This window comes from Mesorhizobium sp. BR1-1-15 (assembly GCF_020165475.1).
GTDB lineage: Bacteria > Pseudomonadota > Alphaproteobacteria > Rhizobiales > Rhizobiaceae > Mesorhizobium.
The window spans coordinates 224903-335642 of record NZ_JAIUIF010000005.1 but is presented as its reverse complement, the minus strand read 5'-3'; the positions used below and the strand labels follow the sequence as shown (position 1 = coordinate 335642).

Genomic DNA, 110740 nt, shown 5'->3' with positions numbered 1-110740 from the left:
CCGAGCAGGCCTTCCTTCCAGCGACGCCACTCCGGCTGCTCGGCGATCTTGCCCTCGCTGCGCAGCCGATCCAGCAGCAAAGCGTTATCGGGCGCGCTGTGCAGGAAGCCTGCATCGAGGCCCCAGAGCTTCTGGAAAGCCTGGTTGAAGAAGCGCAGCTTCTCGTCGGTGTCGAAGATCGCGACCGCCGTGTTGAGCTGGTCGAGCGTGTCGGCGTGGCTGCGCACGGTGCGCTCATATTCGCTGCGGATGGTTTCGATGGCACTGGTGTCGCAGGCAAGTCCCGCCGAACCGTCGGCGCCGGCGAAATCGGTCACCGCGAAAACGCGGCGGTCGCCTTCGATCACCGTGGAAAGCGTCTGTTCGAAGACCGGGTGCGACTTGTGCTGGGCAGCGATCGCGTCGCGCGCCTGGCCGCCGAGGAATTCCTTGGCGTCGCGGACGGCCATCTCCGCGCTTTCGGCCTCGACCGCTTCGGCATAGGCCCGGTTCACCCATCTCAGGCGGCCGTCCTCGCCGCGCAGCCATGCCGGCATCTTCAGCGCCTCGAGCAGGCCGATCATCGTATCATGATCGGCGGCCAGCCGCTGGTTTTCGATCTTCAGCCGGGCCTGGCTGCGTTGCGTCTCGGAAAGGGAAACGAACCGCACCAGCACATGCGCCGCGCTCTTGCGGCCATGCACTTCCAGCGGAGCGCCGGTCTGCGTTTCGATGACGAGGTCGAAGGACACGGCTCTTTCGCGCAGCCCCGCGACGGCATGCTCGAGTGCCGCAGCCGAGCGCGGCATCAGCCAGCGGCCGAAGGCAAGGAAGGCGGCCCGCTCCTCGGGCGCGCCGCTTTCGACCGGCAGCGTGCCGATGAGCTCGGGTTTCTTGTTCTCCGAGGCCCAGACGACGACACGCTGGTCGCGCAAGTTGAGCAGCGACTCCGAACGGCGCAGCGCCGCGTTGATGTCCGCGATGCGGCTCCTGAGCTCGACATTTTCGGCCGAGGTGCGCGCTCTCTCCCGGATCAGAACGATGGCCGACAGGAATGCCGCTCCCATCACTCCGACAAAGACGGCAAGCTGCACGACCTCGACCGTGCTCACCGATAGGCTTGCGGCCTCCGCACCAGCAGCCTGGGCGTGGGCCACCGTGCCGGCCAAAGGCCAGCCAAGTGCGGAGCCGGCAAGGAAAAGTCCGGCGCGCGCGCGCCATGAAGGGCGCCCGCCTCGCGTGGCGGTGCCGGTAATCCTCGAATCGTCATGGCCGCCGGAAACGGCCCGTCCCGCGCAAAGCGGGTTATCCCCCGGCATGTCTTGGTCCTCTTCGCCGCCTGAATGCAAGACCGCCCTGATGCGTACGCCGGTCCTCGTCCCCGGACCGCGAATCACAACAATAGCGCCTGCTGGAATCGGCGTGAAGAATCATTCGGCGCAAAAATAAAGCCGGGCGAAAAGTCAATCGCCCGGCGTCAATATCTGGTAGTAAATTCAGCTTTGGTTAATAGCGGTAGTGTTCCGGCTTGAACGGACCCTGCGGGGTCACGCCGATATAGGCTGCCTGTTCGCCCGATAGTTCGGTCAGGCGAGCGCCGAGCTTGTCGAGATGCAGGCGCGCGACCTTCTCGTCGAGATGCTTGGGCAGCACGTAGACCTGGTTCTGGTACTGCTCGCCCTTGGTGAACAGCTCGATCTGCGCCAGCACCTGGTTGGTGAAGGACGCCGACATGACGAAGCTCGGATGGCCGGTGGCGTTGCCGAGGTTGAGCAGGCGGCCTTCCGACAGCAAGATCATGCGCTTGCCATCGGGGAAGGTGATCATGTCGACCTGAGGCTTGACGTTGGTCCATTTCAGGTTGCGCAGCGATGCCACCTGGATCTCGTTGTCGAAGTGACCGATGTTGCCGACGATCACCATGTCCTTCATCGAACGCATGTGGTCGAGGGTGACGACATCCTTGTTGCCGGTGGTGGTGATGACGATGTCGGCGGTGGGTGCGGCATCTTCGAGCGTGACGACCTCGAAGCCGTCCATCGCCGCCTGCAGGGCGCAGATCGGATCGACCTCGGTGACCTTGACGCGGGCGCCGGCGCCCTTCAGCGAGGCGGACGAGCCCTTGCCGACGTCGCCATAGCCGCAGACGACGGCGACCTTGCCGGCCATCATGGTGTCGGTGCCGCGGCGGATGCCGTCGACCAGCGATTCCTTGCAGCCATATTTATTGTCGAATTTCGACTTGGTGACGGAGTCGTTGACATTGATGGCCGGGAAAGGCAGCAAGCCCTTCTTCTGCAGCTGGTAGAGCCTGTTGACGCCGGTGGTCGTCTCTTCGGTGACGCCCCGGATCGCTTCCTTCTGCTTGGTGAAGAAGCCGGGCGAAGCCTTCATGCGCTTCTTGACTTGGGCATAGAAATATTCCTCCTCCTCGCTGTGCGGATTGGACAGCACGTCCTCGCCGGCCTCGGCGCGCGCGCCGATCAGGATGTACATGGTGGCGTCGCCGCCATCATCGAGGATCATGTTGGAGGTGCCGCCGTCGGCCCACTGGAAAATCCTGTCGGTGTAGTCCCAGTACTGCTCAAGCGTCTCGCCCTTGACGGCGAAGACCGGGATGCCGGCCTCGGCGATGGCAGCAGCCGCATGGTCCTGGGTCGAGAAGATGTTGCAGGAAGCCCAGCGTATATCGGCACCGAGCGCCTTCAGCGTCTCGATCAACACCGCGGTCTGGATGGTCATGTGCAGCGAGCCGGTGATGCGCGCGCCCTTGAGCGGCTTCTTGGAGCCGAATTCCTCGCGGCAGGCCATCAGGCCCGGCATTTCGGTTTCGGCGATCTCGATTTCCTTGCGGCCCCAGCCGGCAAGCGAGATGTCGGCGACCACATAGTCCTTGCTACCCGTCATGGCAGTGCTCCGATGCGAATTGTTACGCTGTTGAATTGGTTGCGGATGCGCCCGCGCCGGCAGGCGCGTCGAAGGGCGCGAATTGCCCGCCTGACTAGCAGATCGGCGTCAAGACGACAATGGGACATAAAGAAATCTTTATCCCTGCATGTCTTCCATGCGAAGGTAAGGGATCAGCATTCCTCGCCGAAGCGGGACGCCACCAGCTGCTCCAGCGCATTCATGACCTCAAGCGCTTCGGGACCGCTGGCGGTGACGCGAATCGAATAACCCGGACTTGCAGCCAGCATCATCAGACCCATGATCGAGGTGCCGCCGACCTTGACGCCGTCCTTCTCGACATGGACCGACGCGTTGTAGCCGCTGGCGAGCTGTACGAACTTGGCCGAGGCGCGCGCGTGCAGGCCGCGCTGGTTGACGATCGGAAATTCGCGGACGATCTGGTCCTTTTCCGACGACATCGTGCTCATTTGCTGCTCAGGAGCTGGCTGGCGACATTGATGTATTTGCGCCCCGCCGCCTGCGCCTCGTCGAGGGCCGCCGCCATGTTGTCGCCCTTGCGAATCGAGGAGAGCTTGATCAGCATCGGCAAATTCATGCCGGCGATCACCTCGGTGCGGCCGGACTCCATCACGGAAATGGCAAGGTTCGAAGGCGTGCCGCCGAACATGTCGGTCAACACGATCACGCCCGCCCCGGTGTCGACACGGGCAACGGCGTCGACGATGTCGCGCCGGCGCTGCTCCATATCGTCGTCAGCCCCGATCGCCACGGTTTCGAAATTGTCTTGTGGCCCGACGACATGTTCCACGGCATGTCGGAACTCGGTGGCCAGTTGACCGTGCGTTACAAGCACGAGTCCGATCATTCTTTGGTGGCTCCCGTCATCGCCGCTTCACAGGCGCATTTTATGCTCGCCAGCCATTCCAGGCGGCGGGAGCGCTATCTTGTCGACGCGCGGCTCGTTGACAAGCCCAAAATTGCGCCGGCCCATGCCATTTTGACGCATTGCAGCAAAAAACCCGGTCGCATCATAGAAAAGGCGCGATCGACAGATGCGCCATCACGGCGGGCAAGGCAGCGGCAATATTGCGTTCCGCAACGTCAATCCGCGGCACCAGGCAGCCGGCGATGGTGTCGTCGGCATCCTCCTGAAAGCGTGCTACTTCGCCGGCCGGCAAAAGCCTGACATGCAGATCGATGACGGCACCCGCTTCAAACGGCACGGATCGCGGACCAAGCCCGGGCACCTCGACCAGGCCCTCGATCGCGGCGGGCGCGCGGCACACCAGCCGTCCCGCATGTGCCATGACGAAAAGCTGGTCGTCGCCGACGAGCCGTGAGAACAAGCCTCGCGGGTGGCAATGGTCAATGAGCGCCAGCGCCAGCGTCGTCTTGCCCGAACCGGATGCGCCGCTGACGAGAACGCCGCGCTCGCCGATCAGGATGGCCGTTGCGTGGATGTTTTCAGGCTGCATGAGCGTGCCCGCTTGTGTATTTCGGAAATCCTGATCCAACGCCGTCATCCCGAGGATCTGCAGGCCTTCCAATAGTGTTCGCACCATAGCCACGCTGTGCGGCGGGTCCTCGAGACAAGCCCGAGGATGACGGCCGTAAGGCCGCGATATCCGGGATCATTTTTGCATGAGGCATGATCTGATCCGAAAACCGGTTCCCACTTTTCGGGATCATGCTTCGGCCGGCAGCGTAACCACGAAGCGGGCGCCCTTGATCTCGCCTGGCTTGGTGCCGGGGATGTTCTCGGCGGTCAGCGTGCCGCCATGGGCCTCGACGATCTGCCTGGATATCGACAGGCCAAGGCCTGAATTCTGGCCGAACGCCTCGCCGGCGGGCCGGTCGGTGTAGAAGCGTTCGAAGATGCGATCGATGTTGTCGGCGCGGATGCCGGGACCATTGTCATCGACGGTGAGGATGTTGAACTTGCCGGTGCGCGCCAGCGACAGGATGATGTGGCCGCGCTCCTCTGGCACGAAGGAGCGGGCGTTCTCGATCAGGTTGGTGATGACCTGGCCGATGCGCAGGTCGTGGCCGACGACGAAATAGCCCTTGACGCCCTGCGGCAGCTTGGCGACCCTGAGCTCGATCTCGACCGCCTTCTTGTTGCGCGTCGTTTCACGCGAGACGGCGACGAGGTCGGTGATGAACTTCTTCAGGTCCACGGTCCCCGCGTCATCCCGCGCCAGCTCGGCGTCGAGACGGGAGGCATCCGAAATGTCGGTGATGAGACGGTCCAGCCGCCTGACGTCGTGCTGGATGATCTCCATCAGCCGGCTGCGCGAATTGTCGTTCTTGGCCAGCGGCAAGGTCTCCACCGCGCTGCGCAGCGAGGTCAGCGGGTTCTTCAATTCATGGGAAACATCGGCGGCGAAGCTCTCGATCGCCTCGATGCGCGCATAGAGCGCGTTCGTCATGTCGCGCACGGCAATCGACAGATTGCCGATCTCGTCCTGACGGTCGGAGAAATCAGGAATTTCCTCGCGGCTCTTGACGCCGCGCCGTACCCGCACGGCCGCCGCCGACAGCCGGCGCAGCGGATTGGCGATGGTGGAGGCCAGAAGCATCGACAGGATGGCGGTGACGAGCGCCGCGATGCCAAAGACGCGCAGGATCGCCTTGCGTTCGGCGGCGACGATCTTGTCGATGTCGCCGCCTTCGGTCGACAGCATCAACACGCCGAGAACGGCGCGGAAGCGCTGGATCGGCACCGCGACGGAAACGATCTGCTCGCCCTGTTCGCTGATCCGGACGATGGTCGACGGGCTGCCGGTCAGCGCCTTGACCACTTCCGGGAAGGCGGCGCCATTGCCGCCCGGCTGCTCGTGATAGACCGGCAGATCGGTGTTGCGGAAGAAGTCGAAGATGAACTTCTGGATGCGTTCGACAAGGTCGGGCTCTTCCTCGTCGACCGGCGGCAGATCGTACCGAAGGATCTGCCCGCGCGAATAGAGATGGCGCGAATCGAGCAGCAAATTGGCGTCGCGGTCGTAGATGCGGGCGCGGGTGCGGGTCGGCGAGATCAGCCGGCGCAGCACCGGGGCGACGCGCTCGGGATTGATCGGGAAATCCAGATTGTCGAGCTGGTCGGAGCCCGGTCCCAGGCTTTCGCCGGCCTGCAGCTCAAGCAGCTTTTCCGGATCGATGCTGATCGAATCGGTCTCGACCGTCGCCGAGGCGGCGATCGCGCCGGCGATGATCTCGCCCTGGGTCATCAGGCTTTCGACGCGGGCGTCGATCAGCCCGTCGCGGAAGGTGTTGAGATAGAGAATGCCGGTGACCAGGACTGCGAGGCCGGCGAGATTGAGGAAGAGGATACGCCGCGTCAGGCTGGAAAAGATGTGATGGCCGAGGAAGCGGCGCATGGGCACGGTGAGCTTCGACAGGAACGCGGGCATGATGCGCGCCGGCCGCCTTGCAACGCCCGCCGATCTGCTCCGCTGTGCTTCCACTGCCATCGAACAGCAGTTCCCTGCTTAGTATTAGTGAGTAGCGGGTAGCGAATAGAGAAATGGTTGGCTGAGATCGCGGCGATGCACGGGTGGCCGCTCGCACCATTCAAAACTGACTACCGACTATTCTCTATTGCCTACCCGCCTATTCACGCCTCGCGGAACCGGTATCCGACTCCGTAAAGGGTTTCGATCATCTCGAAGTCGTCGTCGACGGCCTTGAACTTCTTGCGCAGCCGCTTGATGTGGCTGTCGATGGTACGGTCGTCAACATAGACCTGCTCATCATAAGCCGAATCCATCAGCGCATCACGACTTTTTACGACGCCGGGGCGCTGTGCCAGCGAATGCAGGATCAGGAATTCGGTGACGGTGAGCGTCACCGGTTCGCCTTTCCAGGTGCAGGTGTGGCGTTCCTGGTCCATGACGAGCTGGCCGCGCTCGAGCGAGCGCGCCTGCTGGCTGGGCGCTTTTGCCGCGGCCTCACGGGCGCTGGCACGACGCAACACCGCGCGCACCCGCTCGACCAGCAAACGCTGCGAGAAGGGTTTGCGGATGAAGTCGTCGGCGCCCATCTTGAGGCCGAACAGCTCGTCGATCTCGTCGTCCTTGGAGGTCAGGAAGATGACCGGCAGGTCGGATTTCTGGCGCATCCGGCGCAAGAGTTCCATGCCGTCCATGCGCGGCATCTTGATGTCGAGGATGGCGAGATTCGGCGGGCGCGCCGCCAGGCCTTCCAGCGCGGACGCACCATCCGTGTAGGTTTCGACGCGATAGCCTTCCGATTCGAGGGCGATCGACACCGAGGTCAGAATGTTGCGGTCGTCATCGACAAGCGCGATTGTTGCCATTTCAAGCGGCTCCCTCATGAGCTGTCCCTTCTTTGGTAGAGAAGGGGCTTTTGCAGGACAAATTAGGTACAAAATGTGGCATAGGCCTTCGCCGCTGTCACGGGCGGCATGCCGGCGGCCACGATCGCACCTCGATATGGATTGGACGAACCAGCGCCGCCAATCCTTTGGGCAACCACGAAACTTTTTGCACATATAAACGATTTAAACAACTTTCAAAATATTTAAATCGATTAATGATTTGATATCATTCGACTTTTCTGGTTCTGACCATCTAAGCTCGCGTAGTGGGCGTGCCGGAAGGCGCCGGCAAAGATGCGGCAAATCGGAGAAGGGTCACCCATGTCGGAAGTCGGCAAACGCAATCCTGCCTGCGCGATCGATCGTATCGGTCTCAGAACCTCTGGCCTGGTGCGCTACAATTTCGGGGCGGCCGCCCTCTACGAGGAATCGATCAGGCGCGGCGAAGCGCGGCTGACAGCGCACGGCGCGCTGGTCGCCGAAACAGGCCAGCACACCGGCCGTTCGCCCAAGGACAAGTTCGTCGTCCGAGACGGCGCCACCGAGAATGACATCTGGTGGGACAACAACAAGGCGATCTCGCCGGACCAGTTCGAGACGCTGTTCGAAGAGTTCCGGGCGCACGCCGCGGACAAGGATCTCTACGTGCAGGACCTGGTGGGCGGCGCAGACCATGAGCTGAAGCTGCCCACCAGAGTCATCACCGAGTTTGCCTGGCATTCGCTGTTCATCCGTAACCTGCTGATCCGTCCGGAAGCCGCGGAGCTCGACCATTTCGTGCCCGAGATGACGATCATCGACCTGCCCTCCTTCCGCGCCGACCCCGCCCGCCACGGCACCCGCACTGAAACCGTGATCGCCGTCGACCTCACCCGCAAGATCGTCCTGATCGGCGGCACTTCCTATGCCGGCGAGATGAAGAAATCGGTGTTCACAATGCTGAACTACCTGCTGCCGGCCAAGGGCGTGATGCCGATGCACTGCTCGGCCAATGAGGGCCCTGGCGGCGACGCCGCGATTTTCTTCGGCCTGTCGGGCACCGGCAAGACGACGCTGTCGGCCGATCCGTCGCGCACGCTGATCGGCGACGACGAGCACGGCTGGGGGCCGCACGGCATCTTCAATTTCGAAGGCGGCTGCTATGCCAAGACCATCAAGCTGTCGGCGGAAGCGGAGCCTGAGATTTTCGCCACCACGCAGCGCTTCGGCACGGTGCTGGAGAACGTCGTTCTCGACGCCCATGGCGTGCCGGATTTCGACGACGGCCGGCTCACCGAGAACACGCGCTGCGCCTATCCGCTCGACTTCATACCCAATGCCAGCAAGACGGGGCGCGCCGGCCATCCCCGGAACATCATCATGCTGACCGCCGACGCTTTCGGCGTGATGCCGCCGATCGCACGACTGACCCCGGCGCAGGCGATGTATCATTTCCTGTCCGGCTACACGGCCAAGGTGGCCGGAACGGAGAAGGGCGTGACCGAGCCCGAAGCGACGTTCTCGACCTGTTTCGGCGCGCCGTTCATGCCGCGCCATCCCTCGGAATATGGCAATCTGCTGCGCGAGCTGATCGCGCAGCACGGTGCCGATTGCTGGCTGGTCAGCACCGGCTGGACTGGCGGCGCCTACGGCACAGGCAGGCGGATGCCGATCAAAGCGACGCGCGCGCTGCTTGCCGCGGCACTCGACGGCTCTCTGAAGACGACCGGTTTCCGTACCGACGCCAATTTCGGTTTCGAGGTGCCGGTGGCGGTGCCGGGCGTCGACGCCGCCATCCTCGACCCGCGATCAACCTGGGCCGACAAATCCGCTTATGACCGGCAAGCGGCAAGGCTGGTCGGCATGTTCGCCGTCAATTTCGAGAAGTTCGAAAACCATGTCGACGCCTCCGTCCTCGGCGCGGCGCCGCACATGCGGGAAGCGGCGGAATAATCGCCCGCCAGGCTCAGCCATCCTCGCAAGGCCCGGTCCCGATCGGGCCTTTTCTTTTTTCGTGCGCCGCGCCATGACTGCGGCATGACGAGCGACGACACAATCATCATTGCCGACGATGCCGTGATCCATCCGGGTGATCTGCACGAGGATTTCATCCGCTCCTCCGGCCCCGGCGGGCAGAACGTCAACAAGGTGGCGACGGCGGTGCAGCTGCGCTTCGATGCACGCAACGCACCCGGCCTGTCGGAGCGCGTGCGCGAACGCACGATCAGGCTTGCCGGCCAGCGCGCCACCAAGGACGGCGTCATCGTCATCGAAGCCGGACGCTTCCGCACGCAGGAGCAGAACCGGGCGGATGCACGGGCGCGGCTGACGGCGCTGGTCGCCAAGGCGGCCGAGCCGCCACCGCCGCCGCGCAAGAAGACGAGACCGTCGAAAGGCGCGGTCGAACGGCGGCTGAAGAGCAAGGCCGGACGCGGCACCATCAAGAAACTGCGCGGCCGGGTAGAGAACGATTAAGCAACACACCAATCGCGCGCGTGAACCCGCTTTCAATTTCGCTTTGCAGATGCAAGGTTTACTCATTGCCACAGCAAGGAGACCTGGAGATGGGTATGTTCGATTTCGTCAAGAGCGTCGGCAAAAAGCTCGGCATAGGCGGTGACGAGGAAGCGGCACCCAGCGCCGATACGCTCAAGAAAGAACTCGATTCGCACAAGCTCGGTACCGACGGCGTGCAGGTCGTCGTCCAGGGCGACACGGCGGTGCTGAAGGGCGTGGTCAAGGACCAGTCGGTTTTCGAAAAGGCGGTCATCGCCGTCGGCAACACGCTAGGCGTCTCCAAGGTGCAGGCGGACGAGTTGCAGGTCGCGCCGGCCTCCGGTTCGGCGGCGGCCGCGGCCAAGGAACCGACCTTCTACACCGTCCAGAAGGGCGACAATCTCTGGAAGATCGCCGAGAAAAGCTATGGCAAGGGCAAGGGCGCCAAGAACACGGTCATCTTCGAGGCCAACAAGCCGATGCTGACCCATCCCGACAAGATCTATCCGGGGCAGGTCCTGCGCATTCCAGACCTCACCTGATCAAGGGAGACGCGAATTTTTCGGGAACGGCGGCTTTCGGGTCGCCGTTTTCATTTTCAGATGGCATGCTCGAACCGACGAAACGGAGCTAGCGACCGACCTCATGCTCGTTCTGCCCAAGGGCGTCCGCCACATGCCGGCCTATCTGTCCCGCGACGTGCAGGAGGCGCTGGTGGAGGATGTGAGAGGCATCGTCCAGCAGGCGCCGCTATTCGTGCCGGCCATGCCGCGCACCGGCAAGGAAATGAGCGTGCGCATGACCAATTGCGGCCCGCTCGGCTGGGTCACCGACAAGGAACGCGGCTATCGCTACCAGCCGACGCACCCCGTGACAGGGACGCCGTGGCCGCCGATCCCGGATCTGCTGATGCGGTTGTGGCGAGAGGTCTCGGCCTACCCGCATCCGCCGCAGGCATGCCTGGTCAATTTCTACGCGCCGGATGCGAAGATGGGTCTGCATCAGGACCGCGACGAGGAGGATTTCTCAGCACCCGTCGTCTCGGTCTCGCTGGGCGACGACTGCCTGTTCAGGGTCGGCCAGACGACGCGCGAGGGGGCGACCCGGTCGTTCAGGCTGAAGAGCGGCGACGTCGTCGTGCTCGGCGGCGAAGGACGCCTCTGCTTTCACGGCGTCGACCGCATCTATCCCTCGACCTCGGCGCTGCTGAAAAATGGCGGCAGGATCAATCTGACGCTGCGGCGGGTGACGAGGGGTCAGTGAGCACTGCTGCGCCGCGCATAGACCTCGATGTAGTCTCCTAGCGCGATCTCTTCGTAATTGCTCATCAAGGCCTGGAAGTCAGCGTTCTGACGCATCCAGGTAGTCCATATTGGAGGATAATTCGCTGCCAACGACAACACGGATTTCTTCTTGTCCAAGCGATCGACAAGGATGATGTCCGGCTTGTTGTCGCGGATCAAGGAGTTGACATAAAGCGTATAGTTGTCGAGGTCGTGCCGCGCTATTCGTTCGTCTTCGCCGTGATAGTTGCCTTTCATCAAACCCCAAAGCGCATGGGCGCCAACCCAATCATGAGCGTAGGCTGAAAGCCAGCGGCCATTGACCATCCTCGCCAGCGGATTCCCGACGGAAAGATCCGAACTGACCTGAACAATGGACGGCGAGGAGTATCGGGCCTTGATTGCATCGACCAGGCTCTTTTCCGGCATCTGGTAAAACTGGTGGTGCGTTACCGTGAGAGCGACAACCACGGCAAAGGCGGCGCTAGAATGAAGTCTCGCATTGGCGCGCTCCGAGGCCGCTTCTTCTCCTGAAAGCGCGAGCACTTTTTGCCGTCGCGATGCAACAGCCAACAGCATCGCGACCAGCAACGCAAGCTGATACGGATACTGGTGATTGGGCCAATATTTGCCAAGATATGCCATTGAGACAAAGAAGCCTGCGCCACTTGTTACCGCAATTGCCACATCACTTCGCCAAGCAGATTTCCGCATCTGGAAGGCTATAAAAACGACGAACACCGCAAAGGTCGGCAGCGCCAACAGAATATTTATGTTGGCCCGCAGACTGACATAGTAGCGCATCAGCAAAGGCAAGAACGTATCAAGAAATTCTGGGAACCATATTCGCACGCTGGCGAGATACCCCGTGCAGATCGCGCCTATGACGATATTCTCAACAGTCAGGCAGGCCAGAAGCGACCGCCTTCGCCAGGCGATGACAAGATAAGGCAGTGCGATGCCAAGTGCCCAGTGGGGCTTAACGAGCAGCAACACGCTTGCCGCCAGCCCAACGGTGAATGCAAGTGCAAATGGTATATGCTGGCCTTGACTATCGTTGGAACGCCACATCATCAGGAACAGCATCGGCATGAACAGCATCATACCGATATGCTCGCGTTGTCCGAAAATATTCCCTGGCATGATCAGAAGCAGAACCGCGAGCATGGGATAGACCCACTGGGTTCTGAGATCGACAAAGATCCTGCCTTTCTCGATCACAAGGGCCGACAACAAAATCGAAACGACGAAGATAAGATAGATGAAATATTCGATCGCCAATTCCGGCGAAATTCCCAACCTATGGGACAACCACACTGGTCCGATATACAGAGCGACCGAAAAAGGCGGGTTGGTTTCTAAAATGTCGACATAGAGTTTCTGACCAGAAAAAATCTTCTCGCAGATAATGATTATCCAACTCACATCGGTGTTGTCACCCGCTGTCCAAGGCATGAAAAAGGAGATCACGACGACCAGTCCAACGAGCGAGAATTGCCGCAGACTGCCGATACGGTACTGGGATGCGACCATCGCATCGAACGTTCTTGCGCCCGACAAGCTCATATGATTGCCTCTAAAAGGACGAGCCTCCGCAAAAGATTAAAGGTCATGATCGAAACTGGGACAGAGGCATAGCTGCTTGCGATCCCATTAAGATTGCATCGGAAACTAGCTCGGATAGCCTAAAGTGCCGTTAATCGCGCCAGCTAAAGCTTGCGCAGCGCCACTTCCTCGACCAGGTGGTCGGCGCCTTTGCGTAGGATCAAGTCGGCGCGGGCGCGTGTCGGCAGGATGTTTTCGCGCAGGTTCTTCAGGTTGATGTTGGTCCACAGGCCTTCGGCAATCGCCCGTGCCGAATCCTCCGACAGTTGCGAATAGCGATGGAAGAACGATTCCGGATTGCGGAAAGCGGTCTCGCGCAGCCGCATGAAGCGGGAAATGTACCATTCGTGGATCAGCTTCTCGTCGGCATCGATGTAGATGGCGAAGTCGAAGAAGTCGGACAGGAAAGGCACGATCTTGCCGTCCTGCGGCAGCTTGCCCGGCTGCAGCACATTGATGCCCTCGAAGATCAGGATGTCGGGCCGGTCGATGGTGACGAACTCGCCGGGGATGACGTCATAGGTGAGGTGCGAATAGACCGGCGCGCGGATATCCGGCAGCGCCGACTTGATGCCCGAGAGGAAGCGCAGCAGCGCGCCGACGTCGTAGCTGTCGGGAAAGCCCTTGCGCTCCATCAGGTTTTCGCGGCGCAGTACCTCGTTGGGCAGCAGGAAACCGTCGGTGGTGATGAGATCGACCTTGGGGCTGGACGGCCAGCGCGCGAGCAGCTCCTTCAGTACGCGTGCCGTGGTCGATTTGCCGACCGCGACAGAACCGGCGATGCCGATGATGAAGGGCGTCTTGACCACGTCCGAGGCGTTGAAGAAAGCCTGGCGCTGCCGGAACAGCAGCTGGCTGGCCTCGACATGTGCCGACAGAAGCCGCGACAGCGACAGATAGATGCGCTTGACCTCTTCGAGATCGATTGGATCGTTGAGCGAACGCAGGCGGCGGAATTCATCCTCGCTCAGCGTCAGCGGCGTGTCGGCGCGGAATTGCGACCATTGCTCGGCCGAGAAGAAACGAAAGGGGGAATATTTCTCGGTCGGTGCGAGCTGATCCATCGAGATTCCTGCCCTCCTCGCGGTCAGCGCTTGGACCGTGACGCCTTCTCGGCGATGCCCGAACGCCCGGTGCGGCTTTCGAGCTCCCTAAGCACGTCGTCCAGCGGCACACCCGAAATGCCGAGAACGACGAGCCAATGATATATAAGATCGGCACTTTCCGAAACGAGCGCCTGTTTGTCACTCTTGATGGCGGCAATCACCGTCTCGACCGCCTCTTCGCCGAGCTTCTGCGCCGCCTTCTCGATGCCGCGCGCGTAAAGCTTGGCGGTCCACGAGTCCGGATCGCCGGAATGGGCGCGTTCGCTGATGATTGTCTCCAGATCGGAGAGTGAAAACTCAGTCATCGCGCCTTGGCCCTATTTCTTAGCCGCAAGCCTCTAGGGCCGATCGCCCGAGGAGTCCAGCCGCATCGGCAGGCCGGCTTGCGCCATATGGGCCTTGGCCTCGGCGATCGTATAGGTACCGAAATGGAAGATGGAGGCCGCCAGCACGGCACCTGCATGACCGTCGCGAATGCCTTCGACCATATGGTCGAGCGTGCCGACGCCGCCCGAAGCGATCACCGGCGCGCGCACCGCGTCCGATACCGCGCGGGTCAGCGCGATGTCATAACCGGCCTTGGTGCCGTCGCGATCCATTGAGGTCAACAGGATCTCGCCGGCACCGCGATCGACCATTTTGTGGGCGAATTCGACCGCATCCATGCCGGTTTTTTCCCGTCCGCCGTGGGTGAATATCTCCCAGCGGTCGGCCTCGCCGGCGCCCGACACTTTCTTGGCGTCGATGGCGACAACGATGCACTGGTTGCCAAATTTGTCGGCGGCTTCGGCGACGAAATCCGGGTTCTTGACCGCCGCCGTGTTGATCGACACCTTGTCGGCGCCGGCCAGGAGCAATTTCCTGATATCGGCAACCTGGCGTACGCCGCCGCCGACGGTGAGCGGCATGAAACATTGCTCGGCCGTGCGGGCGACGACATCGAAGATGGTCTCGCGATTGTCCGATGACGCGGTAATGTCGAGGAAGCAAAGCTCGTCGGCGCCGGCCGCGTCATAGGCCTTGGCGGCCTCGACAGGATCGCCGGCATCGACGAGATCGACGAAGTTGACCCCCTTGACGACGCGGCCGCCCTTGACGTCGAGACAGGGGATGACGCGGGCTTTCAGCATCAGCGGCCTTCTATCGTGGCTATGAGATCGTTGAGCAGCTGCCCGACCAGCGGCGGCACATCGGCCTGCGCATCGAAAGCCGGATCGTAGGCGGAAACGGTGATGCCGACGATCGGCACCGCAAGCGCCATAGCGCAGGTCGCGTCGCGCAATTGTTCCGGGTTCGGCCCGCCCGGCGCTACATAGCGGTTGGCCTGCAGCGCCTCAGGGTCGTGCACGTCGAGATCGAGATGCAAGTGCACGCGTTTAGCGCCGGCGGCGTTGAGTTTTTCGGTTGCCGCTGCCGCTCCCGGACATTCCGTGCGGATCACCGGCAATGCCTCCAGAAGCTGTTTCTCGTCCGGGTCGAGATCGCGAGCGTTGACGAGCACGCAGCGCGACGGATCGATCGGCTGGAAGCCGGGAATTGCCGCCGCCATCGGGCGCCAGCACAGGCCAAGCACGGTGGCCAGCGCCATGCCGTCGAGAAAGCCATATGTGGATGTCTCGGGCGTGTTGAGGTCGCCATGCTGGTCGGCCCAGATGATCGCGTCCGCGCCCTCGCCGGCGACGGCGCCGGCTGATGTCAGGCAGTTTCCGGCCAGCACGATGGGAAAACGTCCCCTGTCGCGGGCGATGCGGACCTCGCCTGAAACGGCGTTGCAGACGGCGAAACCGGTGGCGATCTCACGCTCCTGGGCATCGCCGACCTTGCCGATGTCCTCGACCGCGACATCGTGGCCGGCCATGGTCAGGGCTTCGACCAATCCGCCCGCAATCAGCGCGTCCGGCCCCTGGCCCATGCCGCCATGATAATGGCCGCTGTCATAGGAGGCCAGGATGATCGAGACTTTCAAGATCGCATCTCCACCGGAGGCGCGCCTTTCAGGATCGCCAATGCTTCGGCCGGGTCGATACGGCCGTCGTAAAGCGCACGGCCGGAGATCGCCCCTTCGAGCTTTTGCGCGTCGGGCATGGTCATGCGCACGATGTCGGCGATCGAGGCGAGGCCGCCCGACGCGATGACGGGGATCGACACGGCGTCGGCGAGGCTGATCGTGGAATCCCAGTTGATGCCGGTCAGCACGCCATCGCGGTCGATGTCGGTGTAGATGATGGCGGCGACGCCGGCGCCTTCGAATTTCCTGGCCAGCTCGACGACGCCGAGGCTCGACGCTTCGGCCCAGCCCTCGACCGCCACCTTGCCGCCCTTGGCGTCGATGCCGACGGCGACCTTGCCCGGAAAGGCCTTGCAAGCCTGCCTGACCAGGTCCGGATCGCGCACGGCCACGGTGCCGAGAATGACACGGGCAAGCCCGCGGGCGAGCCAATCCTCGATCTGCTCGAGCGTGCGGATGCCGCCGCCGAGCTGCACCGGGTTCTTGGTCGCCTTGAGGATGGCGCCGACCGCGGCGCTGTTGACGCTCTGACCCTGGAAGGCGCCGTTGAGGTCGACGACATGCAGCCATTCGAAGCCCTGTTCTTCAAATGCCTTTGCCTGGGCGGCCGGGTCGTCGTTGTAGATGGTCGCGGTCGCCATGTCGCCGTGCTTGAGGCGCACGCACTGGCCATCCTTGAGGTCGATTGCCGGAAACAGGATCATTTTCTTGCACTTATCCCCAAAAAGAACAAAACTGGAACTGAGGATATGGTTGCGCGCTGGACTCTTTTAGGAGTCGTCCTTAAGAGTCGATTCGCCACATCAAAAAGCCGGGTTAGCGGCCCGGCTTTTTGAGCCTTCACCACTTGAAGTGCCGAAGGCGATAGGATTGTCCCTACAGGTGTGCAGATTGCACATCGCAGATTCTGCGTCAACATTCCTTCTTTGGCCGGCACTTCGTTTTTCCTCCCAAGGAGAAGAGTGATGGCTGTTGCCAATTTGGATGAAACGGAAGCAATCAAAGCCTGGGTGCTGCGTGCTTGCGAATGGAAGACCCGCAACATCGCAGCACGGTTTGATGTAGACCCCCGTCGTTTGTATGAAGTTTGGGAAGAACAGGAACATAAGGGAACTCGGTTCAAGGCAACTCGTCTCTTTAGCCGCCTGCTACCAAACATAGGTGTCGCGGGCAGATTTGAAGTCCACCGACCTCGCTATCAGCGAGTAGCCAAACCGGAAAATGGGCAGATGACATTGGAGTTTAGGGCTTCCACTTGAGGAAGTTAGTTATCAGAGCCAGGCCGAGCGCCTGGCTCTTCTCTGGGTGGAACTGCGTGCCGACGAGATTGTCGCGGGCGACGGTCGCCGTTACGGGGCCGCCATAGTCGGCGACCGCCAGCACCTCTTCGGGCTTGCGCGCATCGAGATGGTAGGAATGGACGAAATAGGCGTGCAGGCCGGTTGGCCCGGTGGGAACGCCGGAGAACAGCGGATGCTTGCGCATCAGCTCGATCGTGTTCCAGCCGATCTGCGGGATCTTCAGTGCCGGATCGGCCGGCGCGATCTCCTTCACGTCACCTGATATCCAGCCAAAGCCATCGGTGATCGTCTTTTCGAGGCCCCGCTGGGACATCAGCTGCATGCCGACGCAGATGCCGAGGAATGGACGCCCCTTGGCGATGGCGACTTCCTCGACAGCTTCCCACATGCCGGGGACGGCACGCAGTCCGGCGGCGCAATCGGCATAGGCGCCGACCCCGGGCAGCACGATGCGGTCGGCCGTGCGCACCCGCTCGGCGTCGGCCGTCAGATCAATGCCGGCGGCGATGCCCGCCTCGCGCGCCGCGCGCTCGAAGGCCTTGGTGGCCGAGCGCAAATTGCCCGAGCCGTAATCGATGATCGCAACGCGCATGTCAGCGTCTTCCCGGAATGTGGGTCAGCCCCAACGCCATGCCCGGCTGCGCCGGGCGCGCCAGGGCGGCGTCCGGCACCATGCGCGGCACAGGCTCGGCTCCATCCGCATGCCGCTCGGCCTCCAGGGCAAAGCGCGCATCGGCATCGTCGAGCCAACCGGCTTCGACCACCCCCCATTCACGCCAGCCGCGGCGGCGGAGCGCCGCGATGCGCAGCGCCTGCCCTTCCAAGCCGACATAGAGCGAGACAAGCAGGGACAGCAGCGAACCAGCCAACCCGAGACCGAGCCTTTCGCCAAGCATCGAAAGCACCGCCATGACAATGAAGGTGAGTGCCGCTTCGATCCACAGCCGATGCCAGGCGAACCACAGCGGCGGCACCAGCAGGCCGAGCCAGGTGAAGCCGTCGCGGACAAGCGCCGTCGCATCTGCCTTTTCGCCAGGGCCCGGCGGTTCCATCACCACATAGCTGGCCATGACCTATCCCTTCAACGATCCCTTGGTGGAGGGAACCGCGTCCGGCTGGCGCGGATCGCGCTCCAGTGCTGTCCGCAGCGCACGCGCCACCGCCTTGAAGCAGGTTTCGGCAATGTGGTGGTTGTTGGCGCCATAGTGATTGGTGACATGCAGCGTGATGCCGGCGTTCTGTGCCAGCGCCTGGAAGAACTCGCGCACGAGTTCGGTGTCGAAGGTGCCGATCTTGGGCGAGGAAAACGAAACGTTCCACACCAGGAAGGGACGGCCGGAGACATCGATTGCCGCGCGCGTCAGCGTCTCGTCCATGGCAAGATCGATCGAGGCATAGCGCATGATGCCGCGCCGCTCGCCCAGCGCCTTGGCCAGCGCCTGGCCGAGCGCGATGCCGGTGTCCTCGACCGTGTGGTGGTCGTCTATGTGCAGGTCGCCCGTGGCCCGAACGGTCATGTCGATCAGCGAATGGCGCGCAAGCTGGTCGAGCATATGATCGAAGAAGCCGACGCCGGTCACGATGTCCGATTTGCCGGAGCCGTCGACATGGACCGACACGGCAATGTCGGTTTCCCTGGTCTTGCGGCTGATTTCGGCGGAACGGGGCGACATGGCCTTGTCCTTGTCCGTGAGTTTAAGCGCTTCAGGCGTTCGCCTGCTTGAAAACGAAAGCCTTCTAGCAGCATGATCCAGCGATTGCCAGTTGCCATCCGGGTCGGTATCGAGCGTTTGCAATCACCGCCCCCATGCATACATATGGGCCGATCAAAGTCACTCGTACCGCGCCAATCGCCTTTTGAGGGATGGCGCGAATCGGAGCAGCAAATGTCCAATGAACTGACCATGCACGCCACGACTATCGTGACGGTGCGCAAGGGCAACAAGGTGGTGATCGCCGGCGATGGCCAGGTCAGCCTTGGCCAGACCATCATGAAGGGCAACGCGAGAAAGGTGCGCCGCATCGGCAAGGATGGCAACGTGATCGCCGGTTTCGCCGGTGCCACGGCGGACGCCTTCACGCTTCTGGAGCGGCTCGAAGCCAAGCTCGAACAATATCCCGACCAGTTGACGCGCGCCTGCGTCGAACTCGCCAAGGACTGGCGCACCGACCGCTATCTGCGCCGGCTGGAAGCGATGATGCTGGTGGCCGACAAGTCGGTCTCGCTGGCGCTGACTGGCACCGGCGACGTGCTCGAGCCCGAGCATGGCGTCATGGCCATCGGTTCAGGCGGCAACTATGCGCTGGCTGCGGCCCGCGCACTGATGGACACAGACAAGGACGCCGAGGAGATCGCCCGCAAGGCGATGCAGATCGCCTCCGACATCTGCGTCTACACCAATAACAATTTCGTCGTCGAAACGCTCGATGCCGCCTGAACCAGGCCTGCGTCCGTGATCCCGATCCGAAAGACCGCGCAAGCGAAAAATGGAGGCCGGCTTTCGGAGAAGATCATGGAAAGACACGAAGATAGCTATGATTTTCGGCCTGTGACCGCGAAAGACCTGCCGATGATCGCCGGCTGGCTCGCCGAACCGCATGTCGCTCAGTGGTGGGACGATCCAGAGACGGAAATCGCCGAGATTCGCGATCATATCGATTCGATTTCCGTCGAGCCGCTGATCGTGGAACTCGACGGCACGCCGATCGCTTACCTGCAGAGCTACGATCCACACCTGGAAGAAGACCACCCTTATGCCGACCAGCCGTTCGGGACGCTCGGCATCGACCTGTCGATCGGCCGGCCGGAACTGGTCGGCATCGGCCATGGCTCGGCGATGGTGCGCCAGTTCGTCGAGCAGTTGTTCGAGGAAGGCGTGCCGCGCGTCATCATCGATCCCGACCCATCCAATGGCCGCGCCATCCGCGCCTATGAAAAGGCGGGATTCCGCGCAATTGATCGCCGGCAATCCAGATATGGTGATGTCGTGCTGATGGCAATCGATGCGCACGAGACGCTAGCGGGCGACACGGAAGCGGGGAACTGACGGATGAACGCAGTTGGCGAGGACAGCACGCTCTCGGCCTATGAAGACAGCTGGCGGATGGGGCTTCTGCTCGTGCTCGCCCTGGTCATTTTCCAGGCCGGAGCCCTCTATGGCATGGGGCATCCGCCGATCTGCACCTGCGGTTATGTCAAACTATGGCACGGCGTGGTGAACAGTTCCGAGAATTCCCAGCATATATCGGACTGGTACACGTTCTCGCACATCATCCACGGCTTCCTGTTCTATGCGCTGGCCAGGTTCCTGTTTCCGCGTTCGCCGGTCGGCTTGCGGCTGGCTTTCGCCGTATTCATAGAAGGCGGCTGGGAGCTGATCGAGAACAGCCCGTTCATCATAGAGCGCTACCGCGCCGGCACCATCTCGCTCGACTATTACGGCGACAGCATCATCAATTCGGTGTCGGACACGCTGGCCATGGTGCTGGGATTTGTGATGGCGCGAAGGCTACCTATATGGGTGATCGTCAGCCTCGCCATCCTTTTCGAACTGGGTACGGGCTACCTTATCCGGGACAATCTGACACTCAACGTGATCATGCTGCTGCATCCGTTCGAGGCCATCAAGCAGTGGCAAAGTGGAATTTAGTGATATGAGCACATTTTCTCCCCGCGAAATCGTTTCGGAACTCGACCGCTTCATCATCGGCCAGAAGGACGCCAAGCGTGCCGTGGCCATCGCCTTGCGCAACCGCTGGCGCCGCCAGCAGCTGGAAGGCCAGATGCGCGAAGAGGTGATGCCGAAGAACATTCTCATGATCGGGCCGACCGGCGTCGGCAAGACCGAAATCTCGCGCCGCCTGGCGCGGCTGGCCGGTGCGCCCTTCGTCAAGGTCGAGGCAACCAAATTCACCGAGGTCGGCTATGTCGGCCGCGATGTCGAGCAGATCGTGCGCGACCTCGTCGAGGTCGCCATCGGCCTGGTGCGCGAGAAGATGCGTGAGGACGTCAAGGCGCGCGCCCATGTCAACGCCGAGGAACGCGTGCTGGAGGCGCTGGTCGGCAAGACTGCCAGCCCTGCGACGCGCGATTCTTTCCGCAAGAAGCTGCGCGAGGGCGAACTCGACGACAAGGAGATCGAGATCGAAGTGGCCGACACCGGCAATGGCGGCATGCCCGGCTTCGAGATTCCCGGCATGCCGGGCGCCAATATCGGCGTGCTCAATATCAACGACATGCTGTCCAAGGCAATGGGCGGCAAGAAGACCAAATTGCGCAAGACGACGGTGAAGGAATCCTACGACCTGCTGGTCAACGACGAGTCCGACAAGCTGCTCGACCAGGACGAGGTGGTTCGCCGGGCGCTGGACGCCGCGGAAAATGACGGCATCGTCTTCCTCGACGAGATCGACAAGATTGCGGCCCGGTCGGACATCTCCGGCGGCCCTTCGCGCGAAGGCGTGCAGCGCGACTTGCTGCCGCTGGTCGAAGGCACCACGGTGGCGACCAAATATGGGCCGTTGAAGACCGATCACATCCTGTTCATCGCATCGGGTGCGTTCCACGTCTCGAAGCCGTCCGACCTTTTGCCAGAGCTGCAGGGCCGCCTGCCTATCCGGGTCGAATTGCGCGCCCTGGAAAAGGAGGACTTCGTTCGTATCCTGACCGAGACGGAAGCGAGCCTCATCAAGCAGTATATCGCGCTGATGAAGACCGAAGGCGTCGACCTGACCTTCACCGACGACGCCATCGATTCGCTGGCCGGCATCGCCGTCGACCTCAACGCCAGCGTCGAGAACATCGGCGCGAGGCGTTTGCAGACGGTGATGGAGCGCGTGCTGGACGAGATCTCCTACGACGCGCCGGACCGCAACGGCACTGCGGTGACCATCGACGCCGCCTATGTGGAGAAACATGTCGGCGACTTGTCGAGGAACACCGATCTGTCGCGCTTCATTCTTTGAGCAGGCGCGCGCCGGATCGTTCCGGCGCCTGTCGGGCGAATGGATCATGTGTGGCCGGATGGTATCATTCGGCCACCTTTCGTTCTGCCGAGCGCAGGGCCGCTCTCGACTCGACCAAGAGCTTTACCTAGTTTGCGCGGCAATTCTCTAGGCGGCGGGGCGCATGAAAAAACTCATCCCAGTCATTCTCGGCTTGACGCTGGCGTCAACGCTGTTCGGCGCCGACGCGGCAGCCCTGGTGCCGCCGGGAAACCGCAATGCCGAGCAGCCCAGCATTCCGGGAGCCTCGAGCCGGCGCACGCAGGCCACCAACACCACGTTCCAGGCAAAATACCGCAAGGTCTATGCGCTGCTGCAGAACGACGCCGACCTGCGCGGCAAGATCAAGAAGGCGGCAAGCGTCTACGGCATCGATCCAATGCACATTGTCGGCGCCATCGTCGGCGAGCACACCTACAATGTCGACGCCTACGACCGGCTGCAGACCTACTACGTCAAGGCGATCTCCTATCTCTCCAGCAAGCTGTCCTTCGCCTATGACGGCGAGGACATCACGGATTTCGTGCAGCGGCCGGAATTCAGGAAATGCGCTGGGATGTCCGACAGTTACGATTTGTGGGAATGCCGCGAGCAGGTGTGGAACCGTTCGTTCCGCGGCAAGACCGTCGGCGGCGAAGACTTTCCCAACGACCGATTCGGCGCCACTTTCTTCCAGCCTTACTATGCCGGCCAGACCTTTGGTCTCGGCCAGCTCAATCCGCTGACCGCGCTCCAGATGAGCGATCTCGTGCACAAGGTTTCGGGCCTGCCGAAGCTCGACGTTGGCGATCCCAATGCGGTCTACAAGACCATCATGGATCCCGACCTGACGCTGCCTTATGTCGCCGCGACGATCCGGAAATCGATCGACGCCTACAAGAGCATTGCCGGCTTCGATATTTCGGGCAATCCGGGCCTGACCGCCACGCTCTACAATGTCGGCAATCCCGAGCAACGCGCCTATGCGCTGAAGGCGGAGAACGACAAGCGCAGCGCCGCCGGCGAGCCTGTGAAGCTGCCGGAGGAGAATTATTACGGCTGGCTGGTCAATGACAAACTGCCGGAGCTGAAGGCGCTTTTCTAAGGGCGGACCCGGCGCGCTGACGTTGATTTGCCAAAGCCGCGCCCCCGATAAAAGCGGAGCTCAGGCCGCCAGCAGCGACTTCAATTTGACGGCCTGCGAACCGAGCGCTTCCGGCGCCGGCCTCGCCCGTTTACCGATCAACATCTCCGCCAGCCTGATGTCGCGGGCGACCGCATTGCCCGGCCCGATGCCGCTGGCGGCCACCAGCCTGCCGTCCTCGGCAAGATGAAAGAGGATGAAGGCGTCCTCGCCGAGATCGCGGCGCACCGTGCTGCGGCCTTCGTCGGAAAGCCCCGCGATCTGCAGGGACAGGCCATATTGATCCGACCAGAACCACGGCACCGCCGCATGTGCCTCGGCGGCGCCGAGCATGTTTTTTGCCGCCAGCGCGCCTTGTTCCTGGGCGTTGCGCCAGGCCTCCAGCCGCACGCGATGGCCGCCATAGACGGCAAGCGGGAACGAACAGCAGTCGCCGGCAGCGAAGATGTCGGGGTCGCTGCTGCGCAGTTCGGCGTCGACTGATATGCCGTTGTCGATGGCCAGTCCCGCTTCGGCGGCAAGAGCCGTCACCGGCACGGCGCCGATGCCGATGATGGCGAGATCGGCGAGGATTTCGCGGCCGCCGGCAAGCGCGATGCGCACCTGCCTGCCGTCGTCGGCGATCGAGGCAATGCCTTCGCCGCACGCTATGTCGACGCCTTCGGCGACGTGGGTGTCATGGACGACCTTGGCGATCTCGGCCGGTACGCCGCGCATCAGGATGCGCGGCTGCGCCTCGATGACGGTGACCGCGGCACCGAGCTTGCGGGCCACCGCGGCGAGTTCGAGGCCGATGAAGCCGCCGCCGATGACGGCAATGCGGTTGCCCGCCTTGAAATGGGCGCGGATGGCCAGCGCATCGGCGAAGGTGCGGAGGTAGACGCAGCGCCCGCCAAGGCCGGGCATCGGCAGTTTGCGCGGCGTCGAGCCGGTCGCCAGCAGCAGCTTGTCGTAGGGCAGGACCGAACCGTCCGACAGGCGCACAGTATGCGCGGCGCGATCGATCGCTGCAGCCTGAATGGAATGGATATGCCGGATGGACTTTTCGGCGAGGATCTCGTCGCTGGCGATCGCCTTGATCTCGGGCACGCCGCCGGCCATGGCGTCCTTGGACAGAGGCGGCCGTTCATAGGGCAGATGCGGCTCGTCGCCGACCAGCGTCACCGGTCCCTCATAGCCGAGGTCACGCAATGCAAGCGCTGCCCGGCCGCCGCATTCCCCGGCGCCGATGATGACCATTCCGCGCGTCATACCGGTCATCCGATCTGGACGAGGACGCTGCCGGCGTCGACCTTGACCGGATAGGTCCTGAGATTGACGCAGGCCGGCGCGCCCTTGGCCTGGCCTGTCTTGTAGTTGAAGCGGCCATTGTGCTTGGGACATTCGATGATGTCGTCCATGACAAGCCCGTCGGCGAGATGCACCTTTTCGTGCGTACACAGGCCGTCGGTGGCGAAATACTCGTCATCGGGGCTGCGATAGATGGCGTAGCTGCGGCCGCCGTGATCGAACCGCATCACATCTTCTTCGTCGATGTCTCCCACGGCACAGGCCTCGACCCAGTCGCTCATACTTTCTCCCGCGAAATTTCCCGATCGCGCCTCACGGGCGGATATCACTCCGCCGCGGCGTTGAAGGCAGCATTGTCGTTGTGCAGATCCTCGCGATACGGCCTGGCCGTTGGCGGCAGCTCGCGCTTGAGGAAATAATCCTCGTTGCGCAACTGGCGTCAGAAGACAGGCAGCATCTCGCGATAGCCGGCCAGGATCGACGGCGTCGGCGCCGGCAAATCATGCTTGATCAGTTCATGCAGCTTCGGCAGCGCATGGTAGGGCACCATCGGGAACATATGATGCTCGACGTGGTAGTTCATGTTCCAGTAGATGAAACGACTGATCGGGTTCATGTAGACGGTGCGGCTGTTCAGCCGATGGTCGGTGACGTTGTCGGCAAGACCGCCATGCTGCAGCAGGCCGACCATGACGTGGTGCCAGGCGCCATAGAGCCTGGGCAGGCCGACCAGCATCAAGGGCAGGAACGAGCCGGTATAGAGCGCCAGCGCGATGGTTGCGGCATAGATCGCGGTCCAGATGCGGGCGATGCGGATCGCTTTCGGCTGTTCCTGCTCGGGAATAAAGGTCTTTTCGGCCGCGCTGATGTTGCCGGCGGCGTTGCGCAGCATGTCTGACATCGCATGCCAGGCGTCGAGCACGCCGACAAAGCCGAGGATGGCGCGCACCAGGTCCGGCGGCCGCATAACCGAGATTTCCGGGTCGCGGCCGACGATGATGGTGTCGGTGTGATGGCGCGTGTGGCTCCAGCGCCAGGTCACCGGGTTGCGCATGATCATGAAGCAGGCGACCTGATAGACCCAATCATTCATCCACTGCGTGCGGAAGGCCGTGCCATGGCCGCATTCGTGCCAGCGGGAATCGGTGGACGAGCCGTAGAGCACGCCATAGACGAAGAAGAACGGCACGCACCACCAGGTGCCCCAGAACCAGGCACCGCCGGCGCCGCTGACGATGAGCGCGGCGACCCAGATCGCCGTGTCGCGGAGCGCGGGCGCGTCGGAGCGCTGCATAAGTTCCTTCATCTGCTTGCGGGGAATGTCGGTGTGATACCATTCGGCCGCCGACAGGCCGGTCTCGACGGCCAGCCTGGCGTCGCGGCCGATCAGGCTGTAGTCACGCCGGGACGGCGCAGCATGCATGGTTGCCTCCCTCGGCAAGGGCATCCGCCACGCGAATGCCCGACATTTCCTGGCTTCGAGGCTGAAAATAACGCCAGCTCATGATAGACTCAACATCATAAAGATAGTTTCTATCATTTCCTATCATAATGATGTAGGAAAGATGCGCAGTCGAACGAGGGCATACATGGCGAAACGGCCGACCATATCAGATCTGGCGCGCATCTCCGGCGTCAGCGTCGCCACGGTGGACCGCGTGCTCAACAGCCGCCTGCCGGTGCGCGAGGAAACGGCGCGCCGCGTCTATAACGCCGCGACCGAGATCGGCTATCACGCCGCAGGCCTGATCAAGCAGCGTATGCGCCAGGAATTGCCCGAGTATCGGCTGGGTTTCCTGCTGCTTCGGGGCAATGACGTTTTCTATGGCGATTTCGCGCGGGAACTCGAACTGGCGGTCGCACAATCGCAGCGCTTCCGTGGCGTCGCAACCATCGATTTCGCCAGCTCCCTGGCCCCGGATGAGATCGCTGCCCAGATGCGCAGGCTGGCGGCGAAATCGCGGGCGATCGCCGTGGTCGGCCCTGACCATCCGACGCTGACGGCGGTCGTGGAGGCGCTAAAAGCCAGAGGACAGCCGGTCTTCTCCCTGCTGTCCGACTTCGCCGCCGGCATCCGCGAAGGCTATGTCGGGCTCGACAACCGCAAGGTCGGCCGCACCGCCGCCTGGATGATCTCGAAGGCTGCGAGGAAGCCCGGCAAGGTCGCCCTTTTTGTCGGCAGCCATCGCTTCCACGGCCATGAGCTGCGTGAGATCGGTTTCCGCTCCTTCTTTCGCGAGCATGCGCCGGACTTCAACGTGCTGGAGACGCTGGTCAATCTGGAGGCCAACCAGGTGACCCATGATGCGATGATCGATCTTCTGGCGCGATATCCGGATCTTGTCGGCTGCTACGTCGCCGGCGGCGGCATGGAAGGCGCCGTCTCGGCGCTGCGGACAGCGAAGCCCGCAAGCATGCCGGTGGTCGTCTGCAACGAGATCAACGCCGAATCGCGCGCCGCGCTTGCCGACAACATCCTGACGATGGTGATCTCGACGCCGCTTGCCGCGCTCTGTCGCGAGCTCGTCGATCGGATGGCGCATGCCATCGAAACCGGTGCGGCCAATGCGCCGGGCCAGACATTCCTCCCCTTCGACATCTATTTGCCGGAAAACATCTGAAGCCATTTCAGGAATGCGCGCAGCGGTTTTCCGTCCAGGTCGCGTCAGGACGGAAGGTAGGGCGTTTCCATGAAACGATAAAACCCTCGGGCAGCCCGGTCTGCCGCAAACCAGCCGCCTGAAATGATAGAATCCATCAGAGACAGCCGAAAATCGCACGCCCGAATTCGGAATTTCCCTTGACGCCCCGATTCGAAATGGAATAAATATTTCACTGACTGTACATTTTGGTTCTTTCGTTCCGACAACACCTGGTTCGAGCAGGCAGTTCGGCGTTCCAGCAGTGGTGAACCGCGTTGGAACGAAATGATATCAGGGAGAGATTCCCCGGGGAGATCGGGGATTCCGGATAGATCGGTGCAACCGGACACCCAAAGTGGAGGAGAAATACAATGAAGAAAATGATTTTGGGCGTCGCTTTCGCGGCGCTGATGAGTTCGTCCGCCATGGCAGCCAAGATCGGCGTGTCGATGGCCAAGTTCGACGACAATTTCCTGACCGTGCTGCGCAACGGCATGATCGAGCAGGCCAAGGGCATGAGCGGCGTGGAGCTGCAGGTCGAGGACGCACAGAACGACGTCGCCAAACAGCTCGACCAGATCAAGAACTTCGCCGCATCGGGCGTCGACGCCATCATCGTCAATCCGGTCGACACCTCGGCCACGCAGGCGATGTCGGATGCCGCGGCCGCCGCCAAGATCCCGCTGGTCTATGTCAACCGCGAACCGGTCAATGTCGACACGTTGCCTGACAACCAGGCCTTCGTCGCTTCGAACGAGGCCGATTCCGGCACGCTCGAAACCAAGGAGGTCTGCCGCCTGTTCAAGGAAGCCGGCAAGAAGGAAGCCAATGTCTACGTGATCATGGGCGAGCTTTCCAACCAGGCAGCCGTGCAGCGCACCAAGGACATCGAGGAGGTGATCGCGACGCCGGATTGCAGCTTCATCAAGATCATCGACAAGCAGACGTCGAACTGGAACCGCGACGAGGCCCAGAACCTGATGACCAACTGGCTGTCGACCGGCAAGCCGTTCGACGGCGTCATCGCCAACAATGACGAAAGCGCCATCGGCGCCATCCAGGCGATGAAGGCCGCCAATGTCGACATGAAGACGGTTGTCGTCGGCGGCGTCGACGCCACGCAGGACGCGCTCGCCGCCATGCAGGCAGGCGACCTCGACGCCACCGTGTTCCAGGACGCGGCTGGCCAGGGCGCCGGCGCGCTCGACGCGGCACTGAAACTGTCCAAGGGCGAGAAGGTCGAACACAAGGTCTACGTGCCCTTCCAACTGGTGACGCCGGCCAACATCGACAAGTTCCTGAAGAAGAACTGAGCGGCGGAACGGTTCACCTCGGGGCGGCGCTCAAAGGACCGGGCGCCGCTCCTCCTCTCGGCGCTTTCATGACGCCAGGAGCGACCGCGGCTGACGGAGGATAGACGAGTGGCACAGACATCTCATGGCGTCGGCGGGGTCAGCTATGATGCGAAGAAGCGCATATGGCCGGCGGAATTCAACGTCTTCCTGGCGCTCGTCATTCTTGTCGTCATCTTCGAATTGATCGGCCGCGTCTTTCTCGGCGACAGCTTCCTGTTCAACACCCGCAGCAATGTCGGCGGCCTCTTCAACGAGGCGCGGCTACAGATCATCATCCTGCAAGTATCGATCGTCGGCATCATCGCCATCGGCGTGACGCAGGTTATCATATCGGGCGGCATCGACCTGTCGTCGGGCTCGATCGTCGGCGCCACCGCCATGATCGCCATGAGCTTCGCCCAGGTGGCGACGGTCAACGGCAACCCCAATCCCAAGGCGATGTTCCTGGCTCAGGGCTGGACCGACCTGCCGGTGATCGTGCCGGTGCTGGTCGCCATCGGCTGCGGGCTGCTGGCAGGCCTGGTCAACGGCGCCCTGATCGCCTACACGCGCATTCCGCCCTTCATCGCCACGCTGGGCATGATGGTGACCGCGCGCGGCATCGCCAAATGGTGGTCCAAGGGGCAGCCCATCTCGTTCCCGACCGAGAGCTTCGCCGCCATCGGCAAGGGCCTGATGCCCGTCATCATCTTCCTGTCGCTGGCCGTGCTGTTCCAGCTGATCATGACCTACACACGATACGGCAAGCATTGCTACGCGATCGGCTCCAACGAGGATGCCGCGCGCATGTCCGGCATCAAGATCGCCAACCACAAGATCCTGGTCTACGTCATCGCCGGCATACTCGCGGCGCTCGCCGCAGTGGTGCTGTCTTCCAAGAACCTCACCGCCCAGGCCGGCATGGGCGTGATGTACGAACTCGACGCCATCGCCATGGCGGTCATCGGCGGCGTATCGCTGTCGGGCGGCCGCGGCTCGATCATCGGCACGGTGATCGGCGCGCTGATCTTCGGCGTCATCATCTCCGGCTTCACCTTCCTGCGCCTCGACGCCTACTACCAGGAGATGGTCAAGGGCGTGATCATCGTCGGCGCCGTCGTTCTCGACCAGTGGCGCCAACGCCTGCGGGCATTGAGGGCTTGACCATGTCAGACATCGTCCTGAAGACCGAAAACCTGACCAAGCGCTATGGCGGCGTGCAGGCGCTGGAAGGCGCGAATTTCGAGCTGCGCAAGGGCGAACACGTCGCCATCATGGGCGACAATGGCGCCGGCAAGTCGACCTTCGTGCGCCAGATCACCGCCGTCGAGCAACCGACCAGCGGCCAGATCTGGTTCGACGGCAAGCAAGTCAATTTTTCGGGCCCTATCGAGGCGCGCGAGGCCGGCATCGAGACCGTGTTCCAGAACCTGGCGCTGGCCGACGACCTCGACGTGCCGTCGAACCTGTTCCTTGGCCGAGAAAAAGTGCTGTTCAATCTGGGACCGTTTTCGATCCTGGACCGCCGGGGAATGCGCAAGGCGACCGAAGCGGCGCTGGTGCGCACGGCGGTGAAAATCCCAAACCTGTCGAACACCATCCGCCATATGTCGGGCGGCCAGCGGCAATGCGTGGCGATCGCCAGAACCGCGACCTTCGCCTCCAAGCTGATCATCATGGACGAGCCGACGGCAGCACTCGGCGTGCAGGAGACCGCGCAGGTCGAGAACATCATCCGCACGCTGAAGGACAATGGCGAGCCGCTGATCCTGATCAGCCACAATATGCGCCAGGTGTTCGACCTTTGCGACCGCATCGTCGTCTTCCGGCGCGGCCGCATCGTCGCCAATTTGCGCAAGGAGAACACCGACGGAAACGATATCGTTTCCTACATCACCGGCGCCAAGACCGGAGAGGCCGAACTCGCGGCCTAGGCCGGGCGCGGAGGCCGCGGTCATCGCCTCCCTGTCGATCTTGTCTTGACTGGAAAAACACCTGCGCGCATGACCGGCGCCCCGCCAGCTTCGAACCATCCCCAGAGGAAATTTCCATGACTCTCCGCTTCGCCCTCCTCGGTGCCGGCCGCATCGGCAAGGTCCACGCCCGCGCCGTCGGCTCCAATCCGCAGGCCAAACTGGTCGCCGTTGCCGACGCTTTCGAGAAGGCGGCGAGCGAACTCGCCACGGCCTACGGCGCCGAGGTGCGCACCATTGATGCCATCGAGAAATCCGGGGACATCGACGCGGTCGTGATCTGCACGCCGACCGACACCCATGCCGACCTGATCGAGCGCTTCGCCAAGGCCGGCAAGGCGATCTTCTGCGAGAAACCGATCGACCTCGACGTCAAGCGGGTCGAGCAGTGCCTGGCCGTGGTCGAGAAGGCCAAGGCGACGCTGATGGTCGGCTTCAACAGGCGCTTCGACCCGCACTTCGCTGCGGTGCGCAAGGCAATCGATGACGGCGCCATCGGCACGGTCGAGATGGTGACCATCACGTCGCGCGATCCGGGCGCACCGCCGATCGACTACATCGCGCGCTCCGGCGGAATCTTTCGCGACATGACCATCCATGATTTCGACATGGCGCGCTTCCTGCTCGGCGAAGAGCCGGTGGCGGTCAGTGCGCATGCCTCGGTGCTGGTCGACAGGAAGATCGGCGAGGCCGGCGATTTCGACTCGGTCAGCGTCATCCTCGAAACCGCGTCGGGCAAGCAGGCCGTCATCTCCAATTCCCGCCGCGCCACCTATGGCTACGACCAGCGCATCGAGGTGCATGGCTCGAAAGGCATGGTCGCGGCCGAAAACCAGCGGCCGGTCTCAATCGAACTGGCCAATGAAAAGGGCTATACCCGCCCGCCGCTGCACGATTTCTTCATGACCCGCTACCTCGACGCCTATGCCATTGAGATTGCGTCCTTCATCGCCGCCGCGACGTCGGGCAAGAAGGCGGCACCGAGCGGGACGGACGGGCTCATCGCACTTCGGCTGGCGGATGCGGCGCTGAAATCGGCGACATCAGGCCAGACCGTCCGCCTCGACAAGTAACGACTTAAAGCACAGGAGCAGAGCGATGAGCGCATCAGCCGATCGCAATTCACAAACGCGCGCCATCGTCACCGGCGGCGCACAAGGCATAGGCTTCGCGGTCGCCGAGGCATTGGCGGACGAAGGCTGCCGGGCGCTGGCCCTGATCGGCCGCTCGCAGGAAAAGGGCGACAAGGCGGTCGCCAGCCTCAAGAAGTCGGGCGTCGACGCGATCTTCATCAGCGCCGATGTCTCCAAGGTGGCCGACTGCAAGCGCGCCGTCGCCACCGCGCTTTCGCATTTCGGCACCATCAACGCCCTGGTCAACGCCGCCGCCACATCCGCGCGCGGCTCGTTGGTGGAGACTAGCGAGGAGCTGTTCGACACCATCTTCGACACCAATGTGCGAGGACCCTTCTTCCTGATGCAGGGCGTTGTGGCGCATCTGCTTGAGAAAAAGGCCCCCGGATCGATCGTCAACGTGCTGTCGATGTCGGCGCATACCGGCCAGTCGTTCCTGACGCCCTATTCGACCAGCAAGGGCGCGCTGATGACGCTGACCAAGAATGTCGCCAATGCCTACCGCTTCAACCGCATCCGCTGCAACGCCGTGCTGCCCGGCTGGATGGACACCGAGGGCGAGGACATCGTGCAGAAGAAATGGCACGATGCACCCGACGACTGGCTCGAGAAGGCCGAGGCCGCGCAGCCGATGGGCCAGCTGGTGAAGCCGGACCAGCTTGCCCGGCTGATCAGCTACATGGTCAGCCCGCAGTCCGGCGTGATGACCGGCTCGCTGGTCGACTACGACCAGAGCATCGCTGGGGCGTCGCCGGAGTAGCGGCCGCGTAAGCGAAACCGTTAACCAGGTGGTCATCCACGGGCGGAGCAAGGAGCGCAGCGACGCGGCGCAGACCCGAGGATCCATGCCGCGACTTCCGGGCCGTCGCTACGGCGCAAGATTCTGCACCGCAGCACTCTCCCATCTAGGTCGCGGCATGGATCCCAGGGTCTCCGCGACGGAGCTTCGCTCCTGCTTCGCCCTAGAATGACGAAATCGCAAAGGCTCGGCCCTCACCTGAAATTGCTTGCTACCAGGGTACGTGACAAACGCCGCCGCTTCGACTATATGAGCCGCATGATCCACCTGACCGCCACCTATTGGTACTTTAGCAGCTCGCTGGCGGCGGGAGGATTGCGCTCGATCTGAAGATTGCAGCAAACAGTCCGACAAGCCGCCAGACCTGGCGGCTTTTTTGTTTTCAGCCGGCAGGTCTCCCAACCAGGAGCAGAAGCCGTGTTGACCACCACAGACGACCTTCGGGTCAAGGAACTGAGACTGCTGAGCACGCCGGAAGAGGTGATGCGCGAGATACCGCGCTCACTCACGGCGACGCGCACCGTTGCCGCCTCGCGCAACGCCATCCACTCCATCCTGACCGGGGCCGACGACCGACTTGTTGTCATCGTCGGCCCTTGTTCCATCCACGATCCGGTCGCGGCCGTTGACTATGCCAGCCGTCTGGCGGCGCTGCGCGAAGCTCTGTCCGACCGGCTCGAGATCGTGATGCGGGTCTATTTCGAAAAGCCGCGCACGACGGTCGGCTGGAAGGGCCTGATCAACGACCCCGACCTCGACGGCAGTTTCAACATCGACAAGGGGCTGCGGATGGCCCGCAATGTGCTGTCGGCCGTCAACAATCTGGGCCTGCCGGCGGCGACCGAATTCCTCGACATGACCACGCCGCAATACATTGCCGACCTCGTCGCCTGGGGCGCGATCGGCGCGCGCACGACCGAGAGCCAGATCCATCGCGAGCTGGCCTCGGGCCTGTCCTGTCCGGTCGGCTTCAAGAACGGCACCGACGGCAATCTCAGGATCGCTGCCGAGGCGGTGAAATCCGCCGCCCAGCCGCATCATTTCATGGCGGTGACCAAGGGCGGACGCAGTGCGATCGCGGCAACGACCGGAAACGAGGATTGCCATGTCATCCTGCGTGGCGGCGTTCAGCCCAACTATGACGCGGCAAGCGTCGAGGCCGCCTCGGTCGAACTCGCCCGCATCGGTATCGCGCCCCGCCTGATGATCGATGTCAGCCATGCCAACTCAGCCAAGAAGCCGGAGAACCAGCCCAAGGTCGCGGCTGACGTGGCGGGACAGGTCGCGGCGGGGGACGAGCGCATTATCGGCGTCATGATCGAGAGCAATCTCGTCGCCGGCCGGCAGGATGTCGTGCCGGGCAAGCAGCTCGTCTACGGCCAGAGCATCACCGATGGCTGCATCGACTGGGCGGCCACGGAGACGGTGCTGCACGGCCTTGCCGGCGCCGTGGAATGGCGCCGGTCGGCGCGCCGCGCCTTGATGGAGAGCCGGCAGGGCGCCGCCTGATCCGGTTGGAGCATAAGGGCGGCGTTTCCGGTTTCAGCCCAGGACCACGCCGCCCTTAGAGCAGTTCACCGTTTCATGGAAACGGCGAACCGCTCTAACTCTTTGTTTTGACGCAATTCCGGACAGAAAACCGCACGCACTTTTCTTGGAATTGCTCTAGGGCCGCAGCCCTCCACCTCCCTTGCATGCCACCGATCCCCGTGTTACATACTGAACCAAATGGTTCAGTATTCCGCGACCCGCCTGGATGCCTCGTTCGCCGCGCTTTCGGACGCCACCCGACGCGGGGTTCTGGAGCAGCTCGGCCGTGCGGACGCTTCGATCACGGACCTGGCCCAGAAATTCCACATGACCCTCACGGGCATGAAGAAGCATGTCGGCGTCCTGGAGCAGGCGGGACTCGTCACGACGCGGAAGGTCGGGCGCGTGCGGACCTGCAAGCTGGGCCTGCGCCGCCTGGAGGATGAGGCGGAATGGATCGAGAGATACCGGCAGCTCTGGGCCGCACGCTTCGACGAGCTGGACAAGGTTGTCGAGGAATTGAAACGCAAGGAGGAAGTCGATGGACGCAGGAAGAGCGAGTGAGGCCAAACGCACGACGGTGGAACGGAGGTCCGACCGGGAGTTGGTCGTTACGCGAAGCTTCGACGCGCCTGCGCGCATCGTGTTCGAGGCGTGGACCAAGCCTGAGCTGTTCAAGCAGTGGTGGGTGCCGAAGTCGATGGGCATGTTCCTGCGTTCCTGCGAGATGGATGTTCGTGTGGGAGGCGGGTACCGTTTGGTGTTCGGGCATGACGGCTCGAACCCTGCCGAGTTCTTCGGCAGGTATCTCGAAGTGACACCGCACTCGCGCCTCGTCTGGACCAATGACGAAGGGGGTGAGGGTGGACCCGTCACCACGGTGACCTTCGAGGAAAAAGGCGGCAAGACGCTGCTGGTCATGCGCGAGCTCTATCCCTCGAAGGAAGCCCTCGACGCCGGCGCCGGGGCGGCGGATGCGATGTCCGAGCAATTCGAGCAGCTGGACGAGCTTCTCGCCACGCTGCAGGGCGCCGCCTGATCCGGCCGGCGCCAGAAGGGCGGCGGTCCGGTCTAGCCCGGCATTACGCCGCCCTCAGCCCTTCCCATGCGGTGAACACGGACACCGCGAAGAGCGCTCGCGGATTAGCGATCAGCAGCTTGCGGCTGCGGCCGGCCGATATTGCGAGCCCGCCATAGATCGCGGCCTGCGTCAGCACGGTCAGCAGGCCCATCACCGTCGCCTGCATCCAGATCGGGCCGTAGTCCGGTTTCAGGAACTGCGGATACACGGCGAGCACGAAGAGATAGGCCTTCGGGTTGATCAGGCAGGTCACGAGGCCTTGGCGAAACGCCTTCCATGCAGAGCGGCTGCCGGCGGGCCCGTCGTGACCGACAGTGATGGAGCTGCGCATCAGCGTGATGCCGATGAAGGCCATGTAGGCGGCGCCTGCAATCAGCAGCGGCTTGAACAGGATCGGCATGAAATGCATCAGCAGGCCGACGCCGATCGCGCCGTTCAGCGTGTGCACCAGGCCGCCGACCATGATACCGCCGGTCGCGGCAAGGCCCCTGTCGCGCCCGCCGGTCAGCGCATTGGCCAGCACGAACAGCATGTCCATGCCTGGAACGGCGATGATGCCGAACAGCAGGATAAAGAACAGCCAGAGATTTTCGGCATAGCCCATGTCAGTTGCCTGTCGCCCCGCTCGGCCCAGCCGCAGCGGAACCTGTTGATTTTCAACCCGATAGGCGGTCCTATAGGCCGACGCAACTGACGATGGTGTGTCAGTTGTGATCGGCACCGGTGAGAAAAATGCGCAAGGCGTCGCGCCTGTTCGAGATCATCCAGATCCTGCGGCTGGCGCGGCAGCCGGTGACGGCGGCAATGATAGCCGCGCAGCTGGAGGTGACGATACGCTCGATCTATCGCGACATCGCAGCGCTTCAGGCCATGCGCGTGCCGATCGAGGGCGGGAGGGGCATCGGCTATATCCTGCGCCCCGGCTTCGACTTGCCGCCTCTGATGTTTTCGATCGAGGAGATGGAGGCGATCGTGCTGTCACTGGCGCTGCTGGAGCGCACGGGCGACGACGAGCTCAAGCAGGCAGCCAAGCGCGTCGGCGCCAAGATCGCCGGCGCCGTACCGCCGCCTTTGCGCCAGACGCTCGACGCCAATGCGCTGCATGCGTGGGGATTCGCTGCGCCCTCTGCAGGTGCGATCGACCTGGCGCTGGTGCGCCGCGCCATACGCGACGAGGAGAAGCTCGACCTCTCCTATCGCGACGAGCTTGGCCGCGCTTCCGAGCGCCTCATCCGCCCGATCGCGCTGATCTATTATGCCGAGACCGCCAACATCGTCGCCTGGTGCGAGCTACGCCAGGCGATCCGCAATTTCCGCAGCGACCGCATCGAGGATTGCCGGCCGACCGGACTGCGCTTCAAGGGCGAAGGCGATCGGTTGCGGCAGATCTGGGTCAATGGATGGGAGGTCAATGCAGCGGCCGCCGGCTAAACCGACCAGGGTAGCGAACTCTATCTTACATCCACCCAGCGCTTTTCCTCGAACGATCGCGCCATCGCATGCACGGTGCGCTCGATCTCCAGACCTTCGTCGAATTCGATGAGCCGCGCCGGTCTGCCGGCGAGCCGGGTCAGCAGTTCATGGCATTCGATGATCTTGAGATCATTGAAGCCAAGACTATGCCCGGGCGCGGGGACGAACAGGTCGTAGGGCTTGTGCTGTGGCGACACGAGGATGGTGCGATAGCCCTGTTCGGTCGGGCGATCCGATGTGAGGTAGAGCTGGAACTCATTCATCCGCTCCTGGTCGAACAGGATCGAGCCCTTGGAGCCGAAGATCTGGACGGCGATGCGGCCCTTGCGGCCCCAGGCCGAACGGTTGACCAGAAGCGTGCCGGCGATGCCGTTCTCCAGATGCATCAGCACGGAGGCAATGTCGTAGGTCTCGACCGCGCGGCGGCCGCCGGCGGCCAGCTTGCGGTCGGCATAGGGCTTGGCCATGTCGCAGATGACGCTGGCGACGCGGCCGAACAGGGTCGACACCAGCGACAGCGGATGCACGGCGAAATCATCAAGCGCGCCATAGCCGGAAGATGCCTCGTGCTTCCAGAAGAACAGCGCCTCGGGATCGGCCATGAAATCCTCGTCCATCTCGATGCGCAGATGGTTGACCTCGCCGATGATGTTTTCGTCGAGCAGCGCGCCGATGTGGCGGATGGCCGGGCTCTGGATGTAATTGTAACCGAGCGCCGCGACCTTGCCGGATTTCTTCGCCGCGGCCGCCATCGCCTCGGCTTCGGCGAAGCTCGGCGCCATCGGCTTTTCGCACCACAAATGCTTGCCGGCCTCGAGAACTGCGATGGCCATTTCCGGATGGAACTGGTTGGGCGTGGTGAGCGAGACGACGTCCACTTCGGGATCGTTGACGACGGCGCGCCAGTCACCGGACGCCCTGGCGAAACCGAACTCGCCGGCCTTGCGCCTGGCGAGATCCTCATTGACCTCGCCGAGATGGACAAGCCGCGGTTTGGTCATGTCTGGAAAGACGGCGCCGACGGCACTCCACGCGATGGCGTGGCACTTGCCCATAAATCCCGTGCCGATAAGACCGACGCCGACCATTTTCCGTTCCTCCACCGTCATAGATGCTCCGTGGATGAATTAGTCCATTTTTGTTCGGAATGGAATGTCTGCCTCATTTTTTATGGTGTTCTTGCGCAGCCTCGCTATGATGGGGCAGAGAGGACGCTTCACCGATGAGCTTGGACGGGCCGACGATGGACGAACGGGTACCTCGCGACTTCGAGACGCTGCGCGCCACGATCCTCGATCGGCGCGAAAGCCTGCCCAAGCGCATCGCCCAGATCGCCGCTTATGCGCTCGACAATCCCGACGATATCGCCTTCGGCACCGCCGCCAGCATCGCCGCCTCGGCCGGCGTGCAGCCCTCGACGCTGATCCGCTTTGCCCAGCAGCTCGGCTTTGACGGCTTCACCAGCCTGCAGCAGGTGTTTCGCGAACGGCTGCGCGAGCGCAACTCCTCCTATGACGAACGGCTGCAGGCGCTGCGCGCCAAGGCCGAGGGCGGCGCCGGCCACCGGGCGATCTTCGACGGCTTCGTCGCCGCCGCCAGCACCTCGCTCAACGACATTTCGCGCACGCTGGACGACGCGCATCTGGAAGAAGCGATTTCCCTGCTGGCCAAGGCACAGACCATCTATGTGCTGGCCAAGCGGCGCTCCTATCCGGTGGCGTCCTACATCGCCTATGCGCTTGGCAAGCTGAAGATCCGCAACCAGCTGATCGAATCAGCCGCCGGCCTCAACGCCGAGATGGTCAGCTTTGCGACGCCCGCGGATGCCGTCGTCGCCATTTCCTTCTCGCCCTATGCGCCGGCCACGATCGAGGAGGCGCGCACGATTTCCGAACAGGGCGTGCCCATCATTGCCATCACCGACAGCTCGTTTTCACCGCTTGCTCAGTTCGCCAGCGTCTGGTTCGAGGTTGCCGAGGCGGATTTTGCCGGCTTCCGCTCGCTATCGGCGACGATGGCGCTGGCCATGGCGCTGACCGTTGGCGTCGGCGAGAAGCGGCGCAACCCCGGCAAGGGGCGCAAGGCCTGAGGGGAAGGCAAAAGGCGATTTTAGATCGGGGAATGCTCATTCCATATTGACTATGGATTGGAATTATTATTTCATATTTTTCGGCGCCACGCTGCCGCTCGCGCGTGTACCCCAACATAACAGGCCCGACGGGAGGTTCCAATGAGCGAAGCCGTGGACGCGAAATACGCTGCGCTCGACGTCATCACCATCGGCCGGGCTTCCGTCGACCTCTATGGCCAGCAGATCGGCTCGCGGCTGGAGGACATCACCTCCTTCGCCAAGTCGGTGGGCGGCTGCCCGGCCAACATCTCGGTCGGCACGGCGCGGCTCGGCCTGCGTTCGGCGCTGCTGACGCGGGTCGGCGACGAGCAGATGGGCCGCTTCATCCGTGAACAATTGAAGCGCGAAGGCGTCAACACCGACGGGCTGAAGACCGACAAGGAGCGATTGACCGCGCTGGTGCTGCTTTCGGTCGAGAGCGAAGGCGTTTCGCCGATGATCTTCTACCGCTCCGACTGCGCCGACATGGCGCTGGCCGAGGAGGACATCGACGAGACGTTTATTTCCTCGGCTCGCGCGGTCGTCGTCACCGGCACGCATTTTTCCCGGCCCAACAGCGATGCCGCCCAGCGCAAGGCGATCCGCATCATGAAGGCCAAGGGCGGCAAGGTCGTGTTCGACATAGACTACCGGCCGAACCTCTGGGGCCTGGCCGGCCACGCCGAGGGTTTTGAGCGCTACGTCAAGTCCGACCGCGTCTCGGCGCAGTTGAAGACGGTGCTGCCCGATTGCGACCTCGTCGTGGGCACCGAGGAAGAGATCATGATCGCCTCGGGCGCCGACGACTGCCTGAGCGCCCTGAAGACGATCCGTTCGCTGTCCCCGGCCACCATCGTCTTGAAGCGCGGCGCCATGGGTTGCATCGTCTATGACGGGCCTATCAGCGACGATCTCGAGGACGGCGTGGTCGGCAAGGGTTTTCCGATCGAGATCTACAACGTGCTTGGCGCCGGCGATGCCTTCATGTCGGGCTTCCTGCGCGGCTGGCTGGGCGGCGAAAGCCTTGCCACGGCGGCGACCTGGGCCAATGCCTGCGGCGCCTTCGCCGTGTCGCGGCTGTTGTGCGCGCCGGAATATCCGACCTTCGAGGAATTGCAGTTCTTCCTCGAGCACGGCAGCAGGCATCTGGCCTTGCGCAAGGACGAGGCGATCAACCACATCCATTGGGCAACGACGCGCCGGCACGACATTCCCTCGCTGATGGCGTTCGCCTGCGATCACCGGGTGCAGCTCGAGGACGTGGCGGCCAAGACCGGCGCCGATGCCTCGCGCATCGAGGACTTCAAGGTGCTGACGGTGAAGGCGGCGGCCAAGGTCGCCGCCGGGCGCGACGGATACGGCATGCTGCTCGACGAGAGGCATGGCCGCGAGGCGATGTTCGAATTCGCCAGGCATTCCTTTGCCTGGCTCGGGCGGCCGGTGGAGCTGCCGGGCTCGCGGCCGCTGCGCTTCGAATTCTCGCAGGACATCGGTTCGCAGCTCACCGAATGGCCGGTCGACCACTGCATCAAATGCCTGTGCTTCTATCATCCCGACGATCCGCCGGGCTTGAAGGAGGAACAGCAGCAGAAATTACGCACTCTGTTCGAGGCCGCGCGGAAAGTGGGCAGGGAGCTTCTCATCGAGATCATCGCCGGCAAGCACGGCAAGCTCGACGACACGACCATCCCGCGTGCGCTTGAGGAACTCTATGCGCTCGGCATCAAGCCGGATTGGTGGAAGCTCGAACCGCAGGCATCCGCAGGCGCGTGGACGAAGATCGAGGCCGTGATCCTGAAGAACGACCCCTGGTGCCGCGGCGTCGTGCTGCTCGGCCTGGAGGCGCCGCAGGACGAGTTGGAGGCCGCCTTCGCAGCGACGGCCAAGGCTCCTATCGTGAAGGGTTTCGCGGTCGGCCGCACCATCTTCATCAACGCCGCCGAACAATGGCTTTCCGGCAGGATGTCGGACGACGAAGCGGTTGCCGACATGGCATCGCGCTTCGAGCAGCTGACCGAGGCATGGCTTGCCGCGCGCGGCCGTAAAGCAGCATAAGAAGGCACGGGCACAGGGACTGCGGAGGAAACCAATGAGCAAGACAATCCGCCTGACGATGGCGCAGGCGCTGACCCGTTTCCTGAGCAAACAGAAGACCGAGATCGACGGCGCAAAGGTGCCGATCTTCGGCGGCGTCTGGGCGATCTTCGGCCACGGCAATGTCGCCGGCATCGGCGAGGCGCTCTACCAGGTGCGCGACGAACTGCCGACTTTCCGCGCCCACAACGAACAGGCGATGGCGCATGCGGCGATCGCCTATGGCAAGGCCAATTTCCGTCGCCGCTTCATGGCCGCCACCTCTTCGATCGGACCCGGCGCGCTCAACATGGTGACGGCGGCGGCACTTGCGCATGTAAACAGGTTGCCTGTCCTGTTTCTGCCGGGCGACGTCTTCGCCAACCGCATTCCCGACCCGGTGCTGCAGCAGGCCGAGGATTTTTCCGACGGCACGGCGACGGTCAATGACTGTTTTCGTCCGGTGTCGCGCTATTTCGACCGCATCACGCGGCCGGAGCAGATCATCCCGGCGCTCAACCGCGCCATGGCCGTGCTGACCGACCCGGCCGAATGCGGGCCGGTGACCTTGTCGCTCTGCCAGGACGTGCAGGCCGAGGCCTATGACTATCCCGAGAGCTTCTTTGCCGAACGGGTCTGGTGCCAGCGCCGGCCGCGCCCGGATCGGGCTGAATTGGCGGCTGCGGTTGCAGCGCTGAAGAGCGCAAGCAAGCCGCTGGTGATCGCCGGCGGCGGCGTGCTCTATTCTCGGGCCTCGGACGAACTGGCGAAATTCGTTGAAGGCGCCGGCATTCCGGTCTGCGAAACGCAGGGCGGCAAATCCTCGCTGCCGGACGATCATCCGCTCAACATGGCGGCGATCGGCGTCACCGGCACGTCGGCCGCCAACCGGCTGGCGGAAGAGGCCGATGTCGTGCTCGCCATCGGCACGCGCCTGCAGGATTTCACCACCGGCTCCTGGGCGCTGTTCAAGAATTCGGGCAAGACCATCATCGGCTTGAATGTGCAGCCTTTCGATGCCGGCAAGCATCGGGCATCGCCGCTGGTCGCCGACGCGGCCGAAGGCTTGGCCGAACTCGGTGCCGCGCTGAAGGGTTGGAAGGCGCCATCCGCCTGGACCGACAATGCGGCAGCCGGCAAGAAGGAATGGCAGGCCGAAGCCGCCAAGGTGACGGCGTCGACCAATGCCGCCTACCCTTCCGACGCGCAGGTGATCGGCGCCGTGCAACGCGCCATGGGCTCCGGCGTGACGCTGCTCAACGCCGCCGGCGGGCTGCCGGGCGAATTGCACAAGCTTTGGCAGGCCGGCGCGCCCGGCTCCTACCACGCAGAATACGGCTTCTCGACCATGGGCTATGAGATTGCGGGCGGGCTCGGCACCAAGATGGCCAAGCCTGAAGAAGAGGTCGTCGTCATGATCGGCGACGGCTCTTATCTGATGCTCAATTCCGAGATCGCCACCTCGGTGATGCTCGGCCTGAAGCTGACCATCGTGCTGCTCGACAACAGGGGTTTTGGCTGCATCAACCGGCTGCAGATGGCGACCGGCGGCGCCAACTTCAACAATCTCCTGAAGGATGCGCGCCACGAGGTGCTGCCCGACGTCAACTTTGCCGCGCACGCCGCGAGCATGGGGGCGATCGCCGAGAAGGTTTCGTCGATCGCAGGGCTGGAGACGGCGCTGGCTCAGGCGAAAGGCAACGACCGCACCACGGTACTGGTCATCGACACCGATCCGCTGGTCTCCACCGATGCCGGCGGCCACTGGTGGGACGTGGCGGTGCCGGAAGTCTCCGAGCGCAGCCAAGTGAACGCGGCGCGCAAGGTCTATGACGAGAAGCGGCGGATGCAGAGCGTCGGCGATTGATCTCGGCGCTGCCCACCCCCTACCTCTCCTTGTGGGGAGGTCGGACCGAAGGTCCGGGTGGGGTCTGGCGCCGCACCCCCACCCCGCTGCTTCGCAGCGACCCTCCCCACAAGGGGGAGGGTGAACAAGAACCGGAGTGACGACTTGAAAGCCAAATTGGGCATGTCCCCCATCGCGTGGTGGAACGACGATCTTGCGGAACTCAGCGACGACGTGTCGTTGGAGGAGTGCCTACGCCAGTCGCGTTCGGCCGGCTTCACCGGCATGGAGATGGGACGGCGCTTTCCCAAGGACCCCAAGGTGATGCTGCCGATCCTGAAGGCGGCTGACGTCACACTGTGCGGCGGCTGGTTCTCGGGCACGCTGGTCGACGAGGAGATGAGCAAGAACAAGGATCGCATCCAGCCGATGATCGACCTGTTCAAGGCGGTCAACGCGCCTTGCATCGTCTATGGCGAGGTTGGCCGTTCGATCCAGGGCGACCGCTCGAAGCCGCTCGCCACCAAGCCGAAACTCTCGAGCGACGAGATGAAGGCCTATGCCAGGCGCCTGACCGAATTCGGCGAATGGTGCGCCGAGCAAGGCATGCCGCTTTCCTATCATCACCATATGGCGGCGGTGGTCGAGACCGAGGCGGAGCTCGACGCCTTCATGCGCCATTCCGGAGCGGGCATTCCGCTGCTGCTTGACGCTGGACATCTGGCCTTTGCCGGCGGCGATGTGCTGCGCGCCATCGACAATCACCACAAGCGCATCAGCCATGTGCATGTGAAGGACGTACGCATGGGCGTGATCGAGAAGCTCGACCGCACGAGGCAGTCCTTCCTCGATGCGGTGGTTCTCGGCGCCTTCACCGTGCCGGGCGACGGCTCGCTGGATTTCGGCGCCATCGTGCAGCGTTTCGCCGACCACGGCTATGAAGGCTGGTTCGTGGTCGAGGCCGAACAGGACCCGAAGAAGAACCCGCCGCTCAAGATGGCGCAGGTGGGCCACAAGGAGTTGATGCGGGTGATGACGGCGGCCGGCTACACGGTCGAGACCCAGGGCTTCCCCGATGTCTGATCGGGTTCTCGCCAGGCCGGGCTTGCTGTAGGTTGCCGCGATGAAAGATTCCGAGCACCCCTTCTTCCGGCCATTGTGGCGGCGTGTCGCCGTCGTCGCGGTCTGCGTCATCTGGTCGATCATCGAATTCGCGAGCGGCACGCCGTTCTGGGGCGTGATCGCGCTGGGCTTCGCCGGCTATGGCGTCTGGCAGTTTTTTTATCTCTACAAGCCGGCCGACGAGAACAAGGCGCCCGCCGAAGTCGAACCGAAGGAGTAACCGGATGTCGAAGCTGCTGGTCAAAGCCGACAAGGGCCATGGCCGTGTCGCGCATGTCACCCCGCAAAGCGCCGGGTGGACCTATGTCGGGTTCGACCTGCACCGGCTGAAATCAGGGCAAACGGCTTCGGGAACAACGGACGATCGCGAAGTCTGCCTGGTGTTCGTTACCGGCAAGGGCACGGTCACGGCCGGCGGCAAGGATCTCGGCCTGCTTGGCCAGCGCATGTCGCCCTTCGAAGGCAAACCATGGTCGGTCTATGTGCCGCAGGGATCGGACTGGTCGGTGACGGCTGATAGCGGACTGGAACTGGCGGTCTGCTCGGCGCCGGGATTGAGCGGCGGCCTGCCGGTTCGCGTCATCGGGCCTGACGACCTCGGCCAGGAGGTGCGCGGCAAGGGCACCAATACGCGCTACGTCACCAACATCCTGCCCGAGGGCAAGCCGGCCGATTCGCTGCTGGTGGTCGAGGTCATCACGCCCGGCGGCCATACGTCGAGCTATCCGCCGCACAAGCACGACCAGGACAATCTGCCTAACGAATCCTATCTCGAGGAGACCTATTATCACCGCCTCAACCCGCCGCAGGGCTTTGCTTTCCAGCGGGTCTATACCGACGCCGACAAGGACGGCTCCCGCGCGCTGGACGAGGCGATGGCGATCGAGGACGGCGACGTCGTGCTGGTGCCCAAGGGCTATCACCCCTGCGCGGCTTGCCATGGCTACGACCTCTACTATCTCAACGTCATGGCCGGCCCGAAGCGGACGTGGAAATTCCACAATGCGCCCGAGCACGAATGGCTGATGAAGGCCTGACCGTTGCGGGTTCACGGCTGAACCTGTTGGTCCAGATCCGAAAAATCGTCGGCTAAGGACCGGCGGGGTCGATTTGCCTTCGAAAACCCTTCAAAGCTTCGTCAATCCGTCATGGAAATCACCTATGGCAACGGGCTGACGAGGATTTTCGATGCGCTACGCCATCTACTTCACCCCCCAACAGGACGAAAAATTGGCGCGGATCGCCGCCAACTGGCTGGGCCGTGACCCGTTCGGCGCCGCGACGCGACCGGTGGAGGCGGTGGGCGATTTGTCGGCGGCGGAAGTCGCCTTCCACACCGCATCGGCACGGCGCTATGGTTTTCACGCAACGCTGAAAGCCCCTTTCCGGTTAGCGGCCAACGAAACCGAAGCCTCGTTGCGCGCAGCGCTCGACGCCTTTGCCGAGGCGACGCCCGTTGTGATGATCCCGCGTCTCGTCGTCAGCCAGATCGACGGTTTCTTCGCACTGGTGCCGGAGGCGCCATTGCCTCCGCTCAGTCGCTTCGCCGATGACGTGGTGCGCGATTTCGACCGCTTTCGCGCGCCGTTGACGGAGGCAGAGATCGAGCGGCGCAGCCCAGACTCGCTGAAGCCGGGCGAATTCCGCAATCTCTGCCAATGGGGCTATCCTTACGTCTTCGAGAGCTTCCGCTTTCACATGACGCTGTCCGGCAGGGCCGGGCCACAGGAAAGCCCTCGTCTTCGCCTGGCAATCGAGGGCCTGTTCGCCGAGGTGCTGCGCCAGCCGGTTCCGGTGGACGCGCTGACGTTGTTCATCGAGCCCGAACCCGGCGCCCCGTTCATGGTGCTTTCCCAGCACGCGCTCGGGCGCCGTCCGGCCAGAAAAACCGCCTGAAGCAACAAGCCGTAAAGGCCAGAAAAAACCAAGGACTGCCTGAAATGACCGCCGAGACCATTCTGAGCAACGCCCGCATCATTCTTGCCGACGAGATCATCGACGGCTCGCTCGTGATGCGTGACGGTCTGATCGCCGACATATCCGCCGGCGCCGTGCGAGCCGGCGAGAACATGGCTGGCGACTTCATCATTCCGGGACTGGTCGAGCTGCACACCGATCACCTGGAAGGCCACTATGCGCCGCGGCCCAAGGTGCGTTGGAATCCGATCGCCGCCGTGCTCGCCCATGACGCGCAAGTGGCGACCGCCGGCATTACCACCGTGCTCGATGCCTTGCGTGTCGGCATGGACGAGGATGCCGATCTCAACGCCGCCGACATCCGCAAGCTCGCCGATGCGATCGAGGACAGCGTGCGGATGGATCGATTGCGGGCCGATCATTTCATCCATCTACGCTGCGAGGTCTCGGCGCCGGATTGCCTCAGGGCCTTCGCCAATTTCGAGACGGACGAACGGGTGAAGCTCGCCTCGCTGATGGACCATGCGCCAGGCCAGCGCCAGTTCGTCAACCTCGAAACCTACGCCTACTACTACCAACGCAAGCTGAAGCTGACCGATCACGATTTCCAGAAATTCTGCGAGAAGCGGATGGGCGAATCGGCCCGGAATTCGGCCCCGAACCGCGTCTTCATCGCCGCCGCCTGCCACGAGCGCGGCATCGTGCTTGCGAGCCATGACGATGCGACGACGGGCCATGTCGACGAAGCCATCGAGCAAGGCGTGCGCGTTGCCGAATTCCCGACCACCGAGGAGGCCGCCAGAGCTTCGAAGGATGCCGGGCTCGGCGTGCTGATGGGCGCGCCCAATGTCATGCGCGGCGCCTCCCATTCGGGCAATGTCTCGGCGCGCACGCTGGCCAGCGACGGCCTGCTCGACATATTGTCGTCCGACTACATCCCCTTCAGCCTGATCCAGTCCGCCTTCTTTCTCGGCGACGTCGTCGATAGCATTTCCCTGCCGCAGGCGGTGGCAATGGTGTCCAAGAACCCGGCCGAGGCCGTCGGTCTTTCCGATCGCGGCGTCATCGAAGAGGGCCGCCGGGCCGACCTGGTGCGCGTGCGCCTCGACGACCACGTTCCGGTGGTGCGCACGGTCTGGCGGCAGGGGCGGCGGGTCGCGTGATGGCTTCGGCATTGATCGAGCGTGAACTGTCGGCCGAGGCGTTTCCGATACGCGACGGCGTCTTCGTTGCCGTGGTGGGCCCGAGCGGCGCCGGCAAGGATACGATCATCGGCCATGCCAAGGCGCTCTTCGCCGACGAGACGCGGCTGGAATTCGTGCGCCGCGTCATCACCAGACCGAGCGACACGGCAAGCGAGGATCACGACACGCTGGCCGATGCCGCCTTCATCGAGGCCGAAGCCGACGGCGCCTTCGCCGTTTCCTGGGAAGCGCACGGCCTGCGCTACGGCCTGCCGGCCGAGGTCGATTGGGCAGTGGCCAACGGCCATGTCGCTGTCGCCAATGTATCGCGTGCGATCATCCCTAGCTTGCGGAAGCGCTATGCCAACCTGGCCGTCGTCGAGATCACCGCTTCGCCCGATGTGCTGGCCGGGCGGCTGGCGATGCGTGGCCGCGAGTCGCGCGGGGAGGTTCTGGCACGCCTGGCGCGAAGCGCCCCTGTGACGCTCTCCGGACCCGGCGTCACCTCAATCGACAATAGCGGTTCGCGCGAAGCGGCAGGCGAGCGCTTTGCCGAGGTGCTGCGCAAGGCGATGGCATTCTCCGACATGTCGGGGCTGATCGACTAAAGGTGTTGATGGTCAGGTGGCGCCCGCCTGACCTGAATATCGAATGCGCCTTCGTTTTATGCCGCGTGCCGGTCGTGATCGGCACGACGCGTGCCGGCCGACGGCGTTGCCGAAGGTTGTGTCGGCGCGTCCAGAACCGCGACGTGATGGCGGTACACCATTTCCCAGCCTTTCCAGCCGGTAAACAGCAGGATGCAGACAACGATCAATGAAAGCAGCACTCCCCATGGGCGAACTGCCGCTTCGGCGCCTTGGCTGTAGCGAAGATAGAAATTGATCAGCGCCAGAACGACGGCGGTCAAATTGCCGACCATGTGGTACCAGGCGTCCGTCAGGGCGCGGATGCGCGGCTCGCTCAGGAAATCGATAAAGCCGGCAATCGCCGCCAGGAGAGCCATGACGATGGCTGCCCCAATCAGCCACATCGACGCGCGTGCCCAAAAGGCGTCGGCAGTGCCCCAGAACATCAAATCGGTGAGAAACGCGCCGACAAGGAACGCGACAGGAAAGGGAATGAGCATCGGATGGATGGGATGACCTCCCACCTTGGCGGTGCTTAGCGGATTCGCGGCCATGACAATGCCTCCGAATAGAAAAGCTTTGAACAACGCCCAGATAAGGGTTTCGTTCCAATCCGGATGGAAGCTCGCAAGACCGTTTTTCGCGATGCCGCCCCCCTTTTGCACTCAAGTCACTTGGGGCCGCACAGATACGGCCGACAACAGATCGAGCGGAATTGCGGGGCGGGCGAGATAGAGCGGCGTTATCTTTCGACGGCCACGGCGGACGGCGGCTTTTTGCCCCTGACTATTCCGCCGCTGCCCCGGCGATGCTCTTGCGGCTGGCGTCGACCATGCGCCGCCGCGCGCGGAACACGCCCCACTGCTGGTCGATCAGCACGCCGATGAGGATGACGCCGCCCATCACCGCGAAGTTGAGCGAGGACGGGATGCCGAGCAGATTGACGAGGTTCTGCAGCTCCTGCAGCAGCACGGTGCCGAGGATGACGCCGATCAGCGAGCCCTCGCCGCCGCGCAGCGAGAAGCCGCCGAGCACGGCCGCGGCAATGGCGTAAAGCTCGTAGAACTGGCCGTGGCTGGCCGGCGAGATGGATCGCGTGTACATGGCGAAATAGATCGCCGACAGCGCCGTCAGTACCCCGCAGATGACGTAGGCGGCCATGACGACACGCCCGGTGCGGATGCCGGAATATTTCGCCGCCTCCTCGTTCTTGCCGATGGCGTAGAGATAGCGGCCGAACACCGAGCGGTGCAGCACCACCCACATGACGATGGCGATGACGATCAGGGCGAAGAAGGAGTTCGGCACGCCCCAGGAGCGGCCGGCGGTCAAGAATTCGAGCTCCGGGAAATTCTGGCCGAAGGCGAAGCCGGCGGTGCCGTCGGCGGTGTAGAAGCGGGCGACGCCGCGATAGATCAAAAGGCCGCACAAGGTCACCACGAAGGGCTGCAATTTGAGCCGCGTGATCAGCCAGCCATGCGCCAGGCCGATGATGGCACCGAGCACCAGGATGAGCACGAAGGCCAGCGGCCATTCCATGCCGCGCACGGCGATGAAGTCGATGAAAAGCGTTCCCAGCAGCGCCACCAGCGAGCCGACCGACAATTCGATGCCGCCGGTGATGATGACGAAGGCCTGGCCGATCGACAGGATGCCGAACAGTCCGATCAGGTTCGAGGTGTTGGCAAGGTTGATCGGCAGCAGAAAGCGCGGATTGATGATGGCAACGATGGCGCCGACCACCAGGATCAGGATCAGCAGGCCGAGATCTTTCTTGCTCATCATCTTCTCCCCAATGCCGGCCCGAGCGCTTCCGCGGCGCGGCGGCAGAATTATTTCGGCTGCTTGCCTACCGCCAGCAGCAGCACGTTTTCCTGGCTGAACTGGTCCTTGTCCAGAATGCCCGAGATCTGGCCCTCATGCATGACGGCGATGCGGTCGGACACGCCGATCACCTCCTCCATGTCGCTGGAGATCATCAGCACGGCGACGCCGGCGTCGGCCAGCGCACGCATCAGCCCGTAGATCTCCGCCTTGGCGCCGATGTCGATGCCGCGCGTCGGCTCATCGAGGATCATCACCTTGGGGTTCATCGCCAGCCATTTGGCCAGCACGACCTTCTGCTGGTTGCCGCCCGACAGCGTGCCGGTGCGCGTCTGCACCGAGGGCGCCTTGATGCCGAGATCTTTTTTCTGCTTCTCGGCGGTTGCCGTTTCGGCGCTGGTCGACACCAAGGAGCGCTTGGCATGCGCCGGCAGGTTGGGCAGCGAAATGTTCTGGGCGATCGAAAGGTCGAGCAGGATGCCGGTCAGCTTGCGGTCCTCCGGCACCAGGAAGATGCCGTGCGCGACGGCATCGGCCGCCGAGCCCAGGGCGAGCGGCTTGCCGGCGAGCTCGAGCGTGCCGCCGAGGCTGCTTTCGATGCCGAAGAACACCCGCGCCAGCTCGGTGCGGCCGGAACCGACAAGGCCGGCAAGGCCGAGGATTTCACCGCGCCTGACGTCGAGATCTACCGGGCGGCCGGGATAGGTCGGGGTGCGGATGGCCTTGGCCGACAGGGCGACGGCGCCGGGGGCGCGGGCCGCCTCGGAAGCCTTCTCGCGCTCCTTCAGCATGCGGCCGATCATCAGCTTGACCATCTGGTCGTGGTTGATGTCGCGCTTGGGCAAGGTGCCGGCCAGCATGCCGTCGCGCAGCACGATGACGCGGTCGGCGACACGCTCGACCTCGTGCAGGCGATGCGAAATGAAGATGACGCTGATGCCGTCCGCCTTCAGCGCCCTGATGACGTCGAGCAATTTGTCGGTCTCGGCGATCGGCAGGCTCGACGTCGGTTCGTCGAGGATGACCAGCCTTGCCTTGATCGACAGCGCCTTGGCGATCTCGACCATCTGCTGCTGCGCGAGCGACAGTTCGGCGACAGGCGTGTCGGCGGAGAAATTGGCGCCGACGCGCTTCAGGAGCGGCGCCACCATGGCGCGCAGCCTGGCGCGGTCGACGAGCCTGAGCGGCCCGGCGCGCAGCGGTTCGCGGCCGAAGAAGATGTTGGCAGCGACGTCGAGATTCTCGAACAGGTTGAGTTCCTGATGGACGAAGGCGATGCCGGAGCCCAGGCTGCCCTCGACGCTCAGGCCGTCATGGGCGGTGCCGTCGACGGTGACGGTGCCGCTGTCGGGCCGCGTCACCCCGCCGAGGATCTTCATCAAGGTGGATTTGCCGGCGCCGTTCTCGCCGACGAGGCCGATGACCTCGCCCGGCCTGACCTGCATCGAGAAGCCATCGAGCGCGACGACGCCCGGATAGGTCTTGCGCACGTTCTCGAGACTGAGGAACGGGGTGGTCGCGGCGATGGATGTGTCGGAATAATTCATCATGCCTGACAGCGTTGGCGGGCCGACCTCTTGGCAGACTGACTGGCCTCGAAGGGTTCGTCAATGCGAGAGCAGCCGGCTCAAGCGACGTTGAGCCGGCTGCTCTGCCTTCGGTCTTAGTTTCCAGCCATCGCCTTCAGATTGGCGGCGTAGGCGTCGACGTCATCCTTGCCGATGATCTTGGTCGGGATGATGATGAGGCCGTCGGCCGGGATGCCCGACTTGTCGCCCTTGAGATAGGATGCCATCAGCTTCATGCCCTGATAGGCCCACTCGAAGGGCTGCTGCACGACGGTGGCGGCAATGGTGCCTTCCTTGACGCCGCCCAGGGTGATCGGATCGTCATCGAAGCCGACGACGGTGATCGAGCCGAGCTTGCCGGCATCGCGCAGCGCTTCATAGATGCGCGGCGTGTTGTAGGAGTAGAAGCCGACCATGCAGGTGACGTCGGGGCTGGCGACGAGCGCGTCCTCGACATTCTTCTTGGCGCGGGCCTGGTCGATGTCGTCGCCGCGCACGTCGACGAGCTCGATCTTGGTGCCGGCCAGGCCATCCTTCATGCCCTGGATGCGCTCCTTGGCATTGTCGGCGCCGAGCAGGCCGACGAAGCCGAGGCACTTGCCGCCGTCCGGCATCGCCTTCTTGGCGATTTCGGCCGCCTGCTTGCCGGCATCGACATTGGACGAGCCGATATAGGCGACGCGCTTGGTCTGCGGAGCGTCGCTGTCGGTGGTGAACAGCGCCGTTTCCGAGGCGATCTTGTTCAGCCCGTCGGTAGAGGTCTTGGGATCGACGGCCGAAACCATGATGCCCTTGACGCCGGCGGTGACCAGATCGTCCATCAGCCGCTGCTGGATGGCGACCGAGGACTGCTCGGGATATTTCAGCTCGAGATTGTAGTCGGGCAGTTCGCCCTGCGCCTTCTTGACGCCGGCCTCGGCCGCCTTCCAGAAGTCGGAAGCGCCGTTGACGACGAAGGCCAGCGTCGGCTTGTCGTCGGCGCGCGCGATCGTGCTCGCCGTCAGGCCAAGCAGCAGCGCCGCGGTGGCCACGGATGCATTGCGTATCAAGGATTTCATGTTCAACCTCCCGTTTTGGCCGGTCGTCGGACCGGCCGATCCTGCACTTGTCTGATTTGCCGTTCGCGGCTTGGACGCCCTCCTCCTCAAGGGTTCCCGGCACTGAAGATGGCGTCGTTCCAGCCACGGCGACGGACTTTAGAGACTCATCCCCCGTTCGTAAATAGTCCGATTTGTCTGACATATCACATGTCCGCGACAAGGCTTCGCGGGGCACTATCCGCTTGCCATCGGGCCATTCGCATGCACCGCGCCCCAGGGAAAACGGACGCGACGGACAGACGTTACAGCGCATTTTCGTATTAGTAAACGGTATTAGTTGCGTTCGATGGCGACCGCGCCGGCGGTGACGCCGTTGGCTTTGCCGAGAACGCAAGGGTTTGGCGCAAAAGGGATAATCGGCTCATATGCTGTGATTTTAAGCTGCCCGAGCCCCTTAGCCAGTAGACCGGTCGCCTGCTAATAGATATAAGTCAGCCGATATTTCTATAAACCGGCGCGGCCTTGATGGTCGCCGGGCAGGCCGGACAGGCCGGGGAACACGAACAGCATGAGTGAGACCACCGATATCGCGACGGCAAGGCGCCGCAAGGCGCCGGTGAAGCCCAAGGGCCGGGTCACCATGACCGACATTGCGCGCGCCGCCGGCTGCTCGCAGGCGACTGTTTCCTTCGTGCTCAACAATTCGCCTGGCATAAAACTGTCGCGGCAGACGCGCGAGCGGGTGATCGAGGCGGCGCGCGCGCTGGGCTATAGTGCGCCGGCCTTTTCGGCACTGAAGGCGCCGGCCAGCGCCTTCGACGGGCTGGACGGGGTGATCGGCTTCGCCGTCGACCAGCTCGCCACCAGCCCGGAAGCCGTCGTCGCCATCGAGGGCGCGCGCCAGGCCTCGTGGAACGCCGGCAACGTGCTTCTGGTGGCGCAGACCATGGGCGACGCCGTGATGGAGCCGCGCGCCATAGAGGCGCTGACCAGGCGGGGCATTTCGGCGCTGATCTACATGACCATCTTCACCCGCGAGATCACGGCGCCCGACTTCCTCTACAGCCTCGACATCCCGGTGATCCTGCTCAACTGCTACACGTCGGATTACGCCTTCCCCGCCGTGGTGCCCTCCGAGATCGCCGGCGGCCAGAGCTCCACCCGGCACTTGATCAGCCACGGCCACCGCCGCATCGCCACCATCACCGGCGAGCCCTGGATGCAGGCGGCGCAGGACCGCCTGAAAGGCTACCGCCGCGCTCTTGCCACTGCCGACATCCCTTTCGATCCCGAACTGGTGGTCGAGGGCGACTGGTCGGCAAGTGCCGGCTATGCCGCGACCGTCAAGCTCCTGGCGCTGAAGGACCGCCCGACCGCCATCTTCTGCCAGAACGACCGCACCGCGATCGGCTGCTACGAAGCGCTGAAGGAAGCCGGCCTGCACATCCCGCAGGACATCTCCGTGGTCGGCTACGACGACGAGGAAATCGCCAGGCATCTGTTCCCGCCGCTGACCACCTCGATCCTGCCGCATATGGCGATGGGCCAATGGGCGATCGAACAGCTCGAAGCGCCAGCGACGGTGGGACGGGGGCGCTATCCCATCACCAAGCTGGAATGTCCGCTGGTGGAGAGGGAGAGCGTGCGGGCCGTGGCAGGCTGACCGACCCGGCCGACAAGGCAAGCATTTGGGCGATGAAAACCGGCGCCGCGAGCGCCGGCAGGCCACGGACTTTCCCGTCGGACTTTCCCGCTGCCGGGGCCAGCCAGGCATGCCCTTTCAATTGGCACAGCAAGCGGTCGGGCCGCCGGCCCCGAGGCCGCGAAGGCGTGAAAAATGCCGGCCAGCGACGCCGCGAGAGCCCGATTGCGCCAAGATTCGAGGACATTTGTTCCAAGCGCGGCGTGTTGGTTGAACAGATTGGGTTGCAGGCATAGCCTTGCGTCGTCCACCGGGGCTCGCCTCGAGCTTGCGGGGGCAACAGGCGGCGGATCGCGGCGTGCCGCTGATCGAGGAGACGAACATGCAGCTCGAACAATCCCTTGCCGGCATGCGCCGGCGCGACCTTCTCAAAATGATCGGCATTACGGCGGGCAGCGCCGCAATGTACCAGGCCATGACCAGCATGGGGCTGGCGGCAGAGTCCGATTACAAGGGACCGATCAAGCTCGAAGGCGACCCGAAGGGCGCTTCGGTGCTCGTCCTGGGCGCCGGCCTGGCCGGCATGCTGGCGGCCTTGGAACTGCGCCAGGCCGGCTACAAGGTGAAGATCCTCGAATACAATGCCCGCGCCGGCGGCCGCAACTGGACGATACGCGGCGGCGACACCGTTACCGAACTCGGCGGCTACACGCAGAAATGCGAGTTCGACGAGGGGCTCTACCTCAATCCCGGCCCCTGGCGCATCCCTTACCATCACAACGGGCTGTTGGCCTACTGCCGGAGGCTCGGGGTGACGCTGGAGCCGTTCCAGCAGACCAATCACAACGCCCTGCTGCACTCGACCGAGGCCTTCGGCGGCAAGCCCAAGCGCGTGCGCGAGATCGAGACCGACTTCAAGGGCCACACGTCGGAGTTGCTGGCCAAGGTGGCCAAGAAGGGCCAGTTGGAAGGGCTCGTCTCCAAGGAGGACCAGGAGGTGCTGCTCGAGGCGCTGCAGTCCTGGGGCGCGCTGGACAAGGACTACAGCTACAAATCCAGCCTCGCGACCGCCGAATTCCGCGGCTACGAGAAGGAGCCGGGCGGCGGCATCGGCGCCGAGCCGGTGGCGGGTCAGATCATCGGCGCGTCCGACGTGCTGAATTCGCGCCTGTGGGGCAGCCTCGCCAACTTCTCGCTCTACGAATTCCAGACCACCATGTTCCAGCCGGTCGGCGGCATGGGCAGGATCGGCGAAGCCTTCGCCAAGCAGGTCGGCGGCCTCATCACCTACAATGCCAAGGTCACCAAGATCGCCCAGAACGACAAGGGCGTGACGGTGACCTATGAGGACGCGAAAAACCCCGGAACCGCCCAGGAGGCCAGCGCCGACTGGTGTGTGTGCACCATTCCGCTCACCATCCTCAGCCAGATCGAAATCCAGGTGGGCGGCGCCATGCAGGCGGCGATCGGGGCGGTGCCCTATGCGTCCTCGGTCAAGGTCGGCCTGCAGATGAAGCGCCGTTTCTGGGAGGAGGACGAATCGATCTTCGGCGGCGTCAGCTACACCAACCTGCCGATCTCGCAGATCTCCTACCCCAGCACCGGCTTCAACGCCGGCGGCAAGGGCGTGCTGCTCGGCTGCTACACATGGAACGGACCGAACTCCTACGAATTCACCGCCATGACCCCGCAGGAGCGCGTGCAGAAGGCGGTGGAATACGGCGCGCAGCTCCACCCGCAATACAAGCAGGAGTTCGAGACCGGCGTTTCCTGGGCATGGCACCGCTCGCCCTTCACCCTTGGCTGCGCGGGCGACTGGACCGAAGAGGCGCGCAAGGAGCATTACGACAATCTGTGCCAGATCGACGGCCGCATCGTGCTGGCCGGCGAGCATGCCTCCTACATTCCCGCCTGGCAGGAGGGCGCGATCCTGTCCTCGCTCAACGCCATCACCCGCCTGCACCAGCGCGTCATGCAGGGATGAGGCCATGCCGATTCCTTCGTTCACCCCGTATCCCGCGAGGCATCCCATCATGAGCAGCTCCTTCAAAAGACCCTGCGGTCTCATCGCCGCCATGGCTGCCGCCATGGCGTTCACGGCTCCCGGCGCGTTCGCCGATTCGGCCGGCGTCACGTTCAGCCAGGGCGATACTTTCACCGAAAAGGACGGCGCGGCGCTCTATGCCAATGTCTGCGCCGCCTGCCACCTGGACAAGGGGCAAGGCGCGGTCGGCGCCGGCCACTATCCGGCGCTGGCCAAGAACAAGAACCTGGAGACCGGCGGCTATCCCGTAAGCCTCGTCCTGCACGGGCAAAACGGCATGCCGCCGGTGGGGCAGATGATGAGCGACGACCAGGTCGCGGCCGTGGTCAACTATGTCAGGACGCATTTCGGCAACGACTACAAGGATGCCGTGACGGCGCAGGACGTGAAGGATGTCCGCTGAGTGGCGGATGTCGCCCGCACATGCGGCAACGCAAACCGCGCGGCGGGCATTCCGGCGCTCGCCGCCCTCTCGAATGGAAGGAAACGGGTCATGAAATCATCGATCGGGAAATCATGGATCGGGGCCGCCGTGCTGGCGGCGGGAATGCTGGCCGCCGGCGCGGCCTTGGCCGACGACGTCGTTCGCCACAAGATTCCGAATTCGGATTTTCCGATCCTGCGCGCCGTCGAGGTGCCGGCCGGCAAGACCACGGTCTATCTCAGCGGCGCCGTGCCGTCGGTCATCGACGAGAAGGCGGACAAGGCGACGGTCGCCGCCTATGGCGACACCGAGGCCCAGACCGGCTCGGTGCTGAAGTCGATCGACAAGACGCTGGCCGATCTCGGCCTGAAGATGGGCGACGTCGTCAAGATGCAGGTCTTCCTGGTCGGCGATCCCGCCAAGGGCGGCAAGATGGATTTCGCCGGTTTCATGAAAGGCTACACGAAGTTTTTCGGGACCAAGGACCAGCCGAACCTGCCGACGCGTTCGGTGGTGCAGGTCGCGGGCCTTGCCGGCCCCGGCTTCCTGGTCGAAATCGAAGTGACCGCCGTGCGGCCCTGAAGCCGGGGCGTTCGGCCAGCCCGTCGAGCCAGGATGCCGAACGGGCTGGCGAGGCGCGGATCTGGCGGGCCGCGAACCGGGGCGGCTGAAGCGGCCTCGCTCGCCCAGGCACCCACCGAAAGGCGGAGCCGGGCGATGTTGACCCGCCAGTGAGGGCTAAACCGCGCGGAGCCCACGCCCATGCACTAGCCATTCGTCGAAGGCAGGTTGCGGGATCGCGGACGGAAAACCGCCTCACGCTTTTCCCGGAATTGCCCTAGCCTCGCCTCTTCAGCGCAGGGAGAGCGAGATGACCTCAAGTTTCACCGTTCATGACGCCAGCGGATATGAGCAGCTCATGGGCCGCTGGAGCCGCAAGCTCGCGCCCAAATTCATCGACTTCGCCGGGCTTGCCCGCGGCGAAAAGATCCTCGACGTCGGCTGCGGCACCGGCAGCCTGACATTCGAGCTGGCCAAATCCGCCGACCTCGCGGCGATCGCGGCAATCGACTTTTCGCCCGTCTTCGTCGAGGCGGCGAAGCGGCGCAACACCGACCCGCGCATCGAGATCCAGCAAGCCGACGCCACCGCCTTGCCGTTCGCCGACGATGGTTTCGACCGCGCGCTGGCGCTGCTCGTGCTCCACTTCGTGCCGGAGGCCGGCAAGGCGGTGGGCGAGATGCGCCGCGTGGTGCGGCCGGGCGGCGTGGTGGCGGCCGTCGTGTGGGATCATCTCGGTGGCATGCCCGGCATGCGCATGATGATCGACACGGTGGCCGCGCTCAGCGAAGGCGGACGCCAGATGCGCAGCCGCTATTGCTTCCAGCCGATGATGCAGCCGGGCGAAATGAAGCGGACTTTTGTCGAGCAGGACCTGGCCGACGTGACCGAAACCGAGCTGATGATCCGCATGGACTACCGGGACTTCGACGACTATTGGGCGCCGATAGCGGCCGGCGAAGGCCCGCTCGGCAAATACATGATGACGCTCGATCCAGCCGAGCGGACGCGCAGCGAGGCCGCCGTCCGCGATGCCTATGAGGCCGGCCGGCCGGATGGCGCGCGGTCGTTTGCGAACGTTGCCTGGGCTTGCAGGGGCGTGGTGCGGTAAGGGCGCCGAAGAACCGCCCATCCGCCATCTGCCGCCCAGGCCGGTCTCCATGAAGACGCACCGGCGCTATTGCGGCAGACCGGCGGCCTGCAGCGCCTCGCCGAGGCATTGCGCGACCGCCGGGGCGCAATGTACGGCGGCGAACTGCCGACCGTAGCGAAACGTCGGATGCAGCTCACGCACCCGCGCCGCTGCCGCCATCGCCTCGTCCAGCCGGCCGAGCTTGGCCAAGGCGGCGGCCAGTTGCACATAGGTGATGCTGTGGGCGGGATTGGCCTGCACCGACCTGTATGCGGCACGGCAGGCCTCGTCATAGCGGCCGCGCAGCAGATGGCTCATCGCCTGCGCGTCGAAGGCGGCGAAGGCCCAGGGGTCGAAGGGGCTGAGCCGCATCCCGCGCTCGCTCCACGCGATGGCCTGCTCCGCTTCGCCGCTCCAGCCGAGGATGACGCTGCCCAGAATGTAGGTCAGGGCGGATGACGGGCTGACGGCAAGCGCGGCTTCCAGGGCGGTGAAGGCGGCCTTGCGGTCATGTCCATCCATGCCGATCGAAAACCCCGCAAGGGTAAGCGCGGCCGCGTCGTCCTGTCCGTGCAGGATGGCCAGCCGGGCATGGCGTACCGAAGCCTCGCGATCGGCTTCCTGCAAGCCGGCGCGAAGGAACAGGCAATGATGGCACATGGCGGCATTGCCGTGGGCAAGCGCATAGGTCGGCTCGAGTTCGATGGCGCGTTCGAGCAGCACGAGCGCCTGCGCCACCCGTTCGGGCATGCCGGAACCCACGTCCGGCTGGGCGCGCAGCACGAGGTCGTAGGCATCGAGACTGTCGGGGCGCTTGCGCCTCACCCTCTCGATTTCGACGCGCCGCAGGCTGGGCGCGATCGCGCCGACGGCCGCCAGCGCGATCTCATCCTGGAGCGCGAAAATATCGGCGGAGGCGCGGTCGAAGCGCTCGGCCCATATGTGGGCGCCGGTCGAGGTGTCGATCATCTGGCCGGTGACGCGCACGCTGCCGCCGGCCCTGCGCACGCTGCCTTCGAGCACATAGTGGACGCCGAGCTCGCGGCCGACCTGCTTCACGGCCACCGCGCGCCCCTTATAGGTGAAGGAGGAGTTGCGCGCGATGACGAACAGCCAGTTGATGCGCGCCAGGCCGGTGGTGATGTCGTCGACGATGCCGTCGGCGAAATAGTCCTGCTCCGGATCACCGCTCAGGTTCGAGAACGGCAGAACCGCGATCGAAGGCTTGCCGGGCCATGTCAGCGTTGCCGCCTCGGGGCCGAGACCACCGATCGCGACCTCGGGCCCGACATAGCGATAGCCGTGCCGCGGCAGCGTCTCGATCCAGCTTCCGCCGCCGGCCGCGCTCTCCAGCATGCGCCTGGCCGCCGCGATCTGCACCGTCAGATTGCTGTCCTCGATCGCTTGGCCCGGCCATGCGGCGTCGATCAGCGCCTGCTTGGGAACCGGCTTGCCCGTGCGTTCGACAAGCAGCGCCAGCAGCGCGACGGCCCGTTGGCCGAGCGGCGTCGGCTGGTCACCGTGGAACAGGATCCCGGCTTCGCCGTCGATGCGAAAGGGGCCAAAGGCGAGGCTCGTTGCCATTCCCGAAGGAGATACCGTTTGCAATCTTTTCGCAATGATTTCGCAACGGCTTCACGACTGGCCGGCCGGGTAGAGGCATCCTGTGCCGGTGGCTGCGGGAAAAAGCAGCGAACCGATGGAGGATCAAATGAGCGCCGCCCCTGTCATCCGGATGCCCGACGAGAACAAGGGGGTCATGCTGCGTGGCCAGCCGATGGTGTTTCTCGTCACCGGCGAGGATACCAGACACACGAGCATGTTCGACTGGACCATACCGGCCGGCTTCGCCACCGGCCTGCATATCCATCGCGTGCAGGAAGAGACCTTCTATGTGCTTGACGGCGAATGTGTCTGGCACGTCGGCGGAAAGGTGATCCGGGCGACGCCGGGCACCTTCCTGTTCATTCCGCCCGGCGTGCAGCACAACATCACCAATGTCGGCGAAAAACCGGCCCGCGTGCTGATGACCGTCTCGCCGCCCGGGCATGAGCATTATTTCGAGGAACTTGCCAGGCTGGCCGCAAAGAGCTCCCCGGACCCGAAGGCGCTTGCCGAGCTGCGGAACCGCTACGACACCGACCAGCTCTCCACGTTGACGGCGAGTGCCTAGGCGCAGTTGGTACATAGGCGTGATCGGCATGCTTCCGGCGTAACGGCGGCCTTCGGTGCCTCGGATGCCTGGACACAGCAAAGATCATCGCTGCGGCCGAGAGCCGGCCGTCCGACGCGGAGAATCCTGCACCTGGATAAAAGCGCCCAATGGTCTAAGTTGTGCCCGGAGGCTCCCGACGTCTTTTCGCAAAAGGTTCCCGAATGACACTTGGCGGACCGCGCCCGACCTGGCTTACTTTCGACTGCTACGGCACGCTGATCCAGTGGGATGAAGGGCTGATGACCGCGATGGAGACGATCCTGTCGCGCAAGGGCCGCAGGATCGAGGCGCAGAAATTCATCCCGGTCTACGACCGGCACGAACACCAGCTCGAGCATACCAAGCCGCACCTCTCCTTCGCCGAGGTGACCGCCAAAGCGCTGCATCTGGCGATGCAGGACTTTTCGCTGGAAGCGGAAGCCGGAGACGCCGAACTGCTGACATCCTCGATCGGCCGCATGCCGCCCTTCCCGGAGGTCGTCGCGACGCTGCAAAGGCTGAAGCAAGCCGGCTTCAGGCTGGCGATCATCTCCAACACCGGCGACGCCATCATCGCCGGCAATGTCGCGCAGCTGGGCGGCGCCATCGACCGGGTCATCACGGCGCAACAGGCGCAGGCCTACAAGCCGTCGCGGCAAATCTTCGAACACGCCTGGCGCACCCTTGGCGTGACCAGGAACGAGCTGGTCCACATCTGCGCCAGCCCGCATCTCGACCTGACCGCCGCACGCGACCTCCACTTCCGCGCGGTCTGGGTCGATCGCGGGACGGGACGACGCCCGCCGGCGGATTATGAGCCGGACGCGGTGGCGCATGGGCTGGATGATGTGCCGGGGTTTTTTGGGGCGGCTGGGTGGATTTAGGATATCGGAGGGTTGGGCGCGTAGGGTTGAACCACTCCAAAGCCCTTCGGGCCAAAAGTGTCACCCATGTCTCCGGTATAAACCGTAACCTATGTGTCCGGGCCGTACACCCGATTTCCTTGGCGCACCCGACAGGATTCGAACCTGTGACCTCTGCCTTCGGAGGGCAGCGCTCTATCCAGCTGAGCTACGGGTGCTTCCCGGCGGGCCGGAAAACGAACCGGGTGAACCGGCAAGTCACGGCTTCTTAGCGGAAGCGGGCGCGGGCTTCAACGGGCAATTGGAGATTGGCGCGGCGTCGCCTGGTGGGGTGGATTGGTCCTTTCACGGGTGCGGGCCTGTTGGATGTGGCGCTCCCCCTCTCCGTCTCGGCTTCGCCGAGCCACCTTGCCGGGGCGAGCCCAGGGTCTCGCCCGTCCTTCGAGCCCCCAGTTTGTGGGGCGAGGAACCTCCCTCACCCGCCCGCCTCACCTCGCACCGCCCGCCTCCTCACTCCCCGTGCCGCCCTCTTCGCCTTCTTCGCTCCGGTCAGCTCATGCATGGCGTCGAGCTGCATCTGCTGCATCTCGGCCAGGCGCGTCCATTGGCGCGAGATGAGGTAGTCCAGTTTTTCGTGCAAATGGCGCACTTCGAGCTCGGCCTTGAGGTTGACGCGGTAGTCGTTGAAGGAGCGCAGGCGGTCTTTCACCTCCTGGCGCTTCTGGCTCATCATGATGATGGGCGCCTGGATGGCGGCGATGCAGGAGAGCAGCAGGTTGAGCAGGATGAAGGGGTAGGGATCGAAGGCGCGGTTCAAGCCCTCGAACAGGTTGATGGCGATCCACACCAGGAGCACGCCGGCGAACGAGATCAGGAACCACCAGCTGCCGCCGAAGGCCGCCATGTTGTCGGAGACGCGGTCGGCAAAGGAGCGGTGCTCCTCGAACTCCTCTTCCGAGTTTTCCGAAATCGTGTCCTGCCTGGCGATCGATTCCACCACCTGGCGGTCGAGCTCGGAAAATTCGCCGTGCTCCTGCTGGAGCAGCTCCTCCATGTAGCGCATGCGGTAGCGGCCGAGCTCCTCGCGGCTGATGCGGGCGCCATGCGGCAGGTCCGGATGGTCGGAGCGGATGCGGTCGGCCAGGCTCGGGCGCAGATCGTCGATGCGCACCAGGTCGCGCTTGCGGAATTTGCGGCCCGAGATCGCCGACGGTCTTTTCTTGGGCTTGGCCCGCGAAGCGCCGGGCAAGGCCGGCTCTGAGTCCGGCACCTCCGGCGTGTCGAAATGCTCGTCCGAAACCCCGTGCAGGTCCTCCCCCGTGGTCGGCGCCTCGAAATATTCGCCGCCGCTGTCATTGTCCGCCTGCTGCTCGGACGCCTTGGGAACGGTGCTCATGATGCGGGCTCCTGCTGTGGTGGAAGACGATAGACCGATGCGGCGATGCTTAGCCAGCATCGCGGCGATTTGGCATGCCCATGCCACGCCTTGCGGACGATTGCGTGACAGGAAGGGGCAGCGGGCCGCCTTTCGGGGCTGGTAGAGAGACATTCGAGGTTGGCGTCGGCTCAATGAAATCGTCATCAACCCCCTGGGGGAACCATAACGGGGGCGAAGCTCCGTCGCGGAGCCTGGATCCATTCCGTGACATTGGCGGCGGTGGAGCAGAATTGCGAACCGTTGCGGCGCCTGCCGAGTCGCGGCATGGATCCTCGCGCCGCGTCGCTACGCTCCTTGCTCCGCCCGTGGATGACGAAGTGATTGGCCGGCGCCTGGGCGACGGCAACAAAAACCCGCCTTGCGGCGGGTGGCCGGCGCAAATCAGCACCATAGCGAAAATAGTAGCATAGTTGCCTTCACCCTGTCAAGAAAAAATTCCTATCGGGTCAAGTGGACGCCATCGCCCGCTTTCGAGCGACTGCGCCGCCCCTCACTGTCCTGCCGGACATCTCTCCCCGTAGAACGGGGAGAGAGGGGCTGTTATCGCCGGTTTCGCCCATCACCAACGCTGCAAAAGGGTGCCGAGGTTGCGGCCAGCCCCTTCTCCCCGTCACTATACGGGGAGAAGTGCCCGGCAGGGCGATGAGGGGCGGCACCGACTTCGATAGTTGAGCAAGCTGGTCCGAAGCGAGGCAGCCCCGCAGTTCGCCCGCTCACTGCTGTTCGGCGTACATCACCCTGGTCGGGGCGTCGGCTATCGCCGGCGACAGGCTGCGCTGGATCAGCGCCTCGACATGGTCGTTGCGCTGGCGGGCGCTGTCGGCGCCCATCACCACCACGATCAGCTGGCGGCCGTCGGCTTCGTAGGAGGTGACGATGTTGAAGCCGGAGGCCCTGATATAGCCGGTCTTGATGCCGTTCACGCCGCGCACGCGGCCGAGCATGTCGTTGTGGCCGCGCACCAGCCGGCCGCGGAACATGAAGTCGCTTTCGGAAAAATAGTGGAAATGCTGGGGGAAGCGCTGGTGCAGCGCCATGCCGAGCACCGCCATGTCGCGCGCGCTGGTGACCTGGCCGTCGTCGGGCAGGCCCGAGGCGTTGCGGAAAATGGTGCTGGTCATGCCGAGCTGGCGCGCCTTCGACGTCATCATGGCGGCGAACTCGTCCTCCGAGCCGCCGAGATATTCGCCCACCGCCACCGCCACGTCATTGGCCGACTTGACGACGATGGCGCGGATGGCGGAATCGACGTCGATCGTTTCCCCGCGCCGGAAGCGCATCTTGGTCGGCGGCTGCGAGGCGGCATGGTCGGAGACCGGGATCTGCGTTTCCTTGGAGACGCGGCCGCTCTCCATCGCCTCGAACAGGAGGTAGAGCGTCATCATCTTGGTCAGCGAGGCCGGATAGCGCGGCGCCCTCGAATTGACCTCGAACAGCTGCTTGCTGCTCCTGATATCGACGACGATGGCGGCGTATTTCTGCGGCGGCGCCGGCACGGCGAGCACAGAGTCCGGCGGGGTCGTGGTCGAGCAGCCCGCAGCCATCAGCAACAGGCCAAGGGCGACGAAAAGTCTCTGGACGAGCGGAAGGCGACGCTGGTGGGACAAGGGCAAGTCTGTTCGGGTCAGGCTGTTGCTGAGATGCGGCGAAGCTAACGTAACCCGCCAGCCGCGTCCATTTGGTTAATGGCGGTAGCCCCAGCTTTGTCTGCTTTCGCAAGCTTGTGTTCCAAGGACGATGCAAAATGCCGGTCGCGGTGCTTGCGCATCCGGTGGCGAACGGTTCTTGTTGCGCCTTCGGATTCGATGAGAGCGCTATGGATACGGTCACCCTCAAGGCACGCGGCATTTCGGTTTCGCTCGACACCACGGTCGGCCATATCGCCGACATGGTGGTCGAGGATGGCGGGCGCCAATTGCGGCCGCTGCACCGCGCACCCTGGGTCGGCGCGCCACGCGAGACGCTGCCGGCCGACTTGCCCGAGGGCACGGTACGGCTGTCCGGCGATTTCCTGTGCGCGCCGTTTTCGCGCAGCGACGTCGAGGAAGCGCCGCTGCATGGCTGGCCAGCCAACAGCGCCTGGGACGTCACCGAAAGCAGCGCCGTGGACGGCGGCTGGCGAGCCGTTTTCCGGCTGCGCCGCAAGGTCATGGGCGCGACAGTCGACAAGATCCTGACGCTGCGCGACGGCCATGCCTTTCTCTACCAGGAACATGTATTTTCCGGCGGCCACGGCGCGATCTCCGTCGCCCATCATCCGATGACGGCGATGACGGATGGCGGCCGGCTGGCCTTTTCGCCAAAACGCTTCGCCGCCTCGCCCGCCGATCCGCTGGAGCCCGATCCCACGCGCGGCCGCTTCCTGCTCGCCTATCCCGGACGCAGCAGCGATCTCGGCCATTTTCCCGCCGCCGGCGGCGGCACGCTCGACCTGACGGATTACCGCATGGACGACCGGCGCGAGGATTTTGTCACGCTGGTCGAGGCCGATCATGGCGGGCCGGGCTGGACGGCCCTGGCGCGCCGGGCCGAGGACGATTTGGTTCTGGTGCTGAAGAACCCGGCGGAGCTGCCGGTCACCATGCTGTGGTTCAGCAATGGCGGCCGCGACTACGCGCCGTGGAGCGGCCGGCATCTCGGCGTGCTCGGCATCGAGGACGGGCGCACGGCGATAGGCCATGCCGCCTCGATCGGCGACAACTGGCTGACGCGCGAAGGCGTGGCGACGGCGTTCGCACTCGGTGAAGGCCCCAGCGTCTCCTTCCGCCATGTCATCGGCGCACTGCCGCTGGCGGGCACCGAGCCGCCGCAAGAGGTCACCACGGCGGACGGCCGCATGCGGCTCTTGGGCCGAGGCTCGGCGCGGGAGGTGCCGTTCGACAGCGATTTCCTGCGCATCGGGCAGGCCGCGGCTGGTTGAGCGGATTGGCTTCGAACGTCGGCGTTTCGACACTTGACCACCGCACCTTACCCAAAATGCCGGTTTGAAATTTCCGCCGAGTGCCGCCAGAATAACGGTCGCGCCAACCATCAGGGGCAAGCGAGGCCGCCATGTCCGAAATCGCCCATCTCGCCGCCACCATCTTCAAGCGCGCCGCAAAGGCAAAGCGCTTCATCGTCGCCATTGCCGGACCGCCGGGGGCCGGCAAGTCGACATTGTCGGCGAGCCTGCACGATCTGCTGCCGGAAGGCGCCGTGGAGGTCGTGCCGATGGACGGCTTCCACTATGACGACGTCGTTCTCAACCAGCGCGGGCTGCGCGCGCGAAAGGGCGCGCCGGATACGTTCGACTTCGGCGGCTTCGAGACGCTTCTGAAGCGCATCCGGGCCGGCGAGCCCGACATCGCCATCCCGGTGTTCGACCGCGGCATGGAACTGTCGCGCGCGGCGGCGGCGATCATCGGCGCGGAGACCAAATTCATCCTGGTCGAGGGCAATTATCTGCTGCTCGACGAGGAGCCGTGGTCGCGGCTGGCGCCGCTGTTCGATTTCTCGATCTTCGTCGAGGTGCCGCGCAACGAGCTCGAGCGCCGGCTGATGGAGCGCTGGCACGAACATGGCCGCTCCGAGGAGGATGCGCGCGCCTGGATCGCCTCCAACGACATGCCCAACATCGAACGCGTGCTGGCGCGGCGCCGGGCGGCCGACCTGGTGATTGGTTAACCTGCTTAATTGTCGGTATTTTTCGACGGGAACCTTAAGGGGTTTCGCACCGTTATGGCCGGGAACCGATTGTCCTGCGTAAGGGGATTTTGCAATGGCAACCAAGGCAAGAAAACCCGCGACCGCCAAGACCAGGACGACGAAAACGACGCAGGCGAAAGCCGGCGCTGGTCCGGCGATCGCCGAACGTTCGAAGGACGCAAAGCCCAGCTTCGGCAAGGCCGCGCCTCGGAAGGTCGCGGCCGCGGCCGCAAAGCCGGCCAGCGCGCGCAAGCCGGCGCCAGAGAAATCCGGCGCCGTCCGCACCGTGGCAAGCGTCGCGGCCGGCGCGGTGGTGGCGACGGCACGCGGCGCCGCTTCGCTGGCGGCTTCCGTGATGGGCAAGGGCGGCCCGAAAGCCAAGGCGAAATAGCCCAGCCGGGCCGGCCAAGGCTACGATATCCCGCGCCCCAGGGCGGCCGGGCCGCTTCAGCCCTTTGCCGGGAGTGTCAGCCCCTTCTGCACCGCCGGCCGAGCCAGGCCGCGCTCCAGCCATGCCGCCACATGCGCGAAATCATCGAAGCCGACGAGGTCGCGCGCTTCATAGAAGCCGATCAGATTGCGCACCCAGCCGATGAGCGAGATGTCGGCGATGGTGTAGTCATTGTCCATGATCCATCGGCGGCCCTTCAGCCTGCCGTCGAGAACGCCGAGCAGGCGGCGCGATTCATCGCGGTAGCGCTCCAGCGGCCGCTTGTCGGCGATCTCGCGGCCGGCGAATTTGTGGAAAAAGCCGACCTGGCCGAAGATCGGGCCGACGGCCGCCATCTGGAAGAACACCCACTGGATCGTCTCGTAGCGCCGCGCCGCGTCCGCCGGGACGAGCAGGCCGGTCTTGTCGGCGAGGTAGAGCAGGATGGCGCCGGACTCGAACAGGCCGATCGGCTTGCCGTCGGGACCGTTCGGATCGATGATCGCCGGTATCTTGCCGTTGGGATTGAGCGACAGGAATTCCGGCGTCCAGCTTTCGTTTTTGCCGATGTCCACATAATGCGGCTCGTAGGCCAGGCCGATCTCTTCCAGGGCGATCGATATCTTCACCCCGTTCGGGGTCGTCGCCGAATAGAGCTGGATCCGGTCCGGATGCCTGGCCGGCCAGCGGGCGGTGATTGGAAAGGCGGACAGGTCGGCCATCGAGAACTCCTGGGCGGGATTTCGCACCGAGCGGCGCGGTCTGGGTGGGGTCGGCAAAGAATTAGGCGTACGCCCCGGCACGATCAATGCGGCGTCAGGCGTTTGGCCGTGCACGCACAGTCAACAAATCGAATGATGCCGGCATCGGGAGCCGGCAGATTGACCTGCCGGGCAGAACATGATCGCCCGGGATCAGATCGCCTTGAAGGCCAGCACCGCATTGGTGCCGCCAAAGGCGAAGCCGTTGCTGATGGCGGCGCGCACCTTGCGCTCGCGCGCGACGTTCGGCGTCACGTCGAGATCGCAATCGGGGTCGGCCTCGCGGAAATTCGCCGTGGGCGGCACCACGCCCTCTCGGATCGCCATCACGCAGGCGATCATCTCCAGCCCGCCCGAGGCGCCAAGGCAATGGGCATGCATCGACTTGGTCGAGGAGACGGAAAGCGAGCGCGCGTGCTCGCCGAAGACGCGCTTGATCGCGGCGGTCTCGATCTGGTCATTGGCCTTGGTGCCGGTGCCGTGCGCATTGAGGTAATCGATGTCCTCGGGATTCAGCCCGGCGTCCGCCAGGCAGAAACGCATCGCCGCTTCCGGCCCTTCTATGGTCGGCGCAACGATGTCGGAGGCATCGGCCGAGAGGCCGGCGCCGACGATTTCGGCGAGGATGTTTGCGCCGCGCGCCACCGCATGGTCGTAGCTTTCCAGAACCGCCATGCCGGCGCCTTCGCCGAGCACCAGGCCCTGACGGTCGGCCGAAAATGGCCGGCAGGTATCGGGCGACAGCACGCGCAGCGCCTCCCACCCCTTCAGCACGCCCCAGACCAGCGGTGCCTCGGTGCCGCCGGCGACCATGACGTCGGCGCGGCCGAGCCTGATCTGGTCGACCGCCGATGCGATGGCGTGGTTGGCCGACGAGCAGGCCGAAGTGACGCCGAACACCGGTCCGCGCAGGCCGAGATGCATGCTGACCTGGCCGGCGGCGGCGCCCGGCATGACCTTCGGCACCGTGAAGATGCCGGCGCGATTCTTGCCCTCGATCAGGATGGCGCGATAGTTCTCCTCGACCGTCTCGAAGCCGCAGACGCCGATGCCGATAACGGCACCCATGCGGTAGGTATTGTCCGCATGGGCGGCCAAACCGGACTGCTGTAAGGCTTCGCGGGCGGCAATCACCGCCAACAGGCTGAAACGGTCCATCGAGACCAGCTGCTTGCGCTCGATGCCATGGTCGGGCAGCCCCTTGATCTCGCAGCCGATCTTGACCTTCAAATCGTGCAGGAACGGGTTATCGATGGGGCCGATCGCCGAGCGGCCGGCGCGCATCTCGGTCCAGATCGCCGGCACGTCGGTGCCAAGCCCGCACAAACCGCCGATGCCGGTAATGACGACGCGCTTGTGCATCCGGTCAGGCTTTTTTCGCGATCAGCGCGCGAACGGCCTCGACCATGTCGCCAACATTCTTCAGGTTGCTCCAGGCATCGACCGTGTTCATCTCGATCTCGATGCCATACTGCTCCTCGAGATCGAAGATGATCTCGGTCAGTTCCAGCGAATGGATGCCGAGCGCCGTCAATTCGGTGCTGGTGGTGATCTCCTCGCCGCCCGGCTCGGCATGAGCCTTGATCTTTTCGATGATTTCGGTCGCCAGTTGGTCAGCCATTCGGTTTCTTCCCCACTTTGTCGTTTCCCGACGCCAACTGAACAGCGCCTTTTTGTCCTCGATATCAGGCCGCGACCGTCGCCTTGGACCCCCGCCAGGCGTCGCATGAGCGTACCAAGGTGGCTCCCTCTATAGAAACGGAAACGCCATCAAGCAACAAGCTATATATCGACAAAACCGCCGCGGTGCTTAACCTGACGGCGTGGATACGATCGAACATACCGGATTTTCGGCCCCGCCGGCGCAGCGGGCGGCCGGACTGGCGCAGCTCGCCTGCGCCAGTCAAGACGGCCGCACACGGCTGCGCCGCCTCTATCAGGACGGTTCCGCCAAGATAAGGATGCCGGCCGTTTCCGGCGGCCCGCTGGAAGCCGTGCTGATCAACACCGCGGGCGGGCTGACCGGAGGCGACCGCCTCGGCTGGGAGATCGAGGTCGGCGCGCATGCCAGCGCCACGATAACGACGCAGGCCTGCGAGAAAATCTATCGCGCCGCTTCCGACCGGGCCGAAGTCAGCGTCCGGCTAACGGTCGGCGAAAACGGCCGCGTCGCCTGGCTGCCGCAGGAGACCATCGTTTTCGACCGATCGGCCTTTGCCCGCACGCTCGACCTTGATCTTGCCGCCGGCGCCGAGGCGCTGGTGCTGGAAGCCACCGTCTTCGGCCGGACGGCGATGGGCGAACGCGCGGTCCAGGGCGGCTTTCACGACCGCTGGCGCGTCCGCCGGGGCGGGGCTCTCATCCATGCCGAGGATTTCCGCATCGGGCCCGACATCGCCGCGACCCTGGCGCGCCCACCGATTGCCGGCGGCGCCGTCGCCATGGCGACGGTGCTATTGATCTCGCCGCGGGCGGAAGCGCTTCTCGATCCGGTTCGGGAGATCATCGGCGGCCAGGGCGGCGCCAGCACCTGGAGCGTGCAGGAATCTGGCAAGCTTCTTGCGAGGCTGTATGCCGGCGACGGCTACCGGCTGCGCCAGCATCTGGTTCCGCTCGTCGGCTTGCTCAACGGAAAGGCGGGGCTGCCCAAAATATGGTCACTGTGATCGTGTCCGCATCATTTCAGGGAAACGCATGAACCTGACGCCGAGGGAAAAGGACAAGCTGCTGATAGCCATGGCGGCGGTCGTGGCGCGCAAGCGTCTGGAGCGCGGCGTCAGGCTCAATCATCCGGAGGCGATCGCGCTGATCACCGACTTCGTCGTCGAAGGCGCCCGCGACGGCCGTCCCGTCGCCGAGCTGATGGAAGCCGGCGCCCACGTCGTCAGCCGCGCGCAGGTGATGGAAGGCATCGCCGAGATGATCCATGACGTGCAGGTGGAGGCGACATTCCCCGACGGCACCAAGCTGGTGACCGTGCATGAGCCGATACGGTGAGGAGACAGATATGCTTGAGCTGCGCCCGAACTGCGAATGCTGCGACAAGGACCTGCCGCCGGAGGCGACGGATGCGCTAATCTGCACCTTCGAATGCACCTTCTGCGCCGATTGCGTCGAAGACGTGCTCGGCGGCGTCTGCCCCAATTGCGGCGGCAATTTTTCGGCACGGCCGATCCGTCCGGCGGCAATGCTGAAGAAATATCCCGCTTCGACCACGCGCATCCTCAAGGCTGAGGGTTGTGGCCCGCGCGAGGCCGCGTGAACGCCAGACGACCCTGATAGGCCAGACGATCCTGATAGGAAAGACGCACCGATGATCTCAGCACAGATGAAACGCACAGCCCTCTCGGCGATTCTGCTCATGGCAGCCGCCATGCCCGCTTATGCCCATGTCGGGGCCGGCACGACCTCCTCCTTCGCGGCCGGCTTCATGCATCCGCTCTCCGGCCTCGACCACATCACGGTAATGGTCGCGGTCGGCCTGTGGGCGGCACAGAAAGGCGGCGAGGCTGTGTGGGCATGGCCGGCCGCGTTCGTCGGCGTCATGCTGGCCGGCGGCGCGCTCGGCATGCTGCATGTGCCGCTGCCCTTCGTCGAGCCGGGCATACTGGCGTCGGTGGTGGCGCTCGGATTGTTCGTGGCGCTGGCCGTCGATCTTCCTGTCACGGCCGGCGTCGCCATCATCGGCGCGTACGCGCTGTTTCATGGCCACGCCCATGGCACCGAAGTGCCGGAAAATGCCGCAGGGCTTGAATATATGGCCGGCTTTGCCGTCGCCACGACGCTGCTGCACGCCGTCGGCATCGCCGCCGGGCTTGGCCTCGGCAGGCGATTTCGCGTGCTCGTGCGGGCCGCGGGTGCCGCCTGCACGGCGATAGGGCTCGGCCTCGTCTTCGGCGCCGTGTGACGAACGATGATCCCAGGTGAAATCATTCCCGCCGACGGCGACATCGACCTGAACAAAGGCCTGCCGACGGTTACGCTCAAAGTGGCCAACAGCGGCGACCGGCCGATCCAGGTCGGCAGCCACTATCATTTCTTCGAGACCAATGAGGGCTTGAAATTCGACCGCGAACAGGCGCGCGGCATGCGCCTCGACATCGCCGCCGGCACCGCCATGCGCTTCGAGCCCGGACAGGAGCGCGACGTTACGCTGGTGCCGCTGGGCGGCAAGCGCGAGGTCTATGGCTTTCAGCAGAAGGTGATGGGCAGGCTGTGAGGCCGAGGGCGTCTCATGCGCGGCGTGCAAAGAGGGCAAAGGGCTTTCGGGCGAGCACGAAAGCGAGTTGTGCCCTCGGCTCAATCGGACGGCTTGGCCGCCGCATAGATGACGATTTTTCCGGGGTCGTCGAATTCCACGGCGAGAACGTCCTGCGCAAGCACGCGTCGCGAGTCGATGGCATTGAACAGCAGCGCGTTGGCCTCGATCTCCTTGCGCAGCTCCGCAATGTCGTCCTGATGCTGCTTGACCTTGGTTTCGATCGCCGGCGGCGGACCGCCTTCGGTGCGCGCGGCATCGGTCAGGAACACGATATCGACCTTGTCGAGCTTGGATGTCTTGCGCACCGTGCCGATGTTTTCACGCGTCCGATCAATCGCCCTGGCAACTTTGCCGGCTTCGGCATCGCTCCTGGTTTCTTCCTGCTTGACGTCCGAGCCGATGATCCGGTTGACGGTCTCAGGGCTTTCGAGCCCTTGTGCGTGAAGGGAGGCTCCGGGGCTGCCCACCGCCAGGAATGCCATGGAGGCGAAGGCATAGAGCCGTCTCTTGCCGGGATTGATCGCCATCGCTCGCTCCTGGACGGGTTCATTTCGCGGCGCCGTTCAGCGCCGATGAAACGAAACGGCTCCTGCCCGGCCAAGGTTCCCTTCCAGATAGCGCGGGCGGACCGGACGACGGCCCGCCGCGCAGGCGCGCCGTCAGCTCGCCTTCTTGGTGATCAGGGTCAGGGCGCCGTTGGGCTCCATGCTGGCCGCGACCACCTGCGCCGAGGTCATTCCCTTGGCCTCGAGGGCGGATTTGACCTTAGGCGTGGCATCGATCGAGCTGCGCAGCTTCTGCAGGCCGGCATCGCCGCGCTGGGCGATCACCTGGTTGACCTGCGTCTGGGTGTCCTTCGGCAGTTCGGTGATGTCGACGATGTTGACGCTCTGGATCGTCGGCGCGGCCTGCTGCCCGCCGGGGGCGGGCGCGGCCGGCGCTGCTGGAGCGGGCTGCTGCTGGGCAATGGCGGCACCCGCCAGCATCAGGGTGGCGGCAGCGGCGAGAACTATCGTTTTGCGCATGGATTTTCCTTCCATCGATTTGGCAAACGGTCGTTTTGGGGTGACCCTCCAACCTCAACCGCCAAATGGGATCAGAAGGTGTCGACCAGCGGGTCATTGCGTGACCATTGGATGGCAGCAATGTGCAGCCCGGTTTCACCAGCACCGCAATTCGGGAGCAATCACTGATGGCCAGAATAACCCGCACCGCCTATGCGCAGATGTACGGCCCGACGGTCGGCGACAGGGTGCGGCTTGCCGATACCGAACTCTTCGTCGAGGTCGAGAGGGATTTCACCATTCATGGCGAGGAGGTGAAATTCGGCGGCGGCAAGGTCATCCGCGACGGCATGGGCCAGAGCCAGGTTTCCCGCGCTGAAGGAGCGGTCGACACCGTCATTACCAATGCGCTGGTGATCGACGCCAGCGCCGGCATCTTCAAGGCCGATATCGGCCTCAGGGACGGCCGCATCGCGGCAATCGGTAAGGCCGGCAACCCGGACACGCAGGATGGCGTCACCATCATCATCGGCCCCGGCACCGAGATCATCGCCGGCGAAGGCAAGATCCTTACCGCGGGCGGCTTCGACGCGCATATCCATTTCATCTGTCCGCAGCAGATCGAGGAAGCGCTGATGTCGGGCATCACCACGATGCTCGGCGGCGGCACCGGCCCGGCGCACGGCACGCTCGCCACCACCTGCACGCCCGGGCCATGGCACATGGCGCGCATGATCCAGTCCTTCGACGCCTTCCCGATGAATATCGGCCTGTCGGGCAAGGGCAACGCTTCCCTGCCCGCGGCGCTCGAGGAGATGGTGCTGGGCGGCGCCTGCTCGCTGAAGCTGCACGAGGACTGGGGCACGACGCCGGCCGCGATCGACTGCTGCCTGTCGGTGGCCGACGACCATGACGTGCAGGTGATGATCCACACCGACACGCTCAACGAGAGCGGCTTCGTCGAGAACACGGTGGCGGCGATCAAGGGCCGCACCATCCACGCATTCCACACCGAAGGCGCGGGCGGCGGGCATGCGCCCGATATCATCAAGGTCTGCGGCCTGCCCAACGTCATCCCGTCCTCGACCAACCCGACGCGGCCCTACACGGTCAACACGCTGGCCGAGCATCTCGACATGCTGATGGTCTGCCATCACCTGTCGCCGTCGATCCCGGAAGACATCGCCTTCGCCGAAAGCCGCATCCGCAAGGAGACCATCGCGGCGGAAGACATTCTGCACGACATCGGCGCCTTCTCGATCATCTCCTCGGACTCACAAGCGATGGGCCGCGTCGGCGAAGTGGCGATCCGGACCTGGCAGACCGCCGACAAGATGAAGCGCCAGCGCGGTTCGCTGCCGCAGGAGACCGGCAACAACGACAATTTCCGCGTCCGCCGCTATATCGCCAAATACACGATCAACCCGGCCATCGCGCACGGGCTGTCGAAGGAGATTGGTTCGATCGCCGTCGGCAAACGCGCCGACCTGGTGCTGTGGAACCCGGCCTTCTTCGGCGTCAAGCCTGATATGGTGCTGATCGGGGGCATGATCGCGGCGGCGCCGATGGGCGACCCCAACGCCTCGATCCCGACGCCGCAGCCGATGCACTACCGGCCGATGTTCGGCGCCTATGGCAAGGCGCGGACCAACTCGTCGGTAACCTTCGTCTCGAAGGCGGCACTGGAGTCCGGTCTGCACGGCCGGCTCGGCGTCGACAAGCAGTTCGTCGCGGTCGAAAACACGCGTGGCGGCATCGGCAAGCATTCGATGGTGCTCAACGACGCCACGCCGCATATCGAAGTCGATCCCGAGACTTACGAGGTTCGTGCCGACGGCGAACTCTTGACCTGCGAACCAGCGACGGTGCTGCCGATGGCTCAGCGATATTTTCTGTTTTGATAAGATCGCCGCGAGCCATTGCCCTCGTTAAATGCGGCGGTGAGTGGGTTGTGCCGACTGCCCGAATGGGCCCACTCGTTCTCCGCGGACTTGGAAATTGTGCACTTTGGGAGCAATATCTCCTCAATGAACAAGATATTTCGCAAACAGCAATTGACGCCCTACGAGGCCGACTATGCTCAGTGGTGCGCCGAGCAGGGCGCGTTGCTGCGCGAAGGTCGTCTTTCCGACCTCGATCGTGAGAATGTTGCCGAGGAGATCGAGAGCTTGGGGCGGAGCGACAAAAGGGAAATTGCGAGCAGGCTTGGCACTTTGGTCCTTCACTTGCTGAAATGGGAGTTTCAGTCTGAGCAGCGCAAAACGGGCTGGTTGCTGACAATTCGGGAGCAACGGCTTCGGATTGAGGGCCTGCTTGATGAAAGTCCGAGCCTCAAAAAATATCCTGCGCAGGTGCTCGATCGAGAGTTCAAGATAGCAAGATTAAAGGCATTGGACGAAACAGGCCTGAGAGATCGGGATTTCCCTGTCCATTGCCCCTATGGGATCAAGGAAATCTTGGACGATGATTATTTCCCAGGATCACCGTGGTCTTCAGACAACCTTATGCGCGAATAGACTGATAGTGGTGTGTTGACGGACGTTCCATCACCTGGCGAGCATTCGGCATGGCCACCGAAATAGCTTCGCCCCACGACATCTTCCCGCATATCCGCATCGTCATGGGCATGGTGATCGGGCTCGGCGTCGCGCGCCTGTTGTCGGGGGTGGCGCGCATCGTCCAGCATCCCGGCCAGTACCGGCTCTATACGGTGCATCTGGCCTGGGTCGCTTCGGTGCTGTTGATGCTGGTGCATTTCTGGTGGTGGGAGTTCGGCCTCTACGCCATCGAAACATGGACCTTCGGCAAGTACCTGTTCATCATCTTCTACGCCATCACCCTGTTCCTGCTCTGCGCGCTGCTGTTTCCGGATTCGATGCTCGACTACACCAGCTATGAGGATTTCTTCTATTCGCGCCGCGCCTGGTTCTTCGGCCTGCTGGCCGCGACCTACGTGCTCGACGTGATCGACACGCTGCTGAAGGGGCCGGAGCATTTCGCCCGCTTCGGCAACGAATATCTGTTCCGCACGCCGGTCTTCGTCGCGCTGTGCATCGCCGCGATCCTGGTGCGCGACCGCCGGTTTCACATCGCCTTCGTCGCGGCGGCGCTGATTTACCAGGTATCGTTCATCCTGCGGCTGTTCGACACGATCGTATGACGGCCGCGGATGCTCTAGGCTGACCGGGAAAGGCAGGGTTCAATCATGTACAAGGCCGTCGGATCGCGTGGATCCCGGGTTAGCCGTGTTCTGTGGATGCTCGAAGAACTCGGGCAGGCCTATGAATTCGTCGAAATTCCCCTGCGCTCGCCCGAAGCCTATGCGCTCAATCCCTCGGGCAAGGTGCCGATCTTGATCGACGGCGAGCTGAGGCTGACGGATTCGGCGGCGATCTGCGTCTATCTCGCCGATAAGCACGCGGATAAGGGCATGGGCGCCAGTCCCGGCCTCGCAGGCCGCGCCGAAATGGATTCCTGGATGCATTTCGCCCAGTCCGAGCTGGAAGCGCCGTTGTGGAACAAATTGCGCCACCGTTTCCTGCTGCCCAGGGAAGTCCGGGTCGATGTCGGCCCCGCGGCCGCCTACGATTTCGCCTCGGAGGTCAAGGCGCTGGACCGCCGGCTTGGCGACAAGCCTTTCGCGCTCGGCGACCGGTTCTCGGCTGTCGACGTGCTGCTCGGCGACATGGGCGGCTGGGCCCGAGCCGGCCGCTTTCCAATAGAATCCGACCGCGTCAACGCCTATTTCGACCGCGTGCTTTCACGCCCTGCCCGTGCCCGGGCGCAAGCCAATGGCGGAGCCATGAAATGAAGCTCAACCTCAACACCGACTTCACGAAGTTCCCGCGCGCCATCTCGGTGCTGACCTCCGGCAATGCCGGCACCACGGCGCCATCCGGTCGTGCCGTTCTTGCCCATGACGAGCGGCATCTGCGCCGCCGGGCGATCGAATTGTCCGACGGCAGCAAGGTGCTGGTCGACCTGCCGGAGCCCGTCGCGCTCGCCGACGGCGACAGGCTGGTGCTGGAAGACGGCCGCCATGTCGAGATCATCGCGGCGCCGGAGGAGGTCTATGATATCCGCGCCCGCGACGCCGTGCATCTGGCCGAGCTTGCCTGGCATATCGGCAACCGCCATCTCGCGGCGGCGATAGAGGCGGAGCGCATCCTCATCCTGCGCGATCATGTCATCAAGGCGATGCTGGAGGGGCTCGGGGCCACGGTGAGCGAGGTTTCCGAACCGTTCAAACCGGTGCGGGGCGCCTATTCCGGCGGCCATGACCACGGCCATGCGCACGCCCACAGCCACGCCGAAGCGCATTCGCACAGCCATTCGCATTCGCACGACCATCACGATCATCATGATCATCATGATCATCATGATCACCATGACTGACCAGCCATCCGGGGTCGCCCTGCTGCGATTGATGGCGTGGCTGTCGCCGGTCTTTCCGGTCGGCGGCTTTTCCTACAGCCATGGCCTCGAGCGCGCCGCGCATGATGGGCTGGTGACCGATGCGGCGAGCCTCGCCGCTTGGCTTGAAACGCTGGTCGAGATGGGCTCCGCCTGGAACGATGCCGTGCTGTTCGCGGAGAGCTGGCGCAACGCCCGCGACGGCGGCGATCCGGCCGAAGTCGCCACACTGGCGGAGGCGTTGGCCGGGTCGCGTGAGCGCCATGCCGAGACCATGCTGCAAGGTGCGGCTTTCCTCAAAGCGGCCGCCGCCTGGCCCACTCCCGTGCTGGAGCGCTTGCCCGCCGATTGTGCGTACTGCGTCGCCGTCGGCGCTGTTGCCGGCGGCAATGGTATCGCGCTTCAGGACGCGCTGTCCGCCTTCCTGCAGGCCTTCTTCTCCAATCTCGTCCAGGCCGCGATCCGGCTGGGCGTCATCGGACAAAGCGGCGCGACCAGTTTGCTCGCCGGCTTCGAGCAGCTGGCCCTTGCGACCGCCGCCCGCGCATCCCGCTCGACATTGGACGATCTCGGCGGTTGCGCCTTTGTCTCTGATATCGTGGCGATGCAGCACGAAACCCAGTATTCGCGATTGTTCCGCTCATGATCGTCCTTGCCTTCGTCCTCTCATTCGTCCTGCTGGTGATCACCGCGTTGCACGTTTATTGGGGCATTGGCGGGATATGGCCGGGCAAGGATGCGGCGTCCTGCGCGCATGCGGTCGTCGGCTTTCGCGGCGTCGACGAGATGCCGGCGCCGTTCGCCTGCTTTGCCGTCGCCGCCTGCCTGGCGCTGGCAACGCTCTGGCCGATGGCTCTGGAGGGTGTGTTTGCCTCGCCCTTTCCCAGGGAAGGCCACGCCGCCACCGCGCTGCTGATCGGGCTGGTGTTTCTCGGACGCGGCATTGCCGGCTTCACGCCCCGGTGGCGCCGGCTGGCACCGGAACAGCCTTTCGCGCGGCTCGATAGGAGCCTTTATTCGCCGCTGTGCCTGCTGATCGGGCTCGGCTTCGCAGTTCTCGCCATCACGGAGTTCCCGACATGACGCAGCCCAACGGTCCCCTTCGCATCGGCATTGGCGGCCCCGTCGGTTCGGGCAAGACGACGCTCACCGAGAAACTGTGCAAGGCGCTGCGTGAGGAATTCTCCATCGCCGTCGTCACCAACGACATCTACACAAGGGAAGACGCCATGATGCTGGCGCGGCTGCAGGCGCTGCCGGAAGAGCGCATCGTCGGCGTCGAGACCGGCGGCTGCCCGCACACCGCCATCCGCGAGGACGCCTCGATCAATCTGCAGGCGATCGCGGAGCTCAACCGCAAATTCCCCGATCTCGACATCATCTTCATCGAATCCGGCGGCGACAACCTTGCCGCCACCTTCTCGCCGGATCTCGCCGATCTCACGCTCTATGTCATCTCCGTCTGCCAGGGCGAGGAGATCCCGCGGAAAGGCGGTCCGGCGATCACCCGTTCCGATTTCCTGATCATCAACAAGAGCGACCTGGCGCCCTATGTGAACGTCAATCTCGACGTGATGGAGAGCGACGCCACCCGCATGCGCGGCAAGCGGCCGTTCGGCTTCACCGACCTGTCGCGCGGCAAGGGGTTGCGGGAGGTGATCGATTTCATCGTCGAGCATGGCGGCTTGAGGCTCGGGACCGCCGCAAGCACGGCGGCGTGAGCCGGCTGCACCAACCGAAACCGGTTGCGGGCACAAGCAGGGCACGGCATTGTTCCTAAAACCCGGAGGATTTTTCGATGAGCATCGCCCGCCTGCAAAAGGAACCGCTGACCAACCTGCCCCTCTACGAGGAGCGCGTCGATCTTGCCTGCGCCTTCCGCTGGACGGCGCGGCTCAACATGCACGAGGCGGTGGCCAACCATTTCTCGCTGGCGGTCAACGAGGACGGCACAAAATTCCTGATGAACCCCAATCAGGTGCACTTCTCGCGCATCAAGGCGAGCGACCTTTTGATGATCGACGCCAACGATCCCGAGACGCTGTCCGGCCCGAATGCGCCCGACCCGACGGCGTGGGGCCTGCACGGCGCCATCCACCGCAACGTCCGTCATGCGCGCTGCGTCATGCATGTGCATTCCATCCACGCCACCGTGCTGGCCTCGCTCGCCGATTCGAGGCTGCCGCCGATCGACCAGAATTCGGCGATGTTCTTCAACCGCCATGTGGTCGACGCCCATTATGGCGGTCTGGCCTTCGAGGAAGAGGGCGAGCGCTGCTCGCAGCTCCTGACCGACCCCAAGGTCAAGGTAATGGTGATGGGCAATCACGGCGTGCTGGTCATCGGCGACACGGTGGCCGACGCCTTCAATCGCATGTTCTATTTCGAACGCGCCGCCGAGACCTACATCAAGGCGCTGTGGACCGGGCGGCCGCTGCGCACGCTTTCCGACGCCATCGCCGAGAAGGCGGCACGCGAAATGGACGACTATCCCGGCCAGGCCGAGCGGCATCTCAGCGAGCTGAAGGCGATCCTCGACGAGCAGGAGCCGGTCTACCGGAACTGAGGTTTAAAGCCCCAGTTCAGCCCGCAATTCCTCGGCGCTGTTGATGACCACCGCACCGGGCGGGCCGTCCATCGGTTTTTCCGGCCAGAAGATCGTCTTCATGCCTGCCGCCAGCCCCGCCATGGCGCCCGGCCAGCTGTCGTCGACCGCCACCGCGTTCGCGGGATCGACATCGGCCAGATAGGCGGCGCGCAGGAACGGCTCGGCTTGCGGCTTGCCTTCGCGCACGTCGTTGCGGCTGATGGTCTTCATGCCTGGATAGATCAGGCCGACCATGTGCAGATTGGCGTCGACGATCATGCGGTCGGAATTCGAGACCACGGCCTGCTGCACGCCAAGCGCGCGCAATTCGTTGAATATCTCGATCGCACCGGGGCGCGGCTTCAATGTCGCGACAAGCGGCAGATAATGCTCGTATTTATGGACGATCCACTCGTCGAAGGGCAGATCCAGGCCGAACTCGTCGCGCATCATCAGGTAGACCGGCCAGGCAGCGACCCCGAGAACGCGCTCATGCAGGTCGGGCGGAGGCTGAAGGCCGACATTGCGCATCGCCGCCACCAGGGCTGCTTCGTGCAGCGGTTCGCTGTCGACCAGCGTGCCGTCCATGTCCCAGAAAACCGCTTTCGGTGTCATGCAACGCTCCTTTTGGCGTTCCCTTAAAGGGTTTACCCCGCGAGATAAACCATCCGGACGGCAGAACGTGCCACCTGTCGGAACGGAAATCCTCCTTTTGCGGGCCGTGGAATCCCCCGGCCGACGATGATCCGGCCGATCCCACGCCCGCTGGCGCAAGCAATTGCCCTGGCGATTGACAATTGCGCAGCGCGCGGTTCCCTGCGAAAGTAGGCGCGACCGGTTCCATGACCGGCGGTTTCGGGAGGCAGGACGTGAATAACCGGCAGGAGGGCGGCAGCAACAGGTTGGACGATGCCGCGCGCGCGGGCTGGCTTTATTACGTTGCCGGCAACACGCAGGACCAGATCGCCGCCACGCTCGGCATCTCGCGGCAGACCGCGCAGCGGCTGGTGTCGCTGGCAGTGTCGGAAGGCCTGATCAAGGTGCGCGTCGACCATCCGATCGCCAACTGCCTCGACCTCGCCGCCCGCCTGAAGTCGCGCTTCGCGCTCGACCTGGTCGAGGTGGTGCCGAGCGACCCGACCTCGTCGTCGACAACGATCGGCATCGCCGAGGCGGCGGCAGCGGAAATCGAGAGGCGGCTGAGATCGCCGGCGCCGATCGTGCTGGCGATCGGCACCGGCCGTACGCTGAAGGCGGCGATCGAGCAACTGCCGCCGATGGAGTGCCCGCAGCACAAGGTGGTGTCCCTGACCGGCAATATCTCGCCGGACGGTTCGGCTGCTTTCTACAACGTCATCTTCACCATGGCCGACAGGGTCAAGGCGCGGTCGTTCCCGATGCCGTTGCCGGTCATCGCCTCCTCGCCGCAGGAGCGCGAGATGCTGCTCAGCCAGCCGATGATCCAGCCGACGCTGGCGCTGGCCGCGGAGGCCGACGTCACCTTCGTCGGCATCGGCGACCTCGGCCCGAAGGCGCCGCTCTATGAGGACGGCTTCATCTCCGACGCCGAGCTGAAGGCTTTGCAGAAGGCCGGCGGCGTCGCCGAAATCGTCGGCTGGGTGTTCGATCGCGACGGCCGCATGATCGAGGGCATCACCAACGACCGGGTGTCGTCGGCGGCCCTGCCGTCACGCGAGAAGTCGCTGGTCATCGCGCTCGCCATGGGTGAACGCAAGCTGCCGGGCATCCTGGCGGCCGTGAACCGCCGGCTGGTCAACGGCCTCATCACCGACGAACGAACCGCCGCCGCCCTGCTGGCGAGCGGGTGAGCTAAAAGCCTCGAAGCAACATCGATTTGCGATAAAATCCGGGCCTGCTATCCATGCCGTCCGAAAGGATCGTTGCCGTCGAGGAAGCCAAGGTCCCGCTGCAGGTGCGGCGACAGGTCCCTGATGTCGAGATGCGCCTTTTTCCTGGTCGCGAACCAGCCGAATCCGTCCGCAAGCCATGAAATCCAGCGATGATCCGGAGCGGGAGTGCATTTTTGCTGCGCCATGGTCATGATCGTCAACCTTCGCTATCTTCAACCCGAGTGACGGGCTGAGGATGAATGTCGGTCTTGCCGGCCGCCTTTGCCAATCGAACGTCGATAAGGACCCATAAGGAGGCTTTATGCCGGATCTCAGCTCGCGACAGGTTGCGCAGCTTCCGCCGCTGCAGGCGATCCGGGTGTTCGAAGCGGTGGCGCGGCATCTGTCCTTCACCAAAGCGGCCGAGGAACTGGCGATGACGCAGGCAGCGGTCAGCTATCAGATCAAAGTGCTGGAGGAGCGGGTCGGCGCGCCGCTTTTCCTGCGCCGGCCGCGGCAGATCGAACTCACCGAAGCCGGACAGCGCCTGGCGCCGGCGGTCAGCGAAGCCTTCGCCTTACTCGGGCAGGCCTATGCGGCGGCCCGCGGCGGGGCGGACGGTCTGCTGTGCGTCACCACGGTGCTGACCTTTGCCTCCAACTGGCTGGCGCATCATCTGGGTTCGTTCCAGATCGCGCATCCCGCCCTTGCCGTGCGGCTCGACACATCCAGCCGCCTGACCGATTTCGCCCGCGAGGATGTCGACCTTGCCATCCGCTCGGGCGGCGGCAAATGGCCGGGACTGGAGGCCTACAAGCTGCTCGACGCCGATTTCACGCCGATGCTCAGCCCCAAGCTCGCCGCGAGCGTCGGCGGCGTCAAGGAACCGGCCGATCTGCTCAAGCTGCCGATCCTCGATCCCGGCGACATCTGGTGGACGCAATGGTTCGAGGCCGCGGGAGTGCAAAGCCATGACCTTGCCAAGCGCCCCGGCAGCAGCATGGGCGCGCAGGCTTATGAGGCCAATGCGGCCATCGCAGGTCATGGCGTGGCGATCCTGACCAGGGCGCTGTTCAAGGCGGAACTCGCCGACGGCCGGCTGATCCAGCCCTTCGACCTGGTCGGCGACGACGGCCACGCCTATTGGCTGGTCTATCCGGAGGCGCGCCGCAACGTGCCGAAGATCCGCGCTTTCCGCGACTGGATCCTGGCCGAGATCGCCTGCTGACCGGCTAACTCCAGGATCAAAACCGCGCTCCATCCAGATCACCGTTGTCGCCCGATCCGTGCCTGCGTGACGGCCATTTGCAACGCGCCAGGTCGGCGCTCCTCCATCGAGTGTGCGCTGCACCATCGAATCTGGCTTGACATAATTCATTCTTGATGAGTAATTGCTCACAGCCAAGGCAAATGCTCATCTTGGTCCATGGGAGGAATTTGATGAAACTTCGTACGCTCATCCTGGGCTTGTGCTCGGCCAGCGCGCTCGCGTTCGCGGCACATGCCGAATCCATCACCATCGCCACCGTCAACAATGGCGATATGGTCCGCATGCAGAAGCTGACCGACGACTTCACCAAGGCGAACCCCGACATCCAGCTCAACTGGGTGACGCTGGAAGAGAACGTGCTGCGCGAGCGCGTGACGACCGACATCGCCACCAAGGGCGGCCAGTATGACGTGATGACCATCGGCACCTACGAGGTCCCGATCTGGGCCAAGCAGAGCTGGCTGTTGCCGCTCGACAAGCTCGGCGACGACTACGACGCCAAGGACATCATCCCGGCGATCGCCGGCGGCCTCTCGGTCGACGGCAAGCTCTATGCCGCGCCCTTCTACGGCGAAAGCTCCTTCGTCATGTACCGCAAGGACCTGATGGAGAAGGCAGGGCTGAAGATGCCCGACGCGCCGACCTGGGACTTCATCAAGCAGGCCGCCGACAAGATGACCGACCGCGCCAATGGCGTGAACGGCGTTTGCCTGCGCGGCAAGGCCGGCTGGGGCGAGAACATGGCCTTCCTGACCGCCATGTCGAACTCCTTCGGCGCGCGCTGGTTCGACGAGAACTGGAAGCCGCAATTCGACCAGCCCGAATGGAAGAACACCTTGCAGTTCTATGTCGACCTGATGAAGGCCGACGGGCCGGAGGGCGCGTCTTCCAACGGCTTCAACGAGAATTTGGCGCTGTTCCAGCAGGGCAAGTGCGGCATGTGGATCGACGCCACCGTCGCCGCCTCCTTCGTCTCCGATCCCAAGGCCTCGCAGGTCGCCGACAAGGTCGGTTACGCATTGGCGCCTGACAATGGGCTCGGCAAGCGCGGCAACTGGCTGTGGGCGTGGTCGCTGGCCATTCCCGCCGGCACGCAGAAGGCCGATGCCGCCGAGAAGTTCGTGTCATGGGCAACCAGCAAGCACTATGCAGAACTGGTCGCCTCGAAGGAAGGCTGGGCCAACGTTCCGCCGGGAACGCGCTCCTCGCTCTATGCCAATCCAGAGTACCAGAAGGCGGCTCCGTTCGCCAAGATGACGCTGGACTCCATCAATGCTGCCGACCCGACGCATCCGACCGTCAAGCCGGTGCCCTATGTCGGCGTGCAGTTCGTCGCCATCCCTGAGTTCCAGGGCCTCGGCACCACCGTCGGCCAGCTGTTCTCGGCAGCCCTTGCCGGCCAGTCGAGCGTCGACGACGCGCTGAAGCAGGCCCAGGACGCCGCAACCGCGGCGATGACCGAGGGCGGCTACATACAGTAAGGCTCCTCCCGGTGCCTAAGGCCGGTCGCCGACCATGGCCGGCAACGGCCGCCCGAAACCCAGTTCGGGCGGCCACTTCCGACAGCTCGAGAAAATTCCGTCCGATCCTTGAAGGGTGACCGTAATGGCTACTCAGCAGACCCGTTCGCTTGCCCGTTTCATGATGGCGCCATCCGTCGTCCTGCTGCTCGTCTGGATGGTCGTTCCGCTGGCGCTCACGCTCTGGTTCTCCTTCCAGCAGTACAATCCGCTCAATCCGATCCGCGACGGCTTCGTCGGCTTCTCCAATTACGCGTTGTTCTATTCCAACCCGGCCTTCCTGCAATCGATCCTGAACACGCTGCTGATCGTCGTCAGCGTGCTTGTGATCACCGTGGTCGGAGGCATCCTGCTGGCGCTTTTGATCGACCAGCCGATGTGGGGCCAGGGCATCGTGCGCATCCTCGTCATCTCGCCGTTCTTCGTCATGCCGCCGGTGGCGGCACTGGTCTGGAAGAACATGATCATGCATCCGCAATACGGTGTCTTCGCCGACATAGCGCGGTTCTTTGGCCTCCAGCCCATAGACTGGTTCGGACAATATCCGCTGACCGCCATCATCATCATCGTCGCCTGGCAGTGGCTGCCTTTCGCGACGCTCATTCTTTTGACTTCGCTTCAGTCGCTGGACGGCGAGCAGAAGGAAGCCGCCGAGATGGACGGCGCCGGCTTCATCAGCCGCTTCATCTACCTGACGCTGCCGCACATGTCGCGCGCGATCACCGTCGTCATCCTGATCCAGACGATCTTCCTGCTTTCGGTCTATGCCGAGATCCTCGTCACCACCAATGGCGGCCCGGGATACGCCTCCACCAACCTGCCCTTCCTGGTCTACCAGAAGGCGCTGCTCGAATTCAAAATCGGCCAGGCCTCCGCCGGCGGCATCATCGCGGTCATTCTCGCCAACATCGTCGCCTTCTTCGCCATGCGCGCCGTCGGCAAGAACCTGGACAGATAAAGGGAGGAAAAGATGGCACGCGCAGTCACAACCCGGCACAAGACGATCGCGACGGCTGCCGCCTGGATCGTCGCCTTGCTGATCTTCTTCCCGATCCTCTACACGATCATCACCTCGTTCAAGTCGGAACAGGAGGCGATCCAGGGCTTCAACCTGATCCCGTCCGGGACCTTCGAGAGCTATTCCGAGGTCCAGGCGCAGAACGGCTATTTCAAGTTCTTCCTGAACTCGGTGCTGCTCTCGGTCGGCTCGACCATCCTGGCCCTGCTGGTCGCCATTCCGGCGGCCTGGTCGATGGCGTTCTCGCCGACCAAGCGGACCAAGGACATTTTGATGTGGATGCTGTCCACCAAGATGATGCCGGCCGTGGCCGTGCTGTTTCCGATCTACCTGATCTTCCGCGACACCGGCCTGCTCGACAGCCGCATCGGCCTGATGGTGATGCTGATGCTGATCAACCTGCCGATCGTGGTGTGGATGCTCTACACCTATTTCCGCGAAATCCCCGGCGAGATCCTGGAAGCGGCGCGCATGGACGGCGCCTCGCTGTGGAACGAGATCATCTATGTGCTCACACCCATGGCGGTGCCGGGCATCGCCTCGACCATGCTGCTCAACATCATCCTGGCCTGGAACGAAGCGTTCTGGACGATCCGGCTGACCACGACGGAAGCAGCACCCTTGACCGCCTTCATCAGCTCCTTCTCCAGCCCGCAAGGCCTGTTCTGGGCGAAGCTCTCGGCCGCCTCGACGCTGGCGATCGCGCCGATCCTGATCATGGGCTGGTTCAGCCAGAAGCAACTGGTGCGCGGCCTGACCTTCGGTGCGGTGAAGTAGGGGCGCCGTGAAGTAGCAGCGTGCGCCAGGCGGCGGACGGAAATCCACCGGGAGGAAAGCATGGGAAATATCACGCTCAAGAACGTCTCGAAATCCTTCGGCTCGACTTCGATCATTCCTAACATCGATCTCGTCATCGAGGACGGCGAGTTCGTCGTCTTCGTCGGCCCGTCGGGCTGCGGCAAGTCCACGCTGCTGCGCCTGATCGCCGGCCTGGAGGACACCAGCGGCGGCACCATCAACATTGACGGCCGCGACGTCACCGGCGAGGCGCCGGCCAAGCGCAAGCTTGCCATGGTGTTCCAGTCCTATGCGCTTTACCCGCACATGACGGTGGCCAAGAACATCGCCTTCCCACTGAAGATGGCGGGCGAGAACCAGGCGACCATTGACAGGAAGGTGAAGGACGCCGCGCGCGTGCTCAACCTCACCAACTATCTGGAGCGCCGCCCCGGCCAGCTTTCCGGCGGCCAGCGCCAGCGCGTCGCCATCGGCCGCGCCATCGTGCGCCAGCCTTCGGCCTTCCTGTTCGATGAACCCTTGTCCAACCTCGACGCGGCACTGCGCGGCACGATGCGGCTGGAGATCAGCGAACTGCACCACCAGCTCAAGACGACGATGATCTACGTCACCCACGACCAGGTCGAGGCGATGACCATGGCCGACAAGATCGTCGTGCTGAATGCTGGAAATGTCGAGCAGGTTGGCTCGCCGATGGAGCTCTACAAGACGCCGAAGAACCTGTTCGTCGCCGGCTTCATCGGCTCGCCGAAAATGAACCTGATCGAAGGCGCCCCGGCGGCGAAGTACGGCGCCAAGACCATCGGCATCCGGCCCGAGCACATGGCGATCTCGACCACGGCGGGCGATTGGAAGGCAACAGTCGGTGTCGCCGAACACCTGGGATCCGACACCTTCCTGCATGTCCAGGCCGACGGTGTCGGCCCGCTGACGGTGCGCGCCGACGGCGAACTCAGCGTCCACCATGGCGACAGCATTTATCTCACCCCCGACAAGGCCAAGCTGCATCGCTTCGGCCCCGACGGCAAGGCATTGGCGCCGTGAGGCTGAAAGGCAAATCGGCGCTGATCACCGGGTCGGCGCGCGGCATCGGCAAGGCCTTCGCCGAAGCCTATGCCCGTGAGGGCGCTATCGTGGCGATTGCCGACATTGACCTCGGGGCTGCGCAAAAGACGGCCGCCGGGATCGGCGGCAAGGCCTACGCGGTGAAGCTCGACGTCACGGACCAGGCCTCCATCGATGCCGCGGTGCAGGCGGTGGAAACCAGGACCGGCGGCCTGGACATACTGATCAACAACGCCGCGATCTTTGACCTTGCGCCGATCGTCGAGATCTCGCGGGCGAGCTATGAAAAACTGTTCTCGGTCAATGTCGCCGGCACGCTGTTCATGCTGCAGGCGGCGGCGCGCTCGATGATCACGCGGGGAAAGGGCGGCAGGATCATCAACATGGCGAGCCAGGCCGGGCGGCGCGGCGAAGCGCTGGTCGCGGTCTACTGCGCCAGCAAGGCGGCGGTCATTTCACTGACCCAGTCGGCCGGGCTCGACCTGATCAAGCACGGCATCAACGTCAACGGCATCGCGCCTGGCGTCGTCGACAGCGACATGTGGGACCAGGTCGACGCGCTGTTCGCCAAATACGAAAACCGGCCCAAGGGCGAAAAGAAAAGACTGGTCGGCGAAGGCGTGCCTTACGGCCGCATGGGCAGACCGGAGGACCTCGCCGGCATGGCCGTGTTCCTGGCCAGCGACGAAGCCGAATATATCGTCGCCCAGACCTACAATGTCGATGGCGGCCAGTGGATGAGTTGAGGCGGGGGCGGCCTCTTCTCCCCGTGCCTCCGCGGGGAGAAGAGGCCAACATCAAGGTGGCGGCCGCATCGCCTCGGAAGGCATGTGCCGCTTCCTACCCTCTCCCGGTGAAGGGGAGAGAAGGGTAACGAAGGCCGCAACCCGGCCAAAGGGTAAACAGATGACCGTGAAACTCTCTTCCGCCAATCTCGCCAACCTGCCCGCCAGGGTCGCAGGTCCGAAATACGACCGCGCAGCGCTGAAGGCCGGCATCGTGCATTTCGGCGTCGGCAACTTCCATCGCTCGCACCAGGCCGTCTATCTCGACGAGCTGTTCAATTCGGGCGTCGGCCACGACTGGGCGCTGGTCGGCGCCGGCGTGTTCGAGGGCGAGAAGATCGGCCGCGGCAAACTGGAAGAGCAGGACTGGCTGACGACGGTGGTCGAGCAGGACGAGGGTCATATGAGCGCCCGCGTCACCGGCGCCATGATCGACTTCCTGACGCCGGGCGATGCCGCCGCCATCATCGAACGGCTGGCCGATCCGGCGATCAAGATCGTGTCGCTGACCATCACCGAAGGCGGCTATTTCATCGATCCTGCCTCCGGCGTGTTCAACCCGACGCATCCCGATATCGTCGCCGATGCGCAGCCGGGCGCGACGCCGAAGACCGTGTTCGGCATCATCCTCGCCGGCCTGGTGCGGCGGCGCGGCGATGGCATCGCACCGTTCACGGTGATGTCCTGCGACAACATTCCCCACAACGGCCATGTCACGTCGGATGGCGTCATCGGGTTGGCCCGCGTGATCGACGAGGATCTGGCGGCCTGGGTCGGCGGCAATGTCGCTTTCCCGAACGCGATGGTCGACCGCATCACGCCGGCCACGTCGGACCGCGAACGCGCGATCCTGGCCAAGGATTTCGGCGTCGAGGACAATTGGCCTGTCTTTTGCGAACCCTTCCGGCAATGGGTGCTGGAAGACCATTTCACCGACGGCCGGCCGCCGCTTGAAAAGGTCGGCGTGCAGTTCGTCAAAGACGTCGCGCCCTACGAGCTGATGAAGATCCGCATCCTCAATGGCGGCCATGCCACCATCGCCTATCCGGCCGGGCTGATGGACATCCATTTCGTGCATGAGGCGATGCAGGAGCCGCTGGTGCGCGGCTTTCTCGACAAGCTCGAGCATGACGAAATCATTCCGACCGTACCGCCGGTGCCAGACACGGTCCTGGAGGATTATTACCAGCTCATCGAAAAGCGCTTTTCCAACCCCAAGATCGGCGACACGGTGCGCCGGCTCTGTCTCGACGGTTCCAATCGCCAGCCGAAATTCATCATCCCGACCATCGCCGACCGCTTGAAGGCGGGAAAGAGCGTCGCCGGCCTGGCACTTGAATCGGCGCTGTGGTGCCGCTACTGCTTCGGCACGACGGACAGCGGCGCGGTCATCGAGCCCAACGATCCGAACTGGGACCGCGTGCAGGCGACGGCAAAGGCGGCAAAGGACGCGCCCGCCGCCTGGCTTGCGATGGAAGACATCTATGGCGATGTCGGGCGCGCCACCGCGTTCGTCGAGGCTTTCGCGCATGCATTGAACCTGCTGTGGACGGATGGCACGCGCGCCACGCTGACGCGCTACCTCGCCGGCAAGCTCTGAAACGGGACCATGGCGCCGGAACTGGTCATTTTCGACTGCGACGGCGTGCTGGTGGACAGCGAGGCGCTGTCGGTCTCGGCACTGCTCGGCATGATCGCGCTTGCCGGCGGCAGTATCGGCGAGGATACGGCCTACGAGCATTTCCTCGGTAAGAGCATGAAAAGCGTGCGCGAGATCCTCGCCCGCGACTTCGGCCTGCCCATCACCGATCAGCACCTGACCACGATGCGTGTCGAATTGATGCGCAAATTCCGCGAGGAGCTGAAGCCAATCGCCGGCGTCAAGGAAGTGCTGCCGAGGCTCGGCTTGCCGTTCTGCGTCGCCTCCTCGGGCACGCTCGACCGCATCCGCTATACGCTCGACGTCACCGGCCTGCTCGGATTGATGGAGCCGCATCTGTTCAGTGCCGGCATGGTGGCCAGGGGCAAGCCGGCGCCCGACCTGTTCCTTCATGCCGCCGCCTCGATGCGGGCGCATCCGCGCAAATGCCTTGTGATCGAGGACAGCCCCGCCGGCGTCGCGGCGGCGCGGGCGGCTGATATGCGCGTGTTCGCCTTCACCGGCGGCGCGCATGCCGGCAACCCTGCCCTGAAAGCGCGGCTTGCGTCGAGTGAGCCGGACTTTATATTCGCTGACATGCTGCAATTGCCAGATCTGATTGCAGGCCTGGGAGCGAGAGACAGAGCATCTTGACGAAACAGTTCGTTTGCGCGGTCGATGTCGGCACCGGGAGCGCCCGCGCGGGCATTCTCGACACCAGTGGCACCTTGCTCGGCCGCGCCGAGCACCCGATCGCCATGCACCAGCCGAAAGCCGATCACGCCGAGCATGATTCGCGCGATATCTGGTCAGCCGTGTGCGCCGCGGTGCGTGCGGCCCGCGAAAAATCCGGTGTTGCCGCCGAGGACATTGCCGGCATTTCCTTCGATGCCACCTGCTCGCTGGTCGTGCGCGACAGGCAAGGCGGCCAGCTCAGCGTTTCGGTGACCGGAGAGGAGCGCTGGGACACCATCGTCTGGCTCGATCACCGCGCCATCGCCGAGGCCGACGAATGCACGGCGAGCGGCCATGAGGTGCTCAACTATATCGGCGGCGTCATGTCGCCGGAAATGGCGACGCCGAAGCTGATGTGGCTGAAGCGAAACCTGCCGAAGACCTGGAATGAAGCCGGCTATCTATTCGACCTTACCGACTTCCTGACCTGGCAGGCGACGGGGTCGCTGGCCCGCTCGCAGTGCACGCTGACCGCCAAATGGACCTATCTGGCGCACCGGGAACCCGCATGGCAGCGCGATTTCTTCGAACTCGTCGGCCTCGGCGACCTCTTCGAGCACGGCAATCTGCCCGAAAGAGCCAGTCCGGTCGGCGCTTACATCGGCTCTTTGAGCGCGCAAGCAGCGGCGGAGCTCGGCCTGACGGAGACATGCCGGGTCGGCGCCGGGGTGATCGATGCCTATGCCGGTGCGCTTGGCGTGCTCGGCGGGTTTGCCGGCGACGAGCGGAATATCGGCCGTCATTTGGCGCTGATCGCCGGCACATCCTCCTGCGTCATGGCGATGTCACCCGATCCGCAGCCCTTCGCCGGGGTCTGGGGGCCATACTACGGCGCCGCGCTGCCGAAGCTGTGGCTGTCGGAGGGCGGCCAGTCGGCCACCGGCGCCCTGCTCGACCACATCATCCGCTGGCACGGCGCCGGCGGCGAGCCGAACGCAGCCATGCATGCCAGGATTGCAAGCCGCGTCGCCGAGCTGCGCGCGGCGGAGGGCGATGCCCTTGCCGGCCGGCTGCATGTGCTGCCCGACTTTCACGGCAACCGCTCGCCGCTCGCCGACCCGCATGCGGTCGGCGTGGTCAGCGGCCTTACGCTGGATTCCTCCTTCGACAGCCTGTGCCGACTTTACTGGCGCACCGCCGTGGGCATCGCGCTCGGCGTGCGCCATGTGCTGGAAGCGCTGAACGAGAACGGCTATCTCATCGACACGCTGCATGTCACCGGCGGCCACACCAAAAATCCGCTCTTGATGGAACTCTATGCCGACGCCACCGGCTGCACGGTGGTCGAGCCGCTGGCCGACGAGGCGGTGCTGCTCGGCACAGGCATGGTGGCGGCGACCGCCGCCGGGCTTTTCCCCGACCTCAACGCGGCCTGTCTTGCCATGCAGCAGGGCGGCAGGACGCGCGCCGCCAACCCGGCCGCCGGCGCCCGCTTCGATCGCGACTACCGGATTTTCCTGGAGATGCACCGGCAACGCCAGGCGCTCGACGCGATCCAGTAGAACGCGCCTTACCGTGTCAACAAGGATAGGCCGGACTTGGCATCGAACAGATGCATATCCGATTCGTCAAACGTATAGCGGACATCGCTGCGGATAGTTGGGCAGACGCGGCTGGGAACGAGTGCGCTGATCTCCTTGCCGCCAAGAGCGAATGTCACCAGTGCATCGTTGCCATGAAACTCGATGAGATCGGCCGTTCCCGCCAGGAAATTTCCGGCGCTGCCGGGGGTCGCGGGCTTGAGATCCGGGGGCCTGATGCCAAGCACCGCCTGCTCGCCATGTTGGAGCTTGAAGCGCGAGCCGTTGACGGTGAAGACAGTTCCGCCATTGGTCAGCATCCAGCCATTTTCTTTCCGGGCCACCGTCAAATCGATGAAATTCATGTTCGGCGTGCCGATGAAGCCGGCAACGAACAGATTGCCCGGCCGCTCGTAGATTTCCGCCGGCGAGCCGACCTGCTCGATGACGCCGTCCTTGAGCAGCACGATGCGGTCGGCGAGCGTCATCGCTTCGAGCTGGTCATGGGTGACATAGACGGTGGTGGTCTTCAGCGACTGGTGCAGCCGCGCGATCTCGACGCGCATGTGGTTGCGCAGCTTGGCGTCGAGATTGGACAGCGGCTCGTCGAACAGGAAGACTTTCGGCGTCTTGATCATGGCGCGCGCGATCGCCACGCGCTGCTGCTGGCCGCCGGAAAGCTCGGCCGGCTTGCGGCCGAGATAGGGTTCCAGCCCGAGCGTCCTTGACACCGCTTCGACCCGCTTCTGGATCTCGGCCGCCGGCACTTTCTGGCGCCGCAGCCCGAAGGCGATGTTGTCGAAGATCGTCATGTGCGGGTAAAGGGCATAGTTCTGGAACACCATGGCGATGCCGCGGTCGCCCGGATCGAGATCGTTGACCACCTTGCCGCCGATCGAGACCTCGCCGCCGCTGATGTCCTCCAGCCCCGCCAACATGCGCAGCAAGGTCGACTTGCCACAGCCGGACGGGCCGAGGAACACGACGAACTCGTGCTCCTCGATCGAGAGGTTGAGGTCGCGGATGACTGTCGTGGCGCCATAGGCCTTGTCGACATGGGAACAGGTGATCGCGGACATGGTCAGCCCTTTTTGCCGCTGAGCAGGATCTGCAGCTTGACGTCCTGCGGGTGCGCTGCCGCCGCCCGCTCGAAAGCCTCGATGCTGTCGGAGAAATCATAGGTGCCAGTGATCAGCGGCTTGAGATCGACCTTACCGGAGGCGATGAGCTGCAAAGCGCGGTCGAAGATGTTGGCATAGCGGAACACGGTTTCGATGCGCACTTCCTTCGATATGGCCGCCGGCACGTTGAGCGACACCGGCTCCACCGGCAGCCCGACGAGCACCACCGCGCCGCCAGGGCGCACGACATCGAACAGATTGGCGAACGCCTTGGGGCTGCCGCTGGCCTCGAAGACGATGTCCGCGCCCCAATTGTCGGTCGCCTCCGCCACCGCCTCGGCCAATGACTGCTCGCCGATGTTGACCGGAACGACGCCGGGATAGCGCCCGGCAATTTCGAGCTTGGGCGCGGAGAAGTCGGAAATCAGCACTTTCGAGCAACCACCGGCCAGGGCGGCCAGCGCTATCATGATGCCGATCGGGCCACAGCCGACGACAGCCGCCACGTCACCCGGAACGATGCGCGCGCGCGCCGCCGCTTGCATGCCGATGGCGAAAGGTTCGACCATCGCGCCTTCGGCGAAGGAGACGTTGTCGGGCAGCCTGTAGGTGAACGCCGCCGGATGCACGGCTTGCGGCGCCAGAATGCCGTGCACCGGCGGCGTCGCCCAGAAGGTGACGTCCGGGTCGACATTGTAGATGCCGAGTTTTGTCGCCCGCGACGACAGGTTCGGCACGCCCGGTTCCATGCAGACGCGATCGCCGACCTTCAGCGTCCTGACATTGGCGCCGATCTCGACGATCGTTCCGGACGCCTCGTGGCCGAGCACCATCGGCGCGCGCACGACATAGCTGCCGATGGCGCCATGGGTGTAGTAGTGCACGTCGCTGCCGCAGACGCCGACCGTGTGGATGGCGATCCTGACGTCGTCCGGGCCGACGTCGAGCGGCAACGCGATCTCGCGCAGGGCCAGCTCGCCCTTTTTCTCAAGCACCAGTGCCCGCATCGTGTCGTCCTCGCTTCAAGTCTTTTTTTGCCGGAAAACGGAATTCAGGAAGCCGCTGAGCACGCCGAGAAACAACAGCGGCGGCAGCGACAGAAGCACGACCGAGGCGTTCAGGATTCCCCACGGCACGTTCATGCCTTGTTGGGAGAGTTCCGAGGCGACGATCGGCAAGGTCTTGGCGTTGGAGCTCGACAGCATCAGCGCGATCAGGAACTCGTTCCAGACCAGCACGAAACTGAAAGCCACCGCACCGATCAGCGAACGCGCCGCGACCGGCAGCGCAATCCTCCAGAACACCGAATAGGCGCCGTAGCCATCGACGAAGGCCGCTTCCTCGACCTCCTTCGGCACGGCCTGGAAGGCGGGAATGGCGAGCCACATGATCACCGAGATGGTGAGCAGGCAATAGGTGACGATCAGCGCGGCGAGCGTGTCGTAAAGCCCGAGCTGCAGCCAGATCACCATCAGCGGAATGGCGACCGCCACCGGCGGCAGGAAGCGAAGCGACAAAACGAAGAACTGGATGTCGCCGGCCCAGCGGTTCGGGTAGCGCGCTACCGCGTAGGCCGCCGGCAGGCCGAGCACCACGCCGATCAGCACCGCGCAACCGCAGGCGACGACCGAATTGTAGAGGCCGGTCATGACGCTGTCGCGGCCGACGATATAGCTGATGTTGGCCAGCGTCGGCGTGAACACCAGGCGCGGGACGCGGGTGATGATGTCGACATTGTTCTTCAGCGAATTGAGCGCCGTCCAGAGCAACGGAAACACGGCCATGAAACCGGCAAACGCCAGCACGGTCTTGCCGATCAGGCGGCCAGGTCTCATGCGATATGACCTCATGCCTGCACCCGCCTCCACAGCATGGTGAAGGTGATGACCGTGGCGATCATCATCAGCACCGCCATCGCCGAGGCGTAGGAGACCTTGCCGGACTCGATGAAGCCTTGCGAGAAGGCGTACATGTCGAGCGTCTCGGTTGCCACGCCCGGACCGCCGCGGGTCATCACATAGATCAGATCGAAGGAGCGCAGCGATTCGATCATCTTGACGAACATCAGGCTGACCAGCGGCGCCTTCAGCATCGGCAAGGTCACATAGGCGTGGATCTGCCAGCGTTTGGCATGGTCGAGCCGGGCCGCCTCGATCGGCTGCGGCGGCAGCGTTTCCAGGAGCTTCAGCACGATGACGGCGAAGAACAGGCCCCATTGCCAGACATCGACCGATGCGACCGCGAACAACGCCGTCGACGGCTTGGACAGCGGATCGAAGATCAGCCCACCGGTCAGCAGCCGGTAGGGGTAAGTGGCGATGCCGTAGAGCGGATGGTAGGCGAACTTCCAGACGAAGGCCGCCGAGACGCGCGGCAGCAGGACCGGGATGATGAACAGCAGGCAATAGACGTTGCGAAGGCGCGGCGAGGCGACCTCGAACATCAGGACGCCCAGTCCGATGGCGACCGTCATCGTCGCGATAACCGTGACGAATTCCCATTTCACCGACACCCAGACGGCGTTGAGAAAGCGGCGGTCGGCGAACAGGTCGGCGAAGTTCGAGAACCAGACATAGGAATAGGCTGTCGAGCTGAGTTCACGGTTCTGCAGGGCGATGACGACCGCGTAGAGCGTCGGCACCATCGACAGCACCAGAAGGATGGCGAGTGTCGGCACGACGAAGGTGACCGGCAGGGATGAGCGTCGCGGCATCTGTCTAACCTCTGCTGCGTCTCGAATGATTGAGCATGACTGACCTTTCGCGCGAAGGCTGGCTCAAACCGCAATGATGAAACCAGGACCTGCGGCGCACAGGTTCCGGCGCTCCACCGAATGCCGTGGACCGCGCGCCGCAGGGGGAGGATGGCTTATTTCTTCACCAGCTCGTTGGCATAGGCCTCGAGTTCGTTGAGGCCGCCCTTGATGTCGGTGCGGGTACCGGTGACCAATTCCTCGAGGATGATACCCCAGCGGTCGCCGAGATCGGGCCAACGCGGGTCCTGCCAGAAATTGACCGCCGTGACCTTGCCGGTTTCGGCCAGTGCCTGGCCGAGATCGGCGCCGTAAATATCGGCGAATTCCTTGCTGGCCAGAATGCTGGTGCGGTTCAGCTCGCCGAACTGGTGGGCGTCGAGCCGGCGCTTCTCGTTTTCCTTCGATGTTGCCCAGGCGATGAACAGGCCGGCGCATTTCTTCGAGGCGTCGTCGGCATTGGCCTTCGCTGCGATGGCGAGGCCATGGCCGTAACCGCCGCCGGGCAGTGGCGACGGGGGCGGCAGGAAACCTATGTTGCCGACGACCTGCGAGGTCTTCGGGTCGACCGCCATGCCCGACAGCGGCGTCGATTCGACCAGGATCGCGACCTGGCCCGACAGGAAGGCGCCGGTCGATTCATCCCAGCTGCCGGTCTGCGTGCCGGGCGCCGAATCCTTGAACAGTTTCAGGTAGGTCTCGGTCGCCTTGACCGCGGCGTCGGAATTGAAGACCGGCTTGTCGCCGTCGAACCACTGGCCGCCATAGGCCTTGAAGAACGGCATCCAGCGCCAGACATTGGCGCCCGAACCGCGCGCGCCGCGCAGCGCGATGCCATACATGCCCTTGTCCGGATTGGTCAGCTTCGGCACGTCGGCGATCAGCTCGTCGAGCGTCTTCGGCGGCTGGATGCCGGCTGCCTCCAGCACGTCCTTGCGATAGACCATCAGGTCGCCGCCGCCGGTCAGCGGCGCGAACCAGACCTTGCCATCATAGGTGGCGACCTTCTGGCGGCCGGGATCGAAATCGGCATAGTCGTAGTCGGCCGGATAATAGTCGGCCAGCGGCACGATCCATTTCGAGGAAGCGAACAGCGCGACATTGGCTTCGTCGACATAGTAGACGTTGTAGTTGCCGACCGTGGACGCGTCGGCGCGCGATTTTGCCCGGCGGTCGTTCTCGTTGAGGTAATCGATCTGGAAGCCGGCGCCGGCAAGCTTCTCGAACTCGGCCTTGGAGTCCTCCAGAAGCGTCAGGCCGTCACGTGGCTGCGCCAGCACCTTGACCGGCGCCGAGCAGACCGGCGCCTGCGCCAAAGCGATGGTGGAAACGGTAGCGGAAAGCATGAAAGCTGCACCAAGGCTGGCAGCGAGCCGAATTGGTTTCATTATTTTCTCCTCCAGGAACACGTCGCAGGAAGCGGACGTCCTCGGCTTGCGCGATCCTCACCATCGCCCGAGCGACTTGCCACCCATCGCCAAAATGCGGAGTTGCAGCGGCTCGCGCTAGAAGCCCCGTTGCAGAAGACCTGTACTTTTATGCATTGTGCGGCGCAAAAACCGGCATCCCGTTGCGGCCAATCTCACATGAGTATCGAACGGACTCGGGGGCGGTGGTTTTTAGGGCGTGCTTACGCGCGCATCGCCAGCCGCTGCCGCGACAGCTTGCGATAGGATGACGGCGTCATCTTGTGCTTGCGCATGAAGGCGCGGTTGAAATTGGAGATGTTCATGTAGCCGACCTGGAAACAGATGTCGGTGATCGGAATATCGGTATCGGCCAGCAGCTTGCAGGCCTGCCAGAGCCTCAGCTTGGCAAGGTGGTCACTGAAGGAATTGCCGGTGTTCTTCTGGAAGAAGCGCGAGAATGTGCTCTCGGTCATTCCCGCGAGCGCCGCCACATCAGGCAGCTTCAGATCCTCGGCGAAATGCTGGAACAGATAGGTCAGCGTGCGCTGGATGATGTCGAGCGAGGCGGCATCCAGAACCGGGGAGAAATCCGGCGAGGACAACAGCTCGTATTCGTCGGTCCTGGCGAGGAGATCGACGAGATTCAGGAACAGGCAGAACCTGGTTAGCCCGCTGACCTCCCCCATCCGTTCCATCAGCTCGGCGCCTTCCAATGCCGTGCGGCCATGAAAAACCATGCCGCGCAGCGACCGCTCCAGAAACGGCTCCAGTTCGCGCAGTTCGGGCAACAGGCCAGCCGAGCCGCGCAGCCTCTCGGCATCGAACTGGAGGACGATGTCGCGGCCTTCGATCAGTTCGCCCGGCTGCACCGCCGTCACCCAATCATGCGGCAGCCCGCCGCCGACGATGGTCAGATAACCCGGCCCGAACTCGCCGATGTGGTCGCCGACCAGCACGACGCCGGAAGATTTTCGCAACAGGTGGATTTCGTACTCAGGATGGAAATTCCAGACATTGCGCTCCCAGGGATAGTCGTCCAGCCGCCACAGGAAACTGTCGCTCGCCTCGGTGACGATATGTTCGAAGGCCGGCGCCGTGCGCGGGATCGCGGCCGGATTTTTCCTGCGCCTGAACTGCATCCTTCCCTCCCGGCAATTCGCCGGCTGCTCATGTCTCTTGATGATCCGTAGCAGCCCCTGGCCGGCAAGGGAACGAGACGCAGGCATCTCCCTGACATGCCGCTGGCTCAATCTCTTCCAGTGCCTCCTCCCTTGCCTTCATGTCGCATTTCGTTCAAGAGACGGCGCAAACGCCGCGAAACTGAAGGTTTTGCCGTTTGACACGCGGCTTCCGGCTTTTTGCCGACGCGCCGCGACCTTGAAAGAGCGGAACAATGTCTGCGATCGAAGCCGGCGCTCGCGCGCCGGAAAATCTTTGGCGTCAGGAAATCAGGGCGACGCTGGCGCTCGCCTGGCCGATGGTGCTGACCAATCTCGGCCAGACCGCCATGACGGCCACCGACGTCATGATGATGGGCAGGCTGGGGGCGGACACGCTGGCCAGCGGCGCGCTTGGCGCCAATCTCTATTTCATGCCGCTGATCTTCGGCCTCGGCCTGATGCTGGCGACCTCGCCGATGATGGCGACCGAGCTCGGCCGCCGCCGCCATTCGGTGCGCGACCTGCGCCGCACCGTGCGCCAGGGCCTGTGGCTGGCGATCCTCATCTGCATTCCGATCTGGATCTTTCTCTGGCACGGCGAGAACGTGCTGCTCGCCATGGGCCAGGAGCCCGCTCTGGCGCACAGCGCCGGCATCTATCTGCGCTGGCTGGAATGGGCGGTGCTGCCCTTCTACGGCTATATCGTGCTGCGTTCCTTCATCTCGGCGCTGGAGCGGCCGGGCTGGGCGCTAATCATCGTCTTCGTCGCCGTCGCCTGCAACGCGCTCTTCAACTGGGTGTTCATGTTCGGCAATCTCGGCGTCCCGGCCATGGGCATATCAGGCTCGGGCCTTGCCACCTCGCTGTCCTCAACGCTGATGTTCGTCGGCATGGCCGCCGTGGTGATGTGGGAGAAGAAATTCAGGCGCTATCATCTGTTCGGCCGCTTCTGGCGGTCCGACTGGCCGCGCTTCAAGGGCCTGCTGCGGCTCGGCCTGCCGATCGCCGGCATCCTGGCTTTCGAGGTGACGATCTTCAATGCCGCGGCGCTGCTGATGGGCCTGATCGACGCGGATTCGCTTGCCGCGCACGCCATCGCCATCCAGATCGCGTCGATCTCCTTCATGGTGCCGCTCGGCCTCAACCAGGCGGTGACGGTGCGCGTCGGGCTTGCGCATGGCGCCGGCAATCCGGAAGGCGTCTCGCGCGCCGGCTGGACCGCCTTCGTCATCGGCGTCTCGTTCATGGCCCTGATGGGCCTGGTAATGATCCTGTGGCCGCATCTCTTGATCAGCGCCTTCATCGATCTGACCAATCCAGCCAATGCCAGGGTGATCACGCTTGCCGTATCGTTCCTGGTCTTCGCGGCCCTGTTCCAGGTCTTCGACGGCGCGCAAGCGGTTGCCGCCGGCATGCTGCGCGGCCTGCACGACACCAAGGTGCCGATGATCTATGCCGCCATCGGCTACTGGGGCGTCGGCCTGCCGCTGGGCGTGCTGCTCGCCTTCCCGTTCGGCTTCCATGGCGTCGGCATCTGGATCGGGCTGTCCAGCGGACTGGCGGTGGTGGCGGCGCTGCTTCTGGCGCGCTGGCTACGGCGGGATCGCCTCGCGCCGCCGCTGGTGTTCGAACACTGATGCAGAGGGCCGCCGGGTTGTCCGGTGGCCTTTCCGTCATTGTCGGCGTCAGCTGTTTTTGAGCGCCGGGCTGAACACCATCAGGCTCAGTATTTCGAACAGCACCTGGGCGCCGGCATGCGCGGTGTTGGTGGTCGCGTCATATTGCGGCGCCACCTCGACCACGTCGCCGCCGACGATGTTGAGGCCTTTGAGGCCACGCAGCAGTTCGAGCACTTCCCGAGTCGTCAGGCCGCCGACTTCCGGCGTGCCGGTGCCCGGCGCGAAGGCCGGATCGACGCTGTCGATGTCGAAGGAGACATAGGTCGGTCCGTCGCCGACTATTCTGCGCGCCTTCTCGATGATGGCGGGGATACCGAGGCCGGTCACCTCCTCGGCATGGATCACGGTCATGCCGGATTCGTAGGTGAACTCCCACAGATATTCGGCCGAGCCACGGATGCCGATCTGGATGGTGCGCGTCGGGTCGAGCACGCCATCGAGCACCGCGTTGCGGAACGGGCCACCATGGTGAAACTTGGTCATGTCGAACAAGCCGCTTGTATCGCAATGGGCGTCGATGTGGATGAGGCCGACCGGGGCCTTCTTGCCGACGGCCTTCAGGATCGGATGGCTGATCGAATGGTCGCCGCCGACCGACAATGGAATGACGCCGGCATCGACGATCTGGTTGGTGCGGCGCTCGATGTCCTCATGGCAGGTCTCGAGCCGGTAGCGACTCTGGAACGGCACGTCGCCGATGTCGGCGACCCTGAGCTCATGCGTGGGAGCGCATTCCAGCACGTGATTGTAGGGGCCGATGCGCTCGATGGCGCGCAGCGCCCGCGGCCCGAAGCGGGAGCCCGGCCGGTTGGTGACGCCGAGATCCATCGGCACGCCTGTTATCGCCACCTGCAAATCGCCGAAATCCGGGTTGTCGGCCGATATTTCGCGATAGGGCGCGGCGAGGAAGGTGGGGATACCGGAATAGGGCGCCAGCCGCGTGCCCGACTTGGAAAATATCTTGTCGGCGACCTTGCGGAACTTCGGGTCGAACATCTCGCCGCCATGGCTCTCGCCATATTTGCGGCGCAACGCGTCGAGCTTGCCGCTGTCATAACCCATGTCGGTTTTCTCCTGTCTGTCTCTCCGGAGTGTCCGGTAGCGCTTTGGAAAAATCAATTGCGTTCGGACGGGTTGGCTGCCGCAGGTCTTTCTTTTTGTCGGGCCAGCCTGAAACCGGGCAGCGCTTTTGCCAATTCGATGCTATGAGGCCTGTCGCGATCATGGGCGGCAGGCAGCGAAGGCGGTAACGAGACATGGCCAGGACCGATATTGCGCGGCGCGTCTACAACCATACCTGGAAGCTCGACCCGATCGTGCGCAGCCTGCTGGACACGGATTTCTACAAGCTTCTGATGCTGCAGATGATCTGGGGGATGTACCCCAAGGTCGACGCCACCTTTTCGCTGATCAACCGCACCACTTCGGTGCGGCTGGCCGAGGAGATCGACGAGGGCGAGTTGCGCGAACAGCTTGACCACGCCCGCACCTTGCGCTTCTCCAAGAAGGAGATGATCTGGCTGGGGGGCAACAATTTCTATGGCCGCAAGCAGATCTTCGAGCCGGAATTCCTGGCCTGGCTGGAGAATTTCCGGTTGCCCGAGTACGAGCTTTCCAGGCGCGGCGGGCAGTATGAACTCTCCTTCAGCGGCCCGTGGATGTACACCACGCTGTGGGAGATTCCCGCACTCGCCATCATCAACGAATTGCGCTCGCGCGCCGCCTTGCGTTCGTTCGGGCCTTTCACGCTCGACGTGCTCTACGCCCGCGCCAAGGCCAAGATGTGGGCCAAGACCGAACGGCTGAAGGCGCTGCCCGGCATCCGTATTTCCGACTTCGGCACGCGCCGGCGCCATTCCTTCCTGTGGCAGCGCTGGTGCGTGGAAGCGCTGAAGGAAGGCATCGGCGAGGCTTTCACCGGCACCTCCAACGTGCTTCTGGCCATGGACAACGACCTCGAGGCGCTGGGCACCAACGCGCATGAACTGCCGATGGTGCTTGGGGCGCTGGCCAATTCGGAAAAGGAATTGAAACAGGCGCCCTACAAGGTGCTGCAGGATTGGCAGCGCTACTATGGCGGCAATTTGCTGATCGTGCTGCCCGACGCCTTCGGTACGGCTTCCTTCCTGCGCGACGCGCCGGACTGGGTGGCCGACTGGACGGGCTTTCGCCCCGACAGCGCGCCGCCGATCGAGGGCGGCGAGAAGATCCTGTCCTGGTGGCGCGAGAAGGGCAAGGACCCCAGGCAGAAGCTGCTGATCTTCTCCGACGGGCTCGAGGTCGAGACCATCGAGGAGACCTACCGCCACTTCAAGGGCAAGGTGCGCATGTCCTTCGGCTGGGGCACGAACCTGACCAATGATTTCGAGGGCTGTGCGCCTACGGCGACCGACAGCCTCGACGCCATATCGCTGGTCTGCAAGGTCACCGAGGCCAACGGCCGGCCGGCCGTGAAGCTCTCGGATAATCCAGCCAAGGCGACGGGTGACCTCAAGGAGATCGAGCGGTATCTGCGCATCTTCGGTGAAAAGGACCGGGTGGAGCAGTTGGTCAAGGTGTGAGGGCACGACCGGTGCTTCCGGCATCGCCATACGAGACGGCAAAGTCGGATAGGCTGAGTTCCTTGGCGCCCCCCTCTGTCCTGCCGGACATCTCCCCCTCAAGGGGGGAGATCATGCTGTCATCTTCGTCTTCGCGAACCTCCGGCGTTGCAAGGGAAGCGCCGACAGAGAAACCGCCAATCTCCCCCCTTGAGGGGGAGATGTCCGGCAGGACAGAGGGGGGCGCCGTAGAGTGCCGTCGTCGGTCATTAGCATTTTTGCCTATCGCTCTATTGCTCCTCTCACCCACCCCAGCCTTCGCCCACGCCTCGGACCGCGGCCACGTCCTGCTCCTGCCGACCGGCTATTACCTGATCGGCGGCGCTTTCGCCGTGGCCGCAAGCTTCCTCGTGCTGGCGCTGCTGCCGGCGCATCGGCTCGATCGTTTCTGGCGGCGGCGCCTGCCACTGTTCACACTGGGTGATGATGCCCGCACCGCTGCCAGCCTGATATCCTTTGCCGGCTTGGCATTCCTCATCTCCGCCGGCTTTCTCGGCAGCCGCGATCCGCTCTCCAACCCGCTGCCCTTGGTGATCTGGACACTGCTGTGGGCCGGCTTCACGCTGCTGCAAGGTTTCCTCGGCGATCTCTGGTCCTGGCTCAATCCCTGGTACGGGCCGGTGCGTCTCCTGTTGCGTCTGACCGGCAGAGGCGATGAAGCGGCCAGGCGCCTTCCATCATGGCTCGGATACTGGCTGGCTGTTATCCTGTTCTTCGCTTTTGCCTGGTTCGAGCTCATCGATCCGGCGCCCGACGATCCGACACGGCTGGCCCGGGCCGCCGGCCTCTACTGGTTGTTCACCTTGCTGGCGATGCTGTCGTTCGGTTATGGGGCGTGGGCCCGCAGCGGCGAGTTCCTTACCGTCTTCTTCTCAATGGTGGCACGCTTCGCGCCGCTCGTGCGCGACGAGCGCGGCCGGCTTGCGCTATGCTGGCCGGGCGCCAAGCTGCTGACCGCCGCGCCTTTGCCGGCAAGCGGCGTGGCCTTCCTGCTGCTCGCCCTGTCCTCGGTTTCCTATGACGGCCTGTCGAAGACCTTCTTCTGGCTGGGCCTGTTCGGCATCAATCCGCTTGAATTCCCCGGCCGCACGGCGGTGATCGGCAGCGGCAGTTTTGGCCTCGTCCTGACATTCATGCTGCTTGCGGCGGTCTTCCTGCTTGCCGTGGTCGTCGGCCAGAAGCTCGCCGGCGGCGGCCACAGGCTTGGCGAGGCGACGGGGCTGCTGGTCTGGTCGATCGTGCCGATCGCGCTCGCCTACCACATCGCGCATTACCTGACGGCGCTGCTGGTCGACGGCCAGTATGCGCTTGCGGCGCTGTCCGATCCGTTTGCGCTCGGCTGGAACCTTTTAGGCACCGCCGACATGCAGATCGAGGCCGGCATCGTCGCCGGCGCGGGCTCGGCATGGTGGCTGTGGAACATCCAGGCCGGTGCCATCATTCTCGGTCATCTGCTTGCCGTGCTCGTCGCCCACGGCTTCGCCGCACGCCTGCATCCGGTTCCCGCCCGCGCCGCGCTCAGCCAGTTTCCGCTCACCTTGCTGATGATCGCCTACACCGTCTTCGGCCTCTGGCTGCTCGCCACGCCGACCGTTGGCTAGACGCGGTGGAAATAAACCGGGATCCCCCTGGGGAAACGGCATTGCCGTGTCCGGGCTTTGGTGATTTAGTTTGTACACATGCAATTTCGGCCGTCCGCAGGACGCGGTCTGCTACGTTCCAGCCATTGGTCAAAACTCAAAAACAGGGGAACTGCCGTGACTGACAAGAATGGGTTTTTCGATCTCTCCAAGGCCGGTCTCACCCGCCGCACCGCGCTGAAGGGTCTGGCCGCCGGCGCCGGCCTGGCGGTCGCGCCCGGTTTCGTCCGCTACTCCCAGGCGCAAAGCTCCGCCCCGGTCAAGATCGGCTTCCAGTCGCACCGAACCGGCATCGGCGCCGCCTATGGCCGCTGGTACGAGAAGACCACGGCCGCTGCGGTCAAGGCGATCAACGCGGCCGGCGGCATCAATGGCCGGCCGGTCGAGGTCATCATCGAGGATGACGGCACCGATCCCGGCCGCGGTGCCGAGGTGGTCGGCAAGTTCGCCACCCAGCACAAGACCGACATCGTCTTCGGCACCTTGTTTTCGCATGTCGTCATCGGCTCGGCACCCGCCGCCGGCGAAGCCAAGATGCCCTATTTCGTCGTCAGCGAAGGCCACCATGTCGCCTCGACCAAGCTCAACCGCTATGTCTTCCAGCCCGGCATCACGGACGTAAAGAGCCAGATCCAGTCGATGGCGCCGTGGATCGCGGCCAATGCCGGCAAGAAGGTGACGCAGATCTTCCCCGATTTCGCTTTCGGCTACGACCACCGCGACTACCTCCCGCCGGCGCTGAAGGCGCAGGGCGCAGAGGTCATCGCGCAAATCGCCATTCCGCCGACGGAGAGCTCCTTCACCAAATACTTCCCGCAGATTCCGGCCGAGACCGAGGTGATCTACCACGTCATGGTCGGCCCGGCGGTGCTCACCTTCGTCAAGGAGCTTGGCGAGTTCTACGGTTCCAACCGGCCGCAGCTGTTCGGCTTCATCGATTCGCTCGAAGCCGTCGACATCAACAGCCCCGGGCTCGAATTCCTGGACGGCAGTCATTTCTGGGAAGGCTCGCCGCGTTATGCCCAGGCGGACGATTCCGAGGCGCAGAAGACCTATCGCGCCGCCGTCGGCATCGACGACAATGGCGCGGCCGTCGGCGACCCCAAGGACGTCTCCACCGCCGCGCACATGTTCGGCTGCTGGGAGACGCTCTACGTCGTCAAGAAAGCGATGGAAGACGCCGGCTACAAGGGCCCGGAAGACCGCGCCAAGCTGGTCGAGGCGACCGAGGCGCTGACCGAATTCGCCGAAGGTCCGGAGCATCCGCAGGGGCCAAAAACCTTCAACGGCAAGATCCACCAGTGCTTCGGCATCCAGAACATCTCCAAGGTCGACGGCGGCAAGCTCAAGGTGGTGCACAAGACCAAGATCGAGGACGGGCTTTACGAGGCCGAGGGGGATTATACGACGCAGGCGTTATAGGCCGGCTCAACAGCAAGCGTGAGCGCCAAGCCACCCCCCTCTGTCCTACCGGACCCGGCCCTTCGCTGTCGCTCCGGGCGTTCGTCGTTCGGAAAGCCAAGCAATTGGCTTTCCGTCCGCTGCGCGGACCACTTCTCACCCCCCTCAAGGGGCGCGATTGCGCTATCGGTGAGTGCCTAACCCATGCATTTCGGACCCCACCTCCTCCTTGCCGCCCTCGAAGGGCTCGTCACATCCGCCGTGCTGGCGCTGACCGCGCTCGGCCTGTCGCTGGTGTTCGGCGTGATGCGCGTGGTCAACGTCGCGCATGGCGAGTTCTTCATGCTGGGCGCCGTGCTCGCCTGGGCGATCACGACTGCGATCGGAGGCCATCCGGCGCTCGGGTTCCTGGCGGCACTTATCATCGCACCGCTGGTCGTCGGCGCCCTTGCACTGGTGGCCGAGCGGCTGGTGCTGCGCCGGCTGAACTACAATCCGGAAGCCACCATCGTCGCCACCATCGGCATGCTCTACATTATCCAGCAGCTGGCGCTGACCTTCTATGGTCCGGAAGCGCGCCCGGTAGAGCCGCCCTTCAGCTATCGCATCCTTCTGCCGTGGTTCGGCTATTCGGGCTACAAGCTGTCGATCATCGCGGCATCCGTCCTTCTGCTCGTCGTGACATGGCTGGTGCTGACGCGCACCAGGGTCGGCCTCGTCATGCGTGCCACGCAGTATGACAGCGAGACGGCACAGGCCTTCGGCATCCCTGTCGATCGAGTCTATGGCGGCGTCTTCGCGCTCGGCGCCATGCTGGCGGCCATAGCGGCGGTGCTGATCGTGCCGATCAGCCAGGCGCATTACCTGATGGGGCAGGACCCGCTGCTGCTTTCCTTCATCGTCGTCATCATCGGCGGCCTCGGCTCGCTGCGCGGAACCGTCATCGCCGCCGTGCTGATCGGCCTGTCCGACGGCATCATCTCGATGTTCTTCTCGCCGACGCTGGCCAAGATCATCGCCACGCTGCTGGTCGCCATGGTGCTGGTGTTCCGGCCGCAGGGCCTGTTCGGGACGGCGACGCGATGAGCGAGACCTCGCCGGCAAAAGCCTATGGCTTGCATCTCGGCGTCATCGCGCTGCTTTTTGTCCTGAGCTTGGTGCTGCCGGATTATCATCACGGCCTCGTCGCCCGCATCATGGTGCTGGCGGTCTTCGCCATGGGCTACAATATGCTGTTCGGCTATGTCGGCCTGCTCAGTCTCGGTCATGCCATGTTCTTTGCCGCCGGCCTCTACGGCGCCGGCCTCGCCGTCATCCAGCTTGGCTGGAGCGTGCCGGCGGCTTTGTTGAGCGGTATCGCCTGCGGCGCGGTGCTGGCGCTGGTGATCGGGCTGCTGGCGCTGCGCACTACGGGTGTCGCCTTCATGATCGTCACCATGATGTTCGCGCAGGTCTTTTACCTCCTCATCCTCTATTTTGCCGCGTGGACCGGCGGCGACCAGGGCATAGTGGTGCCGCAGCCGGCACGCGTCCTGAATTTCGGCGCGACGTCGCTCGATCTCACCAATCCGACGGTGCGCTACATGAGCGCGCTGGCTCTGTTCTCGCTCGTGCTTCTGGTCACGCTGGCCGTCGTCCGCTCCCGATACGGCCGCGTGCTGGTCGCCATCCGCGAGAACGAGGAACGGACCAAAATGCTGGGGTACGACACCTTCTCCAACAAGCTCGCCGCCGTGGTCGTCTCCGGCGCCATCTGCGCGGCGTCGGGCGCTGCCTATGCGCTGCTGTTCGGCTATGTCGGCTCGAGCTTCGCCTCGGTACAGTACTCGATCCTGCCGCTGCTGTGGGTGCTGCTCGGCGGCGCCGCCACCACGCTCGGACCGCTGATCGGCACGCTGTTCATGTACTATGTTATCGACGTCACCAGCGGCTTCACCTCCGCCTACCTGTTGATCGTCGGCGTCGCGTTGATCCTGCTGGTGCTGTTCTTCCCGAAAGGCATTCTGGGCAGCATCCGGCAGCGCTGGCTCGGATGGCTGCCATGACGCCGCTTCTGACCACCAAAGGCCTGTCGCGCAATTTCGGCGGCCTGCGCGCCGTCGACAGCGTCGATTTCACCTTGGTGCCGGGCGAAATCCGCGCCGTCATCGGCCCCAACGGTGCCGGGAAGACCACTTTCGTCAGCCTGATCAGCGGCCGTATCCCGCCCTCGTCCGGATCGATCGTTTTCGACGGCTCCGACATCACCGGCCTGCCGGCCTATGTCAGGGTCCGCCAGGGCATCGCCTACACGTTCCAGATCACCAGCATCTATGCCAACCTGTCCGTTTACGCCAACGTCGCGCTGCCCGTGCAACTGACGCTACGGCATGGCCATTCCAAGAGCGCGATACAGGCCGCTGTCATGTCGGCGCTCGCACGCACCGGGCTGGCCGACCGCGCCCATATGCCGGCCGGTCAATTGTCCTATGGCCACCAGCGCCTGCTGGAGGTGGCGATGGGCCTGGCGCTGAAGCCGCGCCTGCTGATCCTCGACGAGCCGACGCAGGGGCTCGCCGACAGCGAGATCGACAATTTCATCGCCCTGGTGCGCGAGATCGCCAGCGACGCCACCGTGCTCCTGATCGAGCACAACATGCCTGTCGTCATGCAGCTTGCCGACCGCATCACCGTTTTCAACGCCGGCAAGATCCTGGCAGAGGGCACGCCGGAGGCGATCCGCGAAAATGCGGCGGTGCAGGAAGCCTATCTGGGGACCGCCCCATGACCGAGACGAGCAAGACGCAAGCGTTGCGGATCGCGGGACTGGACTGCTTCTATGGCGAGATCCAGGTGCTCTATGGGCTCGACCTGGTGCTGAACAAGGGCGAGGTGCTGTGCCTGTTCGGCCGCAACGGCGCCGGCAAGACGACGACGCTGAAAGCCATCATGGGACTGGTCCGGGCGAGTGCCGGTTCGATCAGCCTCGCAGGCCAGGAATTGACCGGCCTGGCCGCCCACGAGGTGCCCAAAGCCGGCATTGCCTATGTGCCGCAAGGCAGGCGGCTGTTCGCCGAAATGACGGTGGCGGAGAACATCGAGATCGGGCTGATGGCGCGCGGCAAGGGGAAGGCCGTGCGCGAAAACGTGCTCAACCTGTTCCCGCTGCTGCGCCAGCGGCTCAGGCAGCGCTCGGGCACCTTGTCGGGCGGCGAGCAGCAGATGCTGGCCATGGCACGCGCGCTCTGCCTGGAACCGCAGGTGCTACTGCTCGACGAGCCGACCGAAGGGCTGATGCCGTCGATGATCGCAAAAATCCGCGAAACGGTGGCGAAGCTGCGCGAACTGGGCGTTTCCACCATCCTGGTGGAGCAGCGGGTCGACGCCGTGCTGTCGGTAGCCGACCGCGTCGCCTTCATCGAGAACGGCCGCAACCGCGAGACGGTCGATGTCGAGGCGTTGCGCGCCGACCCGTCGGCGGTCAGGCGCTATGTCGGCGTAGGCTGAGCACTATCTCCCCTAGTAGCCGTTCCGCGTCAACCGCTTGGCGCCATCGTGGGCTTATCCAAAGAACAAAAACCCGGCGATCAAAAACGTCGGGATCAGCACCGCGCCCGACCATGCCATGTAGCCGAAAAAACCCGGCATGTTCACGCCGCGGTGCCGGGCAATGGCGTAGACCATGAAGTTCGGCGCGTTGCCGATATAGGTGTTGGCGCCCATGAACACCGCACCCGCCGAGATCGCCGCCAAGGTCGAAGCGAGCTCCGTCATCAGATGCCGGGGAGCGCCGCCGGCCAGCTCGAAGAACACCAGGTAGGTTGGAGCGTTATCCAGGAAGGACGACAGCGCTCCGGTCAGCCAGAAATAGGCGAGATCGTTGGGCATGCCCTGCGCTGACGTGACGAGCGCGACCAGCGGCGCTAGCGCGCCTTCGTGGCCGGCCCTCAGGATGGCGACCACGGGCACGATGCAGACGAAGATGCCGGCGAACAGTTTCGCCACTTCCGCGATCGGCCCCCAGTTGAAACCGTTCGCCTGCCGATACTCCTTGCGCGAGACGGCCAGCGAAACGAAGGCAAGCGCCAGGATGACGGCATCGCGCACAAGGTTCTGCAACTCGAGGTCCACCCCCTGAATGGAAAGACTGATGCCGGGCTTCCATGTGGCCGAAAGCAGGATCGCACCGATCACGCCGGCCAGCAGCGGCAGGTTGGGGAGGCCGCGGATGCGCACTTTCGTGTCCGGCGTCGGGTCCTTGATCTTTGGCGCGCCCATTTCGCGGCGATGCAGCGTGGTGTCGATCGCCAGGAAGACGGCGAGCACGACGACGCTGACGAACAGGGTCTCGCGCCAGAGGTTGGCGGTGGTCCAGAAGAAATCGACGCCGCGCAGGAAGCCGACGAACAGCGGCGGGTCGCCGAGCGGCGTCAGCGAACCGCCGATGTTGGACACCAGGAAGATGAAGAAGATGATGACATGGGCGTTGAACGGCCGGTTGTCATTGGCGCGGATAAGCGGCCGGATAAGGATCATCGAGGCGCCGGTAGTGCCGATGACGGAAGCGAGCAGGGCGCCGATGAGCAGCAGCCCGGCATTGACCAATGGCGTGCCGTGGATGTTGCCGGCCACGAGAATGCCGCCCGAAATGGTGAACAGCGCGAACAGGAGAATGATGAACGACATGTATTCGGTGAGCAGCGCATGCAGCACCGCTTCCGTTGCCACCGTCGTGCCGAAGGCCGATGCGAGCGGCACCACCACGAGAGCCGCCCAAAATGCAGCAATCTTGCCGTAATGATGCTCCCAGACATGGTTGAAAAGCAGCGGTCCCGTGGCGATCGACAGCAACAGCCCGGCAAAGGGCAGTGCCCACCACAGCGACATCGTCCGGCCTGGCAGGCCGTGCTCTTCCGCGGCGAAGGCCGTTCCCGGTAACAGCATCGCGACAGCCACCACGGCACTTGCCGTCAAAGCCGTCGCCCCTATCGACCCCTTCTCTTCTCCCACGATGAGGTCAGTCCGCCGCGTGGTCTTCGAGCGTCACGCCTGCTTGGCGCATCCTTGCCAACATCGTCTCGACCGAACCGTTGAGGTCGATCCCGCGGCAGGCATCGAGCCTGACAGTGGTCCTGAACCCCTGCTTGACCGCGTCGAGCGCCGAGAAGGCGACGCAGAAATCGGTCGCCAGGCCGACCAGGGTCAGAGTGTCGATGCCGCGCTCCCTGAGATAGCCGGCAAGGCCGGTCGGCGTCGTGTGGTCGTTCTCGAAGAAGGCCGAATAGCTGTCGATATCAGGCCGAAATCCCTTGCGGATGACGAGCTCGGCCTTGGTCCAGGCAAGACCCGAGTGAAAATCCGAGCCGAGGCTGCCCTGGATACAATGGTCAGGCCACAATGTCTGCTGGCCGTAGGGCATCTCGATGGTTTCAAAAGGCTGGGCGCCTGGATGGCTTGAGGCAAAGCTCGAATGGCCGGCTGGATGCCAGTCCTGCGTCAGCACGACATGATCGGTTCGCCGGATCAGGTCGTTGACCAGCGGCACGATCTCGTCGCCGCCGGTCACAGCCAACGCGCCGCCAGGGCAAAAGTCGTTCTGCAGGTCGATGACGACAAGCGCTTCTTCGGCCATGGGGTTCCTTCCTGTCGGTATCGGGCGCGGG

115 protein-coding genes, 1 tRNA gene and 1 pseudogene (1 of these 117 only partly in view) are annotated in these 110740 nt (G+C 63.9%); 72 read left to right on the top strand and 45 right to left on the bottom strand.

Translation table 11 applies throughout. The features are described 5' to 3' along the window. The 7 genes from LB541_RS12390 to LB541_RS12360 all read right to left on the bottom strand — a co-directional run. On the bottom strand, positions 1-1298 hold the 5' portion of the coding sequence (locus LB541_RS12390) for a sensor histidine kinase (protein WP_140671640.1). The gene continues 1258 nt to the left of window position 1, outside the view; only the first 1298 of its 2556 coding nucleotides appear in the window; it begins with the start codon at positions 1296-1298; its stop codon lies beyond the left edge, outside the window. Between the two features lie 187 nt (positions 1299-1485). Continuing rightward, positions 1486-2886: an adenosylhomocysteinase gene (gene ahcY, locus LB541_RS12385; RefSeq protein ID WP_140517752.1), complete on the bottom strand. Its 1401-nt coding sequence runs from the start codon at positions 2884-2886 to the stop codon at positions 1486-1488. Positions 2887-3059: 173 nt separating this feature from the next. Continuing rightward, positions 3060-3356, bottom strand: coding sequence for an HPr family phosphocarrier protein (locus tag LB541_RS12380; protein ID WP_140491179.1), 297 nt, complete (start codon positions 3354-3356; stop codon positions 3060-3062). Beyond that, positions 3353-3754: a PTS sugar transporter subunit IIA gene (locus LB541_RS12375; RefSeq protein ID WP_010912939.1), complete on the bottom strand. Its 402-nt coding sequence runs from the start codon at positions 3752-3754 to the stop codon at positions 3353-3355. The genes LB541_RS12380 and LB541_RS12375 overlap by 4 nt, the downstream gene beginning before the upstream one ends. 163 nt (positions 3755-3917) lie before the next feature. Beyond that, positions 3918-4364 carry an HPr kinase/phosphorylase gene (locus LB541_RS12370; protein ID WP_140524428.1) on the bottom strand — a complete coding sequence of 149 codons (447 nt, stop codon included), beginning with the start codon at positions 4362-4364 and terminating at the stop codon, positions 3918-3920. A 210-nt stretch (positions 4365-4574) separates the two neighbouring features. Next, a complete protein-coding gene (locus LB541_RS12365; RefSeq protein ID WP_140491185.1) occupies positions 4575-6359 on the bottom strand; it encodes a sensor histidine kinase in 1785 nt (594 codons plus the stop codon). Between the two features lie 143 nt (positions 6360-6502). After that, positions 6503-7204 (bottom strand): response regulator transcription factor, encoded by a 702-nt coding sequence (locus LB541_RS12360; protein WP_010912942.1) that lies wholly within the window; start codon positions 7202-7204, stop codon positions 6503-6505. Positions 7205-7546: 342 nt separating this feature from the next. On the opposite strand from LB541_RS12360, the gene LB541_RS12355 reads away from it, so the two are divergent. From LB541_RS12355 to LB541_RS12340, 4 genes are all read left to right on the top strand, one after another. Next, positions 7547-9157 carry a phosphoenolpyruvate carboxykinase gene (locus LB541_RS12355; protein WP_140658364.1) on the top strand — a complete coding sequence of 537 codons (1611 nt, stop codon included), beginning with the start codon at positions 7547-7549 and terminating at the stop codon, positions 9155-9157. A gap of 84 nt (positions 9158-9241) precedes the next feature. Then, positions 9242-9679 (top strand): alternative ribosome rescue aminoacyl-tRNA hydrolase ArfB, encoded by a 438-nt coding sequence (gene arfB, locus LB541_RS12350; protein ID WP_140491189.1) that lies wholly within the window; start codon positions 9242-9244, stop codon positions 9677-9679. A gap of 89 nt (positions 9680-9768) precedes the next feature. Next, positions 9769-10242, top strand: coding sequence for a peptidoglycan-binding protein LysM (gene lysM, locus LB541_RS12345; protein WP_140491191.1), 474 nt, complete (start codon positions 9769-9771; stop codon positions 10240-10242). Positions 10243-10345: 103 nt separating this feature from the next. Continuing rightward, complete coding sequence (locus LB541_RS12340) at positions 10346-10963, top strand: alpha-ketoglutarate-dependent dioxygenase AlkB family protein (RefSeq protein WP_224618514.1); 618 nt, start codon at positions 10346-10348, stop codon at positions 10961-10963. On the opposite strand, the gene LB541_RS12335 is transcribed toward LB541_RS12340, so the two are convergent. The 6 genes from LB541_RS12335 to hisA form a co-directional block, all read right to left on the bottom strand. After that, on the bottom strand, positions 10957-12549 hold the full coding sequence (locus LB541_RS12335; protein ID WP_140554567.1) for a hypothetical protein: 1593 nt from the start codon (positions 12547-12549) through the stop codon (positions 10957-10959). The genes LB541_RS12340 and LB541_RS12335 overlap by 7 nt on opposite strands. Before the next feature lie 143 nt (positions 12550-12692). Continuing rightward, a complete protein-coding gene (coaA, locus tag LB541_RS12330) occupies positions 12693-13652 on the bottom strand; it encodes a type I pantothenate kinase (RefSeq protein ID WP_140491197.1) in 960 nt (319 codons plus the stop codon). A gap of 23 nt (positions 13653-13675) precedes the next feature. After that, entirely contained in the window at positions 13676-13999 is a 324-nt protein-coding gene (locus LB541_RS12325; RefSeq protein WP_140662333.1) for a phosphoribosyl-ATP diphosphatase, read from the bottom strand. A 33-nt stretch (positions 14000-14032) separates the two neighbouring features. Further along, positions 14033-14827, bottom strand: coding sequence for an imidazole glycerol phosphate synthase subunit HisF (gene hisF / locus LB541_RS12320; protein WP_181173428.1), 795 nt, complete (start codon positions 14825-14827; stop codon positions 14033-14035). Continuing rightward, positions 14824-15660 carry an arginase family protein gene (locus tag LB541_RS12315; protein ID WP_224618512.1) on the bottom strand — a complete coding sequence of 279 codons (837 nt, stop codon included), beginning with the start codon at positions 15658-15660 and terminating at the stop codon, positions 14824-14826. Before LB541_RS12315 ends, hisF begins: the two co-directional genes overlap by 4 nt. Beyond that, positions 15657-16406, bottom strand: coding sequence for a 1-(5-phosphoribosyl)-5-[(5-phosphoribosylamino)methylideneamino]imidazole-4-carboxamide isomerase (gene hisA / locus LB541_RS12310; RefSeq protein ID WP_224618510.1), 750 nt, complete (start codon positions 16404-16406; stop codon positions 15657-15659). Before hisA ends, LB541_RS12315 begins: the two co-directional genes overlap by 4 nt. Before the next feature lie 261 nt (positions 16407-16667). Here hisA and LB541_RS12305 point away from each other — a divergent pair, with 261 nt between their 5' ends. Further along, on the top strand, positions 16668-16961 hold the full coding sequence (locus LB541_RS12305; RefSeq protein WP_140561760.1) for a hypothetical protein: 294 nt from the start codon (positions 16668-16670) through the stop codon (positions 16959-16961). On the opposite strand, the gene hisH is transcribed toward LB541_RS12305, so the two are convergent. From hisH to hisB, 3 genes are read right to left on the bottom strand one after another with little or no spacing between them, the layout of a single operon-like run. Further along, positions 16945-17595, bottom strand: coding sequence for an imidazole glycerol phosphate synthase subunit HisH (gene hisH / locus LB541_RS12300; RefSeq protein WP_224618508.1), 651 nt, complete (start codon positions 17593-17595; stop codon positions 16945-16947). The genes LB541_RS12305 and hisH overlap by 17 nt on opposite strands. Position 17596: 1 nt before the next feature. Beyond that, positions 17597-18073, bottom strand: a complete 477-nt coding sequence (locus LB541_RS12295) for a DUF2628 domain-containing protein (RefSeq protein WP_140524116.1) — start codon at positions 18071-18073, stop codon at positions 17597-17599. Between the two features lie 3 nt (positions 18074-18076). Next, the gene (gene hisB, locus LB541_RS12290) at positions 18077-18676 is read right to left on the bottom strand and encodes an imidazoleglycerol-phosphate dehydratase HisB (RefSeq protein WP_140625509.1); all 600 of its coding nucleotides are present in this window, start codon (positions 18674-18676) and stop codon (positions 18077-18079) included. A 213-nt stretch (positions 18677-18889) separates the two neighbouring features. Here hisB and hslV point away from each other — a divergent pair, with 213 nt between their 5' ends. From hslV to LB541_RS12265, 5 genes are all read left to right on the top strand, one after another. Then, on the top strand, positions 18890-19441 hold the full coding sequence (gene hslV / locus LB541_RS12285; protein ID WP_140582985.1) for an ATP-dependent protease subunit HslV: 552 nt from the start codon (positions 18890-18892) through the stop codon (positions 19439-19441). A gap of 75 nt (positions 19442-19516) precedes the next feature. Next, the gene (locus tag LB541_RS12280; RefSeq protein ID WP_224618497.1) at positions 19517-20050 is read left to right on the top strand and encodes a GNAT family N-acetyltransferase; all 534 of its coding nucleotides are present in this window, start codon (positions 19517-19519) and stop codon (positions 20048-20050) included. Between the two features lie 3 nt (positions 20051-20053). Then, on the top strand, positions 20054-20653 hold the full coding sequence (locus tag LB541_RS12275) for a DUF2585 domain-containing protein (protein ID WP_140517739.1): 600 nt from the start codon (positions 20054-20056) through the stop codon (positions 20651-20653). Positions 20654-20657: 4 nt separating this feature from the next. Then, a complete protein-coding gene (hslU, locus tag LB541_RS12270) occupies positions 20658-21968 on the top strand; it encodes an ATP-dependent protease ATPase subunit HslU (protein WP_140517738.1) in 1311 nt (436 codons plus the stop codon). 163 nt (positions 21969-22131) lie between these two features. Continuing rightward, positions 22132-23091, top strand: coding sequence for a DUF1402 family protein (locus LB541_RS12265; RefSeq protein ID WP_224618495.1), 960 nt, complete (start codon positions 22132-22134; stop codon positions 23089-23091). A gap of 60 nt (positions 23092-23151) precedes the next feature. On the opposite strand, the gene LB541_RS12260 is transcribed toward LB541_RS12265, so the two are convergent. The 3 genes and pseudogenes from LB541_RS12260 to LB541_RS12250 form a co-directional block, all read right to left on the bottom strand. Then, positions 23152-24390, bottom strand: coding sequence for an NAD(P)/FAD-dependent oxidoreductase (locus LB541_RS12260; protein WP_224618494.1), 1239 nt, complete (start codon positions 24388-24390; stop codon positions 23152-23154). Next, positions 24387-24701, bottom strand: coding sequence for a MocE family 2Fe-2S type ferredoxin (locus tag LB541_RS12255; RefSeq protein WP_140524123.1), 315 nt, complete (start codon positions 24699-24701; stop codon positions 24387-24389). The genes LB541_RS12260 and LB541_RS12255 overlap by 4 nt, the downstream gene beginning before the upstream one ends. A 44-nt stretch (positions 24702-24745) precedes the next feature. Then, positions 24746-25843, bottom strand: a pseudogene (locus LB541_RS12250) (fatty acid desaturase family protein). Between the two features lie 166 nt (positions 25844-26009). On the opposite strand from LB541_RS12250, the gene LB541_RS12245 reads away from it, so the two are divergent. The 10 genes from LB541_RS12245 (at position 26010) to LB541_RS12200 (ending at position 34870) form a co-directional block, all read left to right on the top strand. Beyond that, the gene (locus LB541_RS12245; RefSeq protein WP_140895807.1) at positions 26010-27041 is read left to right on the top strand and encodes a LacI family DNA-binding transcriptional regulator; all 1032 of its coding nucleotides are present in this window, start codon (positions 26010-26012) and stop codon (positions 27039-27041) included. A gap of 392 nt (positions 27042-27433) precedes the next feature. Further along, on the top strand, positions 27434-28375 hold the full coding sequence (locus tag LB541_RS12240; protein ID WP_140491233.1) for a sugar ABC transporter substrate-binding protein: 942 nt from the start codon (positions 27434-27436) through the stop codon (positions 28373-28375). Positions 28376-28483: 108 nt separating this feature from the next. Beyond that, complete coding sequence (locus tag LB541_RS12235; protein ID WP_140517734.1) at positions 28484-29560, top strand: ABC transporter permease; 1077 nt, start codon at positions 28484-28486, stop codon at positions 29558-29560. A gap of 2 nt (positions 29561-29562) precedes the next feature. Then, complete coding sequence (locus LB541_RS12230) at positions 29563-30330, top strand: ATP-binding cassette domain-containing protein (RefSeq protein ID WP_140491237.1); 768 nt, start codon at positions 29563-29565, stop codon at positions 30328-30330. 116 nt (positions 30331-30446) lie between these two features. Further along, a complete protein-coding gene (gene iolG / locus LB541_RS12225; RefSeq protein WP_140658386.1) occupies positions 30447-31442 on the top strand; it encodes an inositol 2-dehydrogenase in 996 nt (331 codons plus the stop codon). A 25-nt stretch (positions 31443-31467) separates the two neighbouring features. Then, positions 31468-32262 carry an SDR family oxidoreductase gene (locus tag LB541_RS12220; protein ID WP_140517731.1) on the top strand — a complete coding sequence of 265 codons (795 nt, stop codon included), beginning with the start codon at positions 31468-31470 and terminating at the stop codon, positions 32260-32262. A gap of 207 nt (positions 32263-32469) precedes the next feature. Continuing rightward, complete coding sequence (locus LB541_RS12215) at positions 32470-32631, top strand: hypothetical protein (RefSeq protein ID WP_181167258.1); 162 nt, start codon at positions 32470-32472, stop codon at positions 32629-32631. Positions 32632-32718: 87 nt separating this feature from the next. Continuing rightward, positions 32719-33810: a 3-deoxy-7-phosphoheptulonate synthase gene (locus LB541_RS12210; RefSeq protein WP_140561744.1), complete on the top strand. Its 1092-nt coding sequence runs from the start codon at positions 32719-32721 to the stop codon at positions 33808-33810. Positions 33811-34029: 219 nt separating this feature from the next. After that, positions 34030-34395, top strand: a complete 366-nt coding sequence (locus tag LB541_RS12205) for an ArsR/SmtB family transcription factor (RefSeq protein WP_140676516.1) — start codon at positions 34030-34032, stop codon at positions 34393-34395. Beyond that, positions 34373-34870, top strand: a complete 498-nt coding sequence (locus tag LB541_RS12200) for an SRPBCC family protein (RefSeq protein WP_140517729.1) — start codon at positions 34373-34375, stop codon at positions 34868-34870. Before LB541_RS12205 ends, LB541_RS12200 begins: the two co-directional genes overlap by 23 nt. 43 nt (positions 34871-34913) lie before the next feature. On the opposite strand, the gene LB541_RS12195 is transcribed toward LB541_RS12200, so the two are convergent. Then, positions 34914-35516 (bottom strand): LysE family translocator, encoded by a 603-nt coding sequence (locus LB541_RS12195; protein WP_224618493.1) that lies wholly within the window; start codon positions 35514-35516, stop codon positions 34914-34916. 128 nt (positions 35517-35644) lie between these two features. Between LB541_RS12195 and LB541_RS12190 the strand changes: the two genes are divergently transcribed. Then, a complete protein-coding gene (locus tag LB541_RS12190; protein ID WP_140625516.1) occupies positions 35645-36343 on the top strand; it encodes a helix-turn-helix transcriptional regulator in 699 nt (232 codons plus the stop codon). 20 nt (positions 36344-36363) lie between these two features. On the opposite strand, the gene LB541_RS12185 is transcribed toward LB541_RS12190, so the two are convergent. Continuing rightward, entirely contained in the window at positions 36364-37473 is a 1110-nt protein-coding gene (locus LB541_RS12185) for a Gfo/Idh/MocA family protein (RefSeq protein WP_140491256.1), read from the bottom strand. A 155-nt stretch (positions 37474-37628) separates the two neighbouring features. Here LB541_RS12185 and LB541_RS12180 point away from each other — a divergent pair, with 155 nt between their 5' ends. The 9 genes from LB541_RS12180 (at position 37629) to phnN (ending at position 47245) form a co-directional block, all read left to right on the top strand. Continuing rightward, positions 37629-38474 carry a MurR/RpiR family transcriptional regulator gene (locus LB541_RS12180; protein WP_181165350.1) on the top strand — a complete coding sequence of 282 codons (846 nt, stop codon included), beginning with the start codon at positions 37629-37631 and terminating at the stop codon, positions 38472-38474. 141 nt (positions 38475-38615) lie between these two features. Then, positions 38616-40550, top strand: coding sequence for a bifunctional 5-dehydro-2-deoxygluconokinase/5-dehydro-2-deoxyphosphogluconate aldolase (locus LB541_RS12175; protein WP_140671622.1), 1935 nt, complete (start codon positions 38616-38618; stop codon positions 40548-40550). Between the two features lie 34 nt (positions 40551-40584). Next, on the top strand, positions 40585-42435 hold the full coding sequence (gene iolD / locus LB541_RS12170; protein ID WP_140879302.1) for a 3D-(3,5/4)-trihydroxycyclohexane-1,2-dione acylhydrolase (decyclizing): 1851 nt from the start codon (positions 40585-40587) through the stop codon (positions 42433-42435). 144 nt (positions 42436-42579) lie between these two features. After that, a complete protein-coding gene (iolE, locus tag LB541_RS12165) occupies positions 42580-43497 on the top strand; it encodes a myo-inosose-2 dehydratase (protein WP_224618492.1) in 918 nt (305 codons plus the stop codon). A 40-nt stretch (positions 43498-43537) separates the two neighbouring features. Beyond that, a complete protein-coding gene (locus LB541_RS12160; RefSeq protein WP_140491266.1) occupies positions 43538-43756 on the top strand; it encodes a DUF3329 domain-containing protein in 219 nt (72 codons plus the stop codon). Between the two features lie 4 nt (positions 43757-43760). Continuing rightward, a complete protein-coding gene (gene iolB / locus LB541_RS12155) occupies positions 43761-44573 on the top strand; it encodes a 5-deoxy-glucuronate isomerase (protein WP_224618491.1) in 813 nt (270 codons plus the stop codon). Between the two features lie 151 nt (positions 44574-44724). After that, entirely contained in the window at positions 44725-45432 is a 708-nt protein-coding gene (locus LB541_RS12150) for a DUF1045 domain-containing protein (RefSeq protein WP_140625520.1), read from the top strand. A gap of 44 nt (positions 45433-45476) precedes the next feature. Continuing rightward, positions 45477-46616 (top strand): alpha-D-ribose 1-methylphosphonate 5-triphosphate diphosphatase, encoded by a 1140-nt coding sequence (locus LB541_RS12145; protein WP_224618490.1) that lies wholly within the window; start codon positions 45477-45479, stop codon positions 46614-46616. Further along, complete coding sequence (gene phnN / locus LB541_RS12140; RefSeq protein WP_181169563.1) at positions 46613-47245, top strand: phosphonate metabolism protein/1,5-bisphosphokinase (PRPP-forming) PhnN; 633 nt, start codon at positions 46613-46615, stop codon at positions 47243-47245. The genes LB541_RS12145 and phnN overlap by 4 nt, the downstream gene beginning before the upstream one ends. Before the next feature lie 56 nt (positions 47246-47301). Here phnN and LB541_RS12135 read toward each other — a convergent pair whose 3' ends face one another. The 4 genes from LB541_RS12135 to LB541_RS12120 all read right to left on the bottom strand — a co-directional run bounded on the left by LB541_RS12135 (position 47302) and on the right by LB541_RS12120 (position 51716). Continuing rightward, the gene (locus tag LB541_RS12135; protein WP_140625522.1) at positions 47302-47820 is read right to left on the bottom strand and encodes a DUF2231 domain-containing protein; all 519 of its coding nucleotides are present in this window, start codon (positions 47818-47820) and stop codon (positions 47302-47304) included. A gap of 232 nt (positions 47821-48052) precedes the next feature. Beyond that, positions 48053-49048 (bottom strand): ABC transporter permease, encoded by a 996-nt coding sequence (locus tag LB541_RS12130; RefSeq protein WP_140517717.1) that lies wholly within the window; start codon positions 49046-49048, stop codon positions 48053-48055. 50 nt (positions 49049-49098) lie between these two features. Beyond that, positions 49099-50637, bottom strand: a complete 1539-nt coding sequence (locus LB541_RS12125; protein WP_224618557.1) for a sugar ABC transporter ATP-binding protein — start codon at positions 50635-50637, stop codon at positions 49099-49101. Between the two features lie 116 nt (positions 50638-50753). Beyond that, on the bottom strand, positions 50754-51716 hold the full coding sequence (locus tag LB541_RS12120) for a sugar-binding protein (protein WP_140491278.1): 963 nt from the start codon (positions 51714-51716) through the stop codon (positions 50754-50756). A gap of 550 nt (positions 51717-52266) precedes the next feature. Here LB541_RS12120 and LB541_RS12115 point away from each other — a divergent pair. The 5 genes from LB541_RS12115 to LB541_RS12095 all read left to right on the top strand — a co-directional run bounded on the left by LB541_RS12115 (position 52267) and on the right by LB541_RS12095 (position 57480). Further along, positions 52267-53361 carry a LacI family DNA-binding transcriptional regulator gene (locus tag LB541_RS12115; RefSeq protein ID WP_181167260.1) on the top strand — a complete coding sequence of 365 codons (1095 nt, stop codon included), beginning with the start codon at positions 52267-52269 and terminating at the stop codon, positions 53359-53361. 361 nt (positions 53362-53722) lie between these two features. Further along, complete coding sequence (locus LB541_RS12110; RefSeq protein ID WP_224618489.1) at positions 53723-55324, top strand: flavin monoamine oxidase family protein; 1602 nt, start codon at positions 53723-53725, stop codon at positions 55322-55324. 49 nt (positions 55325-55373) lie between these two features. Next, positions 55374-55787: a c-type cytochrome gene (locus LB541_RS12105; RefSeq protein WP_140517716.1), complete on the top strand. Its 414-nt coding sequence runs from the start codon at positions 55374-55376 to the stop codon at positions 55785-55787. 90 nt (positions 55788-55877) lie between these two features. Beyond that, positions 55878-56390 (top strand): RidA family protein, encoded by a 513-nt coding sequence (locus LB541_RS12100; RefSeq protein WP_140524154.1) that lies wholly within the window; start codon positions 55878-55880, stop codon positions 56388-56390. Positions 56391-56679: 289 nt separating this feature from the next. Then, positions 56680-57480 (top strand): class I SAM-dependent methyltransferase, encoded by an 801-nt coding sequence (locus LB541_RS12095; RefSeq protein WP_140524156.1) that lies wholly within the window; start codon positions 56680-56682, stop codon positions 57478-57480. A 66-nt stretch (positions 57481-57546) separates the two neighbouring features. On the opposite strand, the gene LB541_RS12090 is transcribed toward LB541_RS12095, so the two are convergent. Next, positions 57547-59085 carry a winged helix-turn-helix domain-containing protein gene (locus LB541_RS12090; protein ID WP_140524158.1) on the bottom strand — a complete coding sequence of 513 codons (1539 nt, stop codon included), beginning with the start codon at positions 59083-59085 and terminating at the stop codon, positions 57547-57549. 127 nt (positions 59086-59212) lie between these two features. Between LB541_RS12090 and LB541_RS12085 the strand changes: the two genes are divergently transcribed. Together LB541_RS12085 and LB541_RS12080 are read left to right on the top strand one after the other, a co-directional pair. After that, positions 59213-59674 (top strand): cupin domain-containing protein, encoded by a 462-nt coding sequence (locus tag LB541_RS12085; protein WP_224618488.1) that lies wholly within the window; start codon positions 59213-59215, stop codon positions 59672-59674. Between the two features lie 203 nt (positions 59675-59877). Further along, positions 59878-60579 carry a haloacid dehalogenase type II gene (locus tag LB541_RS12080; protein WP_140524162.1) on the top strand — a complete coding sequence of 234 codons (702 nt, stop codon included), beginning with the start codon at positions 59878-59880 and terminating at the stop codon, positions 60577-60579. Between the two features lie 120 nt (positions 60580-60699). On the opposite strand, the gene LB541_RS12075 is transcribed toward LB541_RS12080, so the two are convergent. The 3 genes from LB541_RS12075 to LB541_RS12065 form a co-directional block, all read right to left on the bottom strand. Beyond that, positions 60700-60776 (bottom strand) — tRNA-Arg (locus LB541_RS12075). Between the two features lie 257 nt (positions 60777-61033). Continuing rightward, complete coding sequence (locus LB541_RS12070) at positions 61034-61954, bottom strand: DUF1003 domain-containing protein (RefSeq protein ID WP_224618487.1); 921 nt, start codon at positions 61952-61954, stop codon at positions 61034-61036. A gap of 755 nt (positions 61955-62709) precedes the next feature. Further along, positions 62710-63603 (bottom strand): D-alanyl-D-alanine carboxypeptidase family protein, encoded by an 894-nt coding sequence (locus tag LB541_RS12065; protein ID WP_224618486.1) that lies wholly within the window; start codon positions 63601-63603, stop codon positions 62710-62712. Positions 63604-63812: 209 nt separating this feature from the next. Here LB541_RS12065 and LB541_RS12060 point away from each other — a divergent pair, with 209 nt between their 5' ends. From LB541_RS12060 to LB541_RS12050, 3 genes are all read left to right on the top strand, one after another. Continuing rightward, entirely contained in the window at positions 63813-64916 is a 1104-nt protein-coding gene (locus LB541_RS12060; RefSeq protein ID WP_224618485.1) for a hypothetical protein, read from the top strand. A gap of 131 nt (positions 64917-65047) precedes the next feature. Next, the gene (locus LB541_RS12055; protein ID WP_224618484.1) at positions 65048-65659 is read left to right on the top strand and encodes a nucleoside triphosphate hydrolase; all 612 of its coding nucleotides are present in this window, start codon (positions 65048-65050) and stop codon (positions 65657-65659) included. A gap of 94 nt (positions 65660-65753) precedes the next feature. Further along, positions 65754-66071, top strand: coding sequence for a hypothetical protein (locus tag LB541_RS12050; RefSeq protein ID WP_140559001.1), 318 nt, complete (start codon positions 65754-65756; stop codon positions 66069-66071). 56 nt (positions 66072-66127) lie between these two features. Here the strand turns inward: LB541_RS12050 and LB541_RS12045 are convergent, their stop codons facing one another. The 3 genes from LB541_RS12045 to LB541_RS12035 all read right to left on the bottom strand — a co-directional run bounded on the left by LB541_RS12045 (position 66128) and on the right by LB541_RS12035 (position 68492). Then, on the bottom strand, positions 66128-66832 hold the full coding sequence (locus tag LB541_RS12045; protein WP_224618483.1) for a glutathione S-transferase family protein: 705 nt from the start codon (positions 66830-66832) through the stop codon (positions 66128-66130). Positions 66833-67024: 192 nt separating this feature from the next. After that, on the bottom strand, positions 67025-68233 hold the full coding sequence (locus LB541_RS12040) for a beta-ketoacyl-[acyl-carrier-protein] synthase family protein (protein ID WP_140563585.1): 1209 nt from the start codon (positions 68231-68233) through the stop codon (positions 67025-67027). A 4-nt stretch (positions 68234-68237) separates the two neighbouring features. Continuing rightward, positions 68238-68492 (bottom strand): acyl carrier protein, encoded by a 255-nt coding sequence (locus LB541_RS12035; RefSeq protein WP_140491308.1) that lies wholly within the window; start codon positions 68490-68492, stop codon positions 68238-68240. Positions 68493-68694: 202 nt separating this feature from the next. On the opposite strand from LB541_RS12035, the gene LB541_RS12030 reads away from it, so the two are divergent. Genes LB541_RS12030 through LB541_RS12010 form a run of 5 tightly spaced genes read left to right on the top strand, consistent with a single transcriptional unit; the run spans position 68695 to position 71090 of the window. Further along, complete coding sequence (locus tag LB541_RS12030; RefSeq protein WP_140559005.1) at positions 68695-69537, top strand: urease accessory protein UreD; 843 nt, start codon at positions 68695-68697, stop codon at positions 69535-69537. Positions 69538-69565: 28 nt separating this feature from the next. Further along, the gene (locus LB541_RS12025; protein ID WP_140491311.1) at positions 69566-69868 is read left to right on the top strand and encodes an urease subunit gamma; all 303 of its coding nucleotides are present in this window, start codon (positions 69566-69568) and stop codon (positions 69866-69868) included. Positions 69869-69878: 10 nt separating this feature from the next. Next, a complete protein-coding gene (locus tag LB541_RS12020; RefSeq protein WP_140491313.1) occupies positions 69879-70133 on the top strand; it encodes a DUF1272 domain-containing protein in 255 nt (84 codons plus the stop codon). 51 nt (positions 70134-70184) lie between these two features. Beyond that, on the top strand, positions 70185-70778 hold the full coding sequence (locus tag LB541_RS12015) for a HupE/UreJ family protein (RefSeq protein WP_140582890.1): 594 nt from the start codon (positions 70185-70187) through the stop codon (positions 70776-70778). 6 nt (positions 70779-70784) lie between these two features. Next, the gene (locus LB541_RS12010) at positions 70785-71090 is read left to right on the top strand and encodes an urease subunit beta (protein ID WP_140491317.1); all 306 of its coding nucleotides are present in this window, start codon (positions 70785-70787) and stop codon (positions 71088-71090) included. Positions 71091-71170: 80 nt separating this feature from the next. Here LB541_RS12010 and LB541_RS12005 read toward each other — a convergent pair whose 3' ends face one another. Both LB541_RS12005 and LB541_RS12000 read right to left on the bottom strand, forming a co-directional pair. Then, a complete protein-coding gene (locus LB541_RS12005; protein ID WP_140491319.1) occupies positions 71171-71659 on the bottom strand; it encodes a hypothetical protein in 489 nt (162 codons plus the stop codon). Positions 71660-71791: 132 nt separating this feature from the next. Next, the gene (locus LB541_RS12000) at positions 71792-72157 is read right to left on the bottom strand and encodes a hypothetical protein (protein WP_140491321.1); all 366 of its coding nucleotides are present in this window, start codon (positions 72155-72157) and stop codon (positions 71792-71794) included. 167 nt (positions 72158-72324) lie between these two features. On the opposite strand from LB541_RS12000, the gene ureC reads away from it, so the two are divergent. The 9 genes from ureC (at position 72325) to LB541_RS11955 (ending at position 79115) form a co-directional block, all read left to right on the top strand. Then, a complete protein-coding gene (gene ureC / locus LB541_RS11995; protein ID WP_411969781.1) occupies positions 72325-74037 on the top strand; it encodes an urease subunit alpha in 1713 nt (570 codons plus the stop codon). A gap of 126 nt (positions 74038-74163) precedes the next feature. Further along, positions 74164-74652 (top strand): DUF29 domain-containing protein, encoded by a 489-nt coding sequence (locus LB541_RS11990; protein WP_140491324.1) that lies wholly within the window; start codon positions 74164-74166, stop codon positions 74650-74652. A gap of 50 nt (positions 74653-74702) precedes the next feature. Next, positions 74703-75296 (top strand): hypothetical protein, encoded by a 594-nt coding sequence (locus tag LB541_RS11985; protein WP_224618482.1) that lies wholly within the window; start codon positions 74703-74705, stop codon positions 75294-75296. Between the two features lie 45 nt (positions 75297-75341). Then, complete coding sequence (locus LB541_RS11980; RefSeq protein ID WP_224618481.1) at positions 75342-75947, top strand: glutathione S-transferase family protein; 606 nt, start codon at positions 75342-75344, stop codon at positions 75945-75947. Then, the gene (gene ureE, locus LB541_RS11975; RefSeq protein ID WP_224618480.1) at positions 75944-76531 is read left to right on the top strand and encodes an urease accessory protein UreE; all 588 of its coding nucleotides are present in this window, start codon (positions 75944-75946) and stop codon (positions 76529-76531) included. Before LB541_RS11980 ends, ureE begins: the two co-directional genes overlap by 4 nt. Continuing rightward, a complete protein-coding gene (locus LB541_RS11970; RefSeq protein WP_140514382.1) occupies positions 76524-77195 on the top strand; it encodes an urease accessory protein UreF in 672 nt (223 codons plus the stop codon). Before ureE ends, LB541_RS11970 begins: the two co-directional genes overlap by 8 nt. Next, complete coding sequence (locus tag LB541_RS11965) at positions 77192-77632, top strand: DUF3995 domain-containing protein (protein WP_224618479.1); 441 nt, start codon at positions 77192-77194, stop codon at positions 77630-77632. Before LB541_RS11970 ends, LB541_RS11965 begins: the two co-directional genes overlap by 4 nt. Beyond that, complete coding sequence (ureG, locus tag LB541_RS11960) at positions 77629-78270, top strand: urease accessory protein UreG (protein ID WP_140491334.1); 642 nt, start codon at positions 77629-77631, stop codon at positions 78268-78270. The genes LB541_RS11965 and ureG overlap by 4 nt, the downstream gene beginning before the upstream one ends. A 77-nt stretch (positions 78271-78347) precedes the next feature. Beyond that, positions 78348-79115, top strand: a complete 768-nt coding sequence (locus LB541_RS11955; protein WP_140685581.1) for a class II aldolase and adducin N-terminal domain-containing protein — start codon at positions 78348-78350, stop codon at positions 79113-79115. Between the two features lie 3 nt (positions 79116-79118). Here the strand turns inward: LB541_RS11955 and LB541_RS11950 are convergent, their stop codons facing one another. Continuing rightward, positions 79119-79751 carry an HAD family hydrolase gene (locus tag LB541_RS11950; RefSeq protein ID WP_140895784.1) on the bottom strand — a complete coding sequence of 211 codons (633 nt, stop codon included), beginning with the start codon at positions 79749-79751 and terminating at the stop codon, positions 79119-79121. Between the two features lie 254 nt (positions 79752-80005). Between LB541_RS11950 and LB541_RS11945 the strand changes: the two genes are divergently transcribed. Continuing rightward, positions 80006-80965 carry a sugar-binding transcriptional regulator gene (locus tag LB541_RS11945; RefSeq protein WP_140491340.1) on the top strand — a complete coding sequence of 320 codons (960 nt, stop codon included), beginning with the start codon at positions 80006-80008 and terminating at the stop codon, positions 80963-80965. Between the two features lie 47 nt (positions 80966-81012). On the opposite strand, the gene LB541_RS11940 is transcribed toward LB541_RS11945, so the two are convergent. Further along, positions 81013-81198, bottom strand: a complete 186-nt coding sequence (locus LB541_RS11940; RefSeq protein ID WP_140493424.1) for a hypothetical protein — start codon at positions 81196-81198, stop codon at positions 81013-81015. A gap of 110 nt (positions 81199-81308) precedes the next feature. Here LB541_RS11940 and gcvA point away from each other — a divergent pair, with 110 nt between their 5' ends. The 9 genes from gcvA to LB541_RS11895 all read left to right on the top strand — a co-directional run bounded on the left by gcvA (position 81309) and on the right by LB541_RS11895 (position 91318). Further along, a complete protein-coding gene (gcvA, locus tag LB541_RS11935) occupies positions 81309-82214 on the top strand; it encodes a transcriptional regulator GcvA (RefSeq protein ID WP_224618478.1) in 906 nt (301 codons plus the stop codon). A gap of 212 nt (positions 82215-82426) precedes the next feature. Then, positions 82427-83737 carry an ABC transporter substrate-binding protein gene (locus LB541_RS11930; protein WP_140491344.1) on the top strand — a complete coding sequence of 437 codons (1311 nt, stop codon included), beginning with the start codon at positions 82427-82429 and terminating at the stop codon, positions 83735-83737. Positions 83738-83861: 124 nt separating this feature from the next. Further along, positions 83862-84734: a carbohydrate ABC transporter permease gene (locus LB541_RS11925; RefSeq protein WP_140491346.1), complete on the top strand. Its 873-nt coding sequence runs from the start codon at positions 83862-83864 to the stop codon at positions 84732-84734. A gap of 12 nt (positions 84735-84746) precedes the next feature. Continuing rightward, positions 84747-85571, top strand: a complete 825-nt coding sequence (locus tag LB541_RS11920) for a carbohydrate ABC transporter permease (RefSeq protein ID WP_140491348.1) — start codon at positions 84747-84749, stop codon at positions 85569-85571. Between the two features lie 60 nt (positions 85572-85631). Further along, a complete protein-coding gene (locus tag LB541_RS11915) occupies positions 85632-86636 on the top strand; it encodes an ABC transporter ATP-binding protein (protein WP_140685584.1) in 1005 nt (334 codons plus the stop codon). Beyond that, positions 86633-87403, top strand: coding sequence for an L-iditol 2-dehydrogenase (locus LB541_RS11910; protein WP_140879318.1), 771 nt, complete (start codon positions 86633-86635; stop codon positions 87401-87403). The genes LB541_RS11915 and LB541_RS11910 overlap by 4 nt, the downstream gene beginning before the upstream one ends. A gap of 160 nt (positions 87404-87563) precedes the next feature. Beyond that, positions 87564-89042, top strand: coding sequence for a mannitol dehydrogenase family protein (locus LB541_RS11905; protein ID WP_224618476.1), 1479 nt, complete (start codon positions 87564-87566; stop codon positions 89040-89042). 9 nt (positions 89043-89051) lie between these two features. Beyond that, on the top strand, positions 89052-89735 hold the full coding sequence (locus LB541_RS11900; RefSeq protein ID WP_140514364.1) for an HAD family hydrolase: 684 nt from the start codon (positions 89052-89054) through the stop codon (positions 89733-89735). Then, positions 89732-91318 (top strand): FGGY-family carbohydrate kinase, encoded by a 1587-nt coding sequence (locus LB541_RS11895; protein ID WP_140554608.1) that lies wholly within the window; start codon positions 89732-89734, stop codon positions 91316-91318. Before LB541_RS11900 ends, LB541_RS11895 begins: the two co-directional genes overlap by 4 nt. 8 nt (positions 91319-91326) lie before the next feature. Here LB541_RS11895 and LB541_RS11890 read toward each other — a convergent pair whose 3' ends face one another. The 6 genes from LB541_RS11890 to LB541_RS11865 form a co-directional block, all read right to left on the bottom strand. Then, complete coding sequence (locus LB541_RS11890; RefSeq protein ID WP_140673654.1) at positions 91327-92415, bottom strand: ABC transporter ATP-binding protein; 1089 nt, start codon at positions 92413-92415, stop codon at positions 91327-91329. Between the two features lie 2 nt (positions 92416-92417). Next, complete coding sequence (locus LB541_RS11885) at positions 92418-93464, bottom strand: NAD(P)-dependent alcohol dehydrogenase (protein ID WP_140673656.1); 1047 nt, start codon at positions 93462-93464, stop codon at positions 92418-92420. A gap of 15 nt (positions 93465-93479) precedes the next feature. After that, the gene (locus tag LB541_RS11880; protein WP_140491365.1) at positions 93480-94292 is read right to left on the bottom strand and encodes a carbohydrate ABC transporter permease; all 813 of its coding nucleotides are present in this window, start codon (positions 94290-94292) and stop codon (positions 93480-93482) included. Positions 94293-94303: 11 nt separating this feature from the next. Next, complete coding sequence (locus tag LB541_RS11875) at positions 94304-95170, bottom strand: carbohydrate ABC transporter permease (RefSeq protein ID WP_140524193.1); 867 nt, start codon at positions 95168-95170, stop codon at positions 94304-94306. A 155-nt stretch (positions 95171-95325) separates the two neighbouring features. Then, the gene (locus LB541_RS11870) at positions 95326-96597 is read right to left on the bottom strand and encodes an ABC transporter substrate-binding protein (RefSeq protein WP_140655321.1); all 1272 of its coding nucleotides are present in this window, start codon (positions 96595-96597) and stop codon (positions 95326-95328) included. A gap of 242 nt (positions 96598-96839) precedes the next feature. Then, complete coding sequence (locus tag LB541_RS11865) at positions 96840-97757, bottom strand: AraC family transcriptional regulator (RefSeq protein ID WP_140559037.1); 918 nt, start codon at positions 97755-97757, stop codon at positions 96840-96842. A 254-nt stretch (positions 97758-98011) separates the two neighbouring features. Between LB541_RS11865 and LB541_RS11860 the strand changes: the two genes are divergently transcribed. Next, on the top strand, positions 98012-99415 hold the full coding sequence (locus LB541_RS11860; RefSeq protein ID WP_140491373.1) for an MATE family efflux transporter: 1404 nt from the start codon (positions 98012-98014) through the stop codon (positions 99413-99415). Between the two features lie 48 nt (positions 99416-99463). Here the strand turns inward: LB541_RS11860 and speB are convergent, their stop codons facing one another. Beyond that, on the bottom strand, positions 99464-100519 hold the full coding sequence (gene speB / locus LB541_RS11855) for an agmatinase (protein ID WP_140491375.1): 1056 nt from the start codon (positions 100517-100519) through the stop codon (positions 99464-99466). Between the two features lie 194 nt (positions 100520-100713). Between speB and pncB the strand changes: the two genes are divergently transcribed. The 7 genes from pncB (at position 100714) to LB541_RS11820 (ending at position 108584) form a co-directional block, all read left to right on the top strand. Further along, positions 100714-102018: a nicotinate phosphoribosyltransferase gene (gene pncB / locus LB541_RS11850; protein ID WP_140563619.1), complete on the top strand. Its 1305-nt coding sequence runs from the start codon at positions 100714-100716 to the stop codon at positions 102016-102018. Positions 102019-102218: 200 nt separating this feature from the next. Next, positions 102219-103658, top strand: a complete 1440-nt coding sequence (locus LB541_RS11845; protein WP_224618474.1) for a hypothetical protein — start codon at positions 102219-102221, stop codon at positions 103656-103658. 156 nt (positions 103659-103814) lie between these two features. Then, entirely contained in the window at positions 103815-105119 is a 1305-nt protein-coding gene (locus tag LB541_RS11840) for an ABC transporter substrate-binding protein (protein ID WP_224618472.1), read from the top strand. A 183-nt stretch (positions 105120-105302) separates the two neighbouring features. Then, a complete protein-coding gene (locus LB541_RS11835) occupies positions 105303-106184 on the top strand; it encodes a branched-chain amino acid ABC transporter permease (protein WP_140491384.1) in 882 nt (293 codons plus the stop codon). Next, positions 106181-107143 (top strand): branched-chain amino acid ABC transporter permease, encoded by a 963-nt coding sequence (locus LB541_RS11830; protein WP_224618470.1) that lies wholly within the window; start codon positions 106181-106183, stop codon positions 107141-107143. Before LB541_RS11835 ends, LB541_RS11830 begins: the two co-directional genes overlap by 4 nt. Next, entirely contained in the window at positions 107140-107865 is a 726-nt protein-coding gene (locus tag LB541_RS11825) for an ABC transporter ATP-binding protein (RefSeq protein ID WP_140514343.1), read from the top strand. Before LB541_RS11830 ends, LB541_RS11825 begins: the two co-directional genes overlap by 4 nt. Further along, positions 107862-108584 carry an ABC transporter ATP-binding protein gene (locus LB541_RS11820; protein ID WP_140514341.1) on the top strand — a complete coding sequence of 241 codons (723 nt, stop codon included), beginning with the start codon at positions 107862-107864 and terminating at the stop codon, positions 108582-108584. Before LB541_RS11825 ends, LB541_RS11820 begins: the two co-directional genes overlap by 4 nt. Positions 108585-108638: 54 nt before the next feature. Here LB541_RS11820 and LB541_RS11815 read toward each other — a convergent pair whose 3' ends face one another. Together LB541_RS11815 and pncA are read right to left on the bottom strand one after the other, a co-directional pair. Beyond that, positions 108639-110021, bottom strand: coding sequence for a sodium:proton antiporter (locus LB541_RS11815; protein ID WP_140739052.1), 1383 nt, complete (start codon positions 110019-110021; stop codon positions 108639-108641). A 73-nt stretch (positions 110022-110094) separates the two neighbouring features. Further along, on the bottom strand, positions 110095-110709 hold the full coding sequence (gene pncA, locus LB541_RS11810; RefSeq protein ID WP_140514339.1) for a bifunctional nicotinamidase/pyrazinamidase: 615 nt from the start codon (positions 110707-110709) through the stop codon (positions 110095-110097). Positions 110710-110740: the final 31 nt, after the last annotated feature.

Excerpts from the sequence above, each read along its gene's own strand:
- ahcY (WP_140517752.1), bottom strand. The coding sequence starts at position 2,886 with ATGACGGGTAGCAAGGACTATGTGGTCGCCGACATCTCGCTTGCCGGC.
- LB541_RS12380 (WP_140491179.1), bottom strand. The coding sequence starts at position 3,356 with ATGAGCACGATGTCGTCGGAAAAGGACCAGATCGTCCGCGAATTTCCG.
- LB541_RS12375 (WP_010912939.1), bottom strand. The coding sequence starts at position 3,754 with ATGATCGGACTCGTGCTTGTAACGCACGGTCAACTGGCCACCGAGTTC.
- LB541_RS12370 (WP_140524428.1), bottom strand. The coding sequence starts at position 4,364 with ATGCAGCCTGAAAACATCCACGCAACGGCCATCCTGATCGGCGAGCGC.
- LB541_RS12365 (WP_140491185.1), bottom strand. The coding sequence starts at position 6,359 with ATGGCAGTGGAAGCACAGCGGAGCAGATCGGCGGGCGTTGCAAGGCGG.
- LB541_RS12360 (WP_010912942.1), bottom strand. The coding sequence starts at position 7,204 with ATGGCAACAATCGCGCTTGTCGATGACGACCGCAACATTCTGACCTCG.
- LB541_RS12355 (WP_140658364.1), top strand. The coding sequence starts at position 7,547 with ATGTCGGAAGTCGGCAAACGCAATCCTGCCTGCGCGATCGATCGTATC.
- arfB (WP_140491189.1), top strand. The coding sequence starts at position 9,242 with ATGACGAGCGACGACACAATCATCATTGCCGACGATGCCGTGATCCAT.
- lysM (WP_140491191.1), top strand. The coding sequence starts at position 9,769 with ATGGGTATGTTCGATTTCGTCAAGAGCGTCGGCAAAAAGCTCGGCATA.
- LB541_RS12340 (WP_224618514.1), top strand. The coding sequence starts at position 10,346 with ATGCTCGTTCTGCCCAAGGGCGTCCGCCACATGCCGGCCTATCTGTCC.
- LB541_RS12335 (WP_140554567.1), bottom strand. The coding sequence starts at position 12,549 with ATGAGCTTGTCGGGCGCAAGAACGTTCGATGCGATGGTCGCATCCCAG.
- coaA (WP_140491197.1), bottom strand. The coding sequence starts at position 13,652 with ATGGATCAGCTCGCACCGACCGAGAAATATTCCCCCTTTCGTTTCTTC.
- LB541_RS12325 (WP_140662333.1), bottom strand. The coding sequence starts at position 13,999 with ATGACTGAGTTTTCACTCTCCGATCTGGAGACAATCATCAGCGAACGC.
- hisA (WP_224618510.1), bottom strand. The coding sequence starts at position 16,406 with ATGATCCTGTTTCCGGCAATCGACCTCAAGGATGGCCAGTGCGTGCGC.
- LB541_RS12305 (WP_140561760.1), top strand. The coding sequence starts at position 16,668 with ATGGCTGTTGCCAATTTGGATGAAACGGAAGCAATCAAAGCCTGGGTG.
- hisH (WP_224618508.1), bottom strand. The coding sequence starts at position 17,595 with ATGCGCGTTGCGATCATCGATTACGGCTCGGGCAATTTGCGCTCGGCC.
- LB541_RS12295 (WP_140524116.1), bottom strand. The coding sequence starts at position 18,073 with ATGGCCAGCTATGTGGTGATGGAACCGCCGGGCCCTGGCGAAAAGGCA.
- hisB (WP_140625509.1), bottom strand. The coding sequence starts at position 18,676 with ATGTCGCCCCGTTCCGCCGAAATCAGCCGCAAGACCAGGGAAACCGAC.
- hslV (WP_140582985.1), top strand. The coding sequence starts at position 18,890 with ATGTCCAATGAACTGACCATGCACGCCACGACTATCGTGACGGTGCGC.
- LB541_RS12280 (WP_224618497.1), top strand. The coding sequence starts at position 19,517 with ATGGAAAGACACGAAGATAGCTATGATTTTCGGCCTGTGACCGCGAAA.
- LB541_RS12275 (WP_140517739.1), top strand. The coding sequence starts at position 20,054 with ATGAACGCAGTTGGCGAGGACAGCACGCTCTCGGCCTATGAAGACAGC.
- hslU (WP_140517738.1), top strand. The coding sequence starts at position 20,658 with ATGAGCACATTTTCTCCCCGCGAAATCGTTTCGGAACTCGACCGCTTC.
- LB541_RS12265 (WP_224618495.1), top strand. The coding sequence starts at position 22,132 with ATGAAAAAACTCATCCCAGTCATTCTCGGCTTGACGCTGGCGTCAACG.
- LB541_RS12260 (WP_224618494.1), bottom strand. The coding sequence starts at position 24,390 with ATGACCGGTATGACGCGCGGAATGGTCATCATCGGCGCCGGGGAATGC.
- LB541_RS12255 (WP_140524123.1), bottom strand. The coding sequence starts at position 24,701 with ATGAGCGACTGGGTCGAGGCCTGTGCCGTGGGAGACATCGACGAAGAA.
- LB541_RS12245 (WP_140895807.1), top strand. The coding sequence starts at position 26,010 with ATGGCGAAACGGCCGACCATATCAGATCTGGCGCGCATCTCCGGCGTC.
- LB541_RS12240 (WP_140491233.1), top strand. The coding sequence starts at position 27,434 with ATGAAGAAAATGATTTTGGGCGTCGCTTTCGCGGCGCTGATGAGTTCG.
- LB541_RS12230 (WP_140491237.1), top strand. The coding sequence starts at position 29,563 with ATGTCAGACATCGTCCTGAAGACCGAAAACCTGACCAAGCGCTATGGC.
- iolG (WP_140658386.1), top strand. The coding sequence starts at position 30,447 with ATGACTCTCCGCTTCGCCCTCCTCGGTGCCGGCCGCATCGGCAAGGTC.
- LB541_RS12220 (WP_140517731.1), top strand. The coding sequence starts at position 31,468 with ATGAGCGCATCAGCCGATCGCAATTCACAAACGCGCGCCATCGTCACC.
- LB541_RS12215 (WP_181167258.1), top strand. The coding sequence starts at position 32,470 with ATGACGAAATCGCAAAGGCTCGGCCCTCACCTGAAATTGCTTGCTACC.
- LB541_RS12205 (WP_140676516.1), top strand. The coding sequence starts at position 34,030 with ATGGTTCAGTATTCCGCGACCCGCCTGGATGCCTCGTTCGCCGCGCTT.
- LB541_RS12200 (WP_140517729.1), top strand. The coding sequence starts at position 34,373 with ATGGACGCAGGAAGAGCGAGTGAGGCCAAACGCACGACGGTGGAACGG.
- LB541_RS12195 (WP_224618493.1), bottom strand. The coding sequence starts at position 35,516 with ATGGGCTATGCCGAAAATCTCTGGCTGTTCTTTATCCTGCTGTTCGGC.
- LB541_RS12190 (WP_140625516.1), top strand. The coding sequence starts at position 35,645 with ATGCGCAAGGCGTCGCGCCTGTTCGAGATCATCCAGATCCTGCGGCTG.
- LB541_RS12185 (WP_140491256.1), bottom strand. The coding sequence starts at position 37,473 with ATGGTCGGCGTCGGTCTTATCGGCACGGGATTTATGGGCAAGTGCCAC.
- LB541_RS12180 (WP_181165350.1), top strand. The coding sequence starts at position 37,629 with ATGGACGAACGGGTACCTCGCGACTTCGAGACGCTGCGCGCCACGATC.
- LB541_RS12175 (WP_140671622.1), top strand. The coding sequence starts at position 38,616 with ATGAGCGAAGCCGTGGACGCGAAATACGCTGCGCTCGACGTCATCACC.
- iolD (WP_140879302.1), top strand. The coding sequence starts at position 40,585 with ATGAGCAAGACAATCCGCCTGACGATGGCGCAGGCGCTGACCCGTTTC.
- LB541_RS12160 (WP_140491266.1), top strand. The coding sequence starts at position 43,538 with ATGAAAGATTCCGAGCACCCCTTCTTCCGGCCATTGTGGCGGCGTGTC.
- iolB (WP_224618491.1), top strand. The coding sequence starts at position 43,761 with ATGTCGAAGCTGCTGGTCAAAGCCGACAAGGGCCATGGCCGTGTCGCG.
- LB541_RS12150 (WP_140625520.1), top strand. The coding sequence starts at position 44,725 with ATGCGCTACGCCATCTACTTCACCCCCCAACAGGACGAAAAATTGGCG.
- LB541_RS12145 (WP_224618490.1), top strand. The coding sequence starts at position 45,477 with ATGACCGCCGAGACCATTCTGAGCAACGCCCGCATCATTCTTGCCGAC.
- LB541_RS12135 (WP_140625522.1), bottom strand. The coding sequence starts at position 47,820 with ATGGCCGCGAATCCGCTAAGCACCGCCAAGGTGGGAGGTCATCCCATC.
- LB541_RS12130 (WP_140517717.1), bottom strand. The coding sequence starts at position 49,048 with ATGAGCAAGAAAGATCTCGGCCTGCTGATCCTGATCCTGGTGGTCGGC.
- LB541_RS12125 (WP_224618557.1), bottom strand. The coding sequence starts at position 50,637 with ATGAATTATTCCGACACATCCATCGCCGCGACCACCCCGTTCCTCAGT.
- LB541_RS12120 (WP_140491278.1), bottom strand. The coding sequence starts at position 51,716 with ATGAAATCCTTGATACGCAATGCATCCGTGGCCACCGCGGCGCTGCTG.
- LB541_RS12115 (WP_181167260.1), top strand. The coding sequence starts at position 52,267 with ATGAGTGAGACCACCGATATCGCGACGGCAAGGCGCCGCAAGGCGCCG.
- LB541_RS12110 (WP_224618489.1), top strand. The coding sequence starts at position 53,723 with ATGCAGCTCGAACAATCCCTTGCCGGCATGCGCCGGCGCGACCTTCTC.
- LB541_RS12105 (WP_140517716.1), top strand. The coding sequence starts at position 55,374 with ATGAGCAGCTCCTTCAAAAGACCCTGCGGTCTCATCGCCGCCATGGCT.
- LB541_RS12100 (WP_140524154.1), top strand. The coding sequence starts at position 55,878 with ATGAAATCATCGATCGGGAAATCATGGATCGGGGCCGCCGTGCTGGCG.
- LB541_RS12095 (WP_140524156.1), top strand. The coding sequence starts at position 56,680 with ATGACCTCAAGTTTCACCGTTCATGACGCCAGCGGATATGAGCAGCTC.
- LB541_RS12090 (WP_140524158.1), bottom strand. The coding sequence starts at position 59,085 with ATGGCAACGAGCCTCGCCTTTGGCCCCTTTCGCATCGACGGCGAAGCC.
- LB541_RS12085 (WP_224618488.1), top strand. The coding sequence starts at position 59,213 with ATGAGCGCCGCCCCTGTCATCCGGATGCCCGACGAGAACAAGGGGGTC.
- LB541_RS12080 (WP_140524162.1), top strand. The coding sequence starts at position 59,878 with ATGACACTTGGCGGACCGCGCCCGACCTGGCTTACTTTCGACTGCTAC.
- LB541_RS12070 (WP_224618487.1), bottom strand. The coding sequence starts at position 61,954 with ATGAGCACCGTTCCCAAGGCGTCCGAGCAGCAGGCGGACAATGACAGC.
- LB541_RS12060 (WP_224618485.1), top strand. The coding sequence starts at position 63,813 with ATGGATACGGTCACCCTCAAGGCACGCGGCATTTCGGTTTCGCTCGAC.
- LB541_RS12055 (WP_224618484.1), top strand. The coding sequence starts at position 65,048 with ATGTCCGAAATCGCCCATCTCGCCGCCACCATCTTCAAGCGCGCCGCA.
- LB541_RS12050 (WP_140559001.1), top strand. The coding sequence starts at position 65,754 with ATGGCAACCAAGGCAAGAAAACCCGCGACCGCCAAGACCAGGACGACG.
- LB541_RS12045 (WP_224618483.1), bottom strand. The coding sequence starts at position 66,832 with ATGGCCGACCTGTCCGCCTTTCCAATCACCGCCCGCTGGCCGGCCAGG.
- LB541_RS12040 (WP_140563585.1), bottom strand. The coding sequence starts at position 68,233 with ATGCACAAGCGCGTCGTCATTACCGGCATCGGCGGTTTGTGCGGGCTT.
- LB541_RS12035 (WP_140491308.1), bottom strand. The coding sequence starts at position 68,492 with ATGGCTGACCAACTGGCGACCGAAATCATCGAAAAGATCAAGGCTCAT.
- LB541_RS12025 (WP_140491311.1), top strand. The coding sequence starts at position 69,566 with ATGAACCTGACGCCGAGGGAAAAGGACAAGCTGCTGATAGCCATGGCG.
- LB541_RS12020 (WP_140491313.1), top strand. The coding sequence starts at position 69,879 with ATGCTTGAGCTGCGCCCGAACTGCGAATGCTGCGACAAGGACCTGCCG.
- LB541_RS12015 (WP_140582890.1), top strand. The coding sequence starts at position 70,185 with ATGATCTCAGCACAGATGAAACGCACAGCCCTCTCGGCGATTCTGCTC.
- LB541_RS12010 (WP_140491317.1), top strand. The coding sequence starts at position 70,785 with ATGATCCCAGGTGAAATCATTCCCGCCGACGGCGACATCGACCTGAAC.
- LB541_RS12005 (WP_140491319.1), bottom strand. The coding sequence starts at position 71,659 with ATGGCGATCAATCCCGGCAAGAGACGGCTCTATGCCTTCGCCTCCATG.
- LB541_RS12000 (WP_140491321.1), bottom strand. The coding sequence starts at position 72,157 with ATGCGCAAAACGATAGTTCTCGCCGCTGCCGCCACCCTGATGCTGGCG.
- ureC (WP_411969781.1), top strand. The coding sequence starts at position 72,325 with ATGGCCAGAATAACCCGCACCGCCTATGCGCAGATGTACGGCCCGACG.
- LB541_RS11990 (WP_140491324.1), top strand. The coding sequence starts at position 74,164 with ATGAACAAGATATTTCGCAAACAGCAATTGACGCCCTACGAGGCCGAC.
- LB541_RS11985 (WP_224618482.1), top strand. The coding sequence starts at position 74,703 with ATGGCCACCGAAATAGCTTCGCCCCACGACATCTTCCCGCATATCCGC.
- LB541_RS11980 (WP_224618481.1), top strand. The coding sequence starts at position 75,342 with ATGTACAAGGCCGTCGGATCGCGTGGATCCCGGGTTAGCCGTGTTCTG.
- ureE (WP_224618480.1), top strand. The coding sequence starts at position 75,944 with ATGAAGCTCAACCTCAACACCGACTTCACGAAGTTCCCGCGCGCCATC.
- LB541_RS11970 (WP_140514382.1), top strand. The coding sequence starts at position 76,524 with ATGACTGACCAGCCATCCGGGGTCGCCCTGCTGCGATTGATGGCGTGG.
- LB541_RS11965 (WP_224618479.1), top strand. The coding sequence starts at position 77,192 with ATGATCGTCCTTGCCTTCGTCCTCTCATTCGTCCTGCTGGTGATCACC.
- ureG (WP_140491334.1), top strand. The coding sequence starts at position 77,629 with ATGACGCAGCCCAACGGTCCCCTTCGCATCGGCATTGGCGGCCCCGTC.
- LB541_RS11955 (WP_140685581.1), top strand. The coding sequence starts at position 78,348 with ATGAGCATCGCCCGCCTGCAAAAGGAACCGCTGACCAACCTGCCCCTC.
- LB541_RS11950 (WP_140895784.1), bottom strand. The coding sequence starts at position 79,751 with ATGACACCGAAAGCGGTTTTCTGGGACATGGACGGCACGCTGGTCGAC.
- LB541_RS11940 (WP_140493424.1), bottom strand. The coding sequence starts at position 81,198 with ATGACCATGGCGCAGCAAAAATGCACTCCCGCTCCGGATCATCGCTGG.
- gcvA (WP_224618478.1), top strand. The coding sequence starts at position 81,309 with ATGCCGGATCTCAGCTCGCGACAGGTTGCGCAGCTTCCGCCGCTGCAG.
- LB541_RS11930 (WP_140491344.1), top strand. The coding sequence starts at position 82,427 with ATGAAACTTCGTACGCTCATCCTGGGCTTGTGCTCGGCCAGCGCGCTC.
- LB541_RS11925 (WP_140491346.1), top strand. The coding sequence starts at position 83,862 with ATGGCTACTCAGCAGACCCGTTCGCTTGCCCGTTTCATGATGGCGCCA.
- LB541_RS11920 (WP_140491348.1), top strand. The coding sequence starts at position 84,747 with ATGGCACGCGCAGTCACAACCCGGCACAAGACGATCGCGACGGCTGCC.
- LB541_RS11915 (WP_140685584.1), top strand. The coding sequence starts at position 85,632 with ATGGGAAATATCACGCTCAAGAACGTCTCGAAATCCTTCGGCTCGACT.
- LB541_RS11905 (WP_224618476.1), top strand. The coding sequence starts at position 87,564 with ATGACCGTGAAACTCTCTTCCGCCAATCTCGCCAACCTGCCCGCCAGG.
- LB541_RS11900 (WP_140514364.1), top strand. The coding sequence starts at position 89,052 with ATGGCGCCGGAACTGGTCATTTTCGACTGCGACGGCGTGCTGGTGGAC.
- LB541_RS11890 (WP_140673654.1), bottom strand. The coding sequence starts at position 92,415 with ATGTCCGCGATCACCTGTTCCCATGTCGACAAGGCCTATGGCGCCACG.
- LB541_RS11885 (WP_140673656.1), bottom strand. The coding sequence starts at position 93,464 with ATGCGGGCACTGGTGCTTGAGAAAAAGGGCGAGCTGGCCCTGCGCGAG.
- LB541_RS11880 (WP_140491365.1), bottom strand. The coding sequence starts at position 94,292 with ATGAGACCTGGCCGCCTGATCGGCAAGACCGTGCTGGCGTTTGCCGGT.
- LB541_RS11875 (WP_140524193.1), bottom strand. The coding sequence starts at position 95,170 with ATGCCGCGACGCTCATCCCTGCCGGTCACCTTCGTCGTGCCGACACTC.
- LB541_RS11870 (WP_140655321.1), bottom strand. The coding sequence starts at position 96,597 with ATGAAACCAATTCGGCTCGCTGCCAGCCTTGGTGCAGCTTTCATGCTT.
- LB541_RS11865 (WP_140559037.1), bottom strand. The coding sequence starts at position 97,757 with ATGCAGTTCAGGCGCAGGAAAAATCCGGCCGCGATCCCGCGCACGGCG.
- LB541_RS11860 (WP_140491373.1), top strand. The coding sequence starts at position 98,012 with ATGTCTGCGATCGAAGCCGGCGCTCGCGCGCCGGAAAATCTTTGGCGT.
- speB (WP_140491375.1), bottom strand. The coding sequence starts at position 100,519 with ATGGGTTATGACAGCGGCAAGCTCGACGCGTTGCGCCGCAAATATGGC.
- pncB (WP_140563619.1), top strand. The coding sequence starts at position 100,714 with ATGGCCAGGACCGATATTGCGCGGCGCGTCTACAACCATACCTGGAAG.
- LB541_RS11845 (WP_224618474.1), top strand. The coding sequence starts at position 102,219 with ATGTCCGGCAGGACAGAGGGGGGCGCCGTAGAGTGCCGTCGTCGGTCA.
- LB541_RS11835 (WP_140491384.1), top strand. The coding sequence starts at position 105,303 with ATGCATTTCGGACCCCACCTCCTCCTTGCCGCCCTCGAAGGGCTCGTC.
- LB541_RS11830 (WP_224618470.1), top strand. The coding sequence starts at position 106,181 with ATGAGCGAGACCTCGCCGGCAAAAGCCTATGGCTTGCATCTCGGCGTC.
- LB541_RS11825 (WP_140514343.1), top strand. The coding sequence starts at position 107,140 with ATGACGCCGCTTCTGACCACCAAAGGCCTGTCGCGCAATTTCGGCGGC.
- LB541_RS11820 (WP_140514341.1), top strand. The coding sequence starts at position 107,862 with ATGACCGAGACGAGCAAGACGCAAGCGTTGCGGATCGCGGGACTGGAC.
- LB541_RS11815 (WP_140739052.1), bottom strand. The coding sequence starts at position 110,021 with ATGCTGTTACCGGGAACGGCCTTCGCCGCGGAAGAGCACGGCCTGCCA.
- pncA (WP_140514339.1), bottom strand. The coding sequence starts at position 110,709 with ATGGCCGAAGAAGCGCTTGTCGTCATCGACCTGCAGAACGACTTTTGC.